The organism is Paraburkholderia sp. FW306-02-B (genome assembly GCF_058782725.1).
The window spans coordinates 2,642,123-2,757,465 of sequence record NZ_JBYSXZ010000001.1 but is presented as its reverse complement, the minus strand read 5'-3'; the positions used below and the strand labels follow the sequence as shown (position 1 = coordinate 2,757,465).

Annotated in this window: 98 protein-coding genes, 2 tRNA genes and 1 pseudogene (2 of these 101 running past the window's edge); 58 read left to right on the top strand and 43 right to left on the bottom strand. The window is 63.7% G+C overall.

The window, feature by feature from the left end; translation table 11 throughout:
- The 7 genes from dnaX to AC3WOG_RS12125 all read left to right on the top strand — a co-directional run.
- Positions 1-2,093 carry the 3' portion of a DNA polymerase III subunit gamma/tau gene (dnaX, locus tag AC3WOG_RS12155; RefSeq protein WP_492578235.1) on the top strand. Its footprint begins 673 nt before the window's first position, so only the last 2,093 of its 2,766 coding nucleotides appear in the window; the start codon falls outside the window, past its left edge; its stop codon occupies positions 2,091-2,093.
- 62 nt (positions 2,094-2,155) lie between these two features.
- On the top strand, positions 2,156-2,482 hold the full coding sequence (locus tag AC3WOG_RS12150) for a YbaB/EbfC family nucleoid-associated protein (RefSeq protein WP_007182071.1): 327 nt from the start codon (positions 2,156-2,158) through the stop codon (positions 2,480-2,482).
- Positions 2,483-2,715: 233 nt separating this feature from the next.
- Entirely contained in the window at positions 2,716-3,312 is a 597-nt protein-coding gene (gene recR / locus AC3WOG_RS12145; RefSeq protein WP_115099840.1) for a recombination mediator RecR, read from the top strand.
- A gap of 84 nt (positions 3,313-3,396) precedes the next feature.
- Entirely contained in the window at positions 3,397-4,632 is a 1,236-nt protein-coding gene (locus AC3WOG_RS12140) for a CaiB/BaiF CoA transferase family protein (RefSeq protein ID WP_492578234.1), read from the top strand.
- 155 nt (positions 4,633-4,787) lie between these two features.
- The gene (locus AC3WOG_RS12135; RefSeq protein WP_492578233.1) at positions 4,788-5,825 is read left to right on the top strand and encodes an ABC transporter substrate-binding protein; all 1,038 of its coding nucleotides are present in this window, start codon (positions 4,788-4,790) and stop codon (positions 5,823-5,825) included.
- 123 nt (positions 5,826-5,948) lie between these two features.
- Positions 5,949-6,761 carry an ABC transporter ATP-binding protein gene (locus tag AC3WOG_RS12130; protein ID WP_492578231.1) on the top strand — a complete coding sequence of 271 codons (813 nt, stop codon included), beginning with the start codon at positions 5,949-5,951 and terminating at the stop codon, positions 6,759-6,761.
- Positions 6,762-6,844: 83 nt separating this feature from the next.
- Positions 6,845-7,669, top strand: a complete 825-nt coding sequence (locus tag AC3WOG_RS12125) for an ABC transporter permease (RefSeq protein ID WP_410832785.1) — start codon at positions 6,845-6,847, stop codon at positions 7,667-7,669.
- 93 nt (positions 7,670-7,762) lie between these two features.
- On the opposite strand, the gene AC3WOG_RS12120 is transcribed toward AC3WOG_RS12125, so the two are convergent.
- Positions 7,763-8,737, bottom strand: a complete 975-nt coding sequence (locus tag AC3WOG_RS12120) for an NADPH:quinone oxidoreductase family protein (RefSeq protein ID WP_492578230.1) — start codon at positions 8,735-8,737, stop codon at positions 7,763-7,765.
- Positions 8,738-8,942: 205 nt separating this feature from the next.
- On the opposite strand from AC3WOG_RS12120, the gene surE reads away from it, so the two are divergent.
- The 6 genes from surE (at position 8,943) to rlmD (ending at position 15,170) form a co-directional block, all read left to right on the top strand.
- Complete coding sequence (gene surE / locus AC3WOG_RS12115; RefSeq protein WP_492578229.1) at positions 8,943-9,701, top strand: 5'/3'-nucleotidase SurE; 759 nt, start codon at positions 8,943-8,945, stop codon at positions 9,699-9,701.
- The gene (locus tag AC3WOG_RS12110) at positions 9,698-10,771 is read left to right on the top strand and encodes a protein-L-isoaspartate(D-aspartate) O-methyltransferase (protein WP_492578228.1); all 1,074 of its coding nucleotides are present in this window, start codon (positions 9,698-9,700) and stop codon (positions 10,769-10,771) included. Before surE ends, AC3WOG_RS12110 begins: the two co-directional genes overlap by 4 nt.
- 5 nt (positions 10,772-10,776) lie before the next feature.
- Complete coding sequence (locus tag AC3WOG_RS12105; protein WP_492578227.1) at positions 10,777-11,718, top strand: peptidoglycan DD-metalloendopeptidase family protein; 942 nt, start codon at positions 10,777-10,779, stop codon at positions 11,716-11,718.
- Positions 11,719-11,729: 11 nt separating this feature from the next.
- Complete coding sequence (gene rpoS / locus AC3WOG_RS12100; RefSeq protein ID WP_492578226.1) at positions 11,730-12,812, top strand: RNA polymerase sigma factor RpoS; 1,083 nt, start codon at positions 11,730-11,732, stop codon at positions 12,810-12,812.
- Positions 12,813-12,816: 4 nt separating this feature from the next.
- Positions 12,817-13,593: a 3'-5' exonuclease gene (locus AC3WOG_RS12095; RefSeq protein WP_492578225.1), complete on the top strand. Its 777-nt coding sequence runs from the start codon at positions 12,817-12,819 to the stop codon at positions 13,591-13,593.
- A gap of 158 nt (positions 13,594-13,751) precedes the next feature.
- Positions 13,752-15,170: a 23S rRNA (uracil(1939)-C(5))-methyltransferase RlmD gene (gene rlmD, locus AC3WOG_RS12090; RefSeq protein ID WP_492578223.1), complete on the top strand. Its 1,419-nt coding sequence runs from the start codon at positions 13,752-13,754 to the stop codon at positions 15,168-15,170.
- Between the two features lie 104 nt (positions 15,171-15,274).
- Here rlmD and AC3WOG_RS12085 read toward each other — a convergent pair whose 3' ends face one another.
- Positions 15,275-16,135 (bottom strand): outer membrane protein assembly factor BamD, encoded by an 861-nt coding sequence (locus AC3WOG_RS12085; protein WP_492578222.1) that lies wholly within the window; start codon positions 16,133-16,135, stop codon positions 15,275-15,277.
- A gap of 38 nt (positions 16,136-16,173) precedes the next feature.
- On the opposite strand from AC3WOG_RS12085, the gene AC3WOG_RS12080 reads away from it, so the two are divergent.
- The 11 genes from AC3WOG_RS12080 to AC3WOG_RS12030 all read left to right on the top strand — a co-directional run bounded on the left by AC3WOG_RS12080 (position 16,174) and on the right by AC3WOG_RS12030 (position 29,552).
- Positions 16,174-17,442, top strand: coding sequence for an RluA family pseudouridine synthase (locus AC3WOG_RS12080; RefSeq protein WP_492578221.1), 1,269 nt, complete (start codon positions 16,174-16,176; stop codon positions 17,440-17,442).
- Positions 17,439-18,296, top strand: coding sequence for a peptidoglycan editing factor PgeF (gene pgeF, locus AC3WOG_RS12075; RefSeq protein ID WP_492578220.1), 858 nt, complete (start codon positions 17,439-17,441; stop codon positions 18,294-18,296). Before AC3WOG_RS12080 ends, pgeF begins: the two co-directional genes overlap by 4 nt.
- A 572-nt stretch (positions 18,297-18,868) precedes the next feature.
- Positions 18,869-20,677 (top strand): class I poly(R)-hydroxyalkanoic acid synthase, encoded by a 1,809-nt coding sequence (gene phaC / locus AC3WOG_RS12070; protein ID WP_492578219.1) that lies wholly within the window; start codon positions 18,869-18,871, stop codon positions 20,675-20,677.
- A 167-nt stretch (positions 20,678-20,844) separates the two neighbouring features.
- The gene (locus AC3WOG_RS12065) at positions 20,845-22,026 is read left to right on the top strand and encodes an acetyl-CoA C-acetyltransferase (RefSeq protein WP_492578218.1); all 1,182 of its coding nucleotides are present in this window, start codon (positions 20,845-20,847) and stop codon (positions 22,024-22,026) included.
- 157 nt (positions 22,027-22,183) lie between these two features.
- Positions 22,184-22,924 (top strand): 3-ketoacyl-ACP reductase, encoded by a 741-nt coding sequence (locus AC3WOG_RS12060; RefSeq protein ID WP_341312261.1) that lies wholly within the window; start codon positions 22,184-22,186, stop codon positions 22,922-22,924.
- 134 nt (positions 22,925-23,058) lie between these two features.
- A complete protein-coding gene (phaR, locus tag AC3WOG_RS12055; RefSeq protein WP_492578217.1) occupies positions 23,059-23,679 on the top strand; it encodes a polyhydroxyalkanoate synthesis repressor PhaR in 621 nt (206 codons plus the stop codon).
- Positions 23,680-23,859: 180 nt separating this feature from the next.
- Complete coding sequence (gene rimO / locus AC3WOG_RS12050) at positions 23,860-25,251, top strand: 30S ribosomal protein S12 methylthiotransferase RimO (RefSeq protein ID WP_492578216.1); 1,392 nt, start codon at positions 23,860-23,862, stop codon at positions 25,249-25,251.
- 15 nt (positions 25,252-25,266) lie between these two features.
- The gene (locus AC3WOG_RS12045; protein ID WP_492578214.1) at positions 25,267-26,220 is read left to right on the top strand and encodes a sugar kinase; all 954 of its coding nucleotides are present in this window, start codon (positions 25,267-25,269) and stop codon (positions 26,218-26,220) included.
- Positions 26,221-26,288: 68 nt separating this feature from the next.
- Positions 26,289-27,473, top strand: a complete 1,185-nt coding sequence (gene bktB / locus AC3WOG_RS12040) for a beta-ketothiolase BktB (RefSeq protein ID WP_492578213.1) — start codon at positions 26,289-26,291, stop codon at positions 27,471-27,473.
- Between the two features lie 62 nt (positions 27,474-27,535).
- Positions 27,536-28,219: a hypothetical protein gene (locus tag AC3WOG_RS12035; RefSeq protein WP_492578212.1), complete on the top strand. Its 684-nt coding sequence runs from the start codon at positions 27,536-27,538 to the stop codon at positions 28,217-28,219.
- Between the two features lie 148 nt (positions 28,220-28,367).
- Positions 28,368-29,552 (top strand): cystathionine beta-lyase, encoded by a 1,185-nt coding sequence (locus AC3WOG_RS12030; RefSeq protein WP_492578211.1) that lies wholly within the window; start codon positions 28,368-28,370, stop codon positions 29,550-29,552.
- Positions 29,553-29,757: 205 nt separating this feature from the next.
- Here the strand turns inward: AC3WOG_RS12030 and serB are convergent, their stop codons facing one another.
- Positions 29,758-30,597: a phosphoserine phosphatase SerB gene (gene serB / locus AC3WOG_RS12025; RefSeq protein ID WP_492578210.1), complete on the bottom strand. Its 840-nt coding sequence runs from the start codon at positions 30,595-30,597 to the stop codon at positions 29,758-29,760.
- Between the two features lie 238 nt (positions 30,598-30,835).
- On the opposite strand from serB, the gene AC3WOG_RS12020 reads away from it, so the two are divergent.
- Positions 30,836-32,089, top strand: coding sequence for a cytochrome P450 (locus AC3WOG_RS12020; RefSeq protein WP_492578209.1), 1,254 nt, complete (start codon positions 30,836-30,838; stop codon positions 32,087-32,089).
- 59 nt (positions 32,090-32,148) lie between these two features.
- Here the strand turns inward: AC3WOG_RS12020 and AC3WOG_RS12015 are convergent, their stop codons facing one another.
- Positions 32,149-33,102, bottom strand: coding sequence for a LysR family transcriptional regulator (locus AC3WOG_RS12015; protein WP_492578208.1), 954 nt, complete (start codon positions 33,100-33,102; stop codon positions 32,149-32,151).
- Positions 33,103-33,273: 171 nt separating this feature from the next.
- On the opposite strand from AC3WOG_RS12015, the gene AC3WOG_RS12010 reads away from it, so the two are divergent.
- Positions 33,274-34,290: a zinc-binding alcohol dehydrogenase family protein gene (locus tag AC3WOG_RS12010; RefSeq protein WP_492578207.1), complete on the top strand. Its 1,017-nt coding sequence runs from the start codon at positions 33,274-33,276 to the stop codon at positions 34,288-34,290.
- Between the two features lie 314 nt (positions 34,291-34,604).
- The gene (locus tag AC3WOG_RS12005) at positions 34,605-35,162 is read left to right on the top strand and encodes a DUF6013 family protein (protein WP_492578206.1); all 558 of its coding nucleotides are present in this window, start codon (positions 34,605-34,607) and stop codon (positions 35,160-35,162) included.
- A 20-nt stretch (positions 35,163-35,182) separates the two neighbouring features.
- Here the strand turns inward: AC3WOG_RS12005 and AC3WOG_RS12000 are convergent, their stop codons facing one another.
- The gene (locus AC3WOG_RS12000) at positions 35,183-35,989 is read right to left on the bottom strand and encodes an ABC transporter permease (protein WP_492578205.1); all 807 of its coding nucleotides are present in this window, start codon (positions 35,987-35,989) and stop codon (positions 35,183-35,185) included.
- Positions 35,986-36,696, bottom strand: coding sequence for an ABC transporter ATP-binding protein (locus AC3WOG_RS11995; RefSeq protein WP_492578204.1), 711 nt, complete (start codon positions 36,694-36,696; stop codon positions 35,986-35,988). Before AC3WOG_RS11995 ends, AC3WOG_RS12000 begins: the two co-directional genes overlap by 4 nt.
- A gap of 168 nt (positions 36,697-36,864) precedes the next feature.
- Between AC3WOG_RS11995 and AC3WOG_RS11990 the strand changes: the two genes are divergently transcribed.
- On the top strand, positions 36,865-39,342 hold the full coding sequence (locus tag AC3WOG_RS11990) for an AsmA family protein (protein WP_492578203.1): 2,478 nt from the start codon (positions 36,865-36,867) through the stop codon (positions 39,340-39,342).
- 864 nt (positions 39,343-40,206) lie between these two features.
- Here AC3WOG_RS11990 and AC3WOG_RS11985 read toward each other — a convergent pair.
- Positions 40,207-40,701, bottom strand: coding sequence for a hypothetical protein (locus tag AC3WOG_RS11985; protein WP_028196609.1), 495 nt, complete (start codon positions 40,699-40,701; stop codon positions 40,207-40,209).
- A gap of 391 nt (positions 40,702-41,092) precedes the next feature.
- Between AC3WOG_RS11985 and AC3WOG_RS11980 the strand changes: the two genes are divergently transcribed.
- The 3 genes from AC3WOG_RS11980 (at position 41,093) to AC3WOG_RS11970 (ending at position 45,320) form a co-directional block, all read left to right on the top strand.
- The gene (locus AC3WOG_RS11980; protein ID WP_492578202.1) at positions 41,093-42,703 is read left to right on the top strand and encodes a sensor histidine kinase; all 1,611 of its coding nucleotides are present in this window, start codon (positions 41,093-41,095) and stop codon (positions 42,701-42,703) included.
- 85 nt (positions 42,704-42,788) lie between these two features.
- Positions 42,789-43,268: a response regulator gene (locus AC3WOG_RS11975; protein WP_492578201.1), complete on the top strand. Its 480-nt coding sequence runs from the start codon at positions 42,789-42,791 to the stop codon at positions 43,266-43,268.
- 78 nt (positions 43,269-43,346) lie between these two features.
- On the top strand, positions 43,347-45,320 hold the full coding sequence (locus tag AC3WOG_RS11970) for a hybrid sensor histidine kinase/response regulator (protein WP_492578200.1): 1,974 nt from the start codon (positions 43,347-43,349) through the stop codon (positions 45,318-45,320).
- A gap of 122 nt (positions 45,321-45,442) precedes the next feature.
- Here AC3WOG_RS11970 and mscL read toward each other — a convergent pair whose 3' ends face one another.
- The 4 genes from mscL to mfd all read right to left on the bottom strand — a co-directional run bounded on the left by mscL (position 45,443) and on the right by mfd (position 51,950).
- Positions 45,443-45,889 carry a large conductance mechanosensitive channel protein MscL gene (gene mscL / locus AC3WOG_RS11965; RefSeq protein WP_492578199.1) on the bottom strand — a complete coding sequence of 149 codons (447 nt, stop codon included), beginning with the start codon at positions 45,887-45,889 and terminating at the stop codon, positions 45,443-45,445.
- A gap of 98 nt (positions 45,890-45,987) precedes the next feature.
- Positions 45,988-47,022 carry a threonine/serine dehydratase family protein gene (locus tag AC3WOG_RS11960; protein WP_492578198.1) on the bottom strand — a complete coding sequence of 345 codons (1,035 nt, stop codon included), beginning with the start codon at positions 47,020-47,022 and terminating at the stop codon, positions 45,988-45,990.
- 55 nt (positions 47,023-47,077) lie between these two features.
- Positions 47,078-48,316: an acetylornithine deacetylase gene (gene argE / locus AC3WOG_RS11955; protein WP_492578197.1), complete on the bottom strand. Its 1,239-nt coding sequence runs from the start codon at positions 48,314-48,316 to the stop codon at positions 47,078-47,080.
- A gap of 151 nt (positions 48,317-48,467) precedes the next feature.
- Positions 48,468-51,950 carry a transcription-repair coupling factor gene (gene mfd, locus AC3WOG_RS11950; protein ID WP_492578196.1) on the bottom strand — a complete coding sequence of 1,161 codons (3,483 nt, stop codon included), beginning with the start codon at positions 51,948-51,950 and terminating at the stop codon, positions 48,468-48,470.
- Positions 51,951-52,071: 121 nt separating this feature from the next.
- Between mfd and ispD the strand changes: the two genes are divergently transcribed.
- Together ispD and ispF are read left to right on the top strand one after the other, a co-directional pair.
- A complete protein-coding gene (gene ispD / locus AC3WOG_RS11945) occupies positions 52,072-52,785 on the top strand; it encodes a 2-C-methyl-D-erythritol 4-phosphate cytidylyltransferase (protein WP_492578195.1) in 714 nt (237 codons plus the stop codon).
- Between the two features lie 37 nt (positions 52,786-52,822).
- Positions 52,823-53,302, top strand: coding sequence for a 2-C-methyl-D-erythritol 2,4-cyclodiphosphate synthase (ispF, locus tag AC3WOG_RS11940; protein ID WP_492578194.1), 480 nt, complete (start codon positions 52,823-52,825; stop codon positions 53,300-53,302).
- Positions 53,303-54,190: 888 nt separating this feature from the next.
- On the opposite strand, the gene AC3WOG_RS11935 is transcribed toward ispF, so the two are convergent.
- The 4 genes from AC3WOG_RS11935 to ompR form a co-directional block, all read right to left on the bottom strand.
- Complete coding sequence (locus AC3WOG_RS11935) at positions 54,191-54,715, bottom strand: carboxymuconolactone decarboxylase family protein (protein ID WP_492578193.1); 525 nt, start codon at positions 54,713-54,715, stop codon at positions 54,191-54,193.
- A gap of 76 nt (positions 54,716-54,791) precedes the next feature.
- Positions 54,792-55,340 (bottom strand): peroxiredoxin, encoded by a 549-nt coding sequence (locus tag AC3WOG_RS11930; RefSeq protein WP_492578192.1) that lies wholly within the window; start codon positions 55,338-55,340, stop codon positions 54,792-54,794.
- A gap of 187 nt (positions 55,341-55,527) precedes the next feature.
- Entirely contained in the window at positions 55,528-56,877 is a 1,350-nt protein-coding gene (locus tag AC3WOG_RS11925) for an ATP-binding protein (protein WP_410832746.1), read from the bottom strand.
- A 44-nt stretch (positions 56,878-56,921) separates the two neighbouring features.
- Entirely contained in the window at positions 56,922-57,656 is a 735-nt protein-coding gene (gene ompR / locus AC3WOG_RS11920; RefSeq protein ID WP_006048917.1) for an osmolarity response regulator transcription factor OmpR, read from the bottom strand.
- 228 nt (positions 57,657-57,884) lie between these two features.
- Here ompR and AC3WOG_RS11915 point away from each other — a divergent pair, with 228 nt between their 5' ends.
- From AC3WOG_RS11915 to AC3WOG_RS11905, 3 genes are all read left to right on the top strand, one after another.
- Complete coding sequence (locus tag AC3WOG_RS11915) at positions 57,885-58,211, top strand: hypothetical protein (RefSeq protein ID WP_492578191.1); 327 nt, start codon at positions 57,885-57,887, stop codon at positions 58,209-58,211.
- A 175-nt stretch (positions 58,212-58,386) separates the two neighbouring features.
- The gene (locus AC3WOG_RS11910) at positions 58,387-60,012 is read left to right on the top strand and encodes a DUF1800 domain-containing protein (protein WP_492578190.1); all 1,626 of its coding nucleotides are present in this window, start codon (positions 58,387-58,389) and stop codon (positions 60,010-60,012) included.
- A gap of 93 nt (positions 60,013-60,105) precedes the next feature.
- Positions 60,106-61,350, top strand: coding sequence for a DUF1501 domain-containing protein (locus tag AC3WOG_RS11905; RefSeq protein WP_492578189.1), 1,245 nt, complete (start codon positions 60,106-60,108; stop codon positions 61,348-61,350).
- A gap of 41 nt (positions 61,351-61,391) precedes the next feature.
- On the opposite strand, the gene AC3WOG_RS11900 is transcribed toward AC3WOG_RS11905, so the two are convergent.
- Positions 61,392-62,216 carry a squalene/phytoene synthase family protein gene (locus tag AC3WOG_RS11900; protein WP_492578188.1) on the bottom strand — a complete coding sequence of 275 codons (825 nt, stop codon included), beginning with the start codon at positions 62,214-62,216 and terminating at the stop codon, positions 61,392-61,394.
- Positions 62,217-62,434: 218 nt separating this feature from the next.
- On the opposite strand from AC3WOG_RS11900, the gene AC3WOG_RS11895 reads away from it, so the two are divergent.
- Positions 62,435-62,521 (top strand) — tRNA-Leu (locus tag AC3WOG_RS11895).
- A gap of 96 nt (positions 62,522-62,617) precedes the next feature.
- Here AC3WOG_RS11895 and AC3WOG_RS11890 read toward each other — a convergent pair.
- Entirely contained in the window at positions 62,618-62,899 is a 282-nt protein-coding gene (locus tag AC3WOG_RS11890; protein WP_492578187.1) for a hypothetical protein, read from the bottom strand.
- Between the two features lie 609 nt (positions 62,900-63,508).
- Here AC3WOG_RS11890 and AC3WOG_RS11885 point away from each other — a divergent pair.
- Both AC3WOG_RS11885 and AC3WOG_RS11880 read left to right on the top strand, forming a co-directional pair.
- On the top strand, positions 63,509-66,865 hold the full coding sequence (locus AC3WOG_RS11885; protein ID WP_492578186.1) for a DUF2339 domain-containing protein: 3,357 nt from the start codon (positions 63,509-63,511) through the stop codon (positions 66,863-66,865).
- Positions 66,862-68,307: a DUF3999 domain-containing protein gene (locus AC3WOG_RS11880; protein ID WP_492578185.1), complete on the top strand. Its 1,446-nt coding sequence runs from the start codon at positions 66,862-66,864 to the stop codon at positions 68,305-68,307. Before AC3WOG_RS11885 ends, AC3WOG_RS11880 begins: the two co-directional genes overlap by 4 nt.
- A 62-nt stretch (positions 68,308-68,369) precedes the next feature.
- Here AC3WOG_RS11880 and AC3WOG_RS11875 read toward each other — a convergent pair whose 3' ends face one another.
- Together AC3WOG_RS11875 and AC3WOG_RS11870 are read right to left on the bottom strand one after the other, a co-directional pair.
- Entirely contained in the window at positions 68,370-68,822 is a 453-nt protein-coding gene (locus tag AC3WOG_RS11875) for a MarR family winged helix-turn-helix transcriptional regulator (RefSeq protein ID WP_492578184.1), read from the bottom strand.
- Positions 68,823-68,885: 63 nt separating this feature from the next.
- On the bottom strand, positions 68,886-70,031 hold the full coding sequence (locus tag AC3WOG_RS11870; RefSeq protein WP_492578183.1) for a glycerate kinase: 1,146 nt from the start codon (positions 70,029-70,031) through the stop codon (positions 68,886-68,888).
- Positions 70,032-70,487: 456 nt separating this feature from the next.
- Between AC3WOG_RS11870 and tig the strand changes: the two genes are divergently transcribed.
- The 6 genes from tig (at position 70,488) to AC3WOG_RS11840 (ending at position 77,568) form a co-directional block, all read left to right on the top strand.
- The gene (tig, locus tag AC3WOG_RS11865; protein ID WP_492578182.1) at positions 70,488-71,834 is read left to right on the top strand and encodes a trigger factor; all 1,347 of its coding nucleotides are present in this window, start codon (positions 70,488-70,490) and stop codon (positions 71,832-71,834) included.
- Positions 71,835-72,017: 183 nt separating this feature from the next.
- A complete protein-coding gene (clpP, locus tag AC3WOG_RS11860; RefSeq protein ID WP_007182010.1) occupies positions 72,018-72,671 on the top strand; it encodes an ATP-dependent Clp endopeptidase proteolytic subunit ClpP in 654 nt (217 codons plus the stop codon).
- Between the two features lie 182 nt (positions 72,672-72,853).
- Positions 72,854-74,125: an ATP-dependent Clp protease ATP-binding subunit ClpX gene (gene clpX, locus AC3WOG_RS11855; RefSeq protein ID WP_341312226.1), complete on the top strand. Its 1,272-nt coding sequence runs from the start codon at positions 72,854-72,856 to the stop codon at positions 74,123-74,125.
- Positions 74,126-74,325: 200 nt separating this feature from the next.
- Entirely contained in the window at positions 74,326-76,749 is a 2,424-nt protein-coding gene (lon, locus tag AC3WOG_RS11850) for an endopeptidase La (RefSeq protein ID WP_492578181.1), read from the top strand.
- Between the two features lie 346 nt (positions 76,750-77,095).
- Positions 77,096-77,368 (top strand): HU family DNA-binding protein, encoded by a 273-nt coding sequence (locus AC3WOG_RS11845; RefSeq protein ID WP_007585907.1) that lies wholly within the window; start codon positions 77,096-77,098, stop codon positions 77,366-77,368.
- A gap of 124 nt (positions 77,369-77,492) precedes the next feature.
- Positions 77,493-77,568, top strand: a tRNA-Val gene (locus tag AC3WOG_RS11840).
- Between the two features lie 97 nt (positions 77,569-77,665).
- Here the strand turns inward: AC3WOG_RS11840 and gph are convergent.
- The 5 genes from gph to AC3WOG_RS11815 form a co-directional block, all read right to left on the bottom strand.
- On the bottom strand, positions 77,666-78,397 hold the full coding sequence (gph, locus tag AC3WOG_RS11835) for a phosphoglycolate phosphatase (RefSeq protein ID WP_492578180.1): 732 nt from the start codon (positions 78,395-78,397) through the stop codon (positions 77,666-77,668).
- A 120-nt stretch (positions 78,398-78,517) separates the two neighbouring features.
- The gene (locus AC3WOG_RS11830; protein ID WP_492578179.1) at positions 78,518-79,288 is read right to left on the bottom strand and encodes an HAD family hydrolase; all 771 of its coding nucleotides are present in this window, start codon (positions 79,286-79,288) and stop codon (positions 78,518-78,520) included.
- A gap of 261 nt (positions 79,289-79,549) precedes the next feature.
- Positions 79,550-79,972, bottom strand: coding sequence for an ExbD/TolR family protein (locus tag AC3WOG_RS11825; RefSeq protein ID WP_492578178.1), 423 nt, complete (start codon positions 79,970-79,972; stop codon positions 79,550-79,552).
- Entirely contained in the window at positions 79,963-80,736 is a 774-nt protein-coding gene (locus tag AC3WOG_RS11820) for a MotA/TolQ/ExbB proton channel family protein (protein WP_492578177.1), read from the bottom strand. The genes AC3WOG_RS11825 and AC3WOG_RS11820 overlap by 10 nt, the downstream gene beginning before the upstream one ends.
- Positions 80,737-80,763: 27 nt before the next feature.
- The gene (locus AC3WOG_RS11815) at positions 80,764-81,498 is read right to left on the bottom strand and encodes an energy transducer TonB (protein WP_492578176.1); all 735 of its coding nucleotides are present in this window, start codon (positions 81,496-81,498) and stop codon (positions 80,764-80,766) included.
- Positions 81,499-81,698: 200 nt separating this feature from the next.
- Between AC3WOG_RS11815 and AC3WOG_RS11810 the strand changes: the two genes are divergently transcribed.
- On the top strand, positions 81,699-82,793 hold the full coding sequence (locus AC3WOG_RS11810) for a YVTN family beta-propeller repeat protein (RefSeq protein ID WP_492578175.1): 1,095 nt from the start codon (positions 81,699-81,701) through the stop codon (positions 82,791-82,793).
- Between the two features lie 52 nt (positions 82,794-82,845).
- Here AC3WOG_RS11810 and AC3WOG_RS11805 read toward each other — a convergent pair.
- Positions 82,846-85,184 (bottom strand): annotated as a pseudogene (locus AC3WOG_RS11805) (TonB-dependent receptor).
- A gap of 206 nt (positions 85,185-85,390) precedes the next feature.
- Between AC3WOG_RS11805 and AC3WOG_RS11800 the strand changes: the two are divergent.
- Complete coding sequence (locus tag AC3WOG_RS11800) at positions 85,391-86,401, top strand: histidine kinase (protein ID WP_492578174.1); 1,011 nt, start codon at positions 85,391-85,393, stop codon at positions 86,399-86,401.
- Here AC3WOG_RS11800 and AC3WOG_RS11795 read toward each other — a convergent pair.
- The 12 genes from AC3WOG_RS11795 to AC3WOG_RS11740 form a co-directional block, all read right to left on the bottom strand.
- Complete coding sequence (locus AC3WOG_RS11795) at positions 86,371-87,033, bottom strand: response regulator (RefSeq protein WP_492578173.1); 663 nt, start codon at positions 87,031-87,033, stop codon at positions 86,371-86,373. The two genes, AC3WOG_RS11800 and AC3WOG_RS11795, sit on opposite strands and share 31 nt — an antisense overlap.
- Before the next feature lie 2 nt (positions 87,034-87,035).
- The gene (pqqE, locus tag AC3WOG_RS11790) at positions 87,036-88,238 is read right to left on the bottom strand and encodes a pyrroloquinoline quinone biosynthesis protein PqqE (protein WP_492578172.1); all 1,203 of its coding nucleotides are present in this window, start codon (positions 88,236-88,238) and stop codon (positions 87,036-87,038) included.
- Positions 88,239-88,242: 4 nt separating this feature from the next.
- Positions 88,243-88,533, bottom strand: coding sequence for a pyrroloquinoline quinone biosynthesis peptide chaperone PqqD (gene pqqD, locus AC3WOG_RS11785; RefSeq protein ID WP_492578171.1), 291 nt, complete (start codon positions 88,531-88,533; stop codon positions 88,243-88,245).
- Positions 88,530-89,288, bottom strand: a complete 759-nt coding sequence (pqqC, locus tag AC3WOG_RS11780; RefSeq protein ID WP_492578170.1) for a pyrroloquinoline-quinone synthase PqqC — start codon at positions 89,286-89,288, stop codon at positions 88,530-88,532. The genes pqqD and pqqC overlap by 4 nt, the downstream gene beginning before the upstream one ends.
- Positions 89,289-89,360: 72 nt before the next feature.
- Positions 89,361-90,281 carry a pyrroloquinoline quinone biosynthesis protein PqqB gene (gene pqqB, locus AC3WOG_RS11775; RefSeq protein WP_492578169.1) on the bottom strand — a complete coding sequence of 307 codons (921 nt, stop codon included), beginning with the start codon at positions 90,279-90,281 and terminating at the stop codon, positions 89,361-89,363.
- Entirely contained in the window at positions 90,278-91,297 is a 1,020-nt protein-coding gene (locus AC3WOG_RS11770) for an alpha/beta fold hydrolase (protein WP_492578168.1), read from the bottom strand. Before AC3WOG_RS11770 ends, pqqB begins: the two co-directional genes overlap by 4 nt.
- The gene (locus AC3WOG_RS11765) at positions 91,294-91,860 is read right to left on the bottom strand and encodes a cytochrome b (protein ID WP_492578167.1); all 567 of its coding nucleotides are present in this window, start codon (positions 91,858-91,860) and stop codon (positions 91,294-91,296) included. The genes AC3WOG_RS11770 and AC3WOG_RS11765 overlap by 4 nt, the downstream gene beginning before the upstream one ends.
- Positions 91,861-91,932: 72 nt before the next feature.
- On the bottom strand, positions 91,933-92,778 hold the full coding sequence (locus AC3WOG_RS11760) for a formylmethanofuran dehydrogenase subunit C (RefSeq protein ID WP_492578166.1): 846 nt from the start codon (positions 92,776-92,778) through the stop codon (positions 91,933-91,935).
- Positions 92,775-93,734 carry a formylmethanofuran--tetrahydromethanopterin N-formyltransferase gene (fhcD, locus tag AC3WOG_RS11755; RefSeq protein ID WP_492578165.1) on the bottom strand — a complete coding sequence of 320 codons (960 nt, stop codon included), beginning with the start codon at positions 93,732-93,734 and terminating at the stop codon, positions 92,775-92,777. Before fhcD ends, AC3WOG_RS11760 begins: the two co-directional genes overlap by 4 nt.
- A 25-nt stretch (positions 93,735-93,759) precedes the next feature.
- Positions 93,760-95,460 carry a formylmethanofuran dehydrogenase subunit A gene (locus tag AC3WOG_RS11750; RefSeq protein WP_492578164.1) on the bottom strand — a complete coding sequence of 567 codons (1,701 nt, stop codon included), beginning with the start codon at positions 95,458-95,460 and terminating at the stop codon, positions 93,760-93,762.
- A complete protein-coding gene (locus AC3WOG_RS11745) occupies positions 95,457-96,845 on the bottom strand; it encodes a molybdopterin-binding domain-containing protein (RefSeq protein ID WP_492578163.1) in 1,389 nt (462 codons plus the stop codon). The genes AC3WOG_RS11750 and AC3WOG_RS11745 overlap by 4 nt, the downstream gene beginning before the upstream one ends.
- A 287-nt stretch (positions 96,846-97,132) precedes the next feature.
- Complete coding sequence (locus AC3WOG_RS11740) at positions 97,133-97,882, bottom strand: HisA/HisF-related TIM barrel protein (protein ID WP_492578162.1); 750 nt, start codon at positions 97,880-97,882, stop codon at positions 97,133-97,135.
- A gap of 14 nt (positions 97,883-97,896) precedes the next feature.
- Between AC3WOG_RS11740 and AC3WOG_RS11735 the strand changes: the two genes are divergently transcribed.
- The 3 genes from AC3WOG_RS11735 (at position 97,897) to AC3WOG_RS11725 (ending at position 100,897) form a co-directional block, all read left to right on the top strand.
- On the top strand, positions 97,897-98,949 hold the full coding sequence (locus tag AC3WOG_RS11735; protein ID WP_492578161.1) for an ATP-grasp domain-containing protein: 1,053 nt from the start codon (positions 97,897-97,899) through the stop codon (positions 98,947-98,949).
- Complete coding sequence (locus tag AC3WOG_RS11730) at positions 98,907-100,130, top strand: hydantoinase/oxoprolinase family protein (RefSeq protein ID WP_492578160.1); 1,224 nt, start codon at positions 98,907-98,909, stop codon at positions 100,128-100,130. Before AC3WOG_RS11735 ends, AC3WOG_RS11730 begins: the two co-directional genes overlap by 43 nt.
- Before the next feature lie 176 nt (positions 100,131-100,306).
- On the top strand, positions 100,307-100,897 hold the full coding sequence (locus AC3WOG_RS11725; protein WP_492578159.1) for an amino acid kinase family protein: 591 nt from the start codon (positions 100,307-100,309) through the stop codon (positions 100,895-100,897).
- Positions 100,898-100,943: 46 nt separating this feature from the next.
- Here AC3WOG_RS11725 and AC3WOG_RS11720 read toward each other — a convergent pair whose 3' ends face one another.
- The 3 genes from AC3WOG_RS11720 to pqqA form a co-directional block, all read right to left on the bottom strand.
- Positions 100,944-101,687: a (5-formylfuran-3-yl)methyl phosphate synthase gene (locus AC3WOG_RS11720; protein ID WP_492578158.1), complete on the bottom strand. Its 744-nt coding sequence runs from the start codon at positions 101,685-101,687 to the stop codon at positions 100,944-100,946.
- 27 nt (positions 101,688-101,714) lie between these two features.
- Positions 101,715-102,314, bottom strand: coding sequence for a DUF447 domain-containing protein (locus AC3WOG_RS11715; protein ID WP_492578157.1), 600 nt, complete (start codon positions 102,312-102,314; stop codon positions 101,715-101,717).
- A 99-nt stretch (positions 102,315-102,413) separates the two neighbouring features.
- Complete coding sequence (gene pqqA / locus AC3WOG_RS11710; RefSeq protein WP_075161304.1) at positions 102,414-102,488, bottom strand: pyrroloquinoline quinone precursor peptide PqqA; 75 nt, start codon at positions 102,486-102,488, stop codon at positions 102,414-102,416.
- 483 nt (positions 102,489-102,971) lie between these two features.
- On the opposite strand from pqqA, the gene AC3WOG_RS11705 reads away from it, so the two are divergent.
- From AC3WOG_RS11705 to rpe, 8 genes are all read left to right on the top strand, one after another.
- The gene (locus AC3WOG_RS11705) at positions 102,972-104,480 is read left to right on the top strand and encodes a form I ribulose bisphosphate carboxylase large subunit (RefSeq protein ID WP_492578156.1); all 1,509 of its coding nucleotides are present in this window, start codon (positions 102,972-102,974) and stop codon (positions 104,478-104,480) included.
- Positions 104,481-104,588: 108 nt separating this feature from the next.
- Positions 104,589-105,017: a ribulose bisphosphate carboxylase small subunit gene (locus AC3WOG_RS11700; protein WP_492578155.1), complete on the top strand. Its 429-nt coding sequence runs from the start codon at positions 104,589-104,591 to the stop codon at positions 105,015-105,017.
- Between the two features lie 42 nt (positions 105,018-105,059).
- Complete coding sequence (gene cbbX / locus AC3WOG_RS11695; RefSeq protein WP_492578154.1) at positions 105,060-106,091, top strand: CbbX protein; 1,032 nt, start codon at positions 105,060-105,062, stop codon at positions 106,089-106,091.
- A gap of 27 nt (positions 106,092-106,118) precedes the next feature.
- Positions 106,119-107,222 carry a class 1 fructose-bisphosphatase gene (locus tag AC3WOG_RS11690; RefSeq protein ID WP_492578153.1) on the top strand — a complete coding sequence of 368 codons (1,104 nt, stop codon included), beginning with the start codon at positions 106,119-106,121 and terminating at the stop codon, positions 107,220-107,222.
- Positions 107,223-107,278: 56 nt separating this feature from the next.
- Positions 107,279-108,151: a phosphoribulokinase gene (locus AC3WOG_RS11685; RefSeq protein WP_492578152.1), complete on the top strand. Its 873-nt coding sequence runs from the start codon at positions 107,279-107,281 to the stop codon at positions 108,149-108,151.
- Between the two features lie 54 nt (positions 108,152-108,205).
- On the top strand, positions 108,206-110,254 hold the full coding sequence (gene tkt / locus AC3WOG_RS11680) for a transketolase (RefSeq protein WP_492578151.1): 2,049 nt from the start codon (positions 108,206-108,208) through the stop codon (positions 110,252-110,254).
- Positions 110,255-110,285: 31 nt separating this feature from the next.
- Positions 110,286-111,323 (top strand): class II fructose-bisphosphate aldolase, encoded by a 1,038-nt coding sequence (gene fba, locus AC3WOG_RS11675; protein ID WP_492578150.1) that lies wholly within the window; start codon positions 110,286-110,288, stop codon positions 111,321-111,323.
- A gap of 37 nt (positions 111,324-111,360) precedes the next feature.
- Positions 111,361-112,071, top strand: a complete 711-nt coding sequence (gene rpe, locus AC3WOG_RS11670; protein ID WP_492578149.1) for a ribulose-phosphate 3-epimerase — start codon at positions 111,361-111,363, stop codon at positions 112,069-112,071.
- A gap of 14 nt (positions 112,072-112,085) precedes the next feature.
- Here rpe and AC3WOG_RS11665 read toward each other — a convergent pair whose 3' ends face one another.
- The 3 genes in view from AC3WOG_RS11665 to AC3WOG_RS11655 are tightly spaced (each overlapping or abutting the next) and all read right to left on the bottom strand, a layout consistent with a single transcriptional unit that may run on beyond the window.
- Positions 112,086-113,468, bottom strand: coding sequence for a DUF6513 domain-containing protein (locus tag AC3WOG_RS11665; protein WP_492578148.1), 1,383 nt, complete (start codon positions 113,466-113,468; stop codon positions 112,086-112,088).
- Positions 113,447-114,043, bottom strand: coding sequence for a flavoprotein (locus AC3WOG_RS11660; RefSeq protein WP_492578147.1), 597 nt, complete (start codon positions 114,041-114,043; stop codon positions 113,447-113,449). The genes AC3WOG_RS11665 and AC3WOG_RS11660 overlap by 22 nt, the downstream gene beginning before the upstream one ends.
- Positions 114,040-115,343 carry the 3' portion of a sigma-54-dependent Fis family transcriptional regulator gene (locus AC3WOG_RS11655; protein WP_492578146.1) on the bottom strand. Its footprint extends 757 nt past the window's final position, so only the last 1,304 of its 2,061 coding nucleotides appear in the window; its start codon lies beyond the right edge, outside the window; its stop codon occupies positions 114,040-114,042. The genes AC3WOG_RS11660 and AC3WOG_RS11655 overlap by 4 nt, the downstream gene beginning before the upstream one ends.

The window sequence follows — 115,343 nt, the reverse complement described above, 5'->3', positions numbered from 1 at the left end:
TTGCCTATTCGGCCAATCAGGTCAATGAAGATGCGGTGCGCGGCATGCTCGGCGCGCTCGATCAAAGCTATCTGATCCGTCTGCTCGACGCGCTTGCCGATGGCGACGGCGCCTCGGTGCTGGCGGTCGCGGACGAGATGGCGCTGCGCAGCCTGTCGTTTTCGACGGCGTTGCAAGATCTGGCGGGCTTGCTGCATCGGATTGCGTGGGCGCAGTTCGCGCCTTCGTCGGTGCTGGACGAGTGGCCGGAAGCGGGCGATTTGCGTCGCTTTGCCGAAGCGCTGAGCGCCGAGCAGGTGCAGTTGTTCTATCAGATCGCGACGATCGGCCGAAGCGAGCTGGGTCTCGCTCCTGACGAATATGCTGGCTTCACGATGACGCTGTTGCGCATGCTGGCGTTCGAGCCGGCGCCTACCGGCGGTGGCGGCGCGGCGGCGGGTTCGGGCCGTTCAGCGGGACCGTCGAATTCGAGCGGAGCTAAACGCGCCGGCACGCCGGCAGTGGCCGCGTCTCAGGCTGCGGCCTCCGCGCGTGCGCCGGCGGCGCGTCCGGTAGAAGCGGTTGAGCAGCAAGCTGGGTCGATTTCCGCGGCGCCAGTGGCGAATGCTGCCGCGCCAGCGGTGCGCGAGCCGTACGCTAACGAGGCGACAGCAGCGAAGAGCGCCGAGCCTGCGGTGGTTGTTGCGTCGGATAAGCCCGCGGTGGAAAACGCGAGCGTAGCCGAAGCGCCAAAAGCAGCGGCTGATGTCCGGGCTGTTGAGGCCGAAGCCAACAACCAGAAGCAACCGGAAGCCGCTAATGCAACGGCTTCGATGGAGTCAACGCCTGCTGCAAGCGAACCCGCTTCCCAGGCGGCGCAAAGCGTCGCGCCCGTGCTCGAAGCATCATCCGGGGTAGCGCCGGAATGGCCTGCCCAGGCCGCCGCCGAACGGAGCGAGAGCCGGGTGCCGAGCGCGATCGAAACGGCCGCGGCGACGAGCGAAGCTCCGGCGCCAGCCGTTGGTGAAGCAGCAACCGCGCAAGACAAACGAGCCGCTGCGCCCGTCTTCAACGAATCGCCCGCATCGGATGGCGAAGCTTACGAACCACCCGCCGCGGTAAGCCGCGTCGACGCAGCGCCCGGACAATCGCAAGCCGCACCGGCCGATGCCGCGACGGCACGCGTTGAGGAGGTCCCGGCGGCCGCACCGCCGCCCGCAGCGGGCGCCCCGTCGCGCCGCGCAGGCGGCGCCAGCGACGCGCTCAACGTATTGCGCAGCGCCGGCCTGAAAGTTTCGTCGGACCGTGGCCGTGCCACTGCCGCGTCGGCCGCCAGGCCCGCTGCTCCGGCCGCACCGAAACCTGCCGCGCCGCGCGTCGTCGTGCCTGTACCTACGCCGGGTGCCCCCCGCCGCGCGCAGCAGGACGCCGCGCCCGCCGCGCGCGCGTCTTCACCGCAGGCGCAACGCAGCGACGCGGAGCAGAACGGCTCGTCGATCCCGCCATGGGACGACATCCCGCCCGACGAGTACATGCCGCTCTCGGCCGCGGACGAAGGCTATTACGGCCTGCCCGAGGACAATTACGTGCCCGTGTTCGACAGCGGCCCGGACGACGTCCGCGTCAACGCTGCGACTCCGTCCGCGCCCGCGCCGGTAGTGGACAAACGCCCGCTGCCGCCTGCCGTGCCGCTCGACCCGCTGGGCTTCAAGGGCGACTGGCCCGCGCTCGCCGTCGATTTGCCGCTCAAAGGCATTTCGTATCAGCTTGCGTTCAACAGCGAACTGATGGCGCTCCAAGGCAGCACGCTCAAGCTGAACGTGCCGGTGCCGCAGTACGCGGAAGCCTCGCAGGTCGCTAAACTGAAAACCGCGCTCGCCGAAAAGCTCGGCCAGAACGTCGAAGTGCTGGTCGAAGTCGGTCTGGCGCGCCGTACCGCCGCCGCGCACGACGCCGCCATGCGCGCCCAGCGTCAGCAGGAAGCGGAGCGCGAGATCGGCGCCGATCCGTTCGTGCAATCGCTGATCCGCGAGTTCGGCGCGAGCATCGTGCCCGGCTCGATCCGCCCGATTACGCAGGACGTAAGCCCGAACGGCGCGCCGTCCGCCCACTGATTCGCCGCGCCTCATGGCGCACCCGATTTCCGGATTTCACGCTATCAAGAAGGAGCATGTCCATGATGAAAGGCCAACTCGCCGGGCTGATGAAGCAAGCCCAGCAGATGCAGGAAAACATGAAGAAGATGCAGGAGCAGCTTGCATTGATCGAAGTCGAGGGGCAGTCGGGCGCGGGTCTCGTCAAGGTGACGATGACCTGCAAGAACGACGTGCGCCGCGTATCGATCGACCCGAGCCTGCTCGCCGACGACAAGGACATGCTGGAAGATCTCGTCGCCGCTGCATTCAACGACGCCGTGCGCAAGGCCGAGGCCACCGCCCAGGAAAAGATGGGCGGCATGACCTCGGGCCTGCCGCTGCCGCCGGGCTTCAAACTGCCGTTCTGAGCGCTGCCGCTGTAATTCGGACCGAGTGCCGCGGCTGCCGTTGCAGCGGTGTCCGCGGCAACGCGCGAGTCATGTTCGCTCCATGCTTGTGCCGGTTCGACACTGCGCGTCCTAGTTGGTCAGTCAAACGCACCTGCCTGATCCGCTTGCGCGCTGATAGAACCGCATACGCTGATAGAACCGCATAGCTACCCGCCTACAGGGCAACCCCCACTTCGACGCCGCCGATCAGCATGAAACAACCTTCCGCCTTGTCGGCGCTCGTCGAAGCGCTGCGTGCGCTGCCCGGCGTCGGGCCGAAGTCCGCGCAACGCATGGCGTACCACCTGATGCAGCACGACCGCGACGGCGCCGAAAAACTCGGGCGCTCGCTGCTGTTCGCGACTGAACATCTGCAGCACTGCGAGAAGTGCAACACGTTTACCGAAGCGCAGATCTGCGAGGTCTGCCTCGATCCTGAGCGCGATCCTACGCTGCTGTGCGTCGTCGAGACGCCTGCCGACCAGATCATGCTCGAACAGACGATGACCTATCGCGGCCTCTATTTCGTGCTGATGGGGCGGCTCAGTCCGCTCGACGGCATCGGCCCGAAGGAGATCCATTTCGACCGGCTCGTGAAGCGAGCGTCGGATGGCGTCGTCAAGGAAGTCGTGCTTGCAACTAATTTCACCAACGAAGGCGAGGCCACCGCGCATTACCTCGGGCAAACACTCAAGGCACGCGGGCTTGCCGTGACGCGCCTCGCGCGCGGCGTGCCGGTGGGCGGCGAACTCGAATACGTCGACGCCGGCACGATCGCCCGCGCGATGCTCGACCGGCGCTCGATGTAGCGCGAAGCGCTTGCCGCGCTCGCCGCGTCGACGAACCGCACGCGGCCCCGGCGCGGCGCCGCCAGAACAGAAGAAAGGAGACACATGAGCGCCATCCCCGACCCAAGCGCAACTGCCGCCGCGCCCAAAGGCCCGCTCGCCGGCGTCAAGGTGCTCGAACTCGGCACGCTGATCGCCGGCCCGTTCGCCGCGCGCTTTCTCGGTGAGTTCGGCGCCGACGTCATCAAGATCGAAGATCCCAAAGGCGGCGATCCGCTGCGCAAATGGCGCAAGCTCTATCCGGAAGTCGGCGGCACGTCGCTGTGGTGGGCCGTGCAGGCGCGCAACAAGAAATCCGTCACGATCAATCTGAAATCCGAAGAGGGTAAGGAGATCGTGCGGCGTCTCGCGAAAGAAGCCGATATCGTCGTCGAAAATTTCCGGCCGGGTTTGCTCGAGAAGCTCGGGCTCGGCTATGACGTTTTGTCCGCGGAGAATCCCGGGCTCGTGATGGTGCGTCTGTCCGGCTACGGCCAGACCGGGCCGTATCGCGACCGGCCCGGCTTCGGCGCGATTGCCGAATCGATGGGCGGCTTGCGCCATATCACGGGCTATCCGGATTTGCCGCCCCCGCGCATCGGCATTTCGATCGGCGACTCGATCGCGGCGCTGCATGGCGTGATCGGCGCGTTGATGGCGCTGCATCACAAGCAGGTGAACGGCGGCAAGGGGCAGGTCGTCGACGTCGCGCTGTACGAGGCCGTGTTCAACATGATGGAAAGCGTGGTGCCCGAATACGGCGTATATGGCATGGTGCGTGAGCGTACCGGCGCGTCGCTGCCGGGCATCGTGCCGTCGAACACTTATCCGTGCCGCGACGGCAGCATCGTGATCGGCGGCAATAGCGATCCGATTTTCAAGCGGCTGATGCTGGCGATCGAGCGTGAAGATCTGGCGAACGATCCGGCGTTGGCACACAACGACGGCCGCGTGCCGCGTACCCAGGAAATCGACGGTGCGATTGCCGCGTGGCTCGCCACGCGCACCATCGACGAAGCGCTCGCCGTGCTGAATGCCGCCGACGTGCCGGTCGGCCGCATCTACAGCGTCGCCGACATGTTCACCGATCCGCAGTTTATGGCGCGTCAGATGATCCAGCGCTTCAAATGGCAGGACGGTCAGGAAATCGCGCTGCCGTCGGTCACGCCGAAGCTCTCGGAAACGCCCGGCGAAACCCGCTGGCTCGGCCCGGAACTGGGTGAACATACCGATGAAGTCCTGCAATCGCTAGGTTATGATGCAGACCACATTGCACGGTTGCATGCGCAACAGATAGTCTGAGAGCACGCGCGGTTCGGGAACTTGCGCCGTGCGTGATTCACGACTGTTTCCTGCGCACCGCACCGTACAGACGCAAACAGACGCAAACGCGGCGCCCACGAGCGCCGCGGCAAAAGACAAAAAAGCCGGACAACAAGAGTCGGAGACTACGGACCATGCAACGCAGAACCTTCCTTGCTGGAACTGCAGCGCTCGCGGGCGCCACTTTCGCCGCCACGCCGCTCGCTTTCGCGCAGGGCAAACCCGAAGCCGCAAAGGTGGCGATCGCCGTCGGCGGCAAGAATCTGTTCTATTACTTGCCGCTCACCATTGCCGAGCGCCGCAATTACTTCAAGGACGAAGGACTTGAAGTCGAAATCTCCGATTTCGCCGGCGGCTCGCAAGCGCTGAAGGCGGCAGTCGGCGGCAGCGCGGACGTGGTCTCCGGTGCGTTCGAACACACCTTGCTGCTGCAAGCGCAGAAGCAGTTGTTCCGCGAATTCGTGCTGCAAGGACGCGCGCCGCAGATCGTGCTCGCCGTGTCGAAGAAGGCGCTGCCGAACTACAAGTCGATCGCCGATCTGAAGGGCAAGAAAATCGGCGTGACCGCGCCGGGTTCGTCGACCGCGATCATGGCGAGCTTTGTGCTGGCGAAAGCCGGGTTGACCGCGAAAGACGTTGCGTTCATCGGTGTGGGCGCTGGCGCGGGCGCGATCGCCGCACTGCAGTCGGGCCAGGTCGACGCGATCGCCAATCTCGATCCCGTCATGACCAAACTCGAGCGGACCGGCGACATTCGCATCGTGTCGGACACGCGTACGCTGGCCGATACGCGCAGCGTGTTCGGCGGCGACATGCCGGCAGGGTGCCTGTACGCGTCGCAGAGCTTCATCACGAAGAATCCGAACACCACCCAGGCGCTGACCAACGCGATGGTGCGTGCGCTCAAATGGCTGCAAACGGCCACCGGCAGCGAGCTGATCAACACGGTGCCGGAAGGCTACCTGCTCGGCGACCGCGCGGTGTATCTGGACGCATGGCAGCACGTGAAGGAGGCGATGTCGCCGGATGGCCTGATGCCCGCCGACGGCCCGGCTACATCGCTGAAAACTTTGCAGGCATTCGACCCGGCGGTGCAGGGCAAGCCGATCGATCTGTCGAAGGCGTGGACCAACGACTTTGTCAAGAAAGCGTTGGCCACTGTCAAGGCGTAGCCTGTGCCTGCCGGGTCAAAGGCGGGGTCAGGAGCGGCCGCGCCGCCCTGATCACCGCAGTCACGGCAATAGACAAACCCAGACAAACTGAAACCGAAACCGATCTTCGAAGCGAGTCGAACGATGACCGTTGCCGCCCTGGCGCTCGAGAACATCACCTGCACGTTTGCCGCGCGCGATAACCGCGCGCAACGCTACACGGCGGTCAAGGACACCACCTTGCGGATCGCGCCGGGCGAATTCGTCTCGGTCGTCGGCCCGACCGGCTGCGGCAAGTCGACCTTGCTGAATGTCGGCGCTGGCTTGCTGGACCCGTCCTCAGGCACGATCAACGTGTTCGGCGAGCCGCTCAAAGGCATCAACCGGCGTGCCGGCTACATGTTCCAGGCCGATGCGCTGATGCCGTGGCGCTCGGCGATCGACAACGTGATGGCCGGCCTCGCGTTCCAGGGCGTGCCGCCAGCCGAAGCGCGCAGCAAGGCCGACGAGTGGCTCAAACGCGTTGGTCTCGGCGGTTTCGGCGACCGCTATCCGCATCAACTGTCCGGCGGCATGCGCAAGCGCGTCGCGATGGCGCAGACGCTGATTCTCGACCCCGACATCATCCTGATGGACGAGCCGTTTTCCGCGCTAGATATCCAGACGCGTCAGTTGATGGAAAACGAATTGCTCGACTTGTGGGCGGCCAAACGCAAAGCGGTGCTGTTCATCACGCACGATCTGGATGAGGCGATTGCGATGTCCGATCGCGTAGTGGTGCTCTCAGCCGGGCCGGGCACGCATCCGATCGGCGAATTCACGATCGACTTGCCGCGTCCGCGCGACGTCGCCGAAATTCGCGCGCATCCGCGTTTCGTCGAATTGCACGCACAGATCTGGAGCGTGTTGCGCGATGAAGTGCTCAAGGGCTATCAACAGCAACTCACGGCCGTCTAACTACGTCCGCGGGGTTGTGTCCGCAGTTGCCTTGCGGTTGAGTCCCGCAGTTGAGTCCATTAACCGTGTAAGGCAATCGACCCATGTGGAAGACGTTGCGCCCGAACCGGGCGAACCTGGTGATCTGGCAATGGCTGCTGCTCGTGCTGTGCTTCGTGCTCTGGTACGTGCTGACCAGCCCGACGCTGCTGCCGGCGTTTTATTTCGACGATCCGAATAAAGCCGCGTTCTTCTTCGGCGAGCCGCAGAAGGTGCTGCAGCGAATCTGGGAATGGTTCACGGGCGGCGAGATCTATCTGCATCTGTGGATCACGCTGGTCGAAACCGTGCTGGCGTTTGCGCTCGGCACCGCGCTGGGGCTGGGCGTCGGCCTGTGGCTCGCGCTGTCGCCGCTCGCGAGTGCGCTGTTCGACCCGTATATCAAGGCTGCCAACTCGATGCCGCGGGTGATTCTCGCGCCGATCTTCGGCGTGTGGTTTGGCCTGGGGATCTGGTCGAAGGTCGCGCTGGGCGTCACGCTGGTGTTCTTTATTGTGTTCTTCAATGTCTATCAGGGCGTGAAAGAAGTCAGCCCGGTCGTGCTCGCCAACGCGCGCATGCTCGGCGCGAACCGCAAGCAGTTGCTGCGCTTCGTGTATCTGCCGAGCGCGATGAGCTGGGTGTTTTCGAGCTTGCATACCTCGGTGGGGCTGGCGTTCGTCGGCTCGGTGGTCGGCGAGTACCTCGGCTCGGCGCGTGGCGTCGGCTATCTGATTTTGCAGGCCGAAGGCACGTTCGATATCAATACCGTGTTCGCCGGGATTCTGGTGCTGACCGCGTTCGCGCTGATTCTCGACGGCATCGTCGGGATCGGCGAACGGCGTCTGATGAAATGGCAGCCGAAAACGGGTGAGACGGAAAAGCTCTAACACAAGCCTATGGCCCGGAAAAAAGCGCGCGGTCCGAAAACCGCGCGCTTTTTCATTTGACGCTTCCACAAGCGCTTCGTGAGCGCACCGCGGCTAAGGCGTAATCACCACCTTGCCGATCACCCGGCGCTCCGCCATATCGCGCAACGCGCGGCCGGTGTCGTCGAGCGAATAGCGCGCCGACACGTACGGCTTGAGCTTGCCTTCGCCGATCCAGCCGACCATCTGCTCGAACGCGGCGTGATTGTGTTGCGGCTCGCGCTTCGCGAAGTCGCCCCAGAACACGCCGACGATACTCGCACCTTTGAGCAGCGTCAGATTGAGCGGCAGCCTGGGAATCTCGCCGTTGGCGAAGCCCACCACCAGATAGCGCCCACGCCAGCCGATGCTGCGAAACGCCGGTTCCGCATACACGCCGCCAACCGGATCGTAGATCACGTCCGGACCTTTGCCGCCGGTGAGCGCCTTGATGCGTTCGCGCAGGTCTTCGGTGCTGTAGTTGATGGTGGCGTCGGCGCCGTGCTTCACACAGATAGCGAGCTTTTCGTCGCTCGACGCCGCCGCGATCACGCGCGCGCCGAGCGCCTTGCCGATTTCGACTGCCGCCAGCCCGACGCCGCCTGCCGCGCCTAATACCAGCATCGTCTCGCCAGCCTTTAGTGCACCGCGATCGACCACCGCATGGTGCGACGTGCCATAGGCCAGCGTGAACGCCGCAGCCAGTTCGAATTCGACGCCATCGGCAAGCGGCACGCACGCCGCAGCGGGCGCCACCGCCTGTTCGGCAAACCCGCCCGAGCCGGTGAACGCGGCCACGCGCGAGCCCGGCTTGAACTGGGTGACATCCGCGCCGACCGCGCGTACGACGCCCGCGACTTCGGAGCCAGGCGTAAAGGGCAGGGGTGGTTTGAACTGGTATTTGTTCTCGATGATCAACACATCGGGAAAATTGACTGCCGCGGCTTTGACGTCGATCACGACGTGACCGGGCGGCGGCTCGAGGTCCGGCAGATATTCGACGATCAGGCTCTCCGGTGGCCCGTACTGATTGCAGCGAATCGCGCGCATCGTGTCTCCATATCGATCAGGGTCCCCCAAGGGGACTTCCTTCGGGGCGTCGCAAGTATTCTGAGTGTAAAGCAAGCCGCACGACCGTGCGTTTTTATTGTTTCATGCGTCTCCGATACTGACCCGCCGGGTGCTCGACGCGTGCGCCGCACGCGCCACCCGCCGTGTCGTTCGCGCGTCTTCTTTCCTCGGTTACAATCGCCGCATGCGAATCCTAATCAGCAATGACGACGGTTATCTGGCGCCTGGTCTTGCCGCGCTTTACGACGCGCTCAAGCCGATCGCGGACGTCACCGTGATGGCCCCCGAGCAGAACTGCAGCGGCGCGTCCAATTCATTGACGCTGTCGCGGCCGCTCTCGGTGCTGCGCTCGGCGAACGGTTTCTATTATGTGAACGGCACGCCCACCGATTCGGTGCACATCGCGCTGACCGGCATGCTGGACCACACGCCGGACCTCGTCGTCTCGGGCATCAACAACGGTCAGAACATGGGCGAGGACACGCTCTATTCGGGCACCGTCGCCGCCGCCACCGAAGGCATCATGTTCGGCGTGCCCGCCATCGCGTTCTCGCTGGTCGACAAGGACTGGGTGCATCTCGAAGATGCAGCCCGCGTTGCCGCGGAAATCGTTGCGCATTACCTCGAGCATCCGCTGCCGGGGCATCCGCTGCTGAACGTCAATATTCCGAACCTGCCATACGAGCAACTCGGCGGCTGGCAGATCACGCGGCTGGGCAAGCGTCATCCTTCGCAGCCGGTGATCCGCCAGACCAACCCGCGCGGCGAACCGATCTACTGGATCGGCCCCTCGGGCAGCGCGCGCGACGCCAGCGAAGGCACCGATTTTCACGCGGTCGCCAACGGCCATGTGTCGATCACGCCGTTGCAGCTCGACCTGACCCACACGCAAATGCTGCCCGCTGCGCGCGATTGGGCGCGTGCCGGCAGCGACGCTTCATGACTGGCGAGCGCGCAAAGCGCTTTCCGCTCGGCCTCGAGGACCTGGTGCGCGAACCGCGCCGGCCCGAAGGGCGTCCGGGCGACGTGCGCGCGGCGGCACTCGCCGCGAGCGCGGCGCTGAATGCACGTCAGCAACCGGCGAAAAGCTCGCCGTCCGGCTCCAAGCCTCAAACAAAGCCTCAGGCGAAGCTGCAGATTGGAGCGCAGGCTCAGCCGCAAGCGAAGCCCCAGGTAAAAACCCCGGTGGCCGCCCAGCTAACGACCCAGGCTAAGCCCCAGGCCCGGCCACAACCCAAATCCCAGGCGAAAACCGCCGCGCCGACATTGACTGCGCGCGCCGCGCCCAAACCGGCGTCGCCGGGCAAGCCCGCTGCCAAACCCAGCGAGCGTGCTGCCGCACCTAACGTCGCTTTGAACGGCGCATTGGCGCTGACTTCGGAACGGGTTCGCGAACGGATGGTCGAACGCCTGCGAGCGAATGGCGTAACCGATCAGCGCGTGTTGAATGCGATGTCGGTGGTGCCGCGCCACATGTTCGTCGACCCGGGCCTCGCGGCCCAGGCCTATGAAGATGCTGCGTTGCCGATCGGTCATCACCAGACGATTTCCAAACCCTCGGTAGTCGCCCGGATGATCGAGCTGGCCGCGGCGGGCCGCGCGCTGAACAACGTGCTCGAAATCGGCACCGGTTGCGGTTATCAGGCGGCGGTGCTGAGCCAGGTCGCACGGGATGTCTATTCGATCGAACGCATCAAACCGCTGTCCGAACGCGCGAAGACAAACTTGCGTCCGCTGCGTATTCCGAACATCCGGCTGCACTATGGCGACGGTCGCCTTGGGCTGCCGTCGGCGGCGCCGTTCGATGCGATCGTGATCGCCGCTGCCGGGCTCGACGTACCGCAAGCATTACTTGAACAACTCGCGATCGGCGGCCGTCTGGTCGCGCCGGTCGGCTCGCAGGACGGCCAGAACCAGGTGTTGACTCTGGTCGAGCGCCTCGGACCCGCGCAATGGCGCGAGTCGCGGCTTGATCGCGTTTTCTTTGTACCCTTAAAATCCGGAGTGATTTGACACCGATGAGTATGTTGCGCGCGATGCAAAGAACCAGAATGAATGCCCCTATGACCGTAACCCAGCGTAGCGTGTGCGTGCTCGCCTTGTCCCTGTTGATGACGGCCTGTGCTTCCCGGCTCGATCAGGCGCCCGTCGTCGATCGCTCTGGTGGCGGCACGCTCAGCACGCAAGCGGCGCAGCAGCCGGCCGTGCCGCTCGGACCGCCGCCGCCCGGTTACTACCGTGTGAAGCCGGGCGATACGCTGTATCGGATTGCGCTCGAGAACGGCCAGAACTACCGCGATATTTCGGCGTGGAACAATCTCACCAACCCGAACCAGATCGAAGTCGATCAGTTGCTGCGCGTGGTGCCGCCGGGCGCTAACACTGCCGCGCTGACGCCGGGCGTCACGACCGCGCCGATCGGCAGCGGCGGTGCGGTGCAGAGTGCGCCGCTCAACAGCACGGCGCCGTCGACGGGCGCAGCGGCAGGCGTCGCAGCGGCGCCGCCTATTTATGGTTCAGGTTCGAATACCGCTTCGCTGACGCCGCCGGCCAACGCAGGCGCCGCGAGCGACTCGACGGCTGGCGCGTCCGGCAACGTCGCGTTCGCCTGGCCGGTGCGTGGTCCGCTGCTCGGCACCTTCAACGACTCGACCAACAAGGGCGTCAATATCGGCGGCGCGTCGGGAGACGCGGTCAAGGCTTCGGCGGATGGTCGCGTGGTTTATGCCGGAAATGGGCTGCGTGGTTACGGCAATCTCATTATCATCAAACATGACGCAACTTATCTCACCGCGTATGCACACAACCGTGCTTTGATGGTAAAAGAGGGGGATGCGGTGAGCAAAGGGCAGAAGATCGCTGAGATGGGTAATAGCGATTCCGACCGCGTGATGTTGCATTTCGAAGTTCGCCGGCAGGGTAAACCTGTCGACCCACTGAAGTACTTGCCGCCGCAATAAGCGATACGACCATGCCGAAATCGAAGCGCCGTCCGCCGCAAGCCGAGTCTGAGACGATCAGCCGTGCCACGTCCGCGTTGGTGGACGAAGGCGGTGCTTCGGAAGTCGAAGAAGAGATCGTGGAAGAGCGCGATCTCGACGAACATCAGGGCGGCGCGGAAGAAACCGGTGACACGCGCGAAAGCGTGAGCGAAGCCGTGCCGGACGCGGACGATTTCCGCGCGCTGCTGCAAGCCGAGTTGACGGCCGACACGATTCAGCACTACCTGAACCGCATCAGCGTCAAGCCGCTTCTGACTGTCGAAGAAGAGCAGAAGTATTCGCGCCTCGCCAAGGCGGGCGAGTTCGAGGCGCGGCAGGTGATGATCGAGCGTAATTTGCGGCTCGTCGTCAGTATCGCGAAGGGCTACCTCAATCGCGGCGTGCCGCTGCTCGACCTGATCGAAGAGGGCAACCTCGGCCTGATGCACGCGATCGAAAAATTCGATCCGACACGCGGCTTCCGTTTTTCGACGTATGCCACCTGGTGGATTCGCCAGAGCATCGAGCGCGCAATCATGAACCAGGCGCGCACCGTGCGTCTGCCGGTGCATGTGATCCGCGAACTGAACCAGGTGCTGCGCGCCAAGCGCCACCTGGAAAAAAATTCGATGAATTCGGGCGAAGCGGCCGAGCGCCGCGACGCCAGCATCGACGACATTGCCTATCTGACCGGCAAGACCACCGACGAAGTGACCGACATCCTCGCGCTGAACGAGCACACCGCATCGCTCGACGCGCCGCTCGACCTGGACCCGGCGAGCAGCCTGCTCGATCTGCTGTCTGACGATCAGAGCCAGTCGCCGGATGCCGAGGTGCAGCACCGCGAACTGGAAACGCTGACGCGCGCCTGGCTCGCGCGGCTGTCGGATAAGCATCGTCATGTGATCGAGCGCCGGTTCGGGTTGAACCATATCGAGCCGGCCACGCTTGAAGAACTGGCCGATGAAATGGGCCTCACGCGCGAGCGTGTGCGCCAGATCCAGCAGGAAGCGCTGGTGCGGTTGAAGCGCTTCTTTGCCTCCAACGGTGTGCGCAAGGACGCCGTTCTCTAATTCAATGACACCGATCCTGGTTTTCGACATCGAGACGATTCCCGATGTCGCCGGCATTCGCCGCCTCGAAGATTTGCCCGCCACGCTGAGCGACGCCGAAGTCGCCGAGCACGCGTTCGCCGCGCGCCGCGAGAAGACCGGCAGCGATTTCCTGCCGCACCACCTGCAACGGATCGCGGCGATTTCCTGTGTATTTCGCGACAACAACGGTTTCCGGGTGCGCTCGCTCGGCACGCTGGAAGACGGTGAGGCCGCGCTGGTGCAGTCGTTTTATCGCGTGATCGAGAAGTACACGCCGCAACTGGTGTCGTGGAACGGCGGCGGTTTCGACTTGCCGGTGCTGAATTACCGCGCGCTGGTCAACGGCATTCCGGCCTCCCGTTTCTGGGATCTCGGCGAGGACGATCGCGAGTTCAAGTGGAACAACTACATCAGCCGCTACCACGCGCGTCACACGGATCTGATGGACGTGCTGGCGATGTATCAGGCGCGCGCCAATGCGCCGCTCGACGCGCTCGCCAGGATGTGCGGCTTTCCCGGCAAGATGGGCATGGACGGCAGCCAGGTGTGGCACGCATATCAGGAAGGCCGTATCGAGGAAATCCGCAATTATTGCGAGACCGACGTCGTCAATACATATCTGCTGTATTGCCGCTTTCAGTTGATCCGCGGCGCGTTTTCCGCCGAAGAGTATGCTGACGAGATCACACTGGTTAAAAACGCGCTCGCGCTGGAAGCGGCGCCGCAATGGGCCGAGTATCTGGCCGCGTTCGATAACTAGGTCTATGGCGAAGCGGTTCGCCGTACGCGAACCGGGAGCGAGGCGCTCAGCAGACGCTCAGTACGCCCTCTGGCCATCGCGGCCGCGCCAAATCGTTGGCAAGAGCGGAGGTTCGTCTACAATCTCGCCTTTCCCCCAAGTTTGTCAGGAAGTTGCAGGTGTCCCGAACTGCCCCCCATCGTCGCTCGCCGAAGCGCCAGAAGGCGCCCGCTCCAGTGCGAGCACCCGTCGTTACCGGCAATGAGCCGATCATCGAAATCGTCTCGCTCGATATGGAAGCGCGCGGCGTCGGCCGCATCGAGAGCGAAGACGGCACGCCGGGCAAGGTCATTTTCGTCGAAGGCGCATTGCCCGGTGAGCGCGTCAGCTACTCGACTCACCGCAGTAAGCCGAAATTCGAGCAGGCTGAGGTCGTCGAGGTGCTGCGCGAAAGCGTGATCCGCACCACGCCGAAATGCACGTACTTCAGCACCTGTGGCGGCTGTTCGATGCAGCATCTCGACATCCGCGCACAGGTGGCGGTCAAGCAGCGCGTACTCGAAGACAATCTCCAGCATCTTGCGAAGCTACGTCCGGAGACCGTGTTCCGGCCGATTCACGGGCCGGCGTGGGAATACCGGTATCGCGCGCGTCTGGCGGTGCGCTACCTGCCGGAAAAAGGCGGCATGCGCATTGGTTTTCACGAGAAGAAAAGCAGCTACATCGCCGATATGAAGACCTGCGAGGTTTTGCCGGCGCATGTGTCGGCAATGCTGATGCCGTTGCGCTTCATGGTCCGCAAGCTGTCGATCTACGACCGCATGCCGCAGCTCGAACTCGCGGTCGGCTCGTCGGTGACGGCGCTGGTGGTGCGCAACCTCGAACCGATCACCGAGGCCGACGAAAAGGTGCTGCGCGATTTCGCCGACGAGCACAAGGTGCAGTTCTGGTTGCAGCCGGGCGGCCCGGATACGGTTACGCCGTTCTATCCGCTCGATGTGCAGCTCGACTACACGCTGCCGGAATACAACATCCGGATGCCGTTCAAGCCGACCGATTTCACCCAGGTGAACCACCAGATCAACCGCGTGCTGGTGAGCCGCGCGCTGCGTCTGCTGGCGCCGGCGCGTACCGATCGCGTGCTCGACCTGTTCTGCGGGATCGGCAATTTCACGCTGCCGCTCGCGCGAATTTCGAAGGAAGTGGTCGGCATCGAAGGTAGCGATGTGCTGACCTCGCGCGCACTGGCCAATGCTGAGCTGAACGGCGTCGCGGGGCACACGTCGTTCGCGTGCCGCAATCTCTTCGAAGTGACCGCCGACGACATGCGCGCGCTCGGCCACTTCGACAAATTCCTCGTCGATCCGCCGCGCGAAGGCGCGCTGGCGGTGGCGAAGGCGCTGGCCGAGATCGCGCAGAGCGGCAATGGACCGCTGCCCACGCGGATTGTTTACGTGTCGTGCAATCCGGCGACGCTCGCACGCGATGCCGGTCTGCTGGTGCATGAGGCGGGCTATCGGCTGGTGGGGGCGGGCGTGGTGAACATGTTCCCGCACACGTCGCATGTGGAGTCGATTGCGTTGTTCGAGCGGGCTTGAAGCGAGGGGCTTCAAGCCAGAGCGCGGTCCGCGCATTCAGTCTGCACAAACAAAAACGCCACGACCGAAGTCGTGGCGTTTTTGTTTTCAGCGCGTGGCGTGACTTAGAACTGCCACCACGACTTTTCCTTACCCGGCCTTGCATGCCCGGTGATATACGGGCTGTCGGGGAAGGTGCCGGCCAGCACGCGCCTGGTGTCGTCAGACAGTTGCGGCTGGTTCAGCTTCTCGTACGACAGCATCATGATGTGCAGCGCGTCTTCGATCGCCGGTGCGTTCTTGTATTCCTTCAACGCCAGTTGCGCGCGGTTGATCGCGGCGACATAGGCGCCACGGCGGTAGTAGTAGTCCGCCGCGTGGACTTCGTGCGACGCCAGCGCGTTCACGATGTAACGCATGCGTTGCGCGGCGTCCGGCGCGTACTTGCTGTTCGGATACCTGTCGACCACGACCTTGAACGCGTCATACGACTCGCGCAGCGACTTCGGATCGCGCTCGCTCATGTCCTGGCCGGAGAAGCGGCCGAACAGGCCGAGGTCGTCGTTGAAGTGGATCATGCCCTTCAGGTAGTACGCGTAGGCGATGTCCGGGTGATCCGGGTGCAGCTGGATGAAGCGGTCGATCGCCTGGTCCGCGGCGGCGTTTTCGTTGTCTTTCCAGTTGCAATACGCGACGTTGATCTGTGCTTGCTGTGCGAAGTGACCGAACGGATCGCGGCCCTCCAGCATCTCGAAATACTTGGCGCACTTGCCGAAGTCACCACCGGACAAAGCGTCGTTCGCCTCCGTATATAATTTGTTGTTGTTCCACGTAGCCGTTTCGTCGGTCTTTTCCGGCAGGCCGTGACAAGCCGCAACAACGGCGACGGCTGCGGCACACGCAATGTATCCGGCCACTTTCCGGGCCGCCTTCTTGATGGCCGCCAAATTGATCGCCGCTTTAGTGATGGTGTTCAAGGCTCGCATTTTCCAGTCTAGCTTTACGTCCAGGTGACCCAGACTCAATGACCCGCTCAAATACTCCAGGTACCGCTACCGGCGCCGGGAATAGCAACAAAGATTATAGCGTAAGCGCTGACCCCTCCGACGCGTTGGACGTCGATTCGCTCGACGACGATCTCGGCGGCGACGCGCTCGCCGCCGCCGGCGCGCCAGGCTTGGTGCCGACCGTGGCCAGCCGCGTGGCGGACGAATCGCCGCGCAGCGTCACCGTGCCCGACGAACTGGCCGGCGAACGTCTCGACAAGGTGCTCGCCCGAGTGTTTCCCGAGTTCTCGCGCAACCGGCTGCAAAGCTGGATCGAGGCCGAGCGCGTGCGCATCGACGGCAAGCCGGCGAAGATTCGCCAGCCGGTGCCGCTCGGCGCGACCATCGAGCTCGTGCCCGATCTGCTGCCTGAACAGCTCGCGTTCACGCCGGAGCCGGTGCCGCTCGAGATCGTCTATGAGGACGACACGCTGGTGGTCATCAACAAGCCGGCCGGCATGGTCGTGCATCCGGCCGCCGGCAACTGGAGCGGCACTGTGCTGAACGGCCTGCTGTACCGCTACGGCGACGCCGCCGCAGGCCTGCCGCGCGCGGGCATCGTGCACCGGCTCGACAAGGAAACCTCCGGCTTGATGGTGGTCGCGCGTACGCTCGAGGCGCAGACCGATCTGGTGCGTCAACTGCAGGCGCGCACGGTCAAGCGCCGTTATCTCGCGCTGGTGTGGGGCAACATGCCTGAAGAGGGCACGATCGACGCGCCGATCGGCCGCGACCCGCGCGAACGCACGCGTATGGCGGTGGTCACGAGCGCATCGGGCAAGCCCGCGCGCACGCATTTCCGGCGCGTCGATACGGCGATCTGGCAGCGTCAGCCGGTCACCGCGATTCATTGCGACCTGGAAACCGGCCGCACCCATCAGATTCGTGTGCATTGCGCGCACATCGGCCATCCGCTGCTCGGCGACCCGGTGTATGGGCGCGCGCGCGGCAAGCGCTCGGTCACGCCGCTGCCCGACGGCTTCGCGCGCCAGGCGCTGCATGCGTGGCGCCTCGGCCTGATTCATCCGCAAACCGGCCGGACGATGCAGTGGCGCGCGGATGTGCCGGAAGACATGGCGGTGCTGTCGGCTGCGCTCGGCTTGGGGCGCGACGACGCCGGCGAATTCGACGAGACGTACTATGAGGACGAAGACTACGTCGCGCCGCTCGACGAAGACGCTGAAGAAGACGACGCACCCGGCCACGACGGCGAAACCGATGAACACGACGAGGACGACCACGCATGAGCTTGCCCGAGCTGACGTTTGCCGATGTCGTGCAACCCGCATGGAATGTATCGCCGCGCGTGCGCGCGCTCGTCACGACGCGCAACGGGGGCGTGAGCCAGACGCCGTTCGGCCGTTGGGTCGACGGCGTGGATCAGCCCGGCGGTTTGAACCTCGGCATGAAGGCCGGCGACGATCCAGCCGCGGTCGCAACCAACCGCGCGCGTCTTCTGGCGTTGGCGGGTGTCAGCGAGGCCGCCTGGCTCGAGCAGATTCACGGTGCCGGTATCGTGCGAGCAGAAGATGTACTCGCGCAAGCTCGCGCGAGCGGCGCGCCGACGCGGGCCGATGCCAGCGTTACCGATCGGCCCGGCACGGTATGCGTCGTGATGGTTGCCGATTGCATGCCGGTGTTGTTGTGCGATGAAGCGGGCCGCGCGGTCGGCGCGGCTCATGCGGGGTGGCGAGGCCTCGCGGCAGGCATCGTCGAACAGACGGCGCAGCGCGTCGCTGATCTCGCGGGCGTCGAGGCAGCTTCGCTCTATGCCTACCTCGGTCCGGCGATTGGACCCGATGCTTTCGAGGTCGGCGCAGACGTGCGTGACGCCTTCATGAACGGTGTTGACGGTGCACAACGCGACGCCACTGCCGATGCGTTCGTTCCGCATCCGCAAAACGCAGGCAAGTATCTGGCCAATCTCGCGGCGCTCGCGCGCTTGCGTTTGCAGCGGCTCGGCGTAACCCGGATTGTCGGCGGCGACCTTTGTACGGTCACGCAACGTGAGCGTTTCTATTCCTATCGCCGCGATCGCGAAACAGGCCGCATGGCCGCGCTGATCTGGCTGGACGATCAGGCGCAGACGATCGCGGACTAGCGAGCGCGCAGCGTGGCAGGCGCGTGGCAGTCTTCCGTGCAGCCACGTGTGCGTTAGCGAACGCAGCGCATGCCTACGGGGACGCGTATGAGGGTTTGTTCGGAGACGCAGCAGGCTTTTTTGCTGCGTTGCCGGAATTCGTCGGACATGCGTAAATCTGCCGGGAAAAGCATTGGCGCACGAACGGATAAACGCACATAAGCCCATGCCGTATGGGAGCTTTTTCCTTGGCGAATCTGTTTTTCGAAGCGTGTGCCAAAGCGCGATCTGCTACACAGGGAAAACGATAATTAAAAAAATATCGCACTGCGGCAAAATCAGGAACAAGCATTGACATGCCTTGCGATGGGGAGCAAGAATGTTCCTCCCAGCTCCTCGTACAAGGGACAGGGCGTGACGAGGTTGCGAGCAATCGCCCACGTGCGCAAAACCTGCCTCTCAACCCGTCCGCAAGGACTTATCGGTCAAAAGCAGGTATGGCAGCATCACATTCCTCAGCTTCCCCTCGCACGGACTCCTCGACGGAGCATACGCAGCAGGCCGGAACGAGCGGCGCACCTTCAGCCGCCGGCATGCAGCAGTTATTCGACGCCTGGATGAACGCATGGCGTTCGCTCGGCACACCGCCCGGCGGCAATGGCGCGCCTTTCTCAATGCCGCAAATGCCGGCGCAGATACCGCAAATGCCATCGTTTCCCGGCATGCCGGACTTCAGCAAGGCGGCCGCATCTATGTCGTCGATGCCGCCGCTGCCGTCATTCGCCGGGCTCAATGTCCCAAGCGCGGCGATTCCATCGGAGCGTCTGCAAAAGCTGCAAGCCGATTATTCCCGCGAGGCGATGGCGCTGATCCAGCAGGCAGCCGCCTCGACCACGAAGATCCCCGAACTCAAAGACCGCCGCTTCAGTTCCGACGCGTGGAGCTCGACGCCGGCTTACGCGTTCACCGCCGCATGGTATCTGTTGAACGCACGCTATCTGCAGGAAATGGTCGACGCGCTCGAAACCGAACCGAAGGTGCGCGAACGCATTCGTTTCGCGGTGCAGCAATGGACCGCGGCGGCGTCGCCGAGCAACTTCTTCGCCTTGAATCCCGAAGCGCAAAAAACCCTGCTCGATAGCCAGGGCGAGAGCTTGCGGCAGGGCGTGATGAACCTGCTCAGCGACTTGCAGCGCGGCAAAATTTCGCAGACCGACGAATCGCGTTTTGTGGTCGGCGAGAATCTCGCGAACACCGAAGGCTCGGTGGTATTCGAAAACGACCTGATCCAGTTGATCCAGTACAAGCCGCGTACGGCGACCGTGCGCGAACGGCCGCTGTTGATCGTGCCGCCTTGCATCAACAAGTTCTACATTCTCGATCTGCAGCCGGAAAACTCGCTGGTCGCGCACGGACTCGATTCGGGTCATCAGGTGTTCCTGATTTCGTGGCGCAACGCGGATGCATCCATTGCGCATAAAACGTGGGACGACTACATCGGCGAGGGCGTGCTCACTGCGATCGATACGGTGTGCCGGATCAGCGGCCGCGAGCAGATCAACACGCTCGGTTTTTGTGTGGGCGGTACGATGCTGGCTACGGCGCTGGCGGTGGCGGCCGGGCGCGGCGAACATCCGGCTGCGTCGATGACCTTGCTCACCGCGATGCTCGACTTCTCGGACACGGGCGTACTCGACATCTTCGTCGACGAAGCGCATGTGCAGATGCGCGAGCAGACCATCGGCGGCAAGAATGGCGGCGCGCCGGGGCTGATGCGCGGCATCGAGTTCGCCAACACGTTCTCTTTCCTGCGGCCGAACGATCTGGTGTGGAACTACGTCGTCGACAACTACCTCAAGGGACGCACGCCGGTGCCGTTCGATCTGCTGTACTGGAACAGCGATTCGACCAGTCTGCCGGGTCCGATGTACGTCTGGTATCTGCGCAATACGTATCTCGAGAATCGCCTGCGCGAGCCGGGTGCGTTGACCACGTGCGGCGAGCCGATCGACCTGTCGAAGATCGACGTGCCGACCTTCATCTACGGTTCGCGTGAAGACCATATCGTGCCGTGGCAAACCGCGTATGCGTCAGTGCCGTTGCTGAGCGGGCCGCTGAAGTTCGTGCTCGGCGCGTCGGGCCATATCGCGGGCGTGATCAATCCGCCGGCGAAGAAAAAGCGCAATTACTGGGTGCTGGAAGGCGACGCCAGGACGCTGCCTGAAAGCCCTGATGAGTGGCTGGGTCAGGCTGCCGAGGTACCCGGCAGCTGGTGGCCCGAATGGACCAACTGGCTCGATCAGTACGGCGGCAAGAAAGTGAAGCCGCGCGCCAAACCTGGCTCGGCGGAATTCCCGGTCATCGAGCCGGCGCCGGGGCGTTATGTGCGGCAGCGCGAGTAGTGGTGTGGTGTGAGACTTCACAGCGGAGATCTCACCGCGGAAATTTCATGGCGCGCTTCGCTGGATGGTCTGAACGAGCGCCTGAGTGAGCAAGAGCGCAAGGGCAACGAGATTTTTAACTTGACGGGCTGCGGCGCAATTGGCCGACGTGCCCAGAGGATATGGAAATGACTGATGTTGTGATCGTATCGGCCGCCCGTACGGCAGTAGGTAAATTCGGTGGGTCGCTGGCGAAGATCGCCGCGCCCGATCTCGGCGCCACGGTGATTCGCGCCGTGCTCGAGCGGGCCGGTCTGAAGCCCGAGCAGGTGAGCGAAGTCATCCTGGGCCAGGTGTTGGCGGCCGGCTCCGGTCAGAACCCGGCGCGTCAGTCGCTGATCAAGGCAGGGCTGCCCTCGTCCATACCCGGCATGACGATCAACAAGGTGTGCGGTTCGGGGTTGAAGGCGGTGATGCTGGCAGCCAACGCGATCATCGCGGGCGACGCCGACATCGTGATCGCCGGCGGTCAGGAAAACATGAGCGCAGCGCCGCACGTGCTGCCGGGTTCGCGCGACGGCTTCCGCATGGGCGATGCGAAGCTGATCGACTCGATGATCGTTGACGGCCTGTGGGATGTGTACAACCAGTACCACATGGGTGTGACGGCGGAAAACGTCGCCAAGGAATACGGCATCACGCGCGAGCAGCAGGACGCGTTCGCGGCGCTGTCGCAGAACAAGGCGGAAGCCGCGCAGAAGTCGGGCCGCTTCAATGACGAAATCGTGCCGGTCGAAATTCCGCAGCGCAAGGGCGAGCCGCTGCGTTTCGCAACGGATGAATTCGTGCGTCATGGCGTGACGGCCGAATCGCTTGCGGGCCTGAAGCCGGCGTTCTCGAAGGAAGGCACGGTGACGGCGGCGAATGCGTCGGGTCTGAACGACGGCGCGGCGGCAGTGATCGTGATGTCGGCGAAGAAAGCCGAAGCGCTCGGCCTCACGCCGCTCGCGCGCATCAAAGCCTACGCCAACGCAGGCGTCGATCCGAAGGTGATGGGCATGGGCCCGGTGCCGGCTTCGCGCCGTTGCCTGGAACGCGCCGGCTGGACTCCGGCCGATCTCGATCTGATGGAAATCAACGAAGCGTTTGCCGCGCAGGCGCTCGCCGTGCACAAGCAGATGGGCTGGGACACGTCGAAGGTCAACGTGAACGGCGGCGCGATTGCGATCGGCCATCCGATCGGCGCGTCCGGTTGCCGGATTCTCGTCACGCTGCTGCACGAAATGCAGAAACGCGATGCGAAGAAGGGTTTGGCGTCGCTGTGTATCGGCGGCGGCATGGGTGTGGCGCTGGCGGTCGAGCGCGCTTAAGGCGGTAAGCATGGTTGCCGCGCGCCTCGTTACAGCAGGTGGCGCGCGGTGAGCAGTGGCCTCGCCGGCCGGTCGCCCGGCGGCAGCGGAGATGAAGCACAAGGCGAGGAATGGGGCAGCCGGTCGGCGCCTCGAAAACGACAACGGAGTCTAGTTTATGACACAGCGAATTGCGTACGTAACGGGCGGGATGGGCGGCATCGGCACGAGTATTTGCCAGCGGCTGCACAAAGAAGGCTTCAAGGTGGTCGCAGGCTGCGGCCCGAACTCGCCGCGCCGCGTGAAGTGGCTTGAAGAGCAGAAGGCGCTGGGCTTCGACTTCATCGCGTCCGAAGGCAACGTCGGCGACTGGGAGTCGACCAAAGCCGCATTCGACAAGGTCAAGGCCGAAGTCGGCGAAATCGACGTGCTGGTGAACAATGCCGGCATCACGCGCGACGTCGTGTTCCGCAAGATGACGCACGAAGACTGGACGGCGGTGATCGACACCAACCTGACTAGCCTCTTCAACGTCACCAAGCAGGTGATCGACGGCATGGTCGAGCGTGGTTTTGGCCGGGTTATCAACATTTCGTCGGTGAACGGGCAGAAAGGCCAGTTCGGCCAGACCAACTACTCGACCGCGAAAGCCGGGATTCACGGCTTCACGATGTCGCTGGCGCAGGAAGTGGCCACCAAGGGCGTGACGGTGAACACCGTGTCGCCGGGCTACATCGGCACCGATATGGTCAAGTCGATCCGCCCGGACGTGCTGGAGAAGATTGTCGCAACGATTCCGGTGCGCCGTCTCGGCCAGCCGGACGAAATCGGCTCGATCGTTGCATGGCTCGCGTCGGACGAATCGGGTTTCTCCACGGGCGCTGATTTTTCGCTGAATGGCGGTTTGCATATGGGCTGAGTCACGAGCGCGCCGCTCACAAGGCGGCGTGCTTTAGCTCAGATGGTTCCGGCGGCGTCTCGATTGCGCAATAACCCGATTGCGCAATCGACAGGGCGCCGTTTCCGCGTTCAACTCGCGCTCAAAGGCGTTACATGACCACTACTACAAAGAAAACAGCCGAACGACTGATCAAGAAATATCCGAATCGTCGGCTCTACGACACCGAGACAAGCACGTACATCACGCTGACGGACGTCAAACAGCTCGTGCTGGATCAGGAGGATTTCAAGGTCATCGATGCGAAGAGCAACGAGGACCTGACGCGCGCCATCCTGTTACAGATCATTCTCGAAGAGGAGAGTGGCGGCTTGCCGATGTTCTCGTCGTCGATGCTGTCGCAGATCATCCGTTTCTACGGTCATGCGATGCAGGGCATGATGGGCACGTATCTGGAAAAGAACATCCAGGCGTTCATCGACATTCAGGCGAAACTCGCCGACCAGTCGAAGAACCTGTACGAAGGCAAAGCGATGAATCCTGAAGTCTGGTCGCAATTCATGAACATGCAGGCGCCGATGATGCAGGGCATGATGACCAGTTACATCGAGCAGTCGAAGAACATGTTCGTGCAGATGCAGGAGCAGATGCAGAACCAGGCGAAGTCCATGTTCAGCACCTTCCCGTTTACGCCGGGCGGCCCGGTGAATGCGACCAATGCGCCGGCAAATCCGTCTGAAAATCCGCAAAGCAATCCGGAGCCGGAGAAGAAGTAACGGCGCAAGCAGCGTTGGCGGCGAGGGCGCAAGCGGAGGACCGTGGGCGCGGTACAATCACGGGCTGCGTGCGCGGGGCGTTTTGCCGGGGTAGGGGTTTTGTGACCCTTTAACCCCGTAGTTCCTGCCGCACGGTCCCCATTTGTCGCCATCGTCACCGCTATACGCCGGACCCACCCTATGTCGCAGACCTCTACCCCCGCCGTGCCGACGCCTTCCGTTCCGAAGATCGGTTTCGTCAGCCTCGGCTGCCCTAAAGCGCTTGTCGACTCCGAGCAGATCATCACGCAGTTGCGTGCCGAGGGCTATGAGATCTCCGGCACGTATGACGGCGCGGACCTCGTGGTCGTCAACACCTGCGGCTTCATCGACGAAGCCGTGCAGGAAAGCCTCGACGCGATCGGCGAAGCGCTCCACGAAAACGGCAAGGTGATCGTCACCGGCTGTCTCGGCGCGAAGAAGAGCGCGAGCGGCACGGGGCTGATCGAAGAAGTGCATCCGAAGGTGCTGGCCGTGACCGGCCCGCACGCGGTCGGTGAAGTGATGCAGGCGGTGCACAACCATCTGCCGAAGCCGCACGATCCGTTCGTCGATCTGGTGCCGGCCGCGGGTGTGAAGCTCACGCCGCGCCACTACGCGTACCTGAAAATTTCCGAAGGCTGCAACCACCGCTGCACGTTCTGCATCATCCCGTCGATGCGCGGCGACCTCGTGTCGCGTCCGGTCGCTGAAGTGATGCTCGAAGCGGAGAACCTGTTCAAGTCGGGCGTGAAGGAGTTGCTGGTCATTTCGCAGGACACCAGCGCTTACGGCGTCGACGTCAAATACCGTACGGGTTTCTGGAACGGCAAGCCGGTCAGGACGCGCATGACCGATCTGGTCGGCGCGCTAGGCGAGCTGGCCGCGCAATATGGCGCGTGGGTGCGTTTGCATTACGTGTATCCGTATCCGCGCGTCGACGAAGTGATTCCGATGATGGCCGAAGGTCCGTACAAGGGCCATGTCCTGCCGTATCTCGACGTGCCGTTCCAGCATGCCCATCCGGAAGTGCTGAAGCGCATGAAGCGTCCGGCCAACGCCGAGAAGGTGATGGAGCGCGTGAAGGCGTGGCGCGAAATGTGCCCCGATCTGACGATTCGCAGCACCTTCATCGCCGGTTTCCCGGGCGAGACCGAAGAGCAGTTCCAGACGCTGCTCGATTTCATCCGCGAGGCGGAACTGGATCGGGTCGGCTGCTTTGCATACTCGCCGGTCGAAGGCGCCACGGCCAATGAACTGGACGGCGCGTTACCCGACGAAGTGCGTGAGGAACGCCGGGCGCGTTTCATGGAAGTGGCCGAAGAAGTGTCGGCTAAGCGCATCGCGAAGAAGGTCGGTAAGACGTTGAAGGTGCTGGTCGACGAGATCAACGCCGACGGCGGCGTCGGCCGCACCGCGGCGGACGCGCCGGAGATCGACGGCGTCGTGTATATCGCGCCCGCCACCAAGGCGTCAAAGCGTTATAAAGTTGGCGATTTCGTGTCGGTGAAGATCACCGGCGCCGACGGCCACGATCTGTGGGGCGAGGTTTAAGCGATGGCCGTAAGCATGACCAGTAAGGTGGAAGGCCGCCCCCCGGAAGGCCGGCCCCCGGAAATCCTCGCGCTTGGCGAGGCGATGATCGAATTCAACCAGTCGGCGAAGGATCAACCGACCTACCTGCAAGGCTTCGGCGGCGATACGTCGAACTTCTGTATTGCGGCGGCGCGGCAGGGCGCGAAGACTGGTTTCGTCTCGGCGGTCGGCAGCGATCATTTCGGGCGTTTGCTGATTGATCTGTGGGAGCGCGAGCAGGTCGATACGTCGCTCGTGCGCGTCGATGAGCGCGCATCGACCGGCGTGTATTTCGTCTCGCACGGTCCGGGCGGCCACGCGTTCGACTATCTGCGCGCCGGCTCTGCCGCGAGCCGCTACGCGCCGCACGATCTGCCGCTCGATGCGATTGCCGCTGCCCAGGTCGTGCATCTGTCCGGCATCAGCCTCGCAATCAGCTTGAGCGCCTGCGATGCGGCGCTTGCCGCGATCGAGCATGCGCGTGCCAACGGCGTGCGCGTGAGCTTCGATACCAACCTGCGCTTGAAGTTGTGGCCGCTCGGCCGGGCGCGCGCGGTGATGCTCGAAGCGATCCGCCAGACCGACATCTGTTTGCCGAGCTGGGACGACGTGACCGAACTCACCGGCCTGACCGGTCGCGACGAGATCGTCGATTTCCTGCTGTCGCGCGGTCCGCGTGTGGTCGCGCTCAAGCTCGGCAAGGAAGGCTCGTACATCGCCACGCCCAATGAGCGGCGCGTCGTGCCGGGCCACGCCGTCAACGCGGTCGATGCGACCGGCGCGGGCGACTGCTTCGGCGGCGCGTTCATCGCGCGCATCGTGGCCGGCGACGATCCCTTCGAGGCGGCCCGTTATGCGAACGTCGCCGCCGCGCTGTCGACGCAAGGTTACGGCGCCGTCGCGCCGATCCCTTCGCGGGCGACGGTCGAACACATCCTGGCGGGCTGATCACGACGCGCTGCGACGCGTGGCCCGCCAAGGCAAGATCATCTTGAGAGACTAAAGAGGAGCGAGCGATGCAACGGGACGTAGTGGTGGTAAGCGGTGTGCGTACGGCAATCGGCGGCTTTGGCGGCAGCCTGAAGGATTTTCCGCCGACCGATCTCGGTGCCCGCGTGGTGCGTGAAGCGTTGGCGCGTGCGAACGTGTCGGGCGACGAAGTCGGCCATGTGGTGTTCGGCAACGTCGTCCATACCGAACCGAAAGACATGTATCTGGCGCGCGTGGCCGCGATCAACGGCGGCGTCGCACAACACGCGCCCGCGTTGACCGTGAACCGCCTGTGCGGCTCGGGTTTGCAGGCGATCGTGTCGGCCGCGCAAAGCGTGCTGCTGGGCGACGCCGATATCGCGATCGGCGGCGGCGCGGAAAACATGAGCCGCGCGCCGTATTCGATGCCCGCCGCGCGCTTCGGTCAGCGCATGGGCGATGCGCGTCTCGTCGACATGATGGTGGGTGCGCTGAACGACCCGTTCCAGTCGATCCACATGGGTGTGACCGCCGAGAACGTCGCGCGCAAATACGACATCTCGCGTGAAGCGCAGGATGCGCTCGCGCTCGAATCGCATCGTCGCGCGGCTAATGCGATCACGAGCGGCTTTTTCAAGGAACAGATCCTGCCGATCACGATCCCGTCGAAGAAGGGCGACGTCGTGTTCGATACGGACGAGCACGCACGCATGAATGCGACGGCGGAAGATTTTTCGAAGCTCAAGCCGGTGTTCGCGAAGGAAAACGGCACGGTGACGGCCGGCAACGCGTCGGGCATCAACGACGCCGCCGCGGCGGTCGTGCTGATGGAGCGCCGCGTCGCCGAACAGCGCGGCATCAAGCCGCTGGCGCGGCTGGTTTCGTATGCGCATGCCGGCGTCGATCCCGCCTACATGGGCATCGGCCCGGTGCCGGCGACGCGCAAGGCGCTCGAGCGCGCCGGCCTGACGGTCGCCGATCTCGACGTGATCGAAGCGAACGAAGCGTTTGCCGCTCAGGCGTGCGCGGTCAGCAAGGAACTCGGCCTCGATCCCGCGAAGGTCAATCCGAATGGCTCGGGCATTTCGCTCGGTCACCCGATCGGCGCGACCGGCGCGCTGATTACCGTCAAGGCGCTGTATGAGTTGCAGCGGGTTGGCGGCCGGTATGCGCTGGTGACGATGTGTATCGGCGGCGGCCAGGGCATTGCGGCGATCTTCGAACGGATCTGAGGCCGGGCAGCGAACTCGTATCAGGCAGGCAAGCAGGTATCAGGCAACAAGGAAGGAAACGGATGCGGGAATTGAAAGCGACGAAGGGTGCGGTGCGTCGGCGTGGTTGGGCCGGTTGGTCAGTCCCCCAGGGGGACTTCCTTCGGGGCGTAGTGAGCATCGCCGCATTGCTGGGTGCCGGCGCGGCGGCGTTGATGCCGGTGCAGGCATGGGCGGAAAGCGACGCGGTGAAGGAATTGGCGGCCCCGCCGCCGATTCAGTTGCCGCTCAAGCCGAGCCCCGAATTCGCGAAGTTCTCGCGCTACGCCGGTATGCTGGGCTCGCGTCAGATTGTGCTACGGCTCGGCGCGAAAACCGACGATCCGGCCGGCGTGCACGGCGAGTATCAGTACACCGATACCGGCGAAGTGATCCTGATCGCCGGCGACCGCGACGGCGATGTGCTCGAAGTCGAGGAGTCGAACGACGGCACGCATATCACCGGGAACTGGGTCGGCAAGTTCGCCGCCGATGGGTCGGTCACGGGCGAACGGATGAACGTCGACGATTCCAGTCCGCTGGCGTTCGATCTGAAGCCGCTGGCAGCGGGGCAGGCGGTGCCGGCTGCTACGGTTGCTGGCGCTGCGAGTAAGGCCGCGCAGGCGCCGCAGCCATCCGCAGGCGCTGCCGCCGCTGCACCGGCCTCGGCGGCGGCAGGTGGTGGTCACGCGGTCGGCGGGGTCAGCAACCTGCAAACCGGCGAGTGAAATTGATTGCCGCGCGGGCCTGGCGGCTCGCGCACTGTTAGCAAGCGAAATCCCGCCGGCTCGTCTACTCTTGCGTGTGCGGCGCGTGGCAGATCCGCGCGCGATTTGCGCGCGATTCGTTTCCGTCCGGTTCTTACCTACATTCACCATGACCCAATCCAAACTCAAACGCGGTCTGCAAACCCGCATCGTGCGCGCCGAGGATCAGCTCACGCCGGGCTTCGAGTCGTTTTCGATGCCGGTCATGCGAGCTTCGACGGTCGTGTTCCCCGATCTCGCGACGATGCGCGCGCTCGACTGGAAAAACGACGCGCAATGGCGCTACGGCCTGCACGCCACGCCGACTTCGCTCGCGCTGGCGCAGCGGCTCGCCACCATCGAAGGCGGCAATCACGCGTTGTTGCAACCGTCGGGGCTGTCGTCGATTTCGAACGTGTACTTCGGCCTCGTCAAGGCCGGCGACGACGTGTTGATTCCCGATAACGTCTACTCGCCGAACCGCGATCATGGCGACTGGCTGGCACGCGATTTCGGCATCACGGTGCGTTACTACGATCCGATGATCGGCGCGGGCATCGCCGATCTGATCCAGCCGAATACGCGTTTGATCTGGCTGGAAGCACCCGGCTCGGTCACGATGGAAGTGGCCGACGTACCCGCTATCACGGCCGCGGCGCGAGCGCGCAACGTCGTCACGGCCATCGACAATACGTGGTCGGCTGGGCTCGGGTTCCGGCCGTTCGACCACGGCGTCGATATCTCGGTGCAGGCGCTGACCAAGTACCAATCGGGCGGCGGAGACGTGCTGATGGGCGCGACCATTACCGTCGACCGCGAGTTGCATCTGAAGCTGAAGGCTGCACGCATGCGCATGGGCATCGGCGTGTCCTCGGACGACTGTTCGCTGATTCTGCGCAGCCTGCCGACCATGCAACTGCGCTTCGAACAACACGACCGCGCGGCGCTCGGCCTTGCCAAATGGCTGAAGACGCGGCCGGAAATCGCCGCGGTATTGCACCCGGCGCTGCCCGATTGTCCGGGGCATGAATTCTTCAAGCGCGACTTCACGGGCGCGGGCGGTCTGTTTTCCGTCGTGTTCGATGGACGTTACAGCGCGGCGCAAATCGATACGTTCTGCGAGTCGCTGGAACTGTTTTCGCTCGGCTGGAGTTGGGGCGGCGCGCACAGTCTCGCGATGCCGTACGACGTCGCGTCGATGCGCACCGCAGCGCAGTGGCCGCACCGCGGCACGCTGGTCCGGTTTTATATCGGCCTGGAAGAGGAGGCCGATCTGCGCGCGGATATCGAACACAGCCTCGCGGCGCTGGGCTGAACGCCTGAGCGATTCGGCAATCTGTCATGCTAGCCCATCGGGACGCGGTTCCGATGGGCTTTTCTTTTGTCAATATAACCAGTAGGCCTAACTATTCGATCGAATGGTCGACACCGGATCTCGACGCTGCGATGGTGTGCATCCTGACTAACGGTTGCTGCACCGCCGGCTGGCACGTTCTGCCGGCCGGTGCATCGCCAACGCATTAAAACAACCGCAACAACCCATCCAGCCCAACATGGTTGAAGGCCACGCTAGCGGCTTCGCGCACCACGGGTTTCGCACGGAACGCGACGGATAGGCCTGCTGCGGCCATCATCTTCAGATCGTTCGAACCATCGCCCATTGCAATCGCGTAGGCCGGTTCGATGCCCAGTTGGGCGCACGTTTCGCGCAGCGTGCGTGCCTTCACGTCAGCGTTGACGATCTCGCCGCTCACCTTGCCAGTTAACTTCCCGTCCACGATTTCGAGCGTGTTGGCGCGCGTGAAATCCAGACCAAGCCGAACCTTCAGTTTTTCGGTAAAGAACGTAAATCCGCCCGACACCAGCAGCGTTTTCAAACCCGCAGCCTTCGCGCCGGCCAGCATCCGTTCCGCGCCCGGCGAGAGCTGCAGCCGCTCTTCATAAACGCGTTCGAGCGCGCTGGCGTCGAGTCCTTTGAGCAGCGCCACGCGGCGTGTCAGGCTTTCATTGAAGTCCTTGATTTCGCCGCGCATCGACGCTTCGGTGATAGCGGCCACTTCGGCCTTCAGCCCGCAGAAGTCGGCGATTTCGTCGATGCATTCGATCGTGATCAGCGTCGAATCCATGTCCATCGCGACCAGCCCGAAATCGCGCAACTGGCGGCCTGCCTCGACAAACGCGTAGTCCAGTTGATGGGTGCCGCAATAGACCTCGAGATCGGCGCGCTGCGAAACGGCGGCGTCGGCGATGCGAATCGCGTTCGCGTCGATGACGCTGGCGCGCGAGCCGCGCGCCAGCGCAATGAGCGTTTTATGATGGTCGGCGGACAGGGGCGCGGGGCTTTGGATGACGAGGTTCATTGACGGCGCAGTGACGCAGGAAGGGACGGGCGCGCGGCGCGCGCGGAAAATCCCGCTATTGTAACGGTTCGGCGTCATGCAGCCCGCGTGCAACCGTCAGGCGCCCGGTTCATACTGGCGCATCGAACGACGCCCGTGCATCCATTGCGCTCATCGAACCGATTGCGTCTACCCGACGGCGCACGGCATACCGCATGCATTGGACCGGCCACGAGGCGCACCACCACGGAGACAACCGATGACCCCGGCGACCGCCACCGACGCGTTCACCCTTGCGCGCGACTTCGATCTGCGCCACCTGAGCCCGGCTTTCTACACCGACCCGTACCCGGTCTACCACGCGCTGCGTATGCATGAGCCCATCAAGCGCATGCCGGACGGATCGCTTTTTCTGACGCGTTTTCGCGACGTGCAGGCGGTCTACCGCGACCCCAAAACCTTCAGTTCCGACAAGACTGTCGAATTCAGGCCGAAGTATGGCGATTCGCCGCTCTACACGCATCACACGACCAGTCTCGTCTTCAACGATCCGCCGCGGCATACGCGGGTGCGCAAACTGATCGCCGGCGCGCTGACGGCGCGCGCGATCGCGGCGATGGAGCCGGGCCTGGTCCGCCTCGTCGACGGCTTGCTCGATGCCGCCGCCGGGCGCGGCCGGATCGACCTGATCGGCGAATTCGCGTCGGCGATTCCGGTCGAGATCATCGGCAATCTGCTGGATGTGCCGCACGCGGAGCGCGAGCCGTTGCGCGGCTGGTCGCTGGCGATTCTCGGCGCGCTCGAGCCGTCGCTGAGCGACGCGCAGCTCGAACGCGGCAACCGCGCGGTTAGCGAGTTCGTTGGCTATTTGCAGGATCTGGTAGCGCGACGCCGGCGCGAACCCGGCGATCCGCAGCATGACGTGCTGACGCGACTGATCCAGGGCGAAGGGGACGGCGAGCAATTGTCGGAAGTGGAGTTGCTGCAAAACTGCATCTTCATTCTGAATGCCGGTCATGAGACGACCACCAATCTGATCGGCAACGGCATCGTCACGCTGACTGACTGGCCGGAGCAACGCGCGGCGTTGCTGCGCGAACCGTCGCTGATCGACACGGCGGTCGAAGAATGTCTGCGGTTCGAGAGTTCGAATCAACTCGGCAACCGGATGGCTACCGTCGATACGGAGATCGGCGGTGTCGCGGTCGGGCGCGGCACGCCCGTCACGCTGGGCATCGGCGCGGCCAATCGCGACCCGGAGCAGTTCGCCGAACCGGATCGCTTCGACATCCGCCGGGATCCGAACCGGCATCTGGCGTTTGGCTTCGGCATTCATCAATGCGCGGGGCTGTCGCTCGCGCGACTCGAGGCGCGGATCGCGATCGGGCGTTTTGTGCAGCGTTTTCCGGCGTATCGTCTCGACGGCGCGCCGACGCGCGGCGGGCGCGTGCGGTTTCGTGGCTTCGCCGCGGTGCCGGTTGAGCTCGAACCGGCGGACCGTGCTCGACGCTGAAGCGCATTGGTCGAGCCAGCGGCGCACGATCCCGTGTTCGCGCCGCGATCTACTGCGCCTCAGTCGGGCTCTGCGTCCCAATACGGCGGATCGCCGAAATGCGCGGCAAGGAACTCGATGAACGCCAACGTCTTGGGCGGCACGAACGCGCGACTCGGATAGACCGCCCAGATTGCGACCTTCTCCGCGAGCGGATAGGTGTCGAGCACGCTGACCAGTTCGCCGCTGCGCAGATACGGCGCAACGTCCCATGTCGATTTGAGCGCGATGCCGAAACCGGCCAGGAGCGCATCGCGAATCACTTCGCCGTTGTCGGTGACGAGGCGCCCGCTCACACGCACATCGAGCGGACCGGCGGGCGTCACGAATGCCCAGTCGCGCTGGTCCGAGAGGATCATGCATTCGTGCTGTATCAGGTCCGAAGGATGATGCGGCGTGCCGCGCGCGGCGAGATAGGCGGGCGCCGCGCAGATCACGCGGCGGTTTGCCGCGAGACGCCGCGCCACCAGCGACGAATCCTTCAACACGCCGACCCGGATCGCCACGTCGATGCCCGCATCGACCAGATCGACGACTTGATCGGTCAGCCGCAAATCGACGCTCACGCCGGGATAGCGGCGCAAAAATTCACCGATCACCGGTGACACGTGCTGCCGCCCGAACGACGACGGCATCGACACCCGCAAGCGGCCCTGCGGTTGGGCCTGGGCACGACCGACGGAGGCGCGCGCGGCGGCGGCCGCATCGAGCAGCGTCTGGGCGCGCGTCATGAACACTTCGCCGTCCAGGGTGAGACTGATGCGGCGCGTGGTCCGGTGCAGCAGGCGCGCGCCGAGCAGCTTTTCCAGCTGCGCGATCCGCGAGCTCGCCACCGCCGCCGACAAGCCGAATTCGCGGCCGGCCGCCGACAGATTGGCCAGCAAGGCCGCCCGGACGAACAACGCGACGTCGAGCAGATCGAGGCGCTCCCGGTCTCGGGGCTTGGGTGGCGCGGAATGGGCAGGGTGATTCATTCTTCTGAATTTCAAAAAGATGTTTCAGTCATTATGGCGGTTTTATAAGAATAAGAACCGGCTTACGATGACATCAAGGCGATCGGAGGCGGCGTCGGCAGTGAGGAGCACCAGACGCCACCCGCCAAGGTCGCCAGTCTTTCAACCCCATCCGAAAGAACAGGAGTTGTGATGAAAGCAGTCGGTCTCTATCGTTATTTGCCGATCGATCAAGCCGAAGCGTTGATCGATGTCGAAATCCAGAAACCCGAAGCCACCGGCCGTGACCTGCTGGTGAAGGTCGAAGCGATCTCGGTCAATCCGGTCGACACCAAAGTGCGCGCCCCGAAAGACACCGTCGAGAAAGAGCCGCGCATACTCGGCTGGGACGCTGCCGGAACAGTGGCGGCGGTTGGGCCGGACGTCACGCTCTTCAAGGTCGGCGATCCGGTGTTTTACGCCGGCAGCATCACACGGCCGGGCGCCAATAGCGAGTTCCATCTGGTCGACGAGCGCATCGTCGGGCGCAAGCCGGCGTCGCTCGATTTCAGCCACGCGGCCGCTTTGCCATTGACCGCGATCACCGCATGGGAAGCGCTGTTCGATCGCCTTGGCGTATCGCCGCAAGGCGCGGACGAGGGCCGCACGGTGCTGATCATCGGCGGTGCGGGCGGGGTCGGCTCGATCGGCATCCAGCTGGCCAGGCAACTCGCGAAGCTGAACGTGATCGCGACCGCCTCGCGTCCCGAATCGGCGAAGTGGGCGACGGAGTTGGGCGCGGATCACATCATCGATCACTTCGGCGATATGCCTGCGCAGTTGAAGAAGATCGGCATCGACCAGGTCGATTACGTGCTGGTGTTCAACGACACCGACAGGCACTTCCCGGCGGCGGCCGAAGTTGTCAAACCACAGGGCGGCATTTGCACGATCGTCGAAAACAGCAAGCCGGTCCCTGTCGAACTGTTGAAGGCGAAAAGCGCCGCGTTCCATTGGGAGTTCATGTTTACGCGTTCGATGTTCGGCACGCCCGACATGATCGAGCAGCATAAGCTGCTGACCGAAGTAGCGCGTCTGGTCGATGCGGGCACGTTGCGCACGACGGTCGGTCAGGATCTCGGCAAGATCAACGCCGAAAACCTGCGCCGCGCGCACCAACTGCTCGAACAGGGGCGTGCGATCGGCAAGCTGGTGCTGACGGGTTTCTAAGCCGCGCGTAGTCCGATGACGGAGCATGGCCGGCCTCGCAAATGCGTCGCCGGCCATGTGTCTTTCGGAGAGGACTCAATGCGAGGTCGTGGCATTGCGTAAGGGCGAATCGCACACGCGGAAAACGCGTCGCCGTAAGCGGGTTAACACCCGATTCGTATGAAGCGCGCGCATGGCCGCTTGGCGTTAGACTGGTAGGGCATCATGCTAAAACAGTTGCGTGTCTCGTGGTTCGCCCGGCCAGTCGCCATCAGGCTCGAGTCAGGCAGTAGCGCTTAAGCGAGCGCGCAGCGGCACAACAACGAGGTGACAGTATGAGCTTCAGACTTTCCGCCGTTTCGCTTGTTGTTTCTCTCGCCTGCGCATTGGCGCCCGGCGCGCTCGTGCCGGTAGCCCGCGCGGCCACGCCGATCACGGTCACGTCGCAGGCCGCCACCGATGGTCCGATCCGCTATACCGTCCGCGTCACGTCGAAACAGTTCGGCAATTCACAGGAAACGCGCACGATCCGCTCCGGCGAATCGGATGACTTCACGTGGAAGACCGTGCCGCCGGGTGGGCCGGTCCCCGCGGCTGACACCTGTCCGAATTACGCATCGCTGCCGGTCGATACCAACGGCGCAATGATTCGTCAGACGCAGATCCGCTTTGCGCCCGTGGTCGCCGGTGACGGCACCGCGACCGTGCAACTGAGCTTCCAGGCGCAGACGCCGCACGGCGTCAAGACGGTGACGAACGCCGGCAAAACGCTCAAGTGTCCGAACGACGTGAGCATCAGCCAGATTCTGCGCTTTACGATGCCGACCAACGGCAGCACGAAGACGCTGACGCTCACCGATGGCACCCAGGTGGCGGTATCGGCGAAGCGTTGAGTGGTGCGCGGGGAGGGTAGTCAACGCTGCGCCGCCGGCCGCTCCACCAGCCGCGCGGCCAGAAACCGATGCTCGGCCGAGAAGAGCCGCCGGTAGGTCAGCAGCACCGCGCCCACCGTCCCCAAAGCCGACGATGCCGCGATCAGAAACATGATCACGATCTGATAGCGCACCGCCTGCAACGGCGACTGACCGGCCAGCACCTGGCCGGTCATCATCCCGGGCAAACTCACCACGCCGACCACCGCCATCTGATTCAGCGTCGGCATCATGCCCGCGCGCACTGCCTGCCGCGCCGGCGCCTGCGCCGCTTCCCAACGCGTCGCGCCGAGTGCGAGCGCCATGTCGACGCGGTCGCGCCGCGCGGTCAACTCCTCGGTCATCCGTTCGATGCCGAGCGACACGCCGGTCAACGTATTGCCGAGGATCATGCCGAGGATCGGGATCGCATATTGCGGCTCGTACCATGGATGAATGCGAATCACGACGAAGAGTCCGAGCGCCGCCACCAGCCACGAACTGACCCAGATCGACAGCACGCTGTCCACACGTTGCCCGGCATAGGTGCGGTTGCCGCGCTGCGCGCCCGCGAAGCCGGCGATCAGCGTCATCACGATCATCAACGGCAGTACCACGAACCAGTGGTCATAGCGGAACACCCAGCCGAGCACATAGCCGATCGCCAGCAACTGCAGCACGGTGCGCGCTGCCGCCCACGCCAGCGTGCGTTCGAGATCCAGCTTGAGGGCCACCGAGACCACGCCGTTCACGACAATCAGTAACGCAGCAATCGCCACGTCCCAGAGGCTCAGGTTTTGCAATGTCATTGGTCGAGCTCCTGATGAGCCTGCGTCACGGCTGATTCGTCGAGCACACCCGCGCGCATCGTCAGATGCCGCTCGCTCATGCGCACGGCCTGCGCCGGATCGTGCGACACCCACACCGATGCGTGCCCGCCTGGATCGGCATCGAACCACGCGTGCACCAGGCCCTCGATCGCACGCGACGATTCCGGGTCGAGCGATGCGGTCGGCTCGTCGAGCAGCAGGACTTCGGGCGCCAGTTGCAAGACGCGGATTAGCGCGGTGATCTGCGCCTCGCCGCCGGAGAGTTCGCTCGCGCGCTTGTCGAGGAAATCGCCGCCGCGCCCGGCCTGAGCGGCGAGGCTTGCCGCACGCGCCCGGTCGAAGCGGACATCGCGATAGGTTCGCAGCTCAAACGGATAGCGCAGATTGTCTTCGACGCTGCCGTCGAGGAGCGCGGGCCGCTGCCGGATATACGCGACGTTGCGCCGGTAACGGGGAATCGCGGCGCGCTCGACCGGCGCGCCGCGCCACATGATGCGTCCTGCATCGAGCGGATCGAGCAGGGCCAGTGCGCGCAGAAACACGCTTTTGCCTGACCCCGACGGCCCGGTGACCGCGACCCGGTCGCCCGCCTGCAAGGCGAAATGGGTCGGCTGCAGGAGGCTTTGCCCGCGCAGCGCAGCGCGCCGGGCGATGCCGTCGGCAAGGACTAAAGGAACATCGTTCATGAGCGGAGACGTTGTGGGGTTTTGCATTTTCTCGGGCGTGGCCGTGACGTCGCCGCGACATTCACATCGCACGCAACGTGCACTTGAGCTGTGCGGCATGATAAAACGACAACTATCTGGCACGATACGTGCTGTCAGATATACAACGAAGAAACCGCGGAGCCCTGAATGGCAGTGTCGAGCACAATTGGAAGACGGATCGGAAAAATCATCGCATGGCTGCTGGGGATCATCGTCGTTCTGATTGCTGCGCTGGCGATTTTTATTCTGACCTTTGACTGGAACCGGGCTCGACCGTGGGTCAACGACAAAGTGACGCAGGCGATCGGCCGGCCGTTCGCGATCACCGGCGATCTGAAAGTAGGGTGGCGTCAGCCGGCGGGCGAGACCGGTTGGCATGGCTGGGTGCCCTGGCCGCGCTTCTCGGCAGCCAACATCACGGTGGGCAATCCCGTGTGGAGCAAACAGCCGCACTTCGCGACGCTCGACGAGATCGACTTCGAGGTCGAGGTACTGCCGCTGCTCGCGCACGACATCGTGATTCCCGCGATCAACCTGGTGAATCCTTCGGTCGGCCTCGAGCGCCTGCTCGACGGACGCAATAACTGGACCTTCAATTTACCTGCTTCGACCGGGCCTTCGGAATGGAAGCTCGATCTGCACGACATCGCGTTTGCGAAGGGCAATGTCGCGCTGTCGGACCAGCAGAAGAGGATCGAGATGCAGGCCGTCATCGATACGCTCGGCCAGCCGATTCCGCTCGGCGAGGCGATGAAACAGCAGGAAGAGGCGTCGCGCAACGCGTCGGCGGAGGTGGTCGGTAAGGCGGGCGCGAGCAAGCTAGCCGCGCAGGCGAGCGCCGCGGCGGCGTCCGAGGCAGCAGCGGCTTCGGCGGCGGCAGCTTCCGGCGCTGCGTCGACGGACGTTAATGCTTCGGCTGCGATGGCGGGCGCAGGCGCCTCGGGTGCGCTGGTCGCCGGCGGTTCAAAGGAGCCAGGCAAAGCGGCAAGCGAAGGCGCGAGTGGTGCAGCGGCCGCATCGGCATCGACCGCTGGGGGGACGAGCACGGCGGGCCGCGCCGAGCCGGCGATTGCGCCGTATGCGATTGGCTGGATCATTAAGGGCACCTACAACAGGACGCCGCTGTCGGGCAGCGGCAAGGTCGGCGGTGTGCTGGCGTTGCAGGATGCGAACCGGCCATTCCCGGTGCAGGCCGATGTCAAGGCCGGCGATCTGCATGTCGGACTGGTTGGCACGATTACCGATCCGGCACATCTTGCCGCGGTCGACCTGCGCCTCTGGCTGCAAGGCAACAGCATGGCGCGGCTCTATTCGCTGACCGGCGTGACCTTGCCGGACACGCCGCCATATGCGACTGACGGCCGTCTTGTCGGTCAGTTCAAGGCCGGCGGCAGCGTCTTCAGGTATGAAAATTTTACGGGCCGGGTAGGCGGCAGCGATCTGAATGGTTCGCTGACCTATACGGCACGCGAGCCGCGTCCGCTGCTGGACGGTGAACTGGTGTCGCACCTGTTGCAATTCGCCGATCTGGCGCCGGTGATCGGCGCGGACTCGAACGTGAGCAAGGCCAGGCGCGGCGACACGACGCGACAGCCGAGCAACAAGGCGTTGCCGGTCGAAGAATTTCGCACCGACCGTTGGAAGGCGATCGACGCCGACGTGAAGTTCACCGGCCGCCGCATCGTTAAGGACGCAAGCCTGCCGATCACCGATCTGTACACGCACGTCGTCCTGACCGACGGCGTGCTTTCGCTGGAGCCATTGAGTTTCGGCGTGGCTGGCGGCACGCTGGCATCCGACATTCATCTGGACGGCAGCACGGCGCCGCTCAAGGGACGCTTCTCCACGTCGGCGCGCCATCTGAAGCTCAAGCAACTGTTCCCGAACGTCAAGACTATGCAAAACGCGCTTGGCGAGATCAACGGCGACGCGGCGCTGAGCGCGACCGGCAATTCGCCGGCGGCGTTGGCTGCGACTTCGAACGGCGAGGTGAAGGCGCTGGTTACCGACGGTACCGTGAGCCGCCTGTTGATGGAGGCGGCCGGCCTGAACGTGGCGAACGTCGTCTACGAAAAACTGTTTGGCGATCGCGACGTGAAGATCAACTGCGCCGCGGCCGATTTTGTCGCGACCAACGGCGTGCTTAATGCGCGCGTTTTCGCGCTCGATACGGACGATGCGGTGATCGACATCGACGGCAACGTGAATTTGCGCGACGAATCGATGGGCCTGGGCGTGCATCCGCATACCAAGGGTTTCCGGGTGTTTTCGCTGCGCTCGCCGTTGTATGTGAAGGGAACTTTCAAGGATCCCCATGTCGGGGTCGATGCTGCCGCGTTGGCATTGCGGGGCGGTGCTGTTATTGGGCTTGGGTTGATCAATCCGTTTGCAGCGTTGATTCCATTGCTCGCGCCTAGCAATAGTAAGCCGTTGGCTTGTAATCAGTTGCTGTCGCAGGTGAGGCAGGCGCCGACTGCGCCGCCGCCGGGGCAGAAGCAGCTGCCTAAGGCTGCTATTTCATTGGACGGTGTGGCGGGTAATAAGTCTGATTCTTCGCCTGCTGTGAGTGGTAAGAGGCCGGCTGTTGGGGCGCCGGCTAATGCGGCTGAATATAAAGGGAGTTGATTTTTTTGTTTGCCTTCGTGGTGAACGTTTTTTTTGCATTTCGCGGCGCTCGTTGTCTGTTTGCCTGCGGCGTTGGCCTTTCCTTGATTTGTTATTGGTTTATTAGCGTCCCCCCTGTGCGGGGGAGCACCTACTTTTCTTTGCCTGCCGCAAAGAAAAGTAGGCAAAAGAAAGCGGCTTTACACCGCTAGATCTTAAGCGGGTCCCCTGGCTTGGAGGAGGCAGTGGAGCATCTGGAATCTGTGTTCTCGCGCATTCCGCACTTGTGACAAGGCAGTTATCCTTCCCGCCTCGCACTGCGTGCTTACCGGAACGGTCCGCCGGGCAAACCAGTGGCTTCGTTTTTGGTTTGGTGGGGCCATCGGTTTCGCCTCGGCGAGGCGCCGAATGGCTTACGGTTTGAAAGTGCCGCCAGTACGCTAGAGAAAACTAGCAGTTTTATGAACTACAGCGGGGCGCCAGACATGGCGGGCGGTTCGATGAAGTAGCGTAGCGTGCCAAAAATGGCGGGCGGTTTGATGAAGTACCGCTGCGGCGCGCGCAGCGCCGCCGGAAAAATGACGGCCTTGTCACCAGCGCCGAATGTGCGAGGGCACGGATTCCAGATGCTCCACTGCCTCCTCCAAGCCAGGGGACCCGCTTGGCATTAGCGGTGTAAAGCCGCTTTCTTTGCTTACTTTCTTTGCGGCGGCAAAGAAAGTAAGTGCCTGCCCCGCACAGGGGCGACGCTAATAGACCACCAAGAAATCAAGGAAAGGCCAACGCCGCAGGCACACAGACAGAAAGCGCCGAGTAGGCAGAGAAAGCGAGGAAAGCCACCACCCCAGGCAGACAGAACAAAATCCGCCTGAAGGGCAAAAAACCTTACCTCAAAGACCGCGGAGCGGCATCCCCAGCGGCATCCTGCCGCCGAACCCCCCGGCGGGCGCCACCAACCCGGGTGGCGCCAAACTCCGTCAGGATCTTCCCCCTGGCCCGGCTGGCAAAGACCAAAAACCCAAACCCATCGGCCTCGTACCAATACCCGCCATTCTCCAGCCCATCGAGCGGCTGTTCCAACGCATTGGTAATGGACTCAATACAACGCCGCCGCAACTCAGCCGGCGCCGGATAAGGCGGCTGCGCCCCTCGCACGCTGCACAAAAGGACATCGAGCCCTGGCAGTACGTGCGCATAGAGCACCGGTTCGTCCTGCGCGCGAGCGCGCGCAATCTTGGTGTCGAGCTGGCCGAACGGTTTGAAATGCCGCAGCACCGCGAGGAACGACTCATCGCCGTCCACCTTCGCGCGTCTACGCTTTTTCGGGAAGGACATAAAAATTCGCCTGAAAAAGAATTGCAAGAAACGCAGCGTCCTCATGCGACCACTCCCGGCTTCGCGCGCCGCACGTCGATCTTTTATAGCATACGACAAGGCCGGATTCACGGTGATTCGACGACTGCGCCGTCACACCGCCTCCCGCACGAATCATGCCGAACCGCCTCGCCGCGCGCTTTCGCTTCCCAGCACATCTGTCTCCATCATAGACGCACGCGCCGCCGAAAAAACACATGTGATCAATAAAAAAGTCATTTTTATGTGGGCGAGCGCATCTTGTCTCTACGTTGAAATATCTCACATTCGCGTCGATAATGGCCCGTCCGGCTGCGCCGCGCCGCGCCGCGCTCGCCGTCCGGCACCGCGGCCAGGCAGCATGGCCAGGTTGCAAGCTGTCCTCGCGTGCCGCCGGGGCCTGACCCATTGGGCGAACATGAAACTTTTCACCAAGGGTCTGCTGCTGATTGCAGTGCCGAGCGTGGTCGAGCTGGCGCTTCTGGGCGTCGTCTTCGATACCCAGGAGCAAACGGCGCAGGCCGCGCAGTGGGTCGCCAACAGCAAGCAGATCCTCTATCAGTCGTCGGTCATCGTCGATCCGCTGCTGCGTCAGGCCGCGCGGGTGCGCACGGGTATGGTCGTCGGCGATCCATTGTTTATTGACCGTCATACAGTGTGGGTCGAGCTCGGCGACCGGCTTGCGCATCTCGAGGCGCTGGTCGCCGATACGCCGCAACAAGTCCGGCGCGTGCGCAATATGCAACAGGCGATCGAAGCGTATCGCGCGCAGACCGCCGCGATCTCGCAGGCGCTGCATGCGCGGCGCAGTCTGAATGCGTTCGCCGCGCTGGAAGGCGGCGCGCTGCCTCAGCAGATCGCGCTGTTCCGCGACGAGCTTGCTGCGTTCGACAGCGAGGCGTCACGGCTCGACGCCGAGCGCGGCGCGTCCCTCGCGCGGCGGCGCGAGCGCCAGCAATATGCGCTGATCGCCGCGGTGATCGGCTCGATGCTGATCTGGGCAGCCACCGCCGTGGCGTTTGCGCGCAGCATCGGCCGGCGGCTGGAAGTGTTGACCGATAACGCCGAGCGCCTAGGCAACGGGCGGCCGCTCGCGGCGCGGCTTTCCGGCAACGACGAAATCGCCGCACTCGATGCGGTGCTTCATCAGACGGGCGCCCGTTTGCGCGAAGCGGAAGGCGAGCAGGCCATGCTGAAAGCGCGGCTCCAGGCGCGCGCACAGGAGCTCGCAGGCGTCAACGAGGAGTTGCGCCAGGAAACGCAAGACAACGAAATGTTCATTTATAGCGTGTCGCACGATCTGCGCTCGCCGCTGGTGAATCTACAAGGTTTTTCGAAAGAGTTACAGGTGTCGTGCGACGAACTGCACAGCACCGTCGAGGCGGCTAACTTGCCGCAAGCCCAGCATCGACGCATGGTGCATATCCTCGACGGCGACGTGCGGGAGTCATTGCAATATCTGCGTACCGCGGTGACGCGGGCCGCGGCGATCATCGACGCGCTGCTGCGCATTTCGCGCGCCGGCCGGCTCGAATATCAGTGGCAGCGCGTGAGCGTCGGGCGAGTGGTGGGCCGGGTGGTCGATGCGCTGCAGGGCGCGATCAAGCAGCGCGCGGCGGTGGTCACCGTGCGCGAGTTGCCGCCCGCGTGGGGCGACCCGGGCGCGATCGAACAGATTTTCAGTAACCTGATCGGCAACGCGCTCAACTATCTCGACCCGGTGCGTCACGGGCGCATCGAGATCGGCGCACTGGAGCCGGAAGCGGTGGACGAAAAGGAGCCGGGCGTGCTGCGCACCCGCACCTATTACGTGCGCGATAACGGACTTGGGATTCCGGCCGCGTATATGTCGAAGGTGTTCCGCGCGTTTCAGCGTCTGCACGGCGACGTCGCGAGCGGCGAGGGCATCGGGCTTGCGGTGGTGCGGCGCATGGTGGAGCGGCACGGCGGCCGGGTTTGGGTGGAGTCGGCGGAAGGCGCGGGGTCGACCTTTTTCGTTGTGCTGCCGGAACAGCCGGCGCGCCATTGAAGTGTTATCGAATCGAGATCGGCAGCCGGGGCAATGGGGATACCTGGAACAGTATGCATAAACGAATCGTCGGTACGGAGGGCATATGAGTCACGGGGAGACGGTCAGCATCGTGCTGATCGAAGACGACGACGGCCACGCAACGCTTGTCGAGCGCAATTTGCGCCGCGCCGGTATTTCGAACGGTTTCGTGCGTTTTCGCGACGGTCAGCAAGCGCTCGATTATTTTTTCGGCCCGGCGCCGGCCGACCCCGCCGCGAGTCCCTATCCGCCACGCGAAGATCTGACGAATTTCGTCGTGCTGCTGGATCTGAAGATGCCGCGCGTCGATGGTTTCGAAGTACTGCGGCGCTTGAAGGATTCGCCGCAGACCGCCGCGGTGCCGGTCATCGTCCTGACCACGACCGACGATCCACGCGAAATCGCGCGCTGCTATGAGCTCGGCTGCAACGTCTACATCACCAAGCCGGTCGAGTACGATGCGTTCATCGAAGCGGTGCGGCGTCTCGGCTTTTTCCTGCAGGTGGTCAAGCTGCCGCCCGGTCATCGGCTGGCGGCGCCATGACGGGCGCCTCATAGCAGACGCCCGAAAGCAGCCCATGACAAACATAGCGACACCAGACCTAGTCAAAGAAGATTCCGCATGACCCCAGAAGTATCCACGCTGCCCGCCGCGTATGTGCTGGTCGTCGACGACGACGAAGGTATTCTGCGGCTCGCGCGCAAGTCGCTCGAGCGCGCCGGCTGCCGGGTGGCGATCTGCGCCGGTGTCGAGGCGGCCCGCGAGCGGCTCGCCGCGGGCTCTCCCGACCTGCTGGTGCTCGATTACCAGCTCAGCGGGCCGGAGACCGGCCTCGACTTCTTTCGCCGTTTGCGCGCTGAGGGCGTGCGGATTCCCGCCATTCTCGTGACCGGTTTCACCGACGAATCCCGCGTGATCGAAGCGTTGCGCGCGGGCGTGTCCGACGTGGTGCCGAAATCCGGCGATTACCTCGATTACCTGCCCGAAGCCGTCGAGCGGGTGCTGTCGCAAGTGCGCTTGCAGAAAGCCTCGGACGAAGCCTTGCTGCTGCGCGATCGCGAACAGCATTACCGGACCTTGTCGGAGGCGTTGCCGCACCTTGTGCTGACCTGTAACGCCGAGGGCGATTGCGATTTTCTGTCGAAGCAGTGGTTCGACTACACGGGGCTGGCCGAAAGCAGTTCGTACGGCCTCGCATGGCTCGACGCCGTGCATGCCGACGACCGCGAGGAAATCCGCAGCAGCTGGCTCAAGGCGGTGAAGAGCGGTGCCGGCGACTATCGGCACGAACTGCGGATTCGCCGCCACGACGGCGAATATCGCTGGTTCGACGCTCGCGTGGTCGCCATGCGCGACGCAGACGGCAACGTCAGCAAATGGTTCGGCAGTTGCACGGACATTCATCCGCAGCGTGAAGCGATCGAAGAGCGCGAACGCCTGCTCGCGTCGGAGCAGGCCGCCCGCCAGATCGCCGAAGAGGCCAACCGCGCGAAGGACCGCTTTCTGGCGATGCTGTCGCATGAATTGCGCACGCCGCTCACACCGGTGCTGGCCGGCGCCAGCGTGCTGGAGATGATCGCGGATCTGCCCGAGCAGGCGCGCGCGAGCGTGCGCATGATCCGTCGCAACGTCGAACTCGAAGCGCGGCTGATCGACGACTTGCTCGACCTCACGCGGGTGGCGAACGGCAAGCTGCGTCTATCGCTGGAAACCGTCGACGTGCACGACGTGCTCGACAGCGTGCTCGAACTGTTTCGCAGCGAGATCCAGGTCAAGCAGCAGGACGTGCACGTGCACAAGAACGCGCAGCACCATTACGTGCTGGCCGACCGTGCACGGCTGCAACAGATGCTGTGGAACCTGATTCGCAACGCCGCCAAGTTCACGCCGGACGGCGGCCATATCTACGTGCGCACGCGCGACGAACGCATGCACGTGCAGATCTCGGTTGAAGACACGGGTATCGGCATCGAACCGGAGCAGATCGGCAAGCTGTTCAACGCGTTCGAGCAGGGCAACCAGAACATGACGCGGCAGTTCGGCGGGCTCGGCCTCGGCCTTGCGATCACCAAGGCGCTGACCGACGTGCATGGCGGCACAGTGATCGCGCAAAGCCCGGGCGCGCATTGCGGCGCGACGTTCACGATCACGCTGCCGACCGCCGCGAAACCCGCCGAGGCGCCCCTCGTTAGCGCGCCGGCTGAAGTGCATGCGGCAGGCCTCCTGACCATTCTGTTAATTGAGGACCACCTCGATACCGCGGAGGTGATGGCGCAGCTGATTCGCAGCCTCGGACATGACGTGACGGTGGTCGGGCGCGTGGACGATGCGCTGGCCGCCACTCAGGCGCGCACCTTTGAGCTGGTGATCAGCGACGTGGGATTGCCCGACGGCACAGGCCTCGATTTCATCAAGGCGTTCCGCGAGCATTCGGACGTGCCCGCGGTTGCGTTGACAGGCTTCGGCACCGACGAAGACGTGCGCCGTTGTCTGAGCGCCGGTTTCACTTCGCATTTGACCAAGCCGGTCAATTTCGGCCAGCTTGAAACGATGATTGAAAGCGCGGTGAATCGGAAGGCGCGGCAGGATGAATAGTGCACCGGATGGACATTTTTGTGCTGTGTGCTGTGTGTTGAGCGCACGATAAAAAAGGCCTGCTGCGAGTCAATCGCAGCAGGCCTTTTTATTGGACCCGGCTTATGTGCCGGGTCGAATGCTTAACGCGCCGAGTTCTTCAGGGAATCGCGGATTTCGCGCAGCAGCAGCACGTCTTCTGACGGCTCGGCCGGTGCGGCCGGCGCGGCCTCAGCCGGCTTGCGCAAATTGTTGATGAACTTGACCATCAGGAAGATGATGAACGCGAGGATGATGAAGTTGATCAGGACGGTGATAAACGAGCCATAACCGAACACGGCAACGCCTGCCGTCTGCAAGTCTTTATACGACTCCGGGCTGCCTTTGAAGCTGGCGGGAATGTCACCCAGACGGATGAACTTGTTGGAGAAATCGAGGCCGCCGGTGGCAACCCCGACAACCGGCATGATCAGGTCTTTAACAATCGAATTGACGATGGTGGAAAAAGCGCCGCCGATAATCACCCCGACGGCGAGATCCATCACGTTGCCCTTGAGGGCAAATTCCTTGAATTCCTTGATCATGCTCATAGAGGCTCCCCCTGAAAATTGATACCCGAATGATACCAACCTCAGAAGGATAGGCTAGTCCCTTGGCCGGGAAAGGCGTCATGGATTGTTAAATTGAATTAAGCCGGAGACTCCGGCGTCAGCGAGCGAGCCCGTTCGATGTGTGCGGAAAAACTGACCGGGTCAGTGTTGGTGCCGCATAGCAGAACGCCGACACGCTTGCCTTGCAGCTTTTCGCGCAGCGGTCCGAGCAACGCTGCCGTTGCGGCGGCGCAGGCCGGTTCGACCGCTAGCTTAAGTTGTCCGAACAAGATCAGCATGGCCGAGCGCAGTTGATCGTCCGATACGGTGACGAGCTGGTCGATGTGCCGGCGGCATAGTTCGTAGCTGTATTCTTCGGTGTGCGGCGCCATCAGCGAATCGGCGATGCTGTGCATGGGGCCCATCTTGACCGTGTGATTGGCGGCGAAGCTCTTGCCCATCGCATCCGATCCTTCGGGTTCGACGCCGTACACATGCACACGTGGATTCGCGAGCCTCATTGCCGTGGCGACGCCGGCGGCGAGGCCGCCGCCGCCGATCGGCACGATCACCGCTTCGAGGTCGGGCGTTTGCGTGGTCCATTCGTAGCCGAGGGTGGCCGAACCCAGCACCGTGCGATAGCCGTTGAACGGATGCACGAAGTAGCGGCCTTCCTCCGCCTCGATACGGCGCACCAGTTCGAACGCTTCGGCGAGGTTTTCCGCGAACACGATCTCGGCACGGTACTGCCGGCACAACGCGACACGCGCCGGATTGGCCGCGCGGAACAACACCACCTTCGCGCTGATGCCAAGACGCATCGCCGCATAGGCGATCGCCACCGCATGATTGCCGCCCGATACGCAGGTGACGCCCGCGCTGCGTTGCGCTTCGTCGAGCGCCAGCAGGTTGGTGAACGCGCCGCGGGCCTTGAAGCTGCCGCCCGCTTGCAGCAGTTCGAACTTGAAGTTCACCACCGTGCCTTCCAGCGACGGAAAGTCGAGCCGGTCGAACACCGGCGTTCGCGTGACCCACGGCGCCAACGCAAAATGCTGCGTGGCGATGTCGTCGAGCGTAGGGATCGGCTCGCCGTCGATCGTATGGTCGGTGTGCTGCGGCGTGGCGGTTGACATGGCGTGGGCGTAGTTTTTGTCGATATGCGTAGGACTCTTGTTGAGCCGCTCAGTTTCAGTGCGCGTGTGCGTTCACCGACATGCTGTGAATGAATTTTTGCAGGAAGCGCTCGCAAGCGACAAGCTGATCGAGCGCGACAAATTCGTTCGCCTTGTGCGCCTGCTGGATGTCGCCAGGTCCGCACACGATGCTCGGAATTCCCGCCAGTGAGAACAGCCCGGCTTCCGTGCCGTACGCCACCTTGCGTTTGTCCTGGTCGGCGGTCAATGCCCGCACGAGTTGCGTGATGGCCGCCTGTTCAGACGAATCGAGCCCCGGCGCCGCGGCGATTTTGGTGATCTCGATGGCCGCCAACGGATGCTCGCGTAACATTTTTGGCAGCAGCGTTTCGCGCGCGTATTGTTCGATGCGCGCGAAGATCGGTTCGGGATCGAGCGTGGGCAGATTGCGGAATTCGAACTGGAAGCGGCATTCGGCCGGCACTGTGTTGATCGCATTGCCGCCGGTGATGGTGCTGGTTTGCGCGGTGGTGAAGGGCACGTCGTACAGCTCGTCGAACGGACCTTGTTCGCGGAACTGGTCGGCCATATCGCGGATGTAGCAGATCAGGCGCGCGGCGTATTCGATTGCGTTCAAGCCCTTTGGCGTCAGCGACGAATGGGCGGCCTGGCCGCGTACGCAGCATTGATACGCGTTGATGCCCTTGTGCGCGACGATCGGGCGCATGCTGGTCGGCTCGCCGACGATGCAGCCGTCCGGCTTCACGCCGCGCTTCATCAGGTCTGCAATCAGCAGCGGGGCGCCCGCGCAACCCACTTCTTCATCGAACGATAGTGCGAGGTGAATCGGCTTCGCGAGCCTGGTGCGCTGCATCTCGGGGACCAGCGCAAGCGCTGCGCCGATGAAGCCTTTCATGTCGCAGGTGCCGCGCCCGTACAGTTTGTCGCCGCGAATTTCCGGCTTGAACGGATCGCTGTCCCATTGCTGGCCGTCGACCGGCACGACATCCGTGTGACCCGACAGCACCACGCCGCCGTTGGTCTCGCCATCGTGGGCGGGAATCGTCGCGAACAGGTTGGCCCATTTGCCGCTGTCGTCGTGGGTGAGCGTCGCTTCGATACCGACGGCGCGCAGTTCGTCGCGCACGGTTTCGATCAGACCGAGATTCGGATTGCGGCTCACCGTGTCCATCGACACGAGGCGGGTGACCCAGGGAAGCGAAACAGGCGAGGAGGAATTTGATGCGGAGGCGGGCGTTTGCGGGGACTGCGCTGATTCAGCGACGTGAGACATGGCGAGACTCCAGCATTTGAGTCTTTCGATCATACCCAAAAAAACCGCAGCCGTATGCTGCGGCGCACGTTTTTGCGCACCGCAGCATGAACGTAAAACGGCTAGACGTCGCGCGTTTTTTTAATCGCGCGCCATCGAACGCTATGGCACCCTAACGCGCGGCAACAGCGGCGGCCGTGCCGCGGCTGGGCGTTCCGAGCGCGCGCAAGGTTTCTTTCACTGTCGCGACGCGAACGGCCAGATCCGGGCTGCGCGTTTCGATACGCAGCTTGTCCTGGCCGGCGAGCTTGATGTGCTTATGCTTCTGCACCATCTCGATGATCCGCATCGCGTCGATCGGCGGATTGGGGATGAATTGCAAACCGATCACGGCTTCGCCCGCATCGATCTTCGAAATCCCCAAGGGCTTCGCCGCCAGCCGCAGACGATGCGTCTCCACCAGCGCATGCGCTTGCGGCGGCAACTTGCCGAAGCGGTCGATCAACTCTTCCTGAATGCCGTCGATCGAATCGTGGTGTTCGCAGTTCGCGAGGCGCTTGTAGAGCGACAGACGTTCCTGCACGTCGCCGCAATAGTCCGCCGGCAGAATCGCCGGTGCGTGCAAGTTGATCTCGGTGGTCGCGGCAAGCGGCGCGGTGAGGTCGGGCTCCTTGCCTTCCTTGAGTGCCTTCACGGCGTCGTTCAACATGTCGGTATAGAGCTGGAAACCGATTTCGTGAATCTCGCCCGATTGCTTGTCGCCGAGCACTTCGCCCGTGCCGCGAATTTCGAGGTCGTGCATTGCCAGATAGAAACCCGAACCGAGTTCCTCCATCTGCTGAATCGCTTCGAGCCGGCGCTGCGCCTGCTTCGTCAAACCTTGTGGATCGTGCACCAGCAGATACGAATACGCCTGGTGATGCGAGCGGCCCACGCGGCCACGCAGCTGATGCAATTGTGCGAGACCGAACTTGTCGGAGCGATGAATCAGAATCGTGTTGGCGCTCGGCACGTCGATACCGGTTTCGATAATCGTCGTGCACAACAGCACGTTGGCGCGTTGCGCGACGAAGTCACGCATCACGCGTTCGAGTTCGCGCTCATGCATCTGTCCATGCGCGACCGCGATCCGCGCTTCGGGTACCAGCGCTTCGAGCATCTGCCGGCGATTCTCGATCGTCTCGACTTCGTTATGCAGGAAGTACACCTGGCCGCCGCGCTTCAGTTCGCGCAGCATCGCTTCACGGATCACGCTCTCTTCCTCGCGACGCACGAAGGTCTTGATCGCGAGGCGCTTTTGCGGCGCGGTAGCGATCACCGAGAAATCGCGCAAGCCTTCGAGCGCCATGCCGAGGGTACGCGGAATCGGCGTGGCGGTGAGCGTCAGCACGTCCACTTCGGCTCTGAGTGCCTTCAGCGCCTCTTTCTGACGCACGCCGAAGCGGTGTTCCTCGTCGATGATCACGAGCCCCAGACGCTTGAACTGCACATCCGACGACAGCAGCTTGTGCGTGCCGATCACGATATCGACACTGCCTTCGTTGATCTGCTGGATCGCCGCGTTGACTTCCCTGGTCGACTTGAAGCGCGACAGTTCGGCGATGCGCACCGGCCAATCGGAGAAGCGATCGCTGAAGGTTTGCGTGTGCTGTTCGGCGAGCAGCGTGGTGGGCGAGAGCAGCGCGACCTGCTTGCCGCCCATCACCGCGATGAATGCCGCGCGCAACGCGACTTCGGTCTTGCCGAAGCCGACGTCGCCGCAAACGAGGCGATCCATCGGCTTGCCGCTCGTCATGTCGCCGATCACGGCTGCGATGGCCGCGGCCTGGTCCGGTGTTTCCTCGAAGCCGAAGCTCTCGGCGAACTTCACGTAGTCTTTCGGTTCGAGTGCGAACGCGTGGCCTTCGCGTGCGGCGCGACGGGCATACAGGTTCAGCAGTTCGGCTGCGGTGTCGCGAATCTGCTGCGCGGCTTTGCGTTTGGCCTTTTCCCACTGTCCGGAGCCGAGCGAGTGCAAGGGCGCGCTTTCCGGATCGGCGCCGCTGTAGCGCGAGATCACGTGCAGTTGCGCGACCGGCACGTACAGTTTGCTTTCCGCGGAATATTCGAGGTGCAGGAACTCGGTTTCGCCTTCGCCGAGATCCATGGTGACGAGGCCCATATAGCGGCCGATGCCGTGCTGCGCATGCACGACCGGATCGCCGAGCTTCAGCTCGGACAGGTCGCGCACCATCGAATCGACGTTGCTCGCCTGTTCCTGGCGACGGCGTCCCGCGCGGCGCGCGAGCGGTCCGTATAGCTCGGTTTCGGTGATGATCGCGATGCCGTCGAGCGGCACGGCAAAGCCGTTGGCGAGCGGCGCGACGCCTAGCGAAAAACGCGCGTCGCCGATGAGCCAGTCCTGGAAACTGTCGCTCGATGCGGGCTTCAGATGATTGTCGGCGAGCAGTTGCAGCAGCGTTTCGCGACGGCCTGCGGATTCGGCCGCGAACAGCACGCGGTTCGGCGTGGTGTCGAGATAAGCGCGCAATGCCGAGACCGGATCGTCGGCGTGGCGGTCGATCGCGAGGTTCGGTAACGGCCGGGACCAGCCGCCGCCCGCGTTGGTGGGCAGCACGAGCCGCGCGAACGGCTTGGCGAATGTGAAGAAATCTTCGTCCGACAGGAACAGGCGCTGCGGCTCCAGAATCGGCCGGTCGCGATCGTGCGACAGGAAGTTGTAGCGCTGCTTCGTGTCGTTGGTGAAGCGCTTGATCGCCGCGTCCAGATCGCCGACGAACGCCAGTTGCGCGCCCTCGGGCAGGTAATGGAACAGCGTGGCGGTGTCGTCGAAGAAGAGCGGCAGATAGTATTCGATGCCGGCCGACGGCACGCCGTTGCCGATGTCCTTATAGATCGACGCGCGGCTCGGGTCGCCTTCGAAGGTTTCGCGCCAGCGGCTGCGGAAGGCGGCGCGGGCGGCTTCGTCGAACGGGAATTCCCGGCCCGGCAGCAGACGCACGTCTTTCACCGGATAGAGGCTGCGCTGCGTATCAGGGTCGAACGCGCGAATCGAGTCGACCTGGTCGTCGAACAGGTCGATCCGGTACGGCAGCGGCGAGCCCATCGGATACAGATCGAGCAGCGAGCCGCGCACGCAGTATTCGCCGGGACGCACCACCTGGCTCACGTGTTCGTAGCCGGCGAGCGTCAATTGCGCTTTGAGTTTGGCTTCGTCGAGGCGCTCGCCTTGCGAGAACGAGAACGTGTAGCCGGCCATGAACGACGCGGGCGGCATCCGGTACAGCGCGGTGGTGGCGGGCACCAGCAGGATGTCGCAGCGGCCCTCGCCGAGATCGTGCAGCGTGGCGAGGCGCTCGGACACCAGGTCCTGGTGAGGCGAGAAGGTGTCGTAAGGCAGCGTTTCCCAGTCGGGCAGCAAACGCACGCGTGCCTCGGGCGCGAAAAAGCCGATTTCCTGCGACAGACGCTGCGCATCGACGGCGCTTTCGCAGACGACCGCCAATAGCGGCACCTTCTCGCGGTAGGCGAGATGGTAGCGGGCGATCAGCAGCGCATCGGACGAGCCGTGCGTGCCGTCGAAGGCGAAACGCTGGCCGGCCTTGACGAGCGCGACGGGCGGGGAGTATTGCGATGATGCGGCGATGTCTGGCATAGAAGAGAAAAGGCGGCCTCAGGCTCACACGTGACCGGCAAGTTTACGCGTGTCGGGGCGTGGATGCGAAGGACCTATTATAAAATCCGTCTTTTACTTTGACTTCGCGGCATCCGCACTCGTGACTTCCCGCCTATTTGCCCTGATTCCGTGCGCAGGCACCGGCAGCCGTTCCGGCGCCGCGATGCCCAAACAGTATCGCACCGTTGCCGGCCGCGACATGTTGCATTACTCGCTGGCCGCGTTCGACGCGTGCAGCGAGTTTGCGCAAACGCTGGTCGTGATTGCACCTGACGACCAGCACTTCGACGCCCGCCGTTTCAGCGGCTTGCGTTTCGCCGTGCGTCGTTCCGGCGGGGCTTCGCGCCAGGCGTCGGTGTTGAACGGACTGCATGCGCTGGCCGAATTCGGCGCCCACGACGACGATTGGGTGCTGGTGCACGACGCGGCAAGGCCGGGCATTACGCCTTCCTTGATCCGCACGCTGATTGGCGCGCTGAAGGACGATGCAGTGGGCGGCATCATGGCGCTGCCGGTGGCGGATACGTTGAAGCGTATCGATGCTGGGTCATCCGATGAACGGATTGCCCGGACCGAGGCACGCGATGGTTTATGGCAAGCGCAGACGCCGCAGATGTTCCGTATCGGCATGTTGCGTGAAGCGATTCTGCGGGCGCAGGCGGACGGTCATGATTTGACCGATGAGGCGAGTGCGATCGAGTGGCTTGGGCATGCGCCGAAGCTGGTGCAGGGCAGCTTGCGCAACTTCAAGGTCACTTATCCGGAAGACTTCGATCTGGCCGAGGCGATTCTTTGCCGGCCGCCGGCTTCCTGATTGACGATTTCAATTTTAATTAGCGGACTTGACGCATATGGATTTCAGGATTGGGCAGGGGTATGACGTGCATGCACTGGTGCCGGGGCGTCCGTTGATTATCGGCGGCGTGACGATTCCTTATGAGCGCGGGCTGCTCGGGCATTCGGATGCGGATGTGCTGTTGCATGCTATTACTGATGCTATTTTTGGTGCTGCCGCAATGGGGGATATCGGGCGGCATTTTTCCGATACCGATGCCAGGTTTGCTGGCGCGGATAGTCGGGTTTTGCTTCGGGAGTGTTTTGCTCGCGTGGCGGCGGCTGGGTTTTCTATTGCCAATGTTGATAGCAGTGTTGTGGCTCAGGCGCCTAAGCTTGCTACTCATATTGAGGGGATGCGGGCTAATATTGCAGCGGATCTTAACCTGCCGGTTGAGCGGGTTAATGTTAAGGCCAAGACTAATGAGAAGCTGGGTTACCTCGGACGAGGGGAGGGCATTGAAGCCCAGGCTGTTGTTTTATTAATCAAGAATTAAATTTGTTTTTTGCCTTTGGCGGCGGCATTGGTTGTTGTGCCTACGGCGGTGGCCTTTCCTTGATTTGATATTGGTTTATTAGCGTTCCCCCTGTGCGGGGGAGCACCTACTTTTCTTTGCCGCCGCAAAGAAAAGTAGGCAAAAGAAAGCGGCTCAAACCGCCAGCTCTTAAGCGGGTCCCCTGGCTTGGAGGAGGCAGTGGAGCATCTGGAATCTGTGCTCTCGCACACTCCGCGCTGGTGACAAGGCAGTCATACTTCCGGCGGCGCTGCGCGCGCCGACGCGGTACTTCACAAAACCGTCGGGCGCTTCCGGCGCCAGCGGTCGTTCAAGCGTAACTCGAGGCTGCGTTCCTTTCCTGCGTTAGCGTAACTCGCGGTTGCGTTTTCTTTGCTCCGCTGGCATAACTCGTGGCTGCGTTTCGTTCGGCGAAGTGACCCGCACTTCCACAATTCAACGCCTCGCCAAGGCGTGGCCGATGGCCCCCACCGCGCGCAAAGGAAGCCACTGGTTTTCCCTGACAGACCCGTCCGCGGCGCACGTAGTGCGAGGCGGGAAGGATGACGCCGGAGGGGCAAATCTACTATCGGTGTTGGGAGGCACCGCTGCGGCGCGCGTAGCGCCGCCGGAAGCATGACGGCCTTGTCACCAGCGCGGAGTGTGCGAGAACACCGATTCCAGATGCGCCACTGCCCCCTCCAAGCCAGGGGACCCGCTTAAGAGCTGGCGGTGTAAAGCCGCTTTCTTTTGCCTACTTTTCTTTGCGGCAGGCAAAGAAAAGTAGGTGCCCCCCCGCACAGGGGGAACGCTAATAAACCAATAAGAAAACAAGGAAAGGCCAACGCCGCAGGCATACAGAAAACAAGCGCCGAGCAGGCAAAAAACCAACTATTTACCTTCAGCAGCAATAACCTGCGCAGCAGCGTTAACCACAGCCGCAATGCGGCCAACATCCCGCAATTGAGTAGAACTCATCCCCTCAGCGACCAGCGTATCAAAATGTGATTTCACACAAAAATGGCATTTACCAATAATAGAAGCACCTAGCGCATACATTTCAAACCGCCGCTTATCCACCCCGCCGTGCGAAGCGTAGGCATTCATCCTCAACTGTGCCGGCTGCGATTTCAAATCAGCGTTATCCGTCATCTCGACGTAGGGATACCAGACATTATTCATTCCCATCAACGCAGCGGCAGTCAGCGCGCCATTCGTCTCCTCAGGAGACAAAACGCCCGCGTTGCGAATCGCATCGACAATAACCGTACTCTTCGCGGCAAACGCAGCCGCCAGCGCGACCCCAACCGCGTCATTCCCTTCAAGCGAGGACCGCGCAATCGTCCCATCCAGATTAAGCCGAATGTCCTTGGCGTAGTCAGGCACGAGTGCCTTAATCGAAGACAAGAATTCCATTGATATCTCCTATCGGGTTGTCGATAAAAAAGCCCGCTGGCTCTTTCAAGCTTAGCGGGCTTTTCATCTGCAATGCTTACAGCGTTGCGCCGCCGACTGCGCGGTTGCATGGACACAGTTCGTCCGTTTGCAGGCCGTCCAGAATGCGCAGCACTTCTTCCGGGCTACGGCCGACGTTCAGGTTGTTCACCGACACGTGCTGAATCGTGTTGTCCGGATCGACGATGAACGTTGCGCGCAGTGCCACGCCCGCTTCCTTGTCGCGCACGCCGAGCTGGTCGATCAGTTCGCCCTTGACGTCGCCAAACGAGTAGTGGTTCAGCTTGCTCAGGTCCTTGTGCTCACGGCGCCATGCCAGCTTCACGAATTCGTTGTCCACGCTGCCGCCCAGCAACACTGCATCGCGCTCGTCGAAGTCCTTGACCAGCTTGCCGAACTCGACGATTTCAGTCGGACACACGAAGGTGAAATCCTTCGGGTAGAAGTAGATGATCTTCCACTTGCCTGGGAACGACTGCTCCGTGATCTCTTCGAATGCCGACGCGCCGTTTTCTTCGTGATTGTTGAAGCCCGGCTTCGCAGCAGTGACGGTGAACGCTTCGAGTTTGTCGCCAACGGTTTTCATTCCGATACTCCTGGGTGTGTTGGAAAAACAGCCTGTTCAACCTACCAGCTCATCGTAACGAGCGCGTTACATGATTTTTGACTATAACTCTATTAAATTATGCTATCAATAGTTTTTTTCTAACGAGTCGGATAGTTATTATTCAACGCATCGCGAGATCGCAGGAGTCGATCGACAGTCCTTCTGATCAGGCGCCTTTTGCCAGCGGAAACTCGATCGTGACCTCGAGACCCGGGCCTGGCGTGCGATTGCGCAAGCGCAGCGCGCCCCGGTAACGGCCCACCAGCCGCTGCACAATTGCCATGCCAAGGCCCGTGCCGTTCGCCTGGGTGCGCGCCGAATTCACACGATAGAACGGCCGTGTGACAAGCGCCAGTTGGTCTTCCGGAATTCCCGGTCCTTCGTCGACGACAGACAGCTCGACCCGCGAGTGCGACACCCGCGTTTCCAGAATCACATGCGGGATGCCGTCCCCGTCGCTGAGCCCGTACTTGCGCGCGTTCTCCAGCAGATTGCCGACCACGCGCCGCATATCGGTCTCATCGGCCTCGATCACCGCGGAGGGCGCGAGGCGCGTGATCAGCCGCATGCTGTCCTCGCTGGCCATTCGCGCGGCCAGTTCTCCCGCGATCACGGAAAGGTCGACAGGTTCCGGCACACGCTGCACCGGGCGAGCGTAATCAAGGAATCGGCCGATGATCATGTCCATCTGTTCGATGTCGTCGACCATCGCGTCCTTGGTCTGCTGGTCGGACGGGCTCATTTCAGTTTCGAGCCGCAGCCGCGCGAGCGGGGTGCGCAGGTCGTGCGAAATACCGGCGAGCATCAGCGCGCGGTCGGCCTCGAGCTGTTCGAGGTCCTGCACCATCTGGTTGAAACTGCGATTGGTTTCGGCGGCCACACCCATGCCGCGCTCCGGCAGCGGCTCCGGCGATTGTCCAGAACCAACCTTGCGCGCGGCCATCGCGAGCCGGGCAAACGGCCTGTTCACAAGACTCGTGATGAACGCCGCGCCGAACAGCGACAGCGCCAGCGCGAACACGCCCCAGCCGGCCCATTGCAAACCGGTGGCGTTGTCCAGCTGATCGCGATCGAGCGCCACCCAGTAATCGTCGTCGTCGATCTTGAAGCTGATCCAGACGCCGGGGATGTCGTTGACGGTCTGCGCGATCACCGTGTCGTCGCCGAGACGGCCGCGAATGTCGTGTTCGATCAGCCGGTTCAGCGACTCGTCGGGTTGCAGTTTGTACTTGTCGGAGGTTTCGCGCGGGTACACGCGCACCCCTTCATTGCTCTCGAGATCCTGCAGCAGTGCGCGCCGCAGGTCGGGATCGGAATAGAGGAGTGCGGTGCGCGTGAGCTTCACGATGGCAACCAGCTGCAGAGCCACGCGCTGTGCGCGCGGCTCGCGTTCGATCACCCGGAAGCTCTGGAACCACGCGGCGAGACTGACTGCGATCAACAGCGCGATCAACAGAAAGGTCCGCCAGAAAAGGCCGCCGAACGCGAGCGTCAGGAGGCGCCGGTCGATCCGCATGGGCCCTTCTTATCTGAAATCAAAAACGGGAGGCGGGAACAAACTCAGGCTGCACCGTCGGGAATGAATACGTAGCCTAGCCCCCAGACGGTCTGAATGAAGCGCGGGCTGCCTGGATCGGGTTCGATCAACTTGCGCAGACGCGAAATTTGCACGTCGAGGCTGCGGTCGAAGACTTCATATTCACGGCCGCGCGCCAGTTCCATCAGCTTTTCACGCGATAGCGGCTGACGCGGATGACGGGCAAACACCTTCAGCACCGAGAATTCGCCGGTGGTCAGCGGAATTTCCTGGCCGGCCTTGGTCAGCGTGCGGGTGGCGAGATTCAGCGCGAACTCGCCGAACTCGAACACTTCGGTGGTCTCGGACGGTGCGCCGGGCAGCTCGGAAGGCGACTGGCGGCGCAGCACCGCGTGAATCCGCGCGACCAGTTCGCGCGGGTTGAACGGCTTGGGCAGATAGTCGTCGGCGCCCATTTCGAGGCCGACGATACGATCGACGTCTTCACCCTTGGCCGTCAGCATGATGATCGGCGTGCGGTCGTTGCTGCCGCGCAAGCGGCGGCAGATCGACAGGCCGTCCTCACCGGGCAGCATCAGGTCGAGCACCAGCAAGTCGAAGCGCTCACGCACCCAGAGCTTGTTCATGGACGGCGCGTTCTCGGCAACATAGACATTGAAGCCCTGTTCACCAAGGTAACGGCGCAGCAGATCGCGCAAGCGCGGATCGTCGTCGACGACGAGGATTTTCGAAGGGTTTTTGGTTTCCATGGTCGGCATCTTAGCGCGATTAGAAAGGGGTGCGCGGTTGCACCATTTATCGGGTTACAGTCAGTTACAAAATTTACCCGCACTGTGGCACGACGTAAAGCGTGCACAGGTAGACTGCTTTACTGAATGCGGCTGTTCGGTGGATACTTCACTCGACAAAACTCTCGCACCCGGCTCGTTACCGGGGTTTGCATACGCATTTGAGGTAGCCGGTTGCCGCGCCACGAAGGGAACAACATGAAGGGAGGGGTTTGGCCGAATGTGCGCCTAAGCGTGATTGCACTGGCGGCTGCCGGTACGCTTGCAGGTACACTGGGACCAACGCTTGCCCACGCCCAGCCTTCCGCCGACAGAGCTGCGAGCGAGCGCGCGCCCCGATCAGGCAGCGGCAAGGTCGATCGCCACAACCCAAACACCGACCGCCCTGCATCAGACGCCATGTTGCGCACCGCAGTTCCCCCCGATCTGGATCAACGTCGTCGTGATGGCCATATGACGCCTGACGAACGGCGTCTGTTACGTCAGCACATCGAAGACGCTGTCCGCGAACTCTATAAGCGGTAGCTTTTGCCGTGCCTGAGCGCGGCGCGTCGATCGCGCGTTCTCAGCATGTGAAAGATTTCGTTGCACTTCCCCCGTCAACTTTCCCGTCCAATCTGCCGTTGAGTCGCCAGAGGGCATGGCGCATTGCATGTGCGGATGCCTTTCCATGACGTCCTGCCAACCTGGATGATCGACGATGAAATTGCTGACAGACGGTAATCATGCGCGATGGCTGGCAGTCGCCGCCACCATAGCGGCGGTGGCGTGCACGGCGGTTACGTACAGTTTGCCGGCGTTTGCCGTGCAGCAAGGTGCGCCTCATGCGCCGCGTCTGAAGCATCACCCGCGAGCGGCTGCGTCCGCAACGTCCCCATCCGAGCAGAACATCCTCGACGTCGATGACGCGCGTTTCTTCCTCACACGCGTCGGTTTCGCACCGGATAACGCCGAGCTCGCCCAATATGTCGGCCTGACACGAGAGCAGGCAGTCGACAAAGTGCTGGCGGCAACCCGGACCGAAGCCATCACGCCGATGCCCGCCTGGGTGCTCGAACCGATCCCGACACGCGAAACACGCAAAGCCTGGACAGTCGACCAGCGCCGCGACGAACAGCGTTTGCGCGGCGAGCGTTACGAAATATTACGTGCGTGGTGGGTGCGTGAGATGGCGAGCACGCCGTCGCCGCTGACCGAGCGCATGACGCTCTTCTGGCACAACCATTTCACGTCGGGTCAGGACAAGGTCCCGTACCCGCAGCAGATGGCGCGGCAGAACATCCTGTTGCGCCGCGACGCGCTCGGCAATTTCGGCGAGCTGTTGCACGACGTCGCGAAAGACCCGGCGATGCTGCACTACCTCGATGGCGAGAACAACCGCAAAGGCAAGCCCAACGAAAACTTCGCGCGTGAGGTGATGGAACTGTTCACGCTCGGCGAAGGGCACTACACGCAGCAAGACGTATCGGAAGCCGCGCGTGCCTACACGGGCTGGAGTCTCGATCCCGACACCGAGGCATACGTATGGCGCTCCAGCCAGCACGACGACGGCAACAAGACCGTGCTCGGTCGAAGCGGTCCGCTCGACGGCGATCAGGTGCTCGACATCCTGCTCGCGCGACCGGAAACCGCCACCTTCATCGCGAGCAAACTCTGGCGCGAATTCGTCGCCGACACGCCCGACCAGGCTCGCATCGCGCCGATTGCCGCGCAGTTTCGCAGCAGTCACTACGACATCAAGGTGGCGCTGCGTGGCCTCTTCCTGAGCGACGCATTCTGGGACGACGACGATCGCGGCGTGCTCGTGAAATCGCCGGTGGAATTCGTGGTCGGGACACTGCGTGCGTTCGATATCGGTTACGACAACACTGCACCGTTCGCCGCGCAGATTCGCACGCTCGGCGAGAACCTGTTCTATCCGCCGAACGTCAAAGGATGGCCGGGCGGCACGATCTGGATCAACAGTTCGACGCTGCTCGCGCGCAAACAATTCGTCGAGCAGTTGTTTCGTGCGACCGAGGCTGCAGGTCCGCGGCGTACGACGAACGCGATGGACGGGATGAGCGGCGCGTCGGGCGGCGTCCAGACGAATGCGCCGATGCAGCGGGCAGTGGCGCGCGTCGGCCAGGGCGGCGTACGCTTTGACATCGACAACTGGCTGACGCATTACAACACCACGCCGGCGGCGAAGCCCGGGTTGTCGGCGGAGCTTCAGTTACAGCATGCTGTCTTGCCGCTAGCGCCGGTCGATGCAATCGAAACGGATTCGACCGCCAGCGCCTATCTGGAAGCGTTGCTGATGGACCCGGCGTATCAACTCAAATGAGCAACTCAAATGAGCAACTCAAATGAGCAGTTGAAATGACGTGGCCATTGATTTTGGCGTGACGCGTGCCCTGACAATCGAACGAGGTGCAGGATGAAACGACGCAGCTTTCTCTCGATGGGTGCAGCCGCGAGCGCGACGCTCTGGTTGCCGCGCGCGTTCGGCGCACAAGCAACGGCGCCCGGCGCGCCGATGAAGCGCGGCTACGGCAATCTGCTGATCCTCGTCGAGTTGAAGGGCGGCAACGACGGTTTGAATACCGTGATTCCGTTTGCCGATCCAACTTACTATCAGTTGCGCAAGAGCATCGGCATCAAACGCGAGCAGGCGATTCAACTCGATGAGCGCACCGCGCTGCATCCATCGTTGCAGCCATTGATGCCGCTCTGGCAGAGCCAGCAACTGGCGATCGTGCAGGGCGTCAGTTACGCACAGCCGAACCTGTCGCATTTCCGCTCGATCGAGATCTGGGATACCGCATCGCGTTCGGATCAATATCTGCGCGAGGGCTGGCTCACGCGTGCGTTCGCGCAGACGCCGGTTCCACCCGGCTTCGTCGCGGATGGCTTGGTGATCGGCAGTGCCGAAATGGGACCGCTCGCGAACGGCGCACGCGCGATTGCGCTGGTCAATCCCGCGCAGTTCGTCAAGGCCTCGCGTCTCGCCACGCCGGTGTCGCTTCACGAGCGCAATCCCGAGTTGGCGCACATTCTCGACGTCGAGAACGACATCGTGAAGGCGGCCGATCGTCTGCGTCCCACGCAAGGTCAGGCACAGTTGAAGACGGTATTTCCCGGCGGAGCATTTGGCGCCTCGATCAAGACCGCGATGCAGGTGCTCGCCGCCGGCGACGCCCCGAAGGAAGTCCCCTTGGGGGCCACGCCGCGAGGACAGCCGCGCGGCGGACAGGGCGTCGCGGTGATCCGGTTGACGCTGAACGGTTTCGATACGCACCAGAACCAGCCCGGCCAGCAGGCGGCGCTGCTCAAGCAGTTGGCGGAAGGCTTCGCGTCGATGAAATCCGCGCTGGTCGAACTTGGCCGCTGGGACGATACGCTGGTGATGACTTATGCCGAGTTCGGCCGGCGCCCGCGCGAGAATCAAAGCAACGGCACCGATCATGGCACCGTTGCGCCGCACTTCGTGATGGGCGGCCGCGTGCGAGGCGGATTGTATGGCGTGCCGCCGGTGCTCGCGCGCCTCGACGGTAACGGCAATCTGCCGGTGGGGGTCGATTTCCGGCAGCTCTACGCCACCGTGCTTGGACCGTGGTGGGGGTTGGACGCGTCCACGATCTTGCAGCAGCGGTTCGAGCCGCTACCTTTGCTACGCGTCTGATATGGGCCAGTGAGCGAAGCGGCGAGGGTGGTCCCACTCGCTTACCTGGCGCGCCACGCAATCCACAGCTTGCGAATCGGCGTCAACGCGATGCGCTGATGCAGCACGTGAAAGCCGTCGCGTTCGATTTCATCCAGCAGCGCCAACGCCAGCGCCGCCTGCGCGACCAAGGTACGCTGCGCGCGGCGCTCATTGGCGGGCAGCGCGGCGAGAGCCGCGTGCAACGCATCGCGGGCGCGCTTCGTCTCGAAGCGCATCAACTCCGTAAAGGCGTCGCTGTACTTGCGATTGATCAGATCGGCAGCTGTGACGTTGAAGCGCTGCATTTCGTCGATCGGAATATAGATGCGGCCGTGCCGCGCATCGTTGCCGGTTTCGACGACGAACTGTGCAAGCAGCAGCGCCTCGCCGAGCGGTGCGGACCAGTTCGCCGCCTGTGCCGCGTCCTTTGCCGTCGCGCGCGCCACCAGAGACGCGAACGTGCCGCCGACGCCTTGCAGATAGCGCCGCAGATTCGGGTAGTCGAGATAACGCGCCTGGTCGAGGTCCATTTCAAAACCGGCGAGCAATGCCTGCAACGCCGGATACTCGGCCGTCGAATCGGGCAGATAAGCCGCCAGCGCGTTTGAAACTGGATGCGACGGCGCACCCGAAGCCAGTAAGGCGATCTCGTTTTGCCACCACGCGAGTTTGGTCCGGCCGATGGCGGGATCGCTGATCTCCTGAACGGTTTCCTCGAACTCGCGGCGCAGCGCGAACAACGCGGTCAAGAGCGGCTGGCTTGCTGTGGGCGCCTGCCGAAGCGCATAGTAAGTGCTCGATCCGGGCGCCGCCGCTTTCTGCTGGCAATATTCGTCGAAATTCACTGGATTGGAATGTGGGGAAGGCACGCGAAGAGGGGCACGGCGTGCGTGCGTCTAACCAAAAATTGTAGCATCGACGCCCTTCAGACAGATGCAGGCCAGATGCAGACAAGCGCGGATCAATCGGTTAAAATCTCGCGCTTACGCTTTCGGACGCACGTTTTTGACGCGGCCGCGAGCATGCAGGACATCGGGTGGGACGCACGGCGTCTTGCCCGGCTGCGAGGGTGGCGAAATTGGTAGACGCACCAGGTTTAGGTCCTGACGCCAGCAATGGTGTAGGGGTTCGAGTCCCCTCCCTCGCACCATTCATCTAGCAGAGAACCCCGTTAAGTCTTAGGACTGACGGGGTTTTTTGTTTTTGGCGCGTTGTGTGCCCCGGGGTGTCCCGGGCTCGACAGCGCTCAGGCGCTCGGCGCTTGAGGGGCCGTACCGGGCAACTCGGCTTGCGTCGCGCCTTCGAGAAAGCGGCGGGTCGACTCGAACGCTTGCAGCATCTGATCGGGCCAGGGCGTTTGCAGCATGACCGCCTGGTGGTTCTCGAATGCCGACGACAGCAATTTCGCCAGTTCAGGCGAGCGCAGATGGCGCAGCAGCACGCTGACCGCAATCGCCGTTGCCTGGCTCGCGCCGGCGGTCTGAAGTTCCGAAGCAGTGAGGGCCGCGACCTGTTCGTTGATGTCCACTGAAGCTTCCTTGGATGAAATGTGGGAGATTGAAGGCTCGGTGGCCGATCCCGAATTTTGACATGGTTGGCGCTGTTGGAGCGCGGGCAGTCGCGTGTCGGATTGCTTGCCGCGCTCGCACGGCAACGGTTTTCACGGCATTTAATCTGTACCGCAATGCTCATCCGGCCAATTAAAAATTCGCTGCCGACAGGTTAAGCCGCAAACGAGCGGCGCCAGAGATCAGACGATATCCGCTTCAAGTGACATTGCGCGGCGGTTTATCTCCGTATCGCGTTCCGCGCGGACTGTCTAATTAAGCGTTTGCTCTTCCCGGTCCGACGTCAATGGCGACGGCATGCGCAGCGTACCGGCTAACGTGCCCGCGCAAGCAAGGCGTCCCCGTGCGTGCGTGGAGAAACCGTACGGATATCGGCAATTATCTGACAGTAAAAAACCACGCTGGATCGCCGGATATCTGCCGTTATTCGATTTCGTTTGCCGGACGATTCGATCGCTCGGATAACATAGTATTCTGCGCGCCGATTTTCGCCGTATTGCCAGCGCGATATTGGCGCATTAATCCGTGCGACTAAACGGATCTCGACAGAAGACTATAAGAGGGATGCGATGAGCTGGATATTTGTGGTGTTCGGCGCGGTGATCGGTATCGCGATCGCCTTGTCGTACGACTTTTCGATCACTAACGGCACTGTGGTGGGTGCGCTCGTCGGCTTTGGGCTCGCGCGTGTGCTGATGGAAAAGCCTCGCGACGCGGCGACCGAACCCACGGCTAAGCCGGCCGCGGCCGATAGCTGGAATCCACCCAATGAACTGGCCGCGCGTGTCGAGCGGCTCGAGCGGGAGATTGTCGTACTGCGCGGTGAAATCCGGCAACTGCGCAGCGGCGCCGCCACGGACGCGTCCGCGTCCGTCGGCGAAGCAGCGAGTGCTCCACCTCCGATGTTCAAACTGCGGCCGCCCGCGGCTGTGCCGCGTCCGTACGCGATGCCTCCCGCAACGGTCCAGAAGCAGCGCCACGCGGCGCAGGTCGCGCCGGCGCAGCCCGCGGCCGTGCGTCCTACGGCGAGCGTCAGCGCAGTCACGCCGCCGGCGTCGACCGGCGCCGCTGCGGCTGCGCCGGTCGCGCCGCTCGCGTCGGCATCGATCCCGACTCCGCCGCCGCTGCTGCAAACACCGCCTGCACCGCCGCGCGGGCCAGGTCTCGCCGAACGCCTCTTCAAAGCCGGCCGCGACTGGCTATTCGGTGGCAACACGGTGGTGCGGGTCGGCATCGTCGTGCTGTTTTTCGGCATCGCCTTTCTGCTCAAGTACGCGGCCGACAATAGCCTGTTACCGATCGAATTCCGCCTTGCCGGCGTCGCGCTTGCGGCGACCGCATTGCTCGCCGTCGGTTGGCGCATCGGCGAGCGCCGTGGCGCATATGGGCTGATCTTGCAGGGCGGCGGCGTCGGCGCGCTGTACCTGACGGTGTTTGCCGCTACCAGGCTCTATCATCTGCTGCCGGCCGGCGCGGCACTGCCGCTGATGATCGCGATCTGCGCGTTGAGTGCGTTTCTGGCGGTGCGGCAGAATGCGTCCTCGCTCGCCTTCATGGGCAGCGCGGGTGGTTTTCTCGCGCCGGTGCTGCTCTCGACCGGCGGCGGCAGTCACGTGATGCTGTTCAGCTACTACGCGCTGCTTAACGCAGGTATCTTCGCGATCGCGTGGTTCAAAGCGTGGCGTCCGCTGAATCTGCTCGGTTTCGTGTTCACGTTTTCGATCGGCGCCGCGTGGGGCGTGACGGCCTACCGGCCCGAACTGCTCGCCACAACCGAACCGTTCCTGGTTCTGTTCTTCCTGATGTACGTCGGCATTGCGTTGCTGTACGCGGTGCGCCGCGAGCTTGCCCTCAAGCATTACGTCGACGGTACGCTGGTATTCGGCACCCCATTGGTCGTCATCGGCCTGCAAGCCGCATTGATGAAAAGCACCGAGTTCGGTCTGGCGTGGAGCGCGGTGGCGCTGGCCGCGTTCTACCTCGCGGTCGCAGCCTGGCTGGCGCGGCGCCGCGAGCGCCTCGGCATGCTGTTCGAGGCCATGCTGGCGCTGGCTGTGATTTTCGCGACCCTGGCCGTACCGCTCGCTTTCAGCGGCCCGACGACGAGCGCCACATGGGCCATCGAAGGCGCCGCGATCACCTGGTTCGGCGTGCGCCAGCGGCGCCTGACCGCGTTCGGTTTCGGCTTGCTGATGCAACTGGCCGCGGCTTGCGCGTTTATCGTCGGCACCGGCATGCAGATCGATTACAGGGAGGTTTGGCCGGTCCTGAATGGCGCCTATATCGCCACCGCGTTGATTGCCCTTGCCGGTATGTTCACGGGATGGCGTCTGCACGGCCGCAGCGAAGCGAGCGCGTGGCACGCGTGGATACCGCAGATCGGTCTTGTCGCCGCAATCTGGGGGCTGCTGTGGTGGGTTCTGGGCGGCATCCACGAAATCTTCGAGTACGCGCATGCCCATCTTTCCTATGACCGCTATCGTTTCGAGGACGCGTTCGCCGCGCTGTTCGCCACGCTGACCGCCTGGCTTGCGCACGGCGCGCGCCGCAAACTGAGCTGGCCGCTCGCCGAGTGGCCGGCGCTTGCGCTGGTGCCGTTCCTCGCGTTGCTGGTGGCGAGCCTGTTCATGTACAGCATGACGCCGGTTAGCGGCAACGGCTGGCTGGTTTGCGCGGTCGTCGCGGTATTCGCCTACGTGTTGTTGTGGCGTCAGCAGCGCGATGTCGGCGACCGCGTGCTCGCGCCATTGCATACGCTGATGTTCTGGACGGTCGGCGCGCTCCTCGCGCTCGAAGGCTACTGGGGTTTGCGCGCGTATGTGCCCGAAGGGGCGTGGAGCTGGAGCGCGTGGGCCTATGGCTTCGGTATTCTGCTGCTGTTGGTGGCAGGTGTCGGGCACCGTCTGCGCTGGCCGGTTGCGCGCTATACGCAGGCTTATCAGGTGTGGGGCGCGGCGCCTCTCGCGGCTTTGCTGTGGGCGTGGAGTATCGCGAGCGTTATCAGTGACGGCAGCGCCGCGCCGCTTTTCTGGCTGCCGATCGTGAATCCGCTCGACGTCGCGCAGATACTCGCGTTCATCGCTTTCGCCGTGTGGTTTCGGCGTCTGCGCGCGCTGGGTCTGAGATGGCATCCGCGTGCTTTCGACTACGCCGTGCTCGCCACGCTGTTCCTGTGGTTCAACGCGTTGCTGCTGCGCACGCTGCACCATCATTTTCATGCCGCGTACGATGTCGATGCAGTGCTGTCGTCGTTCAATTTGCAGCAGGTGTTCCTCGTCGGCTGGAGCGCGTTTGCTTTCGCCGGCCTATGGCTCGCGCGGCGCGACAGTATCGTACGGCTGTGCGCGATCGCGTCGACACCGCTCGTGCTGGTGATGTGGGTGTGGACCTTCTATGCGAACCTGACCCAGGACGGCGGCGCGTGGGCGCGCCTGCCGCTCGTCAATCCGCTCGATCTGGTGCAGGCGGTGATTTTCGCGCTGGCGGCGCTGTGGCTCGTGCGCATCAGCCGCCTTGGCGTGCCGATCGGCGAATATCGTGTGTCGTTGCAGGCGGTGGTCGGTGTGACCGGGTTCATCTGGCTCAATGCGATGCTTCTGCGTACGCTGCATCATTGGACCGGCGTGCCGTACCAGTTCGACGACATGTCGCACTCGATGCTCGTGCAGGCCTCCGTGTCGGTATTCTGGACGATCTGCGCGCTCGCTATGATGATCTGGGCGACGCGCCGCGCGAGCCGCCTGCTCTGGTTCGTCGGCGGCGCTTTGCTGGCGGCGACCGTCGTCAAGCTGTTCCTGTTCGACCTGTCGCATGTGACGGGTATCGAGCGGATCGTGTCGTTCATCGGTATCGGCGTGATGTTGCTGTTGATCGGCTACTTCTCGCCGTTGCCGCCAAAAGCTGTCGTGATGGAAACTGAGCAATGAAGCGTTTCTTGATTGTGACCGGTTGGTGCGTTGCGATTTCGTTTATTGGGACGCCGCCGGTGGCGGCTGCGGCCGATCACTTTGCGCAGCGCTTTGCGCTCGAACTCGACAACGGCGCCGCGTACTACAGCATCAAGCTGCCGGCTGCCGTGTACGCGGCGAGCCGGCGCAGCGATCTCGGCGACGTGCGCGTGTTCAACGGCGCCGGCGAGCCGGTGCCGTATTCGCTCGATGCGCCGCGCGATGCGGCCCGCACGCCGCCCACGCTGCGCACGGTGCGCTGGTTCCCGTTGCCGGTTACTGCTGCGGACAGCGCCGGCGCGCCGCTCGGCGTGACGATCGCGGCCGACGGGTCGCTGCGTACCACCGCGGCGGCGCCGGCACGCGCGCAACACGATACCGACCTGGTCGATCTCGGCCATATGGCGGGCGAGGCGAGCGCGTTGGTCGTGCACCTGCGCAACGACAATTATCAGGGGCGCGTGACGGTCGAATCGAGCAACGATTTGCGCAGCTGGCAACCCGCCGGCGACGCGCAATTGCTCAAGGTCACCTATAACGGCAGCACGTTGAGTCAGGACCGCATTGCGCTGGATGCGGGGCGGGCGCGCTACGTGCGGCTGCGCTGGCTCGACGGCGCGCCGTACCTCGAATCGATCGACCTTGAGGTGCAGGCCGCCGGTGCGGACCGCGCGCAGCGCGCGGATACCCAGCGGGAATGGCGCGAAGGCATTGTTGCTCGTGTGGGGCCGACGGCCGGCGAGTATTTCTTCGAGACGGGCGGCCCTTATCCCGTTGACCGTTTGCGCCTGAATTTGCCGCAGCCCAATACAGTGGCGCCGGCCATCGTCTATTCGCGTCCAAGTCTGCAGACGCCGTGGCGCGAGGTCTCGAACGCGACGCTGTACCGGCTGCACAATGGCCCGGTGGAGCAGAGCAATCCATCGATCGAGGTGGTGGCGGACACGGACCGTCAATGGCGCGTGGTGGTCGACGCGCGCAACGGCGGCTTGGGGAGCGGTGCGTTGACCATCGCGGCGGGCTGGCGTCCGGCGACGCTCACGTTCGTCGCGCGCGGATCGGCTCCGTTTACGCTGGCGGTGGGCAGTGAAGCGGTGGTGTCGTCGGCGGTGAGCCGCGAGGATTTGCTGATGGGCGCTGCTTCGGTTGCCGTCGCGGCGCGGCTGGGAGAAGCGCTGCCCGTCGCGCCGGACGATGCCGATGCGCAGTCGGCGAACAAGGACCGGGATGCGATGCGCCGCTATGTGTTGTGGGCGGCTCTGCTGCTGGCGGTCGGCTCGCTTGGTGCGATCGCCTGGCGGCTCGCGCGCGGTGCTCGGGTCGCAGCGGATGTGGCCGGCGATGCGGCGGGTGCGACGGCTGACAAGGCGGGCAGTGCAGGCAGTGCCGACGGCACTGGTCAAGGCAACGGCAAGGCCTGATTACGGCATGGGCGGGTCGCAGTTCCTGGAGCCCACATTCGCGCCCGCCCGCGCTTCGTCGCTCACTCCTCGTGTGCGGTCATCGTATGGATGATCTTGTCGAGCGCATGGCCGAACGCGAGCTTTTCCTGTTCGTCGAGGCACTCGAACAGATCGTCATTCCACTTGCGCGCGATCGGCATTACTTTGCGATACAGCGCGCGGCCTTCGGCGGTTAGCGACACCAGCACCACGCGCCCGTCTTCGGCGCTCGGCTCGCGCTTCACGAGCCCTTGCCTGATCAACGCCTCAGCAGCACGGCTCGCCTGGCTCTTGTCGAGATTCGCGTGCCGCGCCAGCTCCATGATCGAAAACGGTCCGAACGATCCCACCGACGCAATCACTCGCGCTTCCGGCAACGTCACCCCAAGCTTGTCCTGATAGCGCACGCTGATGCCACGCTCAGTGAGTTTGTTCAGCACATGTAGACGGTACGTAAGGAGTTGTTCCAGTCCGGTTTTGGCGGAGGCCTTCATGGTCTTCCCGTGATAAGTGGAGCGGTCGTGGCGCTGTGATTGTTGCCGCAACCGTCCCGCCGGTCAACGCGCGCCGTATTTCAGGCGCGTCAGCTGCCCGGCCGCGTCGGCGAGCAGGCGCGCCGCGTCGCGAATCGCGACCTCTAGCGTGATCGGCCCGGGGGCGGGCGAGAAGCAGCCGCTGAAATATTCGGCGAGGCGCGGCAGCGCCGCGGAGTCGACCGCTCCCGATAGCAGCGTGGCCGGCACGCCCGCTGCCTGCGCATGACGGCAGGCGATGAAAGGCGCTTTGCCGTGCAGCGTTTGGACATCCGAACGGCCTTCGCCTGTGATCAGCCAGTTTGCGCCCTTGAGCGCGGCGTCGAGGCCGATTTGCCGCGCGACGGTTTCCGCGCCCGGCTCGAACTGCGCACCCAGCATATGCAGCGCGAAGCCCAGACCGCCAGCCGCGCCCGCGCCAGGTTGATCGCGCGCGGTTCGCCCGAGCGCCGCCTCGAGCAGATCGGCAAAGTGAGCGAGAGCGGCGTCGATCACGGCAATCTGCTCCGGCTTCACGCCTTTTTGCGGACCGAACACCGCGGTTGCGCCGTGATCGCCGGTGAGCGGGTTGTCTACGTCCGACATGCCGACGAACGACGCGTCCGCCAGCCGGGCGTCGAGTTGCGACACATCGAGGCGCGTCACGCGCGCCAGTTGTTCGGGTGTCGCGTCGAGCTCCTTGTCCTGCGCGTCGAAAAGCTTCAGGCCGAGACCAGCGAGCAGACCCGCTCCGCCGTCATTCGTGCTGCTGCCGCCGAGTGCGACGAAAAAGCGCCGCACGCCCGCGTCGAGCAGTGCGCGGATCGCTTCGCCCATGCCGCGCGTGCTGCGCGCCTCGACCGGAACGCCCATGCCGACCGGATCCGTGATGCCGACAATTTCCGCGGTTTCGATGATCGCGCTACCGTCCGCGAGCAGTCCGGTGAGCGCTTCGCGCACCGGCCCGGCCGCGCCGCGCACGCTCAGCTTGCGGCGCTCGCCGCCGCTCGTGAGCATAGCGTCCAGCGTGCCTTCGCCGCCGTCCGCCATCGGACAGATGCGCACGTCGGCGTCGGGCCGGGCACGCTGGATGCCGGACGCAATCGCCTGCGCGACCTGCTCGGCGCTGAGCGAGCCTTTGAAGGAATCGGGAGCAATAACGACGACAGGCGAGGACGGCAGATTCGGCATGGTGTCTCTGAATGGTTGGAATCGTTGCGAGGGCGATAACGATGAAGGAAAAGAGGCGCAGCCCCGAGCGCGTCCGTTAGCTTAGCAGCATGGCGGCGCCGACTGAATATGTCGAACGGCATAGCCGGAATCGTCTGGTGAAAGAGGTCACAAGTGCGGTCGCAAGCGGAGACCGCACGCCGCGCGCGTCACGCGAGGCGGCTCGATCGAACGGCCGCAAAGCCGGCAAAAACACGCCGGAAAGCGCCCGGAAAGCCGGTAAAAACGTGCGCAATCATCGAATCCCGGTTAGGCGCGCAAATAGTTTGCTAAAATATTCGGCTCTTTAGACCCAAACCGTGCTGCCGGCGGCCTGCAAGCCCGCGGCGCAGGCGCGCAATCGATGCGAAGCGACATCGAAAAGCGGCACGGAGAAGATAACTGATTCGCTCGAATAATTTTAGGACGATTGAAGCCATGGCTAACGTTGTTGAAAACCTCGGCAAGCTCGAACGCCGCGTAACGATTTCCCTGCCGAAGGACGCCGTGCAGAAGGAAGTGGACTCGCGTATCCGTCAACTCGCGAAGAACGTGCGCATGCCGGGTTTCCGCCCGGGCAAGGTGCCGCTCAAGATGGTGACGCAACAGTATTCGGGTCAGGTGGAAGCCGAAGTGCTGAGCGACAAGGTCGGCAAGGAATTCTTCGACATCAGCCGCACCGAAAACCTGCGCGTTGCCGGCCAGCCGAGCTTCGCGCCGAAGAGCGACGCCGCAGAAGGCGACTACGCGTTCGACGCGACCTTCGAGGTGTATCCGGAAGTGAAGCTGGGCGACGTCGCCACGGCTGAAATCGCACGCACCACGACTACCATCAGCGAAGCGGAAATCGACCGCACACTGGACATCCTGCGCAAGCAACGCGTGCATTTCCACGCTCGCGGCGAAGCCGGCGAGCACGGTGACGGCGGCGCGGACACGGCAGCGAAAGAAGGCGATCGCGTAACGGTCGACTTCGTCGGCAAGATCGACGGCGAAGTGTTCCAGGGCGGCAGCGCGGAAGATTTCGCGTTCGTGCTGGGCGAAGGCCGCATGCTGCCGGAATTCGAAAAGGCAGCGCTGGGCCTCGCGGTCGGCGCATCGAAGGAATTCGATCTGACGTTCCCGGCCGACTATCACGGCAAGGAAGTGGCAGGCAAAACGGCGCAATTCACGATCACGATGAAGAAGATCGAGTGGCCGCACCTGCCGGAAATCGACGCTGAATTCGCGAAGTCGCTCGGCATCGAAGACGGCGATCTGACCAAGATGCGCGCTGAGATCAAGGACAACCTCGAACGCGAAGCGAAGCGCCGCACGCAAGCCATCGTCAAGAATCAGGTGATGGACGCGCTGCTGAAGATTTCGGAGCTCGAAGTGCCGAACGCGCTGATCGAGCAGGATCAGGAACGCCTCGTCGCCATGGCTCGTCAGGATCTGGAGCAACGTGGCGTGCCGAACGCCGCTGACGCGCCGATCCCGGCTGAAATGTTCAAGGAACAGGCAGAGCGCCGCGTGAAGCTGGGCCTCGTGCTGGCCGAACTGGTCAAGGCTAACGAACTGCAGGCAAAGCCGGAGCAGATTCGTGCCGAAGTCGACGAATTCGCGAAAAGCTACGAAGACCCGAAGGAAGTCGTCCGCTGGTATTATTCCAATCAGCAACGTCTTGCCGAAATGGAAGCGTACGTCGTTGAAGCCAACGTCGTCGATTTCGTCCTCAGCAAGGCCAAGGTGACAGACAAGGAAGTGAGCTTCGAAGAACTGGCAAGCGCAACGGCGCAAGCGTAAGCGTTGCTGCAACGGCGTGCCGGCTGTCGGAGCGACGGCCCGCGCGCCGTTTTTTTGTGCTGTGAACGTGCACTGCTTTAAGTACGAAGTTCAGTACATGGATCGCGCACTTGAATACGGGCTCGTCGTACACACCTGTCTAGCATCTGATATTTAGAATATTTCCAGACAAGGATCCATTGCATGACCTTTCGCGCCCAAATGCTGGACACGTTGACCTCCCAGTCGTCGCGGGATCTCGAAGCGCAGGCGCTCGGACTGGTGCCGATCGTCGTGGAAACGAGCGGTCGCGGCGAGCGCTCGTATGACATCTATTCGCGTCTGCTGAAAGAACGTATTGTGTTCCTGGTCGGCGAAGTGAACGACCAGACGGCCAATCTCGTCGTCGCGCAGATGCTGTTCCTCGAGAGCGAGAACCCGGACAAGGACATCAGCTTCTACATCAACAGCCCGGGCGGTTCGGTTTCGGCCGGCATGGCGATCTACGATACGATGCAGTTCATCAAGCCGGACGTGTCGACGCTGTGCATGGGGCTCGCGGCCAGCATGGGTGCGTTCCTGCTGGCGGCCGGTGCGAAGGGCAAGCGCTTTGCGCTGCCGAATTCGCGTGTGATGATTCACCAGCCGCTGGGCGGCGCGCGCGGTCAGGCGTCGGACATTGAAATTCAGGCGCGTGAAATTCTGTATTTGAAAGAACGGCTGAATCATTTGCTCGCGCACCACACCGGCCAGCCGGTGGAACGTATCGCGCGCGACACGGACCGCGACAATTTCATGTCCGGCGATGATGCGCAAGCGTACGGCCTGGTCGATCAGGTGGCCCACAAGCGTCCTTGATCTGGTGCGTTTTTGCCCCATGATGGGGCAAAAATGTCATCGGATCGGTTGTGAAATAATCAAGACTCGTCCGAGCGCCTGCGGCAAACGCCGTTATCCTGGCTCAAGCCCTGCCGCGCCCAACTGTGAGGCAGGGGCAAACGGCGTATCATGTAATCGAGTGTCCGGAGGCTTACACATCTATGGCGGACAAGAAAGGTTCTAACAGCGAGAAGCTGTTGTATTGCTCGTTCTGCGGCAAGAGCCAGCATGAAGTCAAAAAACTGATTGCCGGCCCGTCGGTGTTCATCTGCGATGAATGTATCGACCTGTGCAACGAAATCATCCGCGATGAGGCTGCAGGCGCGGGCATCGAGGCGGGCTTGTCCAAGTCCGATCTGCCGAGTCCGCAGGAAATCCGTGAAATTCTCGACCAGTACGTGATCGGTCAGGAACGCGCGAAGAAGATTCTCGCGGTCGCGGTGTACAACCACTACAAGCGCCTCAAGCATCTCGACAAGAAGGACGAGATCGAGCTGTCCAAGAGCAACATCCTGCTGATCGGCCCGACCGGTTCCGGCAAGACCTTGCTCGCGCAGACGCTCGCACGCCTTTTGAACGTCCCGTTCGTCATTGCCGATGCAACGACGCTGACGGAAGCCGGCTACGTCGGCGAAGACGTCGAGAACATCATCCAGAAGCTGCTGCAGAACTGCAATTACGAAGTCGACAAGGCCCAACGCGGCATTGTTTACATCGACGAAATCGACAAGATCAGCCGCAAGTCCGACAACCCGTCGATTACCCGCGATGTGTCGGGTGAAGGCGTGCAGCAGGCCTTGCTGAAGCTGGTCGAGGGTACGATGGCGTCGGTGCCGCCGCAGGGTGGCCGTAAGCATCCGAATCAGGACTTCATTCAGGTCGACACGACCAATATCCTGTTTATTTGTGGTGGCGCGTTTGATGGCCTGGAAAAGGTCATCGTCGACCGCACCGAAAAGACCGGAATTGGCTTCGGCGCGAGCGTGAAGAGCAAACAGGACCGCGACGCGGGCGAAGTGCTGCGCGAAGTGGAGCCGGAAGATCTGATCAAGTTCGGTCTGATTCCTGAGCTGATCGGCCGTCTGCCGGTGGTGGCTACGCTCGGCAAGCTCGACGAAGCGGCGTTGATGAAGATTCTCGTCGAACCGAAGAACGCGCTGGTAAAGCAGTACCACAAGCTGTTCAATATGGAACGCGTCGAACTCGAGATTCGTCCGGCGGCGTTGCAGGCTGTGGCGCGTAAGGCGATCCGCCGCAAGACGGGCGCGCGAGGTTTGCGTTCGATCCTGGAACAGGCGTTGCTTGATGTGATGTACGACCTGCCGGCTATGAAAGGCGTTAGCAAGGTTATCATCGACGACAACGTGATTGACGGCGACGGCAAACCGCTACTGATCTACGAAGACGCACCCAAGGTTGCGGGTTCGAACTGATCGGCTTTCGGGTTCTGCAAACAAGCCGTTCATGGCGACGTGAACGGCTTTTTCGTTTATCGTGTGGTCAGGATGGTTGTTTTCACTATGGAGTCACTGAACCTTCGGAGTCACTGAACTTTTCCCACACGCGGAGGCTTGCAATCTTTTCTGCTGGCCTCACCTATCGAACGAACTGATTCCACTCATGGGGAAATGAAATGTCAGGAACCCAACTCCTTCCGCCGGAACGCATTACGCTCCCGCTGCTCCCGCTGCGTGACGTAGTCGTCTTCCCGCACATGGTGATTCCGCTCTTCGTAGGCCGCCCGAAGTCGATCAAGGCTCTCGAAGCAGCGATGGAAGGCGGCAAGCACATCATGCTCGTCGCCCAAAAAACGGCTGCGAAAGATGAGCCGACCGAAAAGGACATGTACGAAGTAGGGTGTGTTGCCAACATCCTGCAAATGCTGAAGCTGCCCGACGGCACCGTTAAGGTGCTCGTCGAAGGCTTGCAGCGCGCGAAAACGCTTTCCATCGAAGAACAGGAAACGCAGTTCTCGTGCGAAGTCATGCCGCTCGAACCCGACCACGCCGACAGCGCTGAAACTGAAGCGCTGCGCCGCGCGATCGTGTCGCAGTTCGACCAGTATGTGAAGCTGAACAAGAAGATCCCGCCGGAGATCCTGACGTCGCTGTCGGGTATCGACGAGGCTGGGCGTCTGGCCGACACGATCGCGGCGCATCTGCCGCTCAAGCTCGACCAGAAGCAGCACATCCTCGAAATGTTTCCGGTCATCGAGCGCCTCGAGCATCTGCTCGCGCAACTCGAAGCCGAGATCGACATCCTGCAGGTTGAAAAGCGCATCCGTGGGCGTGTCAAACGCCAGATGGAGAAGAGCCAGCGCGAGTACTACCTGAACGAACAGGTCAAGGCGATCCAGAAGGAACTCGGCGAAGGCGAAGAAGGTGCGGATCTCGAAGAACTCGAGAAGCGCATCACGGCTGCCCGCATGCCGAAGGAAGCCAAGAAGAAGGCCGACGCCGAGCTGAAGAAGCTCAAGCTGATGTCGCCGATGTCGGCTGAAGCGACGGTCGTGCGCAACTACATCGATACGCTGATCGGCTTGCCGTGGCGCAAGAAGAGCAAGGTCAACAACGACCTCTCGAATGCGGAACGCGTGCTCGACGAGGACCACTTCGGTCTCGAGAAGGTGAAGGAACGCATTCTCGAGTATCTCGCGGTCCAGCAACGTGTCGACAAGGTGAAGGCGCCGATCCTGTGCCTCGTTGGGCCTCCGGGTGTCGGTAAGACGTCGCTGGGCCAGTCGATCGCTCGCGCCACGAACCGCAAGTTCGTGCGCATGGCGCTCGGCGGCGTGCGCGACGAAGCCGAGATTCGCGGTCACCGTCGTACGTATATCGGTTCGATGCCCGGCAAGATTCTGCAAAGCCTGACCAAGGTCGGCGTGCGCAATCCGCTCTTCCTGCTCGACGAAGTCGACAAGATGGGTCAGGATTTCCGCGGCGATCCGTCGTCGGCCTTGCTGGAAGTGCTCGATCCGGAACAGAACCATACGTTCGCCGATCACTACGTCGAAGTCGACTTCGATCTGTCGGATGTGATGTTCGTGGCGACGTCGAACTCGCTGAACATTCCGCCGCCGTTACTCGACCGGATGGAAGTGATCCGTCTGTCGGGTTACACGGAAGACGAGAAGGTCAGCATCGCGCAACGTTATCTTTTGCCCAAGCAGAAGAAGAATAACGGCCTCAAGGATGGCGAGGTCGAGGTAGCGGAAACCGCGATCCGCGACATCATTCGTTACTACACGCGCGAAGCGGGCGTCCGTTCGCTAGAGCGTGAAATTTCGAAGATCTGCCGCAAGGTCGTGAAGATGCTTCTGCTGAAGAAAGCGGAAGGCGCGGTGAAGGTCGACGGCAGCAATATCGATACTTTCCTCGGTGTGCGCAAGTACGACTTCGGTCTGGCAGCGAAGGAAAATCAGGTTGGCCAGGTCACGGGTCTTGCGTGGACGGAAGTCGGCGGCGATCTGCTGACGATCGAAGCCGCGGTCATGCCGGGTAAAGGCAATGTGATCCGCACCGGTTCGCTCGGCGACGTGATGAAGGAATCCGTCGAAGCCGCGCGCTCGGTGGTCCGCTCGCGTTCGCGCCGTCTGGGTGTCAAGGACGAAGCGTTCGAGAAGCAGGACATTCACATCCACGTGCCGGAAGGCGCGACGCCGAAGGACGGTCCTTCGGCCGGTATCGCGATGACGACCGCGCTGGTGTCGGTGCTGACCGGTATCCCAGTGCGCGCGGATGTGGCGATGACGGGCGAAATCACACTGCGTGGCGAGGTATTGCCGATCGGTGGCCTGAAGGAAAAGCTCTTGGCGGCGCATCGCGGCGGCATCAAGCTGGTGCTGATTCCGGAGGAAAACGTCAAGGATCTGACGGAAATTCCGGACAACGTGAAGAACGCGATCGAAATCATGCCGGTCCGCTGGATCGACAAGGTGCTCGAACTGGCGCTCGAACGTGTACCTGCAGCGCTGTCGGAAGAAGAGCTGAAGCCTGCTACGCCTGTCGCAGCAGAGCCGGCGAAAGACGCCACCGCTACGGAAGTCGTGAAGCACTAAGACAGTCGGTGGCGAAAGTAGGTTGCTGTACGAAAACCCGCGGCTTGGTCCGCGGGTTTTTTTTGCCCACGATTTTCCGAAAGGATTCGCCGGCACACGAACGCGCGCCATCCCACTTTTTGAGCAAACACGGCTGCAATCGCTCAACTGGTTGTGCGCACATCGATCGGCGGCAAGATTCGGTCATCAAAAGACCGCTCGGGAACCTGCGTAATCAGGCTCAACCCCGCTTGACACAAGGGTTTCGGCCAATTCTAATGAGTCGGCTCGGCGCTGCCCGCCGGTCGCGTGATGCCAGGTGCTACAGAGCGCCGTCACGATTGCCATAACATTCTCGGGGGTTGGAATGAATAAAACGGAATTGATCGATCACATTGCACAGCAGGCCGACATTTCGAAGGCCGCGGCCGGCCGTGCACTCGATGCGGTGATCGGTGGCGTCAAAGGTACGTTGAAGAAGGGCGGTTCGGTGACGCTGGTCGGCTTCGGCACGTTTGCCGTTGGTAAGCGTACAGCGCGTACGGGTCGCAATCCGCGCACCGGCGCGGCCATCAAGATCAAGGCAGCGAAGGTCCCTAAATTTAGGCCTGGCAAAGCTCTGAAGGATGCGTTAAACTAATCGGCTTGCTGCTTGACGATCTGCAGGTTTCGTTAGAAAGAAGTGCAACGAAAATGCAGTGACTTGGTGTTACCACAGGTTGTTACGTCAGGCAGCAGAACAGAAGTACGCTAAACCGCGAAGCGGGTGCTTAGCTCAGTTGGTAGAGCGGCGCCCTTACAAGGCGTAGGTCGGGAGTTCGAGCCTCTCAGCACCCACCACCGTTTCGCGCGCAACGTCTAACGCAGTCTGAAGACGTTCATGGCCGTACCCGAAAACCCGCATAGCGATTGGCTCTGCGGGTTTTTTATTATCCGTTTATCGCGCTGTCCCGACCGGTCGTCGTGGCAATATGAAAGCGTCGGCTACTGGCGCCGGGCCGCGCGCCGCAAGAAGCGCCGGCAGAGCCTCGAGCGAATCGATCAGACCATCGCATCGCAGCGCCGCGGCGCCATCCGGGCCGGCATAACCATAGCTCACGATGAACACCGGCAGACCTGCCGCCCGCGCTGCTGCGACGTCAACCGGCGAATCGCCGACCAGTACGCTGTATCCAGGGTCGACGTCGAGCAGCCGGCATGCGTGCCACAGCGGCTCGGGGTCGGGTTTCATTCGGGCGATCGAGTCCCCCGCAACCAGCACATCCAGATAGCTGGCCAATCCCGTCATCAGCAAGAGTGGCGCAGCCAGCGCTTTGGGTTTGTTGGTTACACAGGCGAGCCGGTAACCTTGTCGCTGCAACTCGCCGAGACCGGCGGCGATGCCGGGGAAAACACGGCCGAGGCGTCCATTGGTTTCTGCATAGTGCCGATGGAATACGGCCATGGCATGCCCGGCGTCGACTTGCCGATCCAACCCGGCGGTGTAGAGCGAGCGTCGAACCAGGTTGGGCACGCCCTTGCCGATAAAGCCGCTGACCGTCCTGAACGGCAGCGATGCTGTGCCGAACTCGCCCAGCATGCGGCTGACGGCTTCGACGATGTCCGGCGCTGTGTCGATCATCGTGCCGTCCAGGTCGACCAGCACTGCCGTGCTCTGCGTACCCATCATCACCGTGCACCTAACCGTGAGCGAGCCGCGACCGCTGCTTGAACCGGATTCAGGCCAATGCGCACAGAGCGTGGCTCGGTTGCACGCCGCGCGGCACCTGCAGGCTGATTCGGGTTCATCTCAGAGAACCTCGGACACCGCGTGGTGATGCCAGCGACGCAATGTGGCCAGATCGACCCACCGGAGTTCCTCATCCGGCACAGGCCGTCGAATCGGTGCATGCGGCGCGCCCAGGTGAGGCAGCACGGTCACCGCTCCGTCGAAGCAATCGTGCGACGTGTACGCGGTCGGCGTGACGACTGTGGGGATGCCGGCAGCGCGTGCGGCGCGCAGACCGTTGGCGGAATCCTCGAACGCGAGACAGTCTGCGCCTTGCAGACCGAGTTGCCGCAGCAAGTCGAGGTAGACATCGGGTGAGGGCTTCTTCACCTGCGTGGTGCCGGCATCGCAAATCGCGGCAAAGCGCCTACGCCAGGCAGTTCCAAATGGCGCCTGCAGCAGCGCGTCGAGGTTGGCCGGTGTGGTGGTCGTCGCGATCGCCACGGGAATGCCGGCCTCTCCTGCCTCGGCAATCAGACGCGCAATGCCCGGGCGCAGTGGCAAGCCGCCGTCGCGCACCCGCTCCGCGTAATGGCGGGTCCTGATCGCATGCACTGCGTCGATGATTTCCTTCACCTTCGCACCATCGGCTTCTTCCAGATCGGCGACATGCCAGTCATGCCTCAGACGCTCCTTGCCGCCCGCCACCTTGAGAAGGCGTGCGTAGAGCGCTTCGTCCCAATACCAGCCAAGACCCACCTCCGCGAATGCGGCATTGAACGCCTGCAGGTGAGCGGTCCCGGTATCGGTATCGGCGAGCGTGCCGTCGACGTCGAAGATGAGGGCTTGCATGATCCGGTCCTTGTCCGGCGCCCGCGCGACGATGCAAAGCCAGGCAGACCGGAAGAAGTCGTGGTGGTCACGGCCAGCGTGTCGGCGGCCGTTCCGGAAGCGAGGCGGTTGTCATGCTCATACAGACGGCACCGGCATTCCGTTCAAACACGTACCCACGATAGCGGAGCCCAATGCCGATTTGAATTCAGAGATTCTTTCGACTCCGATAAGTCATCCTTTAAGCGTTCGCAGCCGACATACGGCTGCCCGGGCGACGCGCTATTTCTTTGTCTGAGGATTGGTCACGAAGCCGATTCGCGTCAGACCACCGACCTGAGCCGCCGACATCACGTCGGCAACGCGCTCGTAGGGCACTTTCCGGTCGGCGCGCAAATGCAGTTCCGGTTGAGGCTTTGCCCGAGCGGCCTTAGCAATCCTTGCGCGCATTCCGTCATCCGTTACCGGATGGCCGTCCCACAGAATCGAACCGTCCGCCTGCACCGCGACGTCCAGGTGCGCGGGTTCGATGTCTTCCGGCTGGCTGCTCGCGTGCGGCAGATCGATCCTGAGCGCAGGTTGCATCGCCGGGATGGTGACGAGAAAAATGATCAGCAGGACCAGCATCACGTCGACCAGCGGCGTCATGTTGATCTCGTTCATCAAGTCATTTTCGTCGTCGTCGGAGAAAGGGCTCATTGCCATTTGAGCGCTCCGTCATGGGTTCCATCGTTCGCTCCGGTGATGCCGCGCGGCACGATGCGCATGTCGGGACCGGTACTGGACGGCAGTTGGGACCCGGTCACGAAATACGCATGCAGTCCGTGCGCAAAACGCTTCAGCCTGGTCACGATGGCCTTGTTGGCGCGAGTCAGTCCGTTGTACCCGAGCACCGCCGGAATCGCCACAAAGAGGCCAAAGGCCGTCATGATCAGCGACTCGCCGACAGGTCCGGCCACATGATCGATCGATGTCCGGCCCGTCTCGCCAATCACGATCAGCGCATGGTAGATGCCCCAGACGGTACCGAACAGCCCGACAAAAGGCGCCGTGCTGCCGATCGACGCGAGGACCGCCAGGCCGCTTCGCATGCGCGCAATTGCGTCGTCCATCGTGTCTTGCAGGCGGCGTGTGATCCAGTCGGATACGTCGATGCGGTCGTGCAGATGAGGCTGGGTTTGCTGATGATGGGCCGCGGCTTCCTGGCCGGCGAGCGCGAGCGCCAGCAGCGGATTGTCGCGCTGTGCCCACGCGTGGCCGCCGAGCTTGTTCAATCCGTCTTCAAAGCGATCTGCTTGCCAGAACCGCGCTTCGGTCCGGTAGGTCACGCGTTTGGTCCGCATGATGTTCCATAGCTTGATGACGATCACCGTCCACGACATGATCGACATGATCAGCAGAGCGCTCAGAATGCACCGCGTGACGATATCCCCGTTTTCCCAGACATTCGCGAGGCCGTAGTGTTGCATGGTCGTTTCCTTTGATTCGGCGACAGGTTAGTCGGTCAATCCGAAGACGAACGATTGCGAATACGCGGCGCGGAGCGCGTCGCCGTTTTCCCTGTACGGTTGACAGATGCTTGCATGAATAGCGTCGAGCGCGGCATCGTCGAGCCGGGGATAGCCGCTGCTCCTTTGCAACTGAGCGGTTTCGACATGGCCCGTCAGGCCCACCACGAACCGGACGATGGCCGTGCCGTTTTCACCACGCCGCTTCGATATGTCGGGATAGTCCGGCTTCGGGATATTGCACTCGACATGGGATACGTTCTTCGAGGCGCTCCCCAGAGGCACCGTGTGCTCGATGGCGGGCGCGGATGCGGTCGTTGCGGGCGAGGGCGCAGCGGGAACAGGCAGAGGCGCCGCGCCCGGCGATGGCGCAGCGTCTTTGAGCGGCGGCGGCAAAGTCGGCGTAGGCGCTGCTGTGCTCCACTGCGCCTTTACGCGAGGCGGCGGCGTGGGCTTGGCCCGTACGGGAGCGCGTGCGGTTTCCGGCGGCGCCGGCGGTACCACTGCGGCGGGCACGACGGGCTCCGGCGTCGGACGCAACAGCATCGCGGTGATCGTCCGCGCTTCGAGCGGCCGCTCGGCCAATCTGTCGCGCGCCGCTAACGTCCATGCGAGCAAACCCATATGAACGGCGATCACAGCGCCCAGCGCGATGACGACATGACGGCGCCGCGTCGGATGGATCGCGGGGTGTCCGGTAGTCGCTCTCGCAAGCTGCGGCATGACAGTCGAGGCCAGGCAGTGGCCACCTCCGCATTCATTTTCCACCCGTGCAACGGCTTTTAGAACCAGCCACGGCACGCATCGCCTCAATTCGGGAAATTCTCCCGCCCGATGTCCGTTGTCAAACGATCCCCCGATGGGCTACTTTGGTTGAATGACGCGAGCTTTCGCGGCGCAGCGATTTCACAACGGAGTACAACATGCTGGAGACACGGATTCCTATCAAAACGCCGCTACGTTCCCTTACCGCTTTAGCCGCCGCCGCGGTTGTGTTCACCGCAAGCGCGGCTTACGCCGCGGCGCCGCTGGCCTATGTGACGAGCGAGAAGGCCGGTGTCGGGGTGATCGATCTGGATCAGATGACACTGGCGACGACGTTTCCGGTCGGCGCGGACGGCCCGCGCGGACTGAGTCTGAATGCGGATGGCACACGGCTTCTGGTGGCCAACAGGAACACCGGTGATCTGTCGGTGCTCGACACGGCGACGGGCAACGTCGTGCAGCGCGTGAAGATCGGCAAGAACCCCGAGTATGTGCGCGTGCGCAACGGCTACGCGTACGTGACATATGAGCCGGACGAAGCAGGTGGCCCGCCGGTCGGCAAAGGGGATGGCAAACCCGACGGCAAACCGGGCGCCGACGACGATGACGCCAACAAGCCGCCTGCGGAAATCGCAATCGTCGATATGAAGACATGGCGTGTGATTCGCTCGGTGACGAGCGGTCACGAAACCGAAGGCATCGAGTTTTCACGCGACGGCAAGACGATGCTGGTCACCAATGAAGGCGACGATACGGTATCGGTCTATCACGCCCGCACGGGTGCGCCGCTCAGAACCGTGAAGCTCGCCGCAGGCGGTCGTCCGCGCGGCATCCGCTTATCGCCCGATGGCAAGGACTACGTGGTCACGCTGGAGTCGCTCAGCAAGTTCGTCGTGATCGACGCGCGCTCTTTTCAGGTCGTCAAAACTGTCGATACGAAGCTCGGACCGTACGGCGTGGCATTCGGCCCCGATGGCCGGCGGCTTTTCGTCGCCGCGGCGCGCGACAAGACAGTCCAGGTCTTCGACGGGCACAGCTACGAGCACATTACCGACGTACCGGTCGGCCAGCGATGCTGGCATTTCAGCTTCACGCCCGATGGCGCGAAGCTGCTGGTTGCGTGCGGCCGTTCAGATTCGGTCTACGTATTCAACGCGCAGAATTATCAGCCGATCGGGCAGATCGGCGAGTTGCCGCTGGCGTGGGGTATCGTGACCTATCCGCATAGCGACGGCTCGATCGAATCGCGCTAATCGTCCGGTAATCGTCCGCCAATCGGCCGTTGAGCGTCTGCCGCGTGCCGTGCTATTTCCACGCATAGCGCAAACCGGCCCAGATGCCGCGCGGCGCGCCCGGCCCGACGAATTGTTCGTTGATCGGGTTCGCGCCGTCGAACGTGTGGTTCGGTCCGTTGAAGAAGTTTTGACCGAGTACGCCGAAGCTCGGATATCGCTTGTCGAGCAGATTCGTCACGTTCGCGAAGACCTGCAGCTGCCTGGTCACCTGGTATGAGGTGTCCAGATCGATCAGCAGATAGCCGGCGATCTTGCCGTTCACGTCCTGGTTGTTTTCGTCACCCTGCGCGTAGACGCTGCCGCGCCAGGTCAGGTTGCTGCCGATGTTCCACTTCGACGTGGCCGCGTAGTCGAGCCGCAGCTTGACGGTGTTCGCCGGGATGCCGGGAATATGATCGCCGGCTTGACGGCGATGTTGCCGTTCGCATCGGCACTGGCATTGCTCGGGCTGCTCTCGGTCCAACCCGACCGGTAGGTCACGTCGACGTAGCTGTAGCTGGCGGTGACAGCCAGCGGTCCAAACTGGCTATGCCCGGAAAGCTCGACCCCTTGCCGGCGCGTGCGGCCGACGTTCTGAAAAAAGCCTTGCGTGCTCGCGGCACCATTGCTGCTGATGAACTCGATATCGTTGACGAGCGTCGTGCTGTATGCGGCGGCGCTCCAGGTCGTTGCCTGGCCTACCCGTGCGCGTGCGCCGATTTCGAAGGTCTTCGAGATCACCGGCTGGAGCGCCGGGTCGGAAACGAAGCTGTTCGGCAGCGAGCAGGGCGCGGCCGGATCGGCGCATGCCAGTTCGATGGCGGTCGGCGAACGCATGCCTTCGTTGTAGGTCGCGTAAGCCGTTAAAGCCGGCGTCGGATTCCAGTTGATGCCGACGGCGGGGTTGAAGCGGGAGAACGTATGGTGGCCGTCGAGTTGCGGCTGCATGCCGCTCGAATCGCCGATCGTGGCGTCCGCCCAGTTGTAGCGTCCGGCAAGCGCCAGCGACCACTGCCGGCTGAGCGATAACGTATCTTCCAGATAGATTCCATAGTTGCCGTTATGCGTTCTGGCCGCGGTCTGCTGCGTGAAATCGCCAATGCCGATCGTCGCGCGTGAATCGGTGAAGGCTGCATCCTGCGACGATGCCGTGTAGCGGGAATTGGCAAGATCGGCCGACACGCCCGCGACGAACTGGTTGTCCATCCCGCCGGCTTTGCCGAGCAGCGTGAGTTGCAGGCTGGCGCCATAGCTGCCGGTCGAGACCGCCGACTTCTGATTGATTGCCTGTACCGTATCGACGTTGCCGTTCGCATCCACCGAGCCGAAATTCGTGTTGTTGTTGCTGCTGATGCTGGTGTTGCGGAACTGCCGGTAATAGAGGTTGCCGCTCAGTTCGACATGGTCGTTGAAGTAGTGGTCGCCCGAAAGCGTCGCGTAGCCGACGCTGTTCTGATTCTGGTCGGGGTACGTATAGGGCTGCTTCGGATTGCCGAGGAATGAGCGCGGAATGGTTTGCGAGCCATGCAGATCGTTGTCCGCGCCGCCGGCTGAGAAGGACAGGGTGCTATCGGCGTCGGTGTAGCGCAGCTTGCCGAACGCCTGGCGCACGCGGCTCGAGTTCTGCTCCGCCCAGCCGTTGTCGTTCGCCACGCTGCCGCTCACGTAGTAGTCGAGGTTGCGTCCAATGGTGCCACCCTGTTCGATCTGCGCGGTTTTGCGGCCCCAGGAGCCAGCCGTCAACTCGGCCTCGCCACCGGGGCTGGTCTTGCCGTTTTTCGTGGTGATCGCGATGGCGCCGCCGAGCGTGTTAAGGCCGTAGGTCGGATTCGAACCGGGGATCAGCTGGATCGTATCGATCGCTTGCTGTGGAATCAGGTCCCAGTTCACCACGTCGCCGAACGGTTCGTTCACGCGCACGCCGTCGACGAACACCGAGAGGCCCTGCGGCGTACCCAGCAACGGCGACGCGGTGAAGCCGCGATAGGTGATATTGACCTGATACGGATTGCCTTGCGCATCCGCAATATCGACGCTCGGCAGGTTCTTCGCGAAGTAGTCGGTGAGGGTGCTGCGATGCTGCTGTTCGAGGTCCTGTGCGTGAACCGTCTGCACGTTGGCGGGCACCAGCGACAGCGGCGTGCCGATGCCGGCAAGCGGCGTGGTGCCCACGACGACGATCGGCGCGAGCGTCGCTGTGGCGGCGGGAGCTGGGCCGGCAACCGAAGTGGACGCCGCCGCCGGTACGACCGGATCGGTCTGCGCCCATGCCGTAGCCGACAGACTCGCGAGTGCGCTTCCGAAGCAGAGGGTGATGCCGGCACGCCGCCTGAAGCGGGGTGTGCGGCGCGCCCGGGATGACATGCTCATCGTCTCGTCTCCTGCCGGATCGACGCGCTATCGTGGTTGATGCAGCCACGTTGCGGCGTGCGTAGCGCTTTCTCCAGGTGTGTGCAAAGCTTCGCATACGAAGTCACGCGAGACCCGGGAGCTTTTCCCGATGTGGCGGGGAAGCGTTCCCAAAAACCCCGCAAAATGCCGCTGTGTGCGATCGGCCTGAGTAGAATGCAAACGTGATGTCAAGCGATCCCTCGAACTCATCTTCCGCGCGTCGTCTGCCGCCGCATTCGACGGTATGGCGCGATCTTGCGTGGGTGCTCGCGGTGACCGTGCTGGCCGCCACGCTCGGCGCGATGTTCGATCTCAGCGAACGGGCTTATCGCTGGACCCGTGGGATGGAGCGCTTCCAGCTCGACGAATTGCCGGGCGCGCTGTGCGTGCTCTGCGTCGGCCTCGCGTGGTTCGCATGGCGCCGCTATCGCGAGGCGCGCCGCGAGCTGAGCCGCCGCTGCGCGCTGGAAGAGCAGGCCGAACGTCTGCTTGCCGACAACCGCCGTCTCGCGAATCAGGCGCTGCAGGCGCAGGAACTCGAGCGCCGTCATCTGGCGCGCGAACTGCACGATGAACTGGGCCAGTACCTGAACGCCATCGCGCTCGATGCCGCGCGCATCCGCGATCTGTCCACCGCGCGCGAACCGGAGATCCACCGCGTGTCGCTCGGTCTCATCCAGAGTGCGAGCCACGTCTATCGGCAGATCGGCGGCATGATCCGCCGCCTGCGTCCCATCGGTCTCGACGAGTTCGGCTTGCCGAGCGCACTCGAACATTGTGTCGACGGCTGGCGTGAGCGGCTGCCGGATGCTTCGTTCTCTTTGACGATCGAAGGGGATTTTGCCGGTCTGAGCGACGCGCTGACCATCACGCTCTATCGGCTCGTGCAGGAAGGGCTGACCAACGTCTCGAAGTTCGCCCGTACCTCACGCGTGGAAGTCTTCATGGTGCGCGCACCGCGCGAAGCGCAGTCCGGCCAGGACGGCAAGGTCATCGACGAGATCGTCGTGACCATGGCCGACGACGGCCCCGGCACCGATCTCGCGAAGCCGCGCGGCGGACTCGGGCTGATCGGCATGCGCGAGCGCGTCGAGGCGCTCGGCGGCGAATTTCACGTGGCGAGCAAGCCGGATGGCGGTTTTCTGTTCTGCGCACGCGTGCCCGCTCACGCAGGACTCGCCGAACCTGTGAACTGAAGCCCGAGCCGGCTCGCCATCTGTGCGAGTTGTACGCCGTTGTCGGCGCCGAATTTTTGCCGGATCACGGATTGATGGTTGGCTACCGTCTTCTGGCTCAATCCCAGTTTCTCGGCGATGCTCGGCAGCGTATAACCCTGCACGAGCAGACGCAGCACCTCGAACTCGCGAGCCGATAACTGCCGCCCGGGCGGCCCTTCGCTGAACGCATTGCGCAGCGCGAGCGCCTGCGAGATATCAGGGCTGAGATAGCCCGCGCGCCGGGCGATGGTGCGTACCGCTTGCACCAGCACATCGGGTGCGCTTGCCTTGGTCACGTAGCCGAGAGCGCCCGCGTCCAGCGCGCGGCGCACGAAAATCGCCTCCTCGTGGACGCTGAAGATCAGCACGCGAGCGTCCGGCACACGGGCAAGCATGCGGCGCATCGCTTCGATACCGCTCGCGCCCGGCAGTGAGACGTCCATCACGACCACATCTGGCCGTAACGCGCAAAAGCGCTGATAGGCCTGCGCGGCATCGGCTGCCTCTCCGCACACATGCACGTCGGCATTCAATTCGAGCAGACGCCGGTAACCCTCGCGCACCACCGCGTGATCGTCGACGAGCAAGACGGAAATGTCTCCCGTTGTCATGATCAGCCTCCTGTGCTGCCACGGTCACCCGGCTGGCCGGACGCGAGCTTGCGCGAGTTGGCGTCGTTGCGAAACAGGATGGGTTGTTCACGCGGCTCGCGCGGTTCGACCGCCATGGCCGCATGGCGCACGACCTTCACCACGGTATCGTGGAACGGCGACTTATCGCAGACTGGGTCGGCATTGGCCGGGTCGCCGGTGAGCAGGTAGGCCTGGCAACGGCAGCCGCCCAGGTCGCGTTCCTTTTCGTCGCAACTGCGGCAGGGCTCTTTCAGCCAGCCGAGACCGCGAAAGCGGTTGAACGCCTCGCTTTCGTACCAGATCTCGGAGAGCGTCGTTTGCTTCACGTTCGGCAACGCGAGCCCAGGCAGGCCGCGTGCGGCATGGCAGGGCAGCGCTGTGCCGTCCGGCGCGACGCCGAGAAAGACCGCGCCCCAGCCGTTCATGCAGCGCTTCGGACGGCGTTCGAAGTAATCCGGCACGACGAAGAAGATCTTGCAGCGCTCGCCGTGCGTGCGGCGGTAACGCTCGACCACCGCTTCGGCTGCGTCGAGCTGCTCGCGGGTCGGCATCAGCTGCGCCTTGTTCGTATGTGCCCAGCCGTAGTACTGCGTGTTCGCGAGCTCCAGATATTGCGCGCCCATCGCTAGCGCCATGTCGATGATTTTGTCGACGTGCGGCAGGTTATAGCGATGCAGCACGCAGTTGAGCACCATCGGAAAGCCGTGCTGTTTGATCGATGCGGCGACGCGTTGTTTCAGATCGAAGGTGCGCGTACTGCTCAGGAAGTCGTTCAGTTCCTGGGTCGAATCCTGGAACGACAGCTGGATATGGTCGAGGCCGGCAGCCTTCAGGTCGCCGAGCCGCGTGTCGGTGAGACCCACGCCGGAGGTGATCAGATTCGTATAGAAACCGAGCCTGCGCGCTTCGGCGACCAGTACTTCGAGGTCGTCGCGCACGAGCGGCTCGCCGCCCGAGAACCCCAGTTGCGCGGCGCCGAGCGCGCGTGCCTCGCGCAGCACACCGAGCCATTGCCGGGTACTCAGTTCGCGGTTGTGATCCGTATAGTCGACCGGGTTGTAGCAGAACGCACAGTGCAGCGGACAGCGGTAGGTGAGCTCCGCGAGCAGCCAGAGCGGCGGCGCCACGCCGACCGGGGCCGCGTAAGGCCGCGCGTCGGCAGCGGGTTGCGAGAGATCGGTCATGACGCTACTCCAGCCAGCCGCGCACCTGCGCGTCGGCAATGAACGCACGCACCTCGGGACCGAGCCCGGTCGTATTGAACGCCTCCTCCAGCTCGGCGATCAGCGTGTTCATATCGCGTGTGCCGTCGCAGCGTTTGAGAATTTCCGCCGCGCTCTGATTGAGCTTCACCATCCCTTCGGGGTAGAGCAGCACATGCGCGTTCTGTGCGGGTTCCCATTGCAGGCGAAAGAGCTTCCTGATCATCGGACGATCGGCGGTTTGCATGGCGCCGCCGGCGCGTGGCATGTCGTTCATTGTGGGAATGCCTTTTCGATCGAATCCAGCATGGTCCACAGAATGTCGAGCTTGAACTGGAGGATGTCGAGCGCGCGTTCCTGCTGCTCGCGCCGCGTGAAATGATCCAGCGTGACTTCGAGCCCGTGCTGCACATCGCGCTGCGCGAGCGAAATGCGCGAGCGGAAATACGCAAGGCCAGCGGGTTCGATCCATGGATAGTGTTCGGGCCAGCTCGCGAGCCGGTCGCGGTGAACCTGCGGCGCGAACATTTCGGTGAGCGACGAGCAGACCGCTTCCTGCCACGGCGCGCGGCGCGCGAAGTTCACGTATGCATCGACGGCGAAGCGCACGCCGGGCGTTACCTGCTTGAGCGACCAGAGGTCGTCGCGCGATAAGCCGACCGCGTCGGCGAGACGCGCCCACGTTTCGATGCCGCCTTCCTCGCCGTCGTAGCCATCATGGTCGAGAATGCGCAAGACCCAGCGGCGGCGTGTCTCGCGGTCCGGACAGTTCGACAGCACCGCCGCGTCCTTCAACGGGATATTGATCTGGTAGTAGAAGCGGTTCGCGACCCAGCCACGAATCTGCTCGCGCGAACAGCCACCGCTATTCATCTTCACGTTGAACGGATGATGGATGTGGTAAGCGGTGCCTTTCGCGCGCAACTGTGCTTCGAATGCGTCGCGCGTCCAGGCGGGCTGCTCTCGACCCGCAATCGTATTCGCATGTGCATTCGGCAGCGGCGCCGTGCCGAAGGTGTCTTTCGCGTTCATGCCGTCTCCGTTTTTTTGCTTCATGGCCGTGCTTTACAGTCACGCTTTACAGCCACGCTTTACAGCCGCATTTCATAGTTCGAATATCATCCCGTCGTACGCCACTTCGATCCCGTGTTCGGTCAGGATGCTGCGCTCGCGACCGTCCTCGACGAGGATCGGGTTGGTGTTGTTGATGTGGATGAGCACCTTGCGCACGTTGTCCGCTTCAAGCGAGTCCAGTACGTCGATCATGCCGCCGGGGTCGGACTGCGGCAGATGGCCCATATCGGCCGCGGTCTTCTTCGAGAGGCCCAGGCGGATCATTTCATCGCCGCTCCACAACGTGCCGTCGACAAGCAGCAGGTCCGCCTCGCGCATCGCCGCGAGCACATGCGTTTCGATCGCGCCGAGCCCCGGTGCGTAGAACACGCGCTTGCCGGTCTGCCGGTTCGTGAGTACAAGTCCGATATTGTCGCCGCGCTCGGGCGCGTCGCGATGCGGCGAGTAGGGCGGCGCCTTGCTCGACAGCGGCAGCGCATCGATCTGCACGCCGTGCAGCGCGGCGACGGCAAGCGGCGCGCCGTCGAGTGCAATGCGGCGATGCTCGACGCCGCAATAGTGCGAGAGGATCGGCCCGACCGGAAAGCCGGTGCACAGGTCCTGCCAGACCGCGTCGGTGGCGTAGAGCGGCAGCGGGGTATCGCGCTCGCGCAGCATCAGGAGGCCGGTGACGTGGTCGATCTGCGCGTCGATGACGAGCACCGCGGCAATGCCGCTGTCGCGCGCGCGGCGCGCCGGCTGCAACTCCGGATTGGCCGCGATCTGTCCGGGCAGATCGGGCGACGCATTGACGAGCAGCCAGTCCTCGCCGTTCGCGCTGACCGCGATCGACGATTGCGTGCGGCGAGTCGCTTTCAGCGTGCCGCGCCGCACGCCGTCGCAATTGCGGCAATTGCAGTTCCATTGCGGGAAGCCGCCGCCCGCCGATGAGCCGAGTACTTTGATCTTCATGCCGCGCGGCGCAGGATGCGCCCCTCCTGAGCGGGTGGGACAAACATCGTGACGAGTGCGCGGGCAATGCGTTCGTGCAGCGCCGGGTCGCTCGCCAGATGACCCGCGCACACGCATTCGACCCGCGCTGCGGGAACCGCTCGCGTGAGGCGCCGCAGATTGCCGGGCGGACAGACCGGATCGCGCGAGCCGTGCAGCGCGGCAAGCGGCACGCCGGCGGCGGCCGCGCGGCGCGCGAGCGACAGCAGCCGGGCTTCGCCGAGCCAGCAGCGGTGCACCAGATAATGGGCCTGGATACGGTATTTGCCGATCAGCTTGCAGGTGCTTCGCCGCGAATCCCTTGCGGTGGCCGCAAGCGCGCGGCGCGTAGAGGCACTGGCGAGCACCGCGTTCTCGTAGCCGCGCCATGCCAACGTGAGTGAACGCTGCTGCGCTTCATGTGCGCCGCCGCGTTGCAGCTTCGCGTGGCAGCGGGCCAGCAACGCCGCAGGCCGGTTGCAATGGGCAGCGGCACACAGCCGCGCCCATGCGCGAGGCGCGCGGCGGCGTGACGTGACGAACAGGCCGCGAACCTCGCGCGCGGAAGTGAGAAACAGCCCACGCATCACAACGCCCGTGATGGATTGCGGATGCTGTCCGGCATAAGCGAGCGCGAGCGCCGCGCCCCACGATCCGCCGAGCACGCCCCATCGTTCGAAGCCGAGCCGCACACGGATCGCTTCGAGATCGTCGATCAGATGGTCGGTGCGGTTGCGGCGCACGCTGCCGTGCGGCGTCGATGCGCCGGTGCCGCGCTGATCGACCAGCACGACCCGGAAGCGCGTCAGATCGAAGAGCCGCAGCGCGCCGGGCTGGCTGCCGCTGCCGGGCCCGCCATGCAATACGACGACCGGCACACCGTCAGCCGCGCCGGCCACCGCGAACGACACGCGATGTCCGTCGCGCGTGCGCAGCGTATCGACCGTAAGTCGCGGCGACGGTTGTAACGAACTGCGCCGTGAACCACGCTTCGTCATGGCAGCATCCTCGCGAGCAGGTTGTCGCGATCGATCCACTGATGTTTGAGCGCGCCCGCCACGTGCAGCGTAATCAGCGCGATCAGCGCATACCCCACAGCCTCGTGAAGACCGAAGAAAAGCGAGCGCAATTGCGCATCGTCCCAACCCCATTTCGGCAGCGCAACGCCCCAGAAACGCGTTCCATAGCTGTTGAACGACGAGCCGAGATAGCCGCACAGCGGCATCACGACCATGGCCACATATAAAAGACCCTGCGTAGTGCGCGCGGCGGCGCGTTGCCACGATCGCATCGGCGGCAAGGGCGGCCGGTTACGGACCGCGCGCACCATGATGCGGAGAAGCACCAGCAGGAAAACCGTCAGTCCGAGCGACTTGTGAAAGTTGATCAACGCCGCTTTGAGAGGCAGACCCTTCGGCAGTCCGACCATATAGAGTCCGAGTACGAGCAACCCGATGATGCCGAACGCGATGACCCAATGCAGCGCGATCAGCGAACCGGCATAGCGCGGCTCGCTCGCGTCGGCACCTGGCTTCGCGTGGGGCGAATGCGCGGTCGTCATGCCTGTCTCCTTCTTCGTTATCGGGTGTCTCTCCCGAACACTACCACTGCCTGTTCTGCGGACCACTCGGCGTTACCCGACGATCAGTATTTCTCCCCGTCCGTCGACGGCGAGGTCGCCGGCATAGCGCGTCGGCAAGCAGGCCGTGCGCCACTGCGAAAAGGGGGCGATTTCGTTTGCGAGGCTGCGCACGAGGAGCGCCCAGAACACCTCGAAACCGTGGCCGCCTTCGGTGAAGGTCGGCGGCAGATGCGCGGGCCGATGCGCGAGCAGCAGCGTGCCGCGCCTCATACCATAGGCATAATGCGGGCCCAGTTGACCCGCGACGCCGATGGTTCCCGCCACCAGCCGCGCCGCGGCAAATTCGCCCGCGTTGCCGCCGACGAGGACAAGACCGCGGCGCATGCGGTCGGCAAGCCGCGCCCCTGTGTTGCCGTGGATCGTCAGCGTGCCGCCCGTCATGCCTTCCATGTCGCCGGTGAGCGCGCCGGCGGCGAAATCGCCGCTATTGCCGGTCACGCTCAGGCGTCCGCCGCGCATTTCGCAGGCGGTGAAATGCCCCGCATTGCCGTCGATGTGCAGGACGCCGCCGGTCATCTGGAAACCGCTGTAGTCGCCTGTCGAACCGTGCACGACGAAGTGGCCGTCCGTCATGTGCGCGCCCACGCGGTCGAGCCAGGCCGTGGCGCCGTCGATAAACAGTGCTGGGTCGCCTTGAGGCGCAGAGGCCGGCGACACCGCGGCTTCACTGCGCGACACCGTGAACAGATCGCCCACGGCGCACCTGTCGTTGCCCGCGGGCAGAACGATGCGCTCGATTTCAGCCACGGTCATGTGCGCGAGCGGTAGCGGCAGAAGCCCGGAAGCATCCACGCGGAAACCGGGCGGCGTTTTCACGCGCAAGGTCGTCGTGCTCATGCGCGGCTCCCGTCGAGGCCGGCGGCGAGATTGTGCAGATGGAAGTGGTAGGGTCCGAGCTTGCCGCCGTAATTGCCCGCTGAAATCCGCAGCATGCCCGCCGCCCGGCCACGTCCGGCGGCCGCGGCGATCCCCGCCGTCATCGCCGCGCCGACGTCCGCATCGGTGAGCCCGTCGATCACGATTTCCAGCACGCAGCCGACTTCCGCGCTGAGTTCGCTGCGTGCCGACAGGCCCGTGAGAGTCGGACAGAACGCGTCGTTGGTGGACGCGCTCGCGCCCTTATATTTGGACCCGACCTTCGATCCAGAACGGACGATGCCGCCTGGAAACGGCATGATCACATTCGGCAGCTTGCGCATCGCCGCGACGGCGGCTTCGGCGGCGGCGAGCGCGGCGTCGACATCGCGCGCAAGCAGCAGCAGGTTGCCGCCGCCGACTGCTTTGACCGTGGCCGCCGTGTCTTCGCAGACGAATTCGCCGTCCATCACCGGCACCCGCCAGTAGCGCGTGTCGCCGAGCATCTTCGAAATCTGCCAGCCGTCGCCGAAAAAGCGCAGTCCGCCGCCGAGTGACGCCTTGTCGGAAAGCGGCGCCTGGCTCGCCGCGGGATCGATGCCGTTGAAGACAGCGGTGGTAGGGCAAGTGAGCACGCATTGTCCGACGCGCCGTTCGAGCTGTTTGGCCAACTCCTTCGACGACACCGCAAAGAGCAGCACCGCGACTCCCGGGCGTCCGTCGGGCGTTTCTTCGGACGTCAGCATTCGTTCGACACCGGCCTCGCAGCCGCAGCCGATCACCGAGGTGGCAAAACCCGTCAGCGAGCTGGCGGCGTGCATTGCCCAGGTCGGCGTATGCGCGGTGATGACGAGCCGGGTCGCCTTCATCGGAAACGCTTCCGCGAAGGTTGCGTCGATCGTGGTGCCGTTGATCTGGAGGGTCGCCGGGTCGCTCATCGTCTGCGGTTCGTTTTGGCGTCGATCAGCCGTTGGCCAGACATTCGACAGGCAGTAGCCTGCCGCCGCGGCAGCAGTTGCAAACTTCGTCGTCGCCGATGGCGGCATGCGCGAAGTTGCTCGCGAGGTGGGTGTCGCTGTAGGCGCGCAGCGTCTTCTCGATGCCGCGGTCGAATTCGGGCGACACGAAATGGATGCCGCCTGTCGGCGTCGCGACAAGCGTGCCGTCGCGCGCGACCAGTTCGCCGTCCTTGAACACATAGGCGGGCGACGTGAACATCCGCTCGCGGTCCGACTCGTCGCGATAGACGGCGATGTCCGCCGCCGCGCCTTCGCCCAGATGGCCGCGATCGCGCAGGCCGAGCAGGCGCGCAGGACCGGCGCGCGTAATGATGGCGATCTCGTACAGCGAGAATTCGCGTTTCAACTCAGGCAATGCGCTCGCCACCCGGGCGTCGGCATTGAGCTTCGCGAGCTGCTCGTCACGGAACGACTTGTCCATCAGCAGCCGGATCAGATGCGGATAGCTCGTGAAGGGGCCACCGTTCGGATGGTCGGTGGTCATCGCGACACGCCAGGGGTCGTCGACCAGCAAGAAGATCTCGAGGCCGATGATCCATTGCAGCGCATTCACATAGCTTTGCTCGCGATAGCGGAACGGCACGACGCCGCAGCCCGCATCGCATTCGATATCGCCGACCACCCACTTGTGCGGGCGCGCGAGCGGTGTGTTGCGGAACTGCATCATCGTGTCACCCGAAGCCGTGACGGTCTGTCCAAAGATGATCTGGCCGACGTCGATCGACACGTTCGGCCGCGCGTTCACCGCGTCGGCGATATGGCGCGCGCCTGATGAAAACTTCTGCGGTCCTTCGATCCCGTAGCTGTGAAACTGGATGTGCGTCAGATGGATCGGCAAGCCGTCGGCGGCGTCCATTGTCGCGATCGTCGAATCGAGGTTGCCGGGCACGCCGAGATTGCTCGCGTGCACATGCAGCGGATGCGGCACGCGCAATTCGGTCAACGCGCGCGAGAGTGTGTGCAGCACATCGCGCGGGGTGATGCCGTAGTGCGTGTGCGGTTCGTCGACGTCGAGCGAGCGCTGGTTGAACTTGAACGCGGAGATGCCGCCGGGATTGACCACCTTCACGCCGAGCGCTTTGCTCGCATGAATCGTCCAGCCGATGTAGTCGCGCAGACGCGCGAAGTCGTCGCGCGCGGCGAGCATTTGCAGGAACAGTTCGTCGTTGCCGAGCATCACGTACGCGCCGTGATCGATGATCGGCGTGTCGCCCATTTCGAGGTGTGTGTGGCGTGCGTTGGACGGCATCATCGCCGGCTCGAACGCCGCCGTGTAGCCCATTTCGGCGTAGCGATAGCCGGTTGCGAGCGTGCCCGGCGCGCAGACGCCGCACGACGGCAGGCGCAGGTAGCGTCCCTGAGCGTCCTGCACCGATTCGTAGGCCGCGTTGCGCACAGGGTCGGCCCGATGATCCTCGGGGAGCAGCAGGCGCGACAGATTGGTCTTGCCGCCGCCGATGTGCGAATGCATATCGATGCCGCCCGCCATCACGATCATGCCGGTGGCGTCGTATTCGCGCTCGGTCGGCGTATTGGATGGAACGGCGACAATCCGCCCGTCGCGAATGGTCAGATCGCGGCGCTCGCCGTTCACGCCGTTGGTGGGGTCGAAGATCGTGCCGCCTGTTAGCCGGATGACGCTCATGGCTGCTCCCGACCGGCGGCCCGAGCAGGAGGGCGCGCGGCCAATTGCGTGGCGATCGCCGCCACCGAGGGCAGCGCGGCGCCGCGCGCGGCGGCGAGTGGCATCACGACCGAGCCGTCGACGCGAAACAGATGCCCGCCGGTATCGACGCCAGGCGTCGCAACGGGGATGAAGACGGTGGCGGCGCCGCGCGCCTTCGCCGCGTCCGCGAGAGCGGGGTGGCCGAGCACGATGGCGGGTAGGTCCTGATCGAGCGAGTCCGGCCACCTATGCGGCGCGAAGCTCGCGACCCACAAAAGTGCATCGACTTCGCCGCTGGCGAGCAACCTGGCGGTGCGATAGCGAGTCGGGTCGTGATCGAGCGGCGCGGTGCCGGCGAGCCGTGCGGGCGTCGCGACCCGGGTGCGCAGCGGCAGGCCGGAGAGCCAGGTCACCGTCTGGTTGACCGTCAGCGCGCCGTCGTCGCCGCCGAGCGCGAGACACCCTGCACGGGTCGTGCGGTTCGCCGCCTTGACGATCCGGTTCAACGCTTCGATGAGCAGCGCCGCATGAGGACCAGGCAGCGCGGCAGGTTCGTAGACGATCGCGGTGTAGCGCGCGGCGGCGATGCGCGCGTGCAGCGCGGCCAGTGTGGCTGCCGCGCCTGTTCCGTCGTCATGCAACGCGCTGGGCTCACGTGCTTCGCTGACAGCGGACCAGAGCGCGAGCGTGTCGTACAGATCGGCGTCCGGCAGGAGCGCTTCGATCCGCGCATGCGCGAGGTCGTCGGCGGCAGGGTCCGGCGTACAGCCGACGAACACCAGATCGCGCGTCCCTCGAGTGCCGTCCAGTGCACGCGCGAAGAAGCGCGGATAGCGCCGCGACGGCTGACAGCCGAAGAACACCAGCAGGTCGGCGCGGGAGCGCACTTCCGAAAGCGTCGTGAAGAACGACCCGCGATCCTGCAACGCGAGGGTGGCCGCGCTCATCGCGTCGCCATGCAAATGATCGAGGATCGCGCCGCAACCGGCGGCAAGCGTGTAGAGCGCACGCGCGCCGGCCACGTCGGTGGCTAGCGCGCCGAACAACGGGCGGCGCGCGTTCGACAGTATCCGCACGGCGCGGGCGAGGGCGGCGTCGAGGTTCGCGTCGTGTCCGTCGACGGTGTTGCGGCACCGCGCATCGGTGGCGCTGTACCGCGTCAGTGCCTGGGCAAGCCGCGAACATTCGGTGTTCGGGACGCTGAGCGTGTCGTCGCTGTGCGAGTTGACCACAAGGTCGTCGCACAGCAGCGGGCAGAACGGGCAGGTCCAGTCGCGCGTAATCGACAAGGCGGGCGACAAGGCGGGCACGTTGGCCGCGCCCGATGGGCTCGTGTCAGATGGATCGATGGGAGAACGGTGCATGGCGCATTTTTAGCAAGCTCCATGCCGATGTAAGCGATGGGGTCGTGGCACGTGCGCGGACCGAATGACGCGCCGCGTATGTGGCCATGCGCTTAAAAGGATGGCGAGGGTGGCGGCGCCTTCGGCGGTCTGCATCGACTGTGTCGTATCTGAGGCGCTGCAGCCTGCGTGCGGCGCACAGGTTGTGTGCCGATCTGGAGCAGAGTGTCACGCATTGCCACATCAGCTTGCCGTTTGTTTACAGCTGTGCGTCGTCCATCGAGTGGCATGGAATTTGTATAGCAGGCCTACATGGATTCGGAAAGCGGGAGGCCAATCTGACCGTCGTGCAGCGCGGATGCCACGAGCCATGCGGTGGCGCCGATGCGGGCCGCCGCCGTCATATCGGCGCGATGGCGGATACCGCCTGCGCCGATCACGTCAGTGTGCGCTGGCGCGTTTGCGCGGATGTGCCCGAAGGTGGTCAGGTCGGGTCCCTCGTAGCTGCCCACCTGATCGAGCGTCATCGCGATCACGCGGCGGGGCCACCATGACGATGTGCGCTCGAGTGCGGGGGCGGCGAGCAGCAACTGGCCGGCCCGATGGTCGAGCGAAAGGATCGGCGAGAGCCCGGCAGTTTCGGCTGCGTGAAGCGCGTTGATGTCGTGCAGCGATTCGGTGCCGAACACCGGCACGAGGGTCGCGAGATCGTGGGGAGCAGGGCAGCCGCTGTTTGAGCCGATCCTGTCGATATGGTCGAACAGCGAGCGCATCGATGCATAGTCGGCATAGCCTGCATCGAGCCAGATGTCGGTGCCGGGCAGGGCGGCACGCAGCGCAGCGAGCGTTTCGGCATGAGCGCCGCGCTGAAGGATTGCGCCGAGGTCGGCGATATAGAGCGTGCGCGCGCCGCTTGCTGCAAGCAGCGCACGAGCGATGTGAAGCGGCTCGGCGGTAGTGGCAAGCGACGACTGGATGGGCAGATAAGCCGTCCGCTCGCCGCGTACCGCGCGCACGACGTGGCCGTCGAGCAGATCGAGAACCGGTATCACCTGCATAGGGGCGCGTTCCTTTGACCAAGATCTTTGTCTACGAGTATCTCACTGGCGGCGGCATCGATCCGGCGCTGGCCGGCGCGGGCAGTCTGGCCGACCTGAGCGCGCTGATCGTCGAAGGCCGGCTGATGCGCGACGCGCTGGTCGCGGATTTGCGTGAACTCGACGGTATTCACGTGACGTTCGCGAGTTCCCGCTTCGAGACGATCGACCCGGCGCTGGCCCATTGTATGGCCGCGCCGGGCGAATCGATGACGGCTTTTGTCGCACGGGCGGCGCGCGAACACGACTACGCGTGGATCATCGCGCCGGAATGCGACGGTTTGCTGCTGCACCTGTACGACGCGGTCGGCGCGGCTCGCTGGCTCGGCTGCGCGAAAGAGGCGATTCGCGTGGCATCGAGCAAGAGCGCCACCGCGGCGTGCCTTGTGGCGCACGGCATCGCCACGACCCCCGCCCTCGAACCCGGGCATCCGGACGACCGCTGGGGCACCCGCCGTTGGGTCGTGAAACCGGACGATGGTGCGGGCGGTCTCGACACTTTCGTTTTCGACCGCTTCACCGATGCCTGTGCCGAATACGACGCGCGCGCTGCCGCGGCGCGCAATCCGGTGCTGCAGGAGTGGATCGACGGCGAGCCGCTCAGCCTCTCGCTCGTCTGTCATGGCGACCGTGTCGAACTCGTCAGCATCAACCGGCAACAGATCGGTTTGCGCGGCCGCGAAGCACCGGGGCGGCAACCGGAGATCGTCGAATTCGACGGCGTGACGGTCAATCAGATCGATCTGCCCGGCGACCGGGGCCGCATGCTCGGCGCGCTTGCGCAGCGGGTGGCCATGGCGATGCCGGGCTTGCGCGGTTTCGTCGGGATCGATGTGGTGTGGCATCCGGTGCGCGGGCCGGTCGTGATCGAGGTCAATCCGCGTCTCACCGTCGCGTATGCGGGGTTGTCCGCGGCACTTGGCGGCAATCTCGCGCATGCGTTGCTGGCCGCGCATGGGGTGCGTGTTGAACGACCCCCGGCGGCATGCTCATACGAGCCGCAGCCCGTGTGTGGGGTGCAGCCGTGAGCGCGGCGCAGGTCAGCCGTCAGGCAACCCATGCGGCCGCGGGTGACGCTGCGGTTTTCGGCTGGGACGTCGGCGGCGCGCATGTGAAGGTGTCGATGGCCGATGCCGGCGGCACCGTGCTCGATGTCGCGCAATGGGCGTGTCCGCTCTGGCAGGGACTCGAACATCTGGAGCGGACGATCGACCTCGTATTCGAGCGCTGGCCGGCCGCGAAGACACCCGCCGCGCAGCACGCGGTGACGATGACAGGCGAGATGGTCGACCTGTTCGCGGACCGCGCGGAAGGCGTGCGGGCGATCGCCGGCACGCTCGCGCAGCGGCTCGGGCCGCAGGTGCGTTCGCGGTTGCGTTCGCGGTTGCGTTCGCAGTTGCGTTCGCAGTTGCGTTTCTACGCAGGCGACGCCGGCTGGCTCACGTCGCAGGCATGCGCGGCTAACTGGCGCCACGTCGCCTCGGCGAACTGGCTCGCCACCGCGCGCTGGGTCGCCACCCGCACAGCCGACGCGTTGCTCATCGATATCGGCAGCACGACCACCGACATCATCCCGATCGAAGGCGGACGCGCCGTCGCGCGCGCCACGACCGATGCCGGGCGGCTCGCCACCGGCGAGCTGGTGTACCAGGGCGTCGTGCGCACGCCGTTGTGCGGTATTGCGCAGCGCATCGAATTCGCCGGCGCGGCGGTCAACGTCATGAACGAATGGTTTGCGACGACAGCCGACGTCTATCGGCTGACCGGTGAACTGGAGCCGCAATACGATCTGTATCCGAGCGCCGACCAGGGGCCGAAGACGCAAGCCGCGAGCCGTGCGCGGCTCGCGCGCATGATCGGCCGGGATGCCTGCGAAGCGAACGCTGCCGAATGGCGCGGGTTCGCGCAGCGCTGGCGCGATCTTCAGTTGCGCGAGATCGGCGTCAATCTGGCACGGGTGACGGCGGCGCATCCGGGCCTGGCCTCCGCGCCGCTGGTGGGCGCGGGGTGCGGGCGATTCCTCGCGGCGGCGCTGGCGCGCGAGGAGGCGCGCGGCTACATCGATTTCGGCGCGCTGGCGGGGGTGCCGGATTTCTGTTCGGAATGGGCCGCAACTTGCGCGCCGAGTGTGGCGGTCGCGCTGCTCGCGGCGGCTCAGGATCAGGACGCTGGCAATGACAGGCGTAACGCGGTGTCGCGCGCGGCTTGATGCGCGCTGCGCGGTTGCGCCCAAGGCAGAAAGACGCGGTCGGGCATGATAGAGCAGGCAAACGGGCAGGCAAGCGGGCAGGCAAGCGGGCACGCAAGCGGGCACGCAAGCGGGTACACAAACGGGCACGCAAACGGGCACGCAAACGCAGTTAATCGGAAACGAGGACAACGGTCATGTGGGTGGTCAAGATCGGGGGCAGCCTGAGTCACGAGCCGATGCTGCGCCACTGGCTCACCGAGCTATGCGAAGTGGGGGGCGGGCGCGTCGTCATCGTGCCGGGCGGCGGCGATTTCGCCGACAAGGTGCGGCAATACCAGAGCGAGTGGCGTTTTGACGATCTCGCGGCGCACAACATGTGTCTGCTCGCCATGACGCAGTACGCGATCCTGATGCAAGGTGTGCTGCCCGAACTCGTGCTCGCGTCGAGCGAGGCGAAGATTCGCCGGGCGCTGCGCGACGGCCATGTCGCCGTCTGGGTGCCGACCGCGCTGATGCGCGATACGCCCGATGCGATGAGCAACTGGGACACGACCTCCGACAGCCTCGCCGCGTGGCTATCGACGATGCTCAACGCCGAGCGGCTGATCGTGGTGAAATCGTGCCCCATCGCCGAGGACGAGCGGCTCGAAACGCTGGCGGCGACGGGTGTCGTCGACCGCCGTTTCGTCGACTACGTGAACGACGCCAATTATGTCGTCGAGTTGTTCAACAAGGACAATGTCGCGTTGATGCGCGACCGGCTGCTGAACATGCCGGTCATCTAGCGTTTCTTCGCATGGCCGGCGAAACGCCGGTCACGCACAGGAAAGTTTATAGACGTGCGGCGCCTGAGGTCATTGAGTCCGATGCGGCGCCGGTCTGGCCGATATCGCTGCTTGCACGATGCAGCGCGCTGGCCCATTGCGCGACGCGTTGCGGATCGAGCCGCGAGCGGCGTCCATCGACACACAACGCGGTGCGAAAGCCCGCGACATCCGGCGCGAGCGCCCGGATCTGCGCGAGCTGCGCCCAACCGAGCGAACCGGCGATGCCGCTCATGGCGCCATGCTCACGGGTGAGCCGCAGCCATTGCGCGAGCGTGTCGCTATCCACGTGGTCGAACAGCGTGCTGCCGTCCTTGCCGGCGGTGTCGAACATCACGCCTGCAAAACCGAGGGTGGCGGCATAGGCGACCAGTTCGCCGTCCATGCCGCCGTCGCACAGCAGCACGGGCACCACCGCGGCCGGCAGATTGGCCAGCTGTTCGAGACAACGCCGCGCAGCCGGTCCGGGCGTCACGCCGACTTTCACGTAATCGATGCCCGCGTCGCTCACCTCGATGACGCGTGCGGCGATCTCGTCGAGTGCGTCCGACGGCACGTCGCCGATCGTCGCGCTGATCGGTTTGACAGGGTAGCGGGCGCGCAACTGCCGCGCGATATTCGTCATGTCACCGATCGACAAGCCGCCGAGCGCACCGGCATTCGGCTCTTTCAGGTCGATCAGTTCGGCGCCGGCCTGGGCGGCGTCGAACGCCTCGTCGTCCGAGCGGACGCTCGCGAGCAATGCAGTCATCGATGTTCTCCGAAAAGACTAAAAAGGCTAGTGGGACATACGTTCGGCGGACGGACCGCCGGAAGATTCGAGGCTCGCGCGGTGCCGCGCGATCGCCGAGGTCAGCCAGCCCCAGGCGGTGCGCTCGGCATCGCCCGCGGTTTTGTCGATGGCGATCTGCAGGTAGGCCATCTCGCGGTCGACCTTGTCGGCCGGCAGCATGAAGAGCCGGCTCACGAGAATCGCGCCTTCCACCACCGCCGCCTGGGCGCGGTTGAAACCGGCGAACGGCGCATGATTTTCGCGGTGCACGCATTTCATGCGCAGCACCGGGCGCTCCTTGTCGTCGCGCAACGCGTCGAGTTCGAGTTCGGCGTGCGCGAGCGACCCGGCGAGCCTGACACTCGCAACCTGGCTGGCGGCGACAGTGGGCCAATCGGACGCGCAGTGCGTGACGCAGCCCGCAAAGATACGGACGTCCGTGGTGAAGTTCAGAACCGCCGCGCGCGACGCGACGATGTTGTCCAGCGTCACCGAAGGACGAAACGGGGAGAGGATGACAAAGTCGCCCTCGTAACGAGCCCCCATCGGCGCTATATGGGGGCGGCCATCGCACGCTGCCGTGGTGACGATCGTTTCGTGGATCATGGATGGGAGCGTGTGTTCTGGCAGCGCCGAAGGGCCGGCCGATCTGGCCAGTCAATAACACGATCCGCACAAGGGCCGCGTCTTGCGGCCCGTGCGGGCTTAACGCGTCGCGATATACATCGTGACTTCAAAACCAAAACGCATATCGGTGTAACTCGGAGTCGTCCATTGCATAGGTGCTTCCTCCATGTGGTTGAAACAGCGTTGCGCCGTCGGCCCGGCGTCATGCCGGGGTTCATTGGCGTACGTCATCATGCAAGCTCCATGCCGAGGACCGGGTTGCAACGCGTGTGCGGCATGCCGTCGCGCAGCAATGCAGCGTCCGCCTAATTGCACCGCAGCAGCCGCGCTGCGAGCGGCGCTATGTCAAGCCTCGCGCAGTGTCCCGATACCGCAGCAAAGTGTTCCCAAAGTGTTCCATTACGGTCTGAAGGTTTTTGTCCTCCTGTCACACGCTCCTTGCCATCGTCGCGCAAGACATCGTTCGGCGCTGATCGTGCATGGCCTGAAAACGCGCCTCGCAATATGCGATCGATAACGGATCGGTTAAGTCTGCCAAATAAAATCGTGAATTCCCAATGATCGCCTCCTTGCCTACAGTGCAACTCAAGCGCTTCGTTCTTCCGGCAGCGCGCTTGCCACAATCGAGGATACGTCATGAACGATTTCAGTCAACCGGTGATCGCGCCAGCACGTGATTCGCACAACCCGGGCAGTCCGCGCACGCCGCGCGAGCGGTACGCGGCTGGCGTCATGAAATACCGCGAGATGGGTTACTGGCAGCCGGATTACACGCCGAAAGATACCGACGTCATCGCGCTCTTTCGCATCACGCCGCAACCCGGCGTCGATCCCGAAGAAGCGGCGGCGGCCGTGGCCGGCGAATCGTCGACCGCGACGTGGACGGTGGTGTGGACCGACCGCCTGAGCGCGTGCGACATGTATCGCGCGAAGGCTTACCGCGTCGAGCCGGTGCCGGCCTCGCGCGACGATGAGCCGCAGTACTTCGCGTATATCGCCTATGAGCTCGATCTGTTCGAAGAGGGCTCGGTCGCCAATCTGACGGCGTCGATCATCGGCAACGTATTCGGCTTCAAGCCGCTCAAGGCGTTGCGTCTCGAAGACATGCGCATACCCGTTGCCTATCTGAAGACCTTCCAGGGGCCGCCGACCGGCATCGTCGTCGAGCGCGAGCGGCTCGACAAATATGGGCGCCCGTTGCTCGGCGCGACGGTCAAGCCGAAGCTCGGTTTGTCGGGTAAGAACTATGGGCGGGTCGTGTACGAAGGGCTCCGGGGCGGACTGGATTTTCTGAAGGACGACGAGAACATCAACTCGCAGGCCTTCATGCACTGGCGCGACCGCTTCCTGTTTTCGATGGAGGCGGTGAATCGCGCGCAGGCGGAAACGGGGGAGGTCAAGGGTCACTACCTGAACGTGACGGCCGGCACCATGGAGGACATGTATGAGCGGGCCGAATTCGCGAAGGAGCTGGGTTCATGCATTGTGATGATCGACCTTGTGATCGGCTGGACCGCGATTCAATCGATGTCGCGCTGGGCGCGCAGGAACGACATGATTCTGCATCTGCATCGCGCGGGACACAGCACTTACACACGGCAGCGTAATCACGGCATTTCGTTCCGGGTGATCGCCAAGTGGTTGCGCATGGCGGGCGTCGATCATGCGCACGCTGGCACGGCGGTCGGCAAACTCGAAGGCGATCCATTGTCGGTGCAGGGTTATTACAACGTGTGCCGTGACGCACATAACGAAGTCGACCTGTCGCGCGGCGTCTTCTTCGATCAGCCGTGGGCCGGCTTGCGCAAGGTGATGCCGGTGGCCTCGGGGGGCATTCACGCGGGACAGATGCATCAGCTGCTGGATCTCTTCGGCGACGACGCAATCCTGCAGTTCGGCGGCGGCACGATCGGCCATCCGGCCGGGATTCAGGCGGGTGCGGTGGCGAACCGCGTCGCGCTCGAAGCGATCGTGAAGGCGCGCAACGAGGGCCGCGACATCGTTCATGAAGGACCGGAACTCCTCGAAGCCGCGGCGCGCTGGTGTACGCCGCTCAAGCAGGCGCTCGATACGTGGCGGGATGTGACCTTCAACTACGCATCGACCGATACGCCCGACTTTGCCGCGACGCCGACGGCGGCGTGACAGGCGGCATTTGCCGAATATTCAGGTGGGCCCGATAGCAGTGCCGCCGCACTGCGCTGGAAACTGTTGGCGCCGTTCGGATCGTCACATCAATCAACGAGGTTCGTCATGCGCATTACACAAGGAACGTTTTCCTTCTTGCCGGAGTTGACCGACGAGGAGATCGGCTTGCAGATCGACTACGCGCTGCGCCAGGGCTGGGCCTGTTCGGTCGAGTTCACGGACGACCCGCATCCGCGCAACACCTATTGGGAGATGTGGGGCTTGCCGATGTTCGATCTGCACGATGCGGCCGGTGTGCTGCAGGAAGTGACGGCATGCCGCGCGGCGCGGCCGCAGTACTACATCAAGGTCAATGCCTTCGATTCGGTACGCGGTTTCGAGACCATGCGCCTGTCGTTCATCGTCAACCGGCCGGATGACGAGCCGGGCTTCCGTCTCACGCGGCAGGACGCGCAGGGGCGGGTACAGCGCTACGGCCTGTCGAGCTATGCGGGCGACCGGCCGGCGGGTGAGCGGTACGGCCCGGCACGCTAATTGATACGAGGGACGTTCCACGAACCGCGACAAGGAGGGGCCATGACCGACGCTGCCGCAGTGGACACAAACGTGGACACCAATGCGCTGCCCATCGCGCGAGCCGGTGTGCCGGGCTTGCGTCATGAAGCGCCGCATGTCGATCTTGCCGCGCTGTATCGCGACTCCGGCATCGGCGACGTGCTCGCGGAACTTGACCGCGATCTGGTCGGGTTAGCACCGGTAAAGACCCGCATTCGCGAGGTCGCGGCTCATCTGCTGGTCGAGCGCGCGCGCGATGCGCTCGGTCTCGCGGGCGGCGCGCCGACCTTGCATATGTGCTTCTCCGGCAATCCCGGCACCGGCAAAACCACCGTTGCGCTGCGCATGGCCGAAGTGCTGCACCGGCTCGGCTACATTCGCCGCAACCATCTGGTGTCGGTGACGCGCGACGACCTGGTCGGGCAGTACATCGGCCATACCGCGCCGAAAACGCGCGACGTGTTGAAGCGCGCGATGGGCGGCGTGCTGTTCATCGACGAAGCGTATTACCTGTACCGCCCGGAAAATGAGCGCGACTACGGGCAGGAAGCGATCGAAATCCTGTTGCAGACGATGGAGAACCAGCGCGGCGATCTGGTGGTGATTCTGGCCGGTTACGCAGCGCGCATGGAAGTCTTCTTCGAGAGCAATCCGGGTTTTCGTTCGCGGATTGCCCATCACATCACATTTCCCGACTACGACGAAGCGGCGCTGCTCGACATCGCCGAGCGGATGCTCGCGACGCTGCACTACCGCTTCGACGCCGACTCGCGGCGCGCTTTCGCAGACTATCTCGCGCTACGCATCCGTCAGCCGAATTTCGCCAACGCCCGCTCCGTGCGCAATGCGCTCGATCGCGCGCGGCTGCGCCAGGCCAACCGCCTGTTCGCTACCGCGATGCATGGCGGCGCGCCGATCGATGCCGCCGCGCTCACGTTGATTGCCGCCGCCGACGTTCGTGCAAGCCGCGTGTTCGACGAGCGACTCGTCGCGACGGATGCAGCGTCTGCGTCCCCCCATGCACCGCGCGCCATCCAGGCGCCGCCAGGCTGAACTACAACAATCCTTCAGGAGAGCGCCATGCAAGACGGACGTACGACCCTTTCGAAGTTCCTGATCGACACGCTCGACCGCCAGCCGTCTTCTGTCGGCACGGCGGGGACAGCAGGGCTCCCGGCGCTGCTGATCGACGTGGCCGCCGCGATCAAGTCGATCTCGGCGATGCTCACCAAAGGCGCGCTCGGCGGCAACTACGGCTCGGCGCAGAGCATCAACACGCACGGCGAGGAACAGAAGAAGCTCGATGTCGCGACCAACGAGATCTTCGTGCAGCAGTGCGAGTGGGACGGGTTGCTCGCCGCGATGGCGTCCGAGGAGATGGAGACCGTTTACCCGATTCCGCCGGGCTATCCGCGCGGCGACTATCTGCTTGCATTCGATCCGCTCGACGGCTCGTCGAACATCGACGTCAACGGCGTGGTGGGTTCGATTTTCTCGGTGCTGCGCAATAACGGCGATTCACAGGAGCCGGTCGGCGAGGCCGCGTTCCTGCGGCCGGGCTGCGAGCAGCTCGCGGCGGGCTACGCGGTCTACGGTCCATCGACGATGCTCGTACTGTCGGTCGGCAACGGCACGCATGGCTTTACGCTCGAACGCGACATCGGCAATTTCGTGCTCACGCATTCGAATATCCGCATTCCGGAAGACACCGTCGAATTTGCGATCAACGCGTCGAACGAGCGTTTCTGGGAGCCGCCGGTGCGCCGCTATGTGCAGGAGTGCAAGGACGGCCGCAGCGGCTGCCGAGCAAGCGACTTCAACATGCGCTGGATAGCGTCGATGGTCGCCGAGGTGCATCGCATCCTGATGCGCGGCGGTGTGTTCATGTATCCGCGCGACTCGAAGACGCCGGCCATGGAGGGGCGTTTGCGCCTGCTGTACGAAGCGAATCCGATGAGCTTTCTGATCGAACAGGCAGGCGGCCTCTCGATCACCGGCCGCGAGCGAATTCTCGATGTATGTCCGCGCACGCTGCATGGGCGCGTGCCGGTGATTCTCGGCTCGAAGCACGAGGTGGAGCGCATCGGCCGCTATCACGGCGAATACGACCGCGGCGAGGACAAGCCCTTCACGTCGCCGCTCTTTAGCCGGCGTTCGCTGTTCCTGCCTGACTTCACGGCGTAGCAGCAGGGCAGCCCAAACAGAAGCCGAGCGGAACATCACTATCCGGAGACAAGCGCATGTCAATCAAACACCCGATCATCGCGGTGACCGGTTCGAGCGGCGCCGGCACCACGACCGTCATGAAAAGCTTCACCCATATCTTCAGACGCGAAAAGATCAACGCACAGATCGTCGAAGGTGACGCATTTCATCGTTACGACCGCAACGGGATGCGTGAGGCGATGAAGCAGCACGAGCGCGATGGCGCACCGAACTTCAGCCATTTCGGACCGGAGGCGAATCTCCTTGAAGAACTCGAGGCACTGTTCGCCACTTATGGCGAAAACGGCACCGGGCAGTTGCGCCACTATGTTCACGACGAGGCCGAAACGCGGCTCTACAAGCAGGATGCCGGGACCTTCATGCCGTGGGAGGACGTCGTACCCGGCACCGATTTGATGTTCTACGAGGGACTGCACGGCGCGGCGGTCACCGACAGGATCGACATCGCCCGGCACGCGGATCTGTTGATCGGTGTCGTGCCGATCATCAACCTCGAGTGGATTCAGAAGCTGCATCGCGACCAGACGATGCGCGGCTATTCGCACGAAGCGGTGGTCGACACGATTCTGCGGCGCATGCCTGACTACGTGAATTACATCTGCCCGCAGTTCTCGCGCACCCATGTGAACTTCCAGCGCGTACCGACCGTGGATACGTCGAATCCGTTCATCGCCCGCGAGATTCCCCAGCCGGACGAGAGCTTCGTCGTGATCCGCTTCGCGCGGCCGAAGGGGATCGACTTCCAGTATCTGCTGACGATGCTGCACGACTCGTTCATGTCGCGCCCGAATGTGATCGTGGTGCCTGGCGGCAAGATGGGTCTCGCGATGCAGCTGATTTTCACGCCGATGATTCTTCAGCTGATCGACCGGCGGGCGCGGGCCTGAGCGAGAGGCTACAGGCGGAACAGGTTTTGTTCATCTCGAACAGGGAGAGCTTCAATGAGTGCCGTCGCAGAATCTGTTGCCACACCCGCGACACGGCTGATGGCCGACGCGCTGCGCATGCTCGCGATCGATGCGGTCGAAGCAGCGAAGTCCGGTCATCCGGGTATGCCGCTCGGGATGGCCGAGATTGCCGTCGCGCTGTGGGACCGGCATCTGAAACACAATCCGCGCAATCCGGCGTGGCCTGACCGCGACCGCTTCGTGCTGTCGAACGGGCACGGCTCCATGCTGTTGTACGGGTTGCTGCATCTGAGCGGCTACGACCTGCCGATCGACGAGCTGAAGCGCTTTCGCCAGTTGCATAGCAAGACGCCGGGGCACCCTGAGGTGGGCGTCACACCGGGCGTTGAAACGACCACTGGCCCGCTCGGACAGGGTCTCGCGAACGCAGTCGGCATGGCGCTTGCCGAGGCGCTGCTCGCGCGTGAGTTCAATCGGCCGGGCCACGCGATCGTCGATCACCGCACCTACGTGTTCGCGGGTGACGGCTGCCTGATGGAAGGCATCTCGCACGAGGCCGCGTCGCTCGCGGGCACGCTGAAGCTCGACAAGCTGACGGTGCTTTACGACGACAACGGCATTTCGATCGACGGCCACGTCGCGCAGTGGTTCAGCGACGACACGCCGGCGCGCTTTGCCGCGTATGGCTGGCACGTGGTGCGCGAAGTGGACGGACACGACGTCGACGCAGTCGATCGCGCGTTGAGAGGCGCTCGCGCGGCGGGCCGGCCGACCCTGATCTGCTGCCGGACGGTGATCGGCAACGGTTCTCCGTCGAAGGCCGGCACGCACGATGTGCACGGCGCGCCGCTCGGCGCGGACGAGGTCGCGGCAACGCGCCGCGCGCTCGGCTGGCCGCATCCGCCATTCGCCGTGCCGGGCGAGGTCCGTACGCGCTGGGACGCAAGCGAGCGTGGCGTGGCCGCCGAAGCCGACTGGACCAGCCGCTTCGAAGCCTATCGCAAGCACTATCCGCGCGATGCCGTCGAGTTCGAACGCAGAATGCAAGGCAGGCTGCCCATGGATTGGCGCGATGCGGTCCGCGCGATGGTGCGCGACGCGGACTGCGCGGCCGAATCGATTGCGACTCGCAAGGCCTCGCAGCAAGCGATCGGCGTGCTTGCGCGCACCTTGCCGGAGTTGCTGGGCGGCTCCGCTGATCTGACGGGTTCGAATCTCACGAACTGGAAGACCGCGGTCGACGTCCACGCCGACGATGCCGGCCTGCAAGGCGGCAACTATCTGCACTACGGTGTACGCGAGTTCGGCATGAGTGCGTTGATGAACGGGATCGCGCTGCATCGCGGCCACATTCCGTTCGGCGGCACGTTCCTGACGTTCTCCGACTACTCGCGCAACGCATTGCGCATGGCCGCGCTGATGAAGACCCGTTCGATCTTCGTGTTCACGCACGATTCGATCGGGCTGGGCGAAGACGGGCCGACACACCAGGCCGTCGAACATGCCGCGAGCCTCAGATTGATTCCCGGGCTCGACGTCTGGCGTCCGTGCGACACGGTTGAGACCGCGCAGGCGTGGGCGTATGCCGTTGAACGGGATGGACCGTCGTGCCTGTTGCTGAGCCGGCAGAATCTGCCGTTCGCCACCCGCGCCAGCGAACAGATCGACGCGATCGAGCAGGGCGGTTATGTGCTGCGCGACTGGTCAACCGGGTCGGCACCGGCAGCAGCGCGCGTCGTGCTGATCGCAACCGGCTCGGAACTCGCGCTTGCGCTCGATGCCGTGGCGCCGCTTGCCGAAGCCGGCATCGCCGCGCGCGTCGTCTCGATGCCGTCGACCAGCGTGTTCGACCGGCAGCCGCGCGCGTGGCGCGATGCGGTCTTGCCGCCGGGCGTGCCGCGTGTCGCGGTCGAAGCCGGTGTGAGCGCGTTCTGGCGGCAATACGTCGGGCTCGACGGCGCTGTGGTCGGCATCGATTCATTCGGCGAATCCGCACCCGCAGCGGCGCTGTTCGCGCATTTCAATCTGAGCGCGCAGGCGGTAGCGGACGAAGCCCGCCGCATCGTGCACGGCGCGCCGTGACCTGTTTCGATTCGATCTCGAGGAGTGTGCAATGGCCTTCATCGCACTGCGGCAACTATTGGACCACGCGGCCGAGCACGGCTACGGCGTGCCCGCGTTCAACGTCAACAACATGGAACAGATCCACGCGATCATGCAGGCCGCCGAGGCGACCGCGAGCCCGGTGATCCTGCAGGCGTCGGCGGGCGCGCGCAAATATGCGGGCGAACCCTATCTGCGGCATCTCGTGCTCGCCGCGCTCGAAGCACACCCGGACATCCCGCTCGTCCTGCACCAGGATCACGGCGCAAGCCCCGCGGTCTGCCAGCAAGCGATCCGTTCGGGTTTTACATCGGTGATGATGGACGGCTCGTTACTGCCGGACCAGAAGACGCCCGCCGCCTACGGGTACAACGTCGAGGTGAGCCGCCGGGTCGTCGAAGCCGCGCATGCAGTGGGCGTTTCGGTCGAAGGCGAGCTCGGTTGTCTCGGTTCGCTCGAGACCGGTACGGCGGGCGAGGAGGACGGCGTCGGCGCGCAAGGCAAGCTCTCGCGCGACGCTCTGCTCACCGATCCGCACGAGGCGCACAGCTTCGTCGAAGCCACCGGCGTCGATGCGCTCGCGATTGCGATCGGTACATCGCATGGTGCGTACAAGTTCAGCCGCCAGCCGACCGGCGATATTCTGGCGATCGACCGGATCGTCGACATTCATGAGCGGATTCCGAACACGCACCTCGTCATGCACGGCTCGTCATCGGTGCCGCAGGAATGGCTCGCGGTGATCCGCGAATATGGCGGCGAGATCCCCACGACCTACGGCGTGCCGGTCGAAGAAATCCGGCGCGGCATCGCCCACGGTGTGCGCAAGGTGAATATCGACACCGACATCCGGCTCGCGATGAGCGGGGCGATGCGCAAGTCGATGGCGAATGCGCGTTCGGAGTTCGATCCGCGTGCTGCATTGAAGGCTGCGACGGCGGCGGCGCGCGCCGTGTGTGTCGAGCGCTTCGAGGCATTCGGTTGCGCGGGGCAGGCACCGCGCATCAAACCGCTTCCGCTCGAGGCGATGGCGTGCCGCTACCACTGACCCACTGACCCACTGACCCGATCACGAGGAGACGGCCATGCGCGATTTCCTGATTGCTCCTTCGCTGCTGTCGGCGGACTTCGCTCGCCTCGCCGACGAGATTCGCGACGTGACGGCGGCGGGCGCGGACTGGATTCATCTGGATGTGATGGACCACCACTACGTGCCGAATCTCACGGTCGGACCGCTCGTGTGCGCGGCGATCCGGCCGCACACATCCGTGCCGATCGACGTGCATCTGATGACGATGCCCGTCGACCCGCTTGTCGTCAGCTTTGCCGAAGCGGGCGCGAATACGATCAGCTTTCATCCGGAGGCGTCGCTGCATGTGCACCGGACCATTGAACTCGTCAGGGCCAACGGCGCGCGCGCAGGACTGGCGCTCAATCCGGCCACGCCGCTCGCGGTGCTCGATCATGTGATGGAAATGCTCGACGTCGTGCTCGTGATGTCGGTCAATCCGGGTTTCGGCGGCCAGGCGTTCATTCCGGAAACGCTGGACAAACTGCGGACCTTGCGCCAGCGGGTCGACGCGACGATGCAACGTACCGGACGGCCGCTCCTCATCGAGGTCGATGGCGGCGTGAAGGCGTCGAACATCGCGGAGATCGCAGCGACGGGGGCCGACGTGTTCGTCGCCGGTTCGGCCGTGTTCGGTGCCGGCGACTACGTGCAGGCAATCGGCCGGATGCGCGACGAACTGGAACGCGTGAACGTCGACGCCAGCGCGTTGGCTGTGGCGCGCTGAAGCGGGCATGCGCGTCAGCGTTTCTTCATCGTCTCGCCGGGCGCGTGCCACGCCATGAGATCCTGTTCGGGCCGGTCGGCCGCGCAACCCCAGTCGAGCGGCTGGTCCTGATCGAAACGCTTGCCCAGGCGCCATGCAATCTCCGCGCGGGCGAGCTGGACGCCCATATAGAACGCGTGGCCGCCGTCGGCTTCGAGACCCAGTTGCGGAAAGAGCGCGAACGGGTCGTCCGCACGCCGATGTCCGTCGCGGTTGTAAACATGAATGCCGTCGGCGCCGATCTGGACGCGGAAATTCGGATCGCGCACGTCGCGGGCAAAATCGTCGATTTCCGCGGCGCTGTACGGAAACGGGCGTTTGGCGTGGACTGTGGCGAGATCGCTATTGATGCCTTTCGGCAGCACTTGCGCTTCACGTGCGGCGTGCATCACGCGGCGCGCGACATCGGCTTCACGCACGGCTCGCCGCGCATGCAGGCTCACCGACGTCGTGAGCACCGCGCTCACATGAAGCTCCGCTGCCATACCCAGCAGCACCGCGTTGATCCCGCTGGTATCTGCTTCGGTCAACTCGGTCACGTTGCCGATGCCCATCATGATGGCGATGTCCGGGTAACGTTCGCGCAACCGGACATAACGCGCAATCGATGCGGCGAGCCCGAACGGGATCGGATCGAGAATCGGGTCGGCGAGAAACGCGCGGCCGCGTGCGGACAGCAGGTCGATCGCCGTGTCGAGCGAGTCTGGATCGCGCGGTTCGCGCGCGACGAGGATGGGTGTCGACGGCACCTCGTCCGCAATCCAGAGCGTATCGAGGTTCAGGCTCATCAGGTAGTCAGCGCCCGCGCGGCCGCCGCGCAGCAACTCCTCGGTACGCATCGAGTCGACGCTCACACGGTAGCCTTCGGCCTTCAACAGACGAACCGCGTCTTCGAGATGCGGAAACGGCGTTTCGGGCAGGCAACCGATGTCGATCACGTCGGCGCCGTGATCCGCATACGCGCGCGCACGCGCGGCGATTCCGTCCAGATCGAGCCGCGGCGCATCGACGATCTCGGCGAAAATTTCGGTCTCGTAGCGCGTCAGATCGAACGGCTGGGCCTCGCGTCCGAAGAACTGCGGCAGATCCTTGACCTCTTCAGGGCCACGTTCGAACGGCACGCCGTAGTGCTCGCTCAACGCGTCGAGATCGCCACGACAGCGCCCGGGCACGATCACCCGCTGCGCGGCGAGCGGGGCGGGCACCCGGCGGTGGATCATGTCGGCGGTCATCAGCGCGGCAACCTGCAGGCCGATTTCACGGATCTCCCAACTGAACGGCGTCGGCGCCATGCTTTGGAGTACGCGCAGGAGACTCTTTTCGGCGAGCCGGCCAGTCAGGAAGACGATGTGGTCCATGCGAGATCGAGAGTCGACAAGCGTTCACCGAGCGCCGCTTTCAGTTCATCCAGCGAGCGGACGAGCGTCGTATATTCGAAGCGCGACAGGCGCTCAACGTTGTCGAGTTCGATCGCCCGTGGACGCAACTCGACCCATTCGTTCGGGCTTTGCGTGACCACGGTCGGTTCCGTGTCGCATGCAAAGACAATGCCTGGGATGCATTGCTTGCCGGCCTGCGCGAACATGTTGGTCGGCAGCGTATCGGAGATGCCGAACGCGCATTTGGCGACGGTGTTGCTGGTGGCGGGCGCGATCACGACCGTGTGATAGATGCCGTGGTAGAGCATGCCGACCGGCACGCCGCTCGCGCTGTTATCGCGAAACACGCGGAAGTGCTTGCGCAGCTTCGGCAGTGGCCAGCCGTAGAGCGGCAACACTTCCTGAGCGGCCGCCGAGAGGAAGAGGTCCGCGCGCGGCAACGCCAGCGCCAGCGCGATGGATTCTTCGATCAGGTGGCCGGAGCCGGTCATGCACCACGCAAAGCGCGCGTCGGGCTTGAAGTCGGCGAGATCGCGTGCGGGCGCCTGGGTCATGCGTCGGAAGCAGGCGATCCGTCGAGCAGTGCTCCGTCGGGCGGCACTCCGTCATGCGACAGCCGGATGTGCAGCCGGCGCATCTTCCGGTACAGCGTGTTGCGGCTGATACCGAGCGCCTTGGCGACATTGCTGACGTTCCAGCGGTGCTCGTCGAGCAGAGATAGTACGGTTTCGCGTTCTTTCAACTGGATCGCGTTGAGCGCGGAGAGGTCCGCATGATCGGCCGGATGCGGTTCGTGATCCGCCGCCGCGAGTCGCGCCGCGGCCGGCATATCCGCTTCCGGCGTGCCTTGTGTGATTTCGGCGGGCAGGTCCTCGCAGCGGATCGGCTGGCCGTCACAGAGCGCGATGGCCATTTGCAACACGTGCCGCAGTTGGCGGATGTTGCCAGGCCATGCATAGGTCAGCAGCGCGTGCTCGGCTTCCGGCGTCAGCTCGGGCGGATCGTCGTCGGTTTCGCTTTCGAGCAGATGATGGATCAGCGCGAGTTTGTCGACCCGCTCGCTGAGCGGCGGCAGATTCAGTTCGACGCCCTTGAGCCGGTAATACAGGTCCTCGCGGAACTGGCCGCCGTGCACGAGTTCGAGCAGATTGCGGTGGCTCGCGCTGATCAACTGAAAATTGACCTTGACGGTCGTTTCGGCGCCGAGCGGCGTGACCTCGTGTTCTTCGATGACACGCAAGAGCCGTGCTTGCAACGCCAGCGGCATGTCGCCGATTTCATCCAGAAAGAGCGTTCCGCCATTGGCCTGCACGATCTTGCCGCGCCGTCCTTCGCGTTGCGCGCCGGTGAACGCGCCTGCACGATAGCCGAATAGTTCGCTTTCGATCAGGTTCTCCGGCAGCGACGCGCAATTCACCGGCACGAACGGGCCGGCGGCGTGCGGGCTGATGCTATGCAGCGCCTGCGCGAAGACTTCTTTACCTGTGCCCGTTTGGCCCCTGAGCACGACCGGAATCTTGCGCTGAATCACGCGCGCGGCCAGCTGGATTTGCGAGGCCATGCGCGGGTCGCCGAATTCCAGATGTGCGATCTCGTCGAGCCGGGCCGGCGGCGGCCGCTTTTCAGGCGCGCTGCCGCGCGCGACGGGGCTGGCCACGGCCACTCGTGTGCCGCGCCCCGCGCTGTTCTGCGGAGTCTGCGCGACGAGAAAGAAACGGTTGGTCGCGTTCGCGCTATAGACGGTGACCGGATGGAACGACCCGCGTATGCTGCGCGCGATCATGTCTTCGAGCGATGCGTTGAAGGCCTCTTCGATGCGCCGGCCGCGCAGTTCGCCCAGCGTGCGGAAGCCGA

Coding starts and splice junctions, on each gene's coding strand:
- AC3WOG_RS11970 (WP_492578200.1), top strand. CDS start 43,347: ATGACCCCAGAAGTATCCACGCTGCCCGCCGCGTATGTGCTGGTCGTC.
- AC3WOG_RS11915 (WP_492578191.1), top strand. CDS start 57,885: ATGAAGGGAGGGGTTTGGCCGAATGTGCGCCTAAGCGTGATTGCACTG.
- AC3WOG_RS11705 (WP_492578156.1), top strand. CDS start 102,972: ATGAACGATTTCAGTCAACCGGTGATCGCGCCAGCACGTGATTCGCAC.
- ompR (WP_006048917.1), bottom strand. CDS start 57,656: ATGCCGACCATGGAAACCAAAAACCCTTCGAAAATCCTCGTCGTCGAC.
- phaR (WP_492578217.1), top strand. CDS start 23,059: ATGACCACTACTACAAAGAAAACAGCCGAACGACTGATCAAGAAATAT.
- AC3WOG_RS11815 (WP_492578176.1), bottom strand. CDS start 81,498: ATGCCGCAGCTTGCGAGAGCGACTACCGGACACCCCGCGATCCATCCG.
- AC3WOG_RS12010 (WP_492578207.1), top strand. CDS start 33,274: ATGAAAGCAGTCGGTCTCTATCGTTATTTGCCGATCGATCAAGCCGAA.
- gph (WP_492578180.1), bottom strand. CDS start 78,397: ATGATGGGTACGCAGAGCACGGCAGTGCTGGTCGACCTGGACGGCACG.
- AC3WOG_RS11765 (WP_492578167.1), bottom strand. CDS start 91,860: ATGACGACCGCGCATTCGCCCCACGCGAAGCCAGGTGCCGACGCGAGC.
- AC3WOG_RS11935 (WP_492578193.1), bottom strand. CDS start 54,715: ATGGAATTCTTGTCTTCGATTAAGGCACTCGTGCCTGACTACGCCAAG.
- AC3WOG_RS11745 (WP_492578163.1), bottom strand. CDS start 96,845: ATGCACCGTTCTCCCATCGATCCATCTGACACGAGCCCATCGGGCGCG.
- tkt (WP_492578151.1), top strand. CDS start 108,206: ATGAGTGCCGTCGCAGAATCTGTTGCCACACCCGCGACACGGCTGATG.
- AC3WOG_RS11750 (WP_492578164.1), bottom strand. CDS start 95,460: ATGAGCGTCATCCGGCTAACAGGCGGCACGATCTTCGACCCCACCAAC.
- rpoS (WP_492578226.1), top strand. CDS start 11,730: ATGCCGAAATCGAAGCGCCGTCCGCCGCAAGCCGAGTCTGAGACGATC.
- mscL (WP_492578199.1), bottom strand. CDS start 45,889: ATGAGCATGATCAAGGAATTCAAGGAATTTGCCCTCAAGGGCAACGTG.
- fhcD (WP_492578165.1), bottom strand. CDS start 93,734: ATGAGCGACCCGGCGACCCTCCAGATCAACGGCACCACGATCGACGCA.
- AC3WOG_RS11880 (WP_492578185.1), top strand. CDS start 66,862: ATGAAGCGTTTCTTGATTGTGACCGGTTGGTGCGTTGCGATTTCGTTT.
- rimO (WP_492578216.1), top strand. CDS start 23,860: ATGTCGCAGACCTCTACCCCCGCCGTGCCGACGCCTTCCGTTCCGAAG.
- AC3WOG_RS12105 (WP_492578227.1), top strand. CDS start 10,777: ATGAGTATGTTGCGCGCGATGCAAAGAACCAGAATGAATGCCCCTATG.
- AC3WOG_RS12030 (WP_492578211.1), top strand. CDS start 28,368: ATGACCCAATCCAAACTCAAACGCGGTCTGCAAACCCGCATCGTGCGC.
- AC3WOG_RS12035 (WP_492578212.1), top strand. CDS start 27,536: ATGCGGGAATTGAAAGCGACGAAGGGTGCGGTGCGTCGGCGTGGTTGG.
- fba (WP_492578150.1), top strand. CDS start 110,286: ATGGCCTTCATCGCACTGCGGCAACTATTGGACCACGCGGCCGAGCAC.
- mfd (WP_492578196.1), bottom strand. CDS start 51,950: ATGCCAGACATCGCCGCATCATCGCAATACTCCCCGCCCGTCGCGCTC.
- AC3WOG_RS11740 (WP_492578162.1), bottom strand. CDS start 97,882: ATGCAGGTGATACCGGTTCTCGATCTGCTCGACGGCCACGTCGTGCGC.
- AC3WOG_RS11905 (WP_492578189.1), top strand. CDS start 60,106: ATGAAACGACGCAGCTTTCTCTCGATGGGTGCAGCCGCGAGCGCGACG.
- AC3WOG_RS11810 (WP_492578175.1), top strand. CDS start 81,699: ATGCTGGAGACACGGATTCCTATCAAAACGCCGCTACGTTCCCTTACC.
- argE (WP_492578197.1), bottom strand. CDS start 48,316: ATGTCTCACGTCGCTGAATCAGCGCAGTCCCCGCAAACGCCCGCCTCC.
- AC3WOG_RS11870 (WP_492578183.1), bottom strand. CDS start 70,031: ATGCCGAATCTGCCGTCCTCGCCTGTCGTCGTTATTGCTCCCGATTCC.
- AC3WOG_RS12045 (WP_492578214.1), top strand. CDS start 25,267: ATGACCAGTAAGGTGGAAGGCCGCCCCCCGGAAGGCCGGCCCCCGGAA.
- AC3WOG_RS11980 (WP_492578202.1), top strand. CDS start 41,093: ATGAAACTTTTCACCAAGGGTCTGCTGCTGATTGCAGTGCCGAGCGTG.
- clpX (WP_341312226.1), top strand. CDS start 72,854: ATGGCGGACAAGAAAGGTTCTAACAGCGAGAAGCTGTTGTATTGCTCG.
- AC3WOG_RS11730 (WP_492578160.1), top strand. CDS start 98,907: ATGCTCATACGAGCCGCAGCCCGTGTGTGGGGTGCAGCCGTGAGCGCG.
- AC3WOG_RS11700 (WP_492578155.1), top strand. CDS start 104,589: ATGCGCATTACACAAGGAACGTTTTCCTTCTTGCCGGAGTTGACCGAC.
- ispF (WP_492578194.1), top strand. CDS start 52,823: ATGGATTTCAGGATTGGGCAGGGGTATGACGTGCATGCACTGGTGCCG.
- AC3WOG_RS11875 (WP_492578184.1), bottom strand. CDS start 68,822: ATGAAGGCCTCCGCCAAAACCGGACTGGAACAACTCCTTACGTACCGT.
- AC3WOG_RS11990 (WP_492578203.1), top strand. CDS start 36,865: ATGGCAGTGTCGAGCACAATTGGAAGACGGATCGGAAAAATCATCGCA.
- bktB (WP_492578213.1), top strand. CDS start 26,289: ATGCAACGGGACGTAGTGGTGGTAAGCGGTGTGCGTACGGCAATCGGC.
- recR (WP_115099840.1), top strand. CDS start 2,716: ATGAAACAACCTTCCGCCTTGTCGGCGCTCGTCGAAGCGCTGCGTGCG.
- clpP (WP_007182010.1), top strand. CDS start 72,018: ATGACCTTTCGCGCCCAAATGCTGGACACGTTGACCTCCCAGTCGTCG.
- AC3WOG_RS12135 (WP_492578233.1), top strand. CDS start 4,788: ATGCAACGCAGAACCTTCCTTGCTGGAACTGCAGCGCTCGCGGGCGCC.
- AC3WOG_RS12080 (WP_492578221.1), top strand. CDS start 16,174: ATGACCCGCTCAAATACTCCAGGTACCGCTACCGGCGCCGGGAATAGC.
- AC3WOG_RS12140 (WP_492578234.1), top strand. CDS start 3,397: ATGAGCGCCATCCCCGACCCAAGCGCAACTGCCGCCGCGCCCAAAGGC.
- AC3WOG_RS11825 (WP_492578178.1), bottom strand. CDS start 79,972: ATGGCAATGAGCCCTTTCTCCGACGACGACGAAAATGACTTGATGAAC.
- cbbX (WP_492578154.1), top strand. CDS start 105,060: ATGACCGACGCTGCCGCAGTGGACACAAACGTGGACACCAATGCGCTG.
- AC3WOG_RS11930 (WP_492578192.1), bottom strand. CDS start 55,340: ATGAAAACCGTTGGCGACAAACTCGAAGCGTTCACCGTCACTGCTGCG.
- pqqB (WP_492578169.1), bottom strand. CDS start 90,281: ATGAAGATCAAAGTACTCGGCTCATCGGCGGGCGGCGGCTTCCCGCAA.
- phaC (WP_492578219.1), top strand. CDS start 18,869: ATGCAGCAGTTATTCGACGCCTGGATGAACGCATGGCGTTCGCTCGGC.
- AC3WOG_RS11910 (WP_492578190.1), top strand. CDS start 58,387: ATGAAATTGCTGACAGACGGTAATCATGCGCGATGGCTGGCAGTCGCC.
- AC3WOG_RS12120 (WP_492578230.1), bottom strand. CDS start 8,737: ATGCGCGCGATTCGCTGCAATCAGTACGGGCCACCGGAGAGCCTGATC.
- AC3WOG_RS12020 (WP_492578209.1), top strand. CDS start 30,836: ATGACCCCGGCGACCGCCACCGACGCGTTCACCCTTGCGCGCGACTTC.
- AC3WOG_RS11925 (WP_410832746.1), bottom strand. CDS start 56,877: ATGCGGATCGACCGGCGCCTCCTGACGCTCGCGTTCGGCGGCCTTTTC.
- AC3WOG_RS12095 (WP_492578225.1), top strand. CDS start 12,817: ATGACACCGATCCTGGTTTTCGACATCGAGACGATTCCCGATGTCGCC.
- AC3WOG_RS12065 (WP_492578218.1), top strand. CDS start 20,845: ATGACTGATGTTGTGATCGTATCGGCCGCCCGTACGGCAGTAGGTAAA.
- AC3WOG_RS12125 (WP_410832785.1), top strand. CDS start 6,845: ATGTGGAAGACGTTGCGCCCGAACCGGGCGAACCTGGTGATCTGGCAA.
- AC3WOG_RS12150 (WP_007182071.1), top strand. CDS start 2,156: ATGATGAAAGGCCAACTCGCCGGGCTGATGAAGCAAGCCCAGCAGATG.
- AC3WOG_RS11995 (WP_492578204.1), bottom strand. CDS start 36,696: ATGAACGATGTTCCTTTAGTCCTTGCCGACGGCATCGCCCGGCGCGCT.
- pqqD (WP_492578171.1), bottom strand. CDS start 88,533: ATGAACGACATGCCACGCGCCGGCGGCGCCATGCAAACCGCCGATCGT.
- AC3WOG_RS11725 (WP_492578159.1), top strand. CDS start 100,307: ATGTGGGTGGTCAAGATCGGGGGCAGCCTGAGTCACGAGCCGATGCTG.
- AC3WOG_RS11770 (WP_492578168.1), bottom strand. CDS start 91,297: ATGACGAAGCGTGGTTCACGGCGCAGTTCGTTACAACCGTCGCCGCGA.
- AC3WOG_RS12005 (WP_492578206.1), top strand. CDS start 34,605: ATGAGCTTCAGACTTTCCGCCGTTTCGCTTGTTGTTTCTCTCGCCTGC.
- AC3WOG_RS12110 (WP_492578228.1), top strand. CDS start 9,698: ATGACTGGCGAGCGCGCAAAGCGCTTTCCGCTCGGCCTCGAGGACCTG.
- AC3WOG_RS11845 (WP_007585907.1), top strand. CDS start 77,096: ATGAATAAAACGGAATTGATCGATCACATTGCACAGCAGGCCGACATT.
- AC3WOG_RS12060 (WP_341312261.1), top strand. CDS start 22,184: ATGACACAGCGAATTGCGTACGTAACGGGCGGGATGGGCGGCATCGGC.
- AC3WOG_RS11720 (WP_492578158.1), bottom strand. CDS start 101,687: ATGACTGCATTGCTCGCGAGCGTCCGCTCGGACGACGAGGCGTTCGAC.
- AC3WOG_RS11685 (WP_492578152.1), top strand. CDS start 107,279: ATGTCAATCAAACACCCGATCATCGCGGTGACCGGTTCGAGCGGCGCC.
- AC3WOG_RS12085 (WP_492578222.1), bottom strand. CDS start 16,135: ATGCGAGCCTTGAACACCATCACTAAAGCGGCGATCAATTTGGCGGCC.
- AC3WOG_RS11760 (WP_492578166.1), bottom strand. CDS start 92,778: ATGAGCACGACGACCTTGCGCGTGAAAACGCCGCCCGGTTTCCGCGTG.
- AC3WOG_RS12015 (WP_492578208.1), bottom strand. CDS start 33,102: ATGAATCACCCTGCCCATTCCGCGCCACCCAAGCCCCGAGACCGGGAG.
- rpe (WP_492578149.1), top strand. CDS start 111,361: ATGCGCGATTTCCTGATTGCTCCTTCGCTGCTGTCGGCGGACTTCGCT.
- surE (WP_492578229.1), top strand. CDS start 8,943: ATGCGAATCCTAATCAGCAATGACGACGGTTATCTGGCGCCTGGTCTT.
- AC3WOG_RS11665 (WP_492578148.1), bottom strand. CDS start 113,468: ATGGACCACATCGTCTTCCTGACTGGCCGGCTCGCCGAAAAGAGTCTC.
- pgeF (WP_492578220.1), top strand. CDS start 17,439: ATGAGCTTGCCCGAGCTGACGTTTGCCGATGTCGTGCAACCCGCATGG.
- AC3WOG_RS11975 (WP_492578201.1), top strand. CDS start 42,789: ATGAGTCACGGGGAGACGGTCAGCATCGTGCTGATCGAAGACGACGAC.
- AC3WOG_RS11960 (WP_492578198.1), bottom strand. CDS start 47,022: ATGTCAACCGCCACGCCGCAGCACACCGACCATACGATCGACGGCGAG.
- AC3WOG_RS11830 (WP_492578179.1), bottom strand. CDS start 79,288: ATGCAAGCCCTCATCTTCGACGTCGACGGCACGCTCGCCGATACCGAT.
- AC3WOG_RS11800 (WP_492578174.1), top strand. CDS start 85,391: ATGTCAAGCGATCCCTCGAACTCATCTTCCGCGCGTCGTCTGCCGCCG.
- AC3WOG_RS12130 (WP_492578231.1), top strand. CDS start 5,949: ATGACCGTTGCCGCCCTGGCGCTCGAGAACATCACCTGCACGTTTGCC.
- tig (WP_492578182.1), top strand. CDS start 70,488: ATGGCTAACGTTGTTGAAAACCTCGGCAAGCTCGAACGCCGCGTAACG.
- pqqC (WP_492578170.1), bottom strand. CDS start 89,288: ATGAACGCGAAAGACACCTTCGGCACGGCGCCGCTGCCGAATGCACAT.
- lon (WP_492578181.1), top strand. CDS start 74,326: ATGTCAGGAACCCAACTCCTTCCGCCGGAACGCATTACGCTCCCGCTG.
- pqqE (WP_492578172.1), bottom strand. CDS start 88,238: ATGACCGATCTCTCGCAACCCGCTGCCGACGCGCGGCCTTACGCGGCC.
- AC3WOG_RS11985 (WP_028196609.1), bottom strand. CDS start 40,701: ATGAGGACGCTGCGTTTCTTGCAATTCTTTTTCAGGCGAATTTTTATG.
- AC3WOG_RS11795 (WP_492578173.1), bottom strand. CDS start 87,033: ATGACAACGGGAGACATTTCCGTCTTGCTCGTCGACGATCACGCGGTG.
- serB (WP_492578210.1), bottom strand. CDS start 30,597: ATGAACCTCGTCATCCAAAGCCCCGCGCCCCTGTCCGCCGACCATCAT.
- AC3WOG_RS11715 (WP_492578157.1), bottom strand. CDS start 102,314: ATGATCCACGAAACGATCGTCACCACGGCAGCGTGCGATGGCCGCCCC.
- AC3WOG_RS11820 (WP_492578177.1), bottom strand. CDS start 80,736: ATGCAACACTACGGCCTCGCGAATGTCTGGGAAAACGGGGATATCGTC.
- AC3WOG_RS12000 (WP_492578205.1), bottom strand. CDS start 35,989: ATGACATTGCAAAACCTGAGCCTCTGGGACGTGGCGATTGCTGCGTTA.
- AC3WOG_RS11660 (WP_492578147.1), bottom strand. CDS start 114,043: ATGACCCAGGCGCCCGCACGCGATCTCGCCGACTTCAAGCCCGACGCG.
- AC3WOG_RS11690 (WP_492578153.1), top strand. CDS start 106,119: ATGCAAGACGGACGTACGACCCTTTCGAAGTTCCTGATCGACACGCTC.
- AC3WOG_RS11885 (WP_492578186.1), top strand. CDS start 63,509: ATGAGCTGGATATTTGTGGTGTTCGGCGCGGTGATCGGTATCGCGATC.